This is a genomic window from Deinococcus cellulosilyticus NBRC 106333 = KACC 11606 (assembly GCF_007990775.1).
Lineage (GTDB): Bacteria > Deinococcota > Deinococci > Deinococcales > Deinococcaceae > Deinococcus_C > Deinococcus_C cellulosilyticus.
In genome coordinates this window covers 112,525-219,342 of the sequence record NZ_BJXB01000005.1, presented here as the reverse complement: position 1 = coordinate 219,342, position 106,818 = coordinate 112,525, and the positions used below count along the sequence as shown (strand labels likewise).

The 106,818-nt window shown below is 56.9% G+C and carries 132 protein-coding genes and 1 tRNA gene (1 of these 133 only partly in view); 37 read left to right on the top strand and 96 right to left on the bottom strand.

The features are described from left to right. Positions 1-23 precede the first annotated feature (23 nt). From DC3_RS07740 to DC3_RS07720, 5 genes are read left to right on the top strand one after another with little or no spacing between them, the layout of a single operon-like run. A complete protein-coding gene (locus tag DC3_RS07740) occupies positions 24-884 on the top strand; it encodes an ABC transporter substrate-binding protein (protein ID WP_146883691.1) in 861 nt (286 codons plus the stop codon). A 4-nt stretch (positions 885-888) separates the two neighbouring features. After that, positions 889-1,893, top strand: coding sequence for a FecCD family ABC transporter permease (locus tag DC3_RS07735; protein WP_146883689.1), 1,005 nt, complete (start codon positions 889-891; stop codon positions 1,891-1,893). Beyond that, positions 1,890-2,678 carry an ABC transporter ATP-binding protein gene (locus tag DC3_RS07730; protein ID WP_146883687.1) on the top strand — a complete coding sequence of 263 codons (789 nt, stop codon included), beginning with the start codon at positions 1,890-1,892 and terminating at the stop codon, positions 2,676-2,678. Before DC3_RS07735 ends, DC3_RS07730 begins: the two co-directional genes overlap by 4 nt. 60 nt (positions 2,679-2,738) lie before the next feature. Then, the gene (locus tag DC3_RS07725) at positions 2,739-3,080 is read left to right on the top strand and encodes a (2Fe-2S) ferredoxin domain-containing protein (protein ID WP_146883685.1); all 342 of its coding nucleotides are present in this window, start codon (positions 2,739-2,741) and stop codon (positions 3,078-3,080) included. 51 nt (positions 3,081-3,131) lie between these two features. Then, positions 3,132-5,012, top strand: coding sequence for a FecR family protein (locus tag DC3_RS07720; protein ID WP_146883683.1), 1,881 nt, complete (start codon positions 3,132-3,134; stop codon positions 5,010-5,012). A 4-nt stretch (positions 5,013-5,016) separates the two neighbouring features. Here DC3_RS07720 and DC3_RS07715 read toward each other — a convergent pair whose 3' ends face one another. Beyond that, on the bottom strand, positions 5,017-5,577 hold the full coding sequence (locus DC3_RS07715) for a hypothetical protein (protein WP_146883681.1): 561 nt from the start codon (positions 5,575-5,577) through the stop codon (positions 5,017-5,019). 104 nt (positions 5,578-5,681) lie between these two features. Between DC3_RS07715 and DC3_RS07710 the strand changes: the two genes are divergently transcribed. From DC3_RS07710 to DC3_RS07690, 6 genes are all read left to right on the top strand, one after another. Continuing rightward, positions 5,682-6,140 (top strand): hypothetical protein, encoded by a 459-nt coding sequence (locus DC3_RS07710; RefSeq protein WP_146883679.1) that lies wholly within the window; start codon positions 5,682-5,684, stop codon positions 6,138-6,140. Positions 6,141-6,274: 134 nt separating this feature from the next. Beyond that, the gene (locus DC3_RS07705; RefSeq protein ID WP_146883677.1) at positions 6,275-6,529 is read left to right on the top strand and encodes a hypothetical protein; all 255 of its coding nucleotides are present in this window, start codon (positions 6,275-6,277) and stop codon (positions 6,527-6,529) included. Positions 6,530-6,926: 397 nt separating this feature from the next. Then, positions 6,927-7,232 carry a hypothetical protein gene (locus DC3_RS07700; RefSeq protein WP_146883675.1) on the top strand — a complete coding sequence of 102 codons (306 nt, stop codon included), beginning with the start codon at positions 6,927-6,929 and terminating at the stop codon, positions 7,230-7,232. A 57-nt stretch (positions 7,233-7,289) separates the two neighbouring features. Continuing rightward, on the top strand, positions 7,290-7,418 hold the full coding sequence (locus DC3_RS29945) for a hypothetical protein (RefSeq protein WP_281292462.1): 129 nt from the start codon (positions 7,290-7,292) through the stop codon (positions 7,416-7,418). A 179-nt stretch (positions 7,419-7,597) separates the two neighbouring features. Continuing rightward, positions 7,598-7,828: a hypothetical protein gene (locus tag DC3_RS07695; RefSeq protein WP_146883673.1), complete on the top strand. Its 231-nt coding sequence runs from the start codon at positions 7,598-7,600 to the stop codon at positions 7,826-7,828. A gap of 125 nt (positions 7,829-7,953) precedes the next feature. Beyond that, a complete protein-coding gene (locus DC3_RS07690; RefSeq protein ID WP_146883671.1) occupies positions 7,954-8,478 on the top strand; it encodes a hypothetical protein in 525 nt (174 codons plus the stop codon). 220 nt (positions 8,479-8,698) lie between these two features. Here the strand turns inward: DC3_RS07690 and DC3_RS07685 are convergent, their stop codons facing one another. Both DC3_RS07685 and DC3_RS07680 read right to left on the bottom strand, forming a co-directional pair. Then, on the bottom strand, positions 8,699-9,052 hold the full coding sequence (locus tag DC3_RS07685; protein ID WP_146883669.1) for a DUF1304 domain-containing protein: 354 nt from the start codon (positions 9,050-9,052) through the stop codon (positions 8,699-8,701). A gap of 41 nt (positions 9,053-9,093) precedes the next feature. Continuing rightward, positions 9,094-9,882, bottom strand: a complete 789-nt coding sequence (locus tag DC3_RS07680; protein ID WP_146883668.1) for an NAD-dependent epimerase/dehydratase family protein — start codon at positions 9,880-9,882, stop codon at positions 9,094-9,096. A 132-nt stretch (positions 9,883-10,014) separates the two neighbouring features. Between DC3_RS07680 and DC3_RS07675 the strand changes: the two genes are divergently transcribed. Both DC3_RS07675 and DC3_RS29055 read left to right on the top strand, forming a co-directional pair. Continuing rightward, the gene (locus DC3_RS07675) at positions 10,015-10,464 is read left to right on the top strand and encodes a hypothetical protein (RefSeq protein ID WP_146883666.1); all 450 of its coding nucleotides are present in this window, start codon (positions 10,015-10,017) and stop codon (positions 10,462-10,464) included. Between the two features lie 47 nt (positions 10,465-10,511). Beyond that, positions 10,512-10,685 (top strand): hypothetical protein, encoded by a 174-nt coding sequence (locus DC3_RS29055; RefSeq protein ID WP_186815903.1) that lies wholly within the window; start codon positions 10,512-10,514, stop codon positions 10,683-10,685. Positions 10,686-10,737: 52 nt separating this feature from the next. Here the strand turns inward: DC3_RS29055 and DC3_RS07670 are convergent, their stop codons facing one another. Then, positions 10,738-10,962 (bottom strand): hypothetical protein, encoded by a 225-nt coding sequence (locus DC3_RS07670; protein WP_146883664.1) that lies wholly within the window; start codon positions 10,960-10,962, stop codon positions 10,738-10,740. A 328-nt stretch (positions 10,963-11,290) separates the two neighbouring features. Beyond that, positions 11,291-12,715, bottom strand: a complete 1,425-nt coding sequence (locus tag DC3_RS07665; RefSeq protein WP_146883662.1) for a hypothetical protein — start codon at positions 12,713-12,715, stop codon at positions 11,291-11,293. Between the two features lie 143 nt (positions 12,716-12,858). Between DC3_RS07665 and DC3_RS07660 the strand changes: the two genes are divergently transcribed. After that, positions 12,859-13,197 carry a hypothetical protein gene (locus tag DC3_RS07660; protein WP_146883660.1) on the top strand — a complete coding sequence of 113 codons (339 nt, stop codon included), beginning with the start codon at positions 12,859-12,861 and terminating at the stop codon, positions 13,195-13,197. 63 nt (positions 13,198-13,260) lie between these two features. On the opposite strand, the gene DC3_RS07655 is transcribed toward DC3_RS07660, so the two are convergent. The 16 genes from DC3_RS07655 to DC3_RS07580 all read right to left on the bottom strand — a co-directional run bounded on the left by DC3_RS07655 (position 13,261) and on the right by DC3_RS07580 (position 30,379). After that, positions 13,261-13,491 (bottom strand): hypothetical protein, encoded by a 231-nt coding sequence (locus tag DC3_RS07655; protein WP_146883658.1) that lies wholly within the window; start codon positions 13,489-13,491, stop codon positions 13,261-13,263. Positions 13,492-14,049: 558 nt separating this feature from the next. Further along, positions 14,050-14,337, bottom strand: a complete 288-nt coding sequence (locus DC3_RS07650; protein WP_146883656.1) for a hypothetical protein — start codon at positions 14,335-14,337, stop codon at positions 14,050-14,052. After that, on the bottom strand, positions 14,334-15,059 hold the full coding sequence (locus DC3_RS07645) for a hypothetical protein (protein ID WP_146883654.1): 726 nt from the start codon (positions 15,057-15,059) through the stop codon (positions 14,334-14,336). The genes DC3_RS07650 and DC3_RS07645 overlap by 4 nt, the downstream gene beginning before the upstream one ends. Before the next feature lie 3 nt (positions 15,060-15,062). Further along, positions 15,063-15,557, bottom strand: a complete 495-nt coding sequence (locus DC3_RS07640; protein ID WP_146883652.1) for a hypothetical protein — start codon at positions 15,555-15,557, stop codon at positions 15,063-15,065. After that, positions 15,557-15,946 (bottom strand): hypothetical protein, encoded by a 390-nt coding sequence (locus DC3_RS07635; protein ID WP_146883650.1) that lies wholly within the window; start codon positions 15,944-15,946, stop codon positions 15,557-15,559. The genes DC3_RS07640 and DC3_RS07635 overlap by 1 nt, the downstream gene beginning before the upstream one ends. Positions 15,947-16,015: 69 nt before the next feature. Continuing rightward, entirely contained in the window at positions 16,016-16,570 is a 555-nt protein-coding gene (locus DC3_RS07630) for a glycoside hydrolase family 108 protein (RefSeq protein WP_146883648.1), read from the bottom strand. 2 nt (positions 16,571-16,572) lie between these two features. After that, a complete protein-coding gene (locus DC3_RS07625) occupies positions 16,573-16,914 on the bottom strand; it encodes a hypothetical protein (RefSeq protein WP_146883646.1) in 342 nt (113 codons plus the stop codon). Beyond that, positions 16,904-17,128 (bottom strand): hypothetical protein, encoded by a 225-nt coding sequence (locus DC3_RS07620; RefSeq protein WP_146883644.1) that lies wholly within the window; start codon positions 17,126-17,128, stop codon positions 16,904-16,906. The genes DC3_RS07625 and DC3_RS07620 overlap by 11 nt, the downstream gene beginning before the upstream one ends. Positions 17,129-17,236: 108 nt before the next feature. Next, entirely contained in the window at positions 17,237-18,736 is a 1,500-nt protein-coding gene (locus DC3_RS07615; protein ID WP_146883642.1) for a hypothetical protein, read from the bottom strand. 11 nt (positions 18,737-18,747) lie between these two features. Further along, positions 18,748-19,197: a hypothetical protein gene (locus DC3_RS07610; RefSeq protein WP_146883640.1), complete on the bottom strand. Its 450-nt coding sequence runs from the start codon at positions 19,195-19,197 to the stop codon at positions 18,748-18,750. A 233-nt stretch (positions 19,198-19,430) separates the two neighbouring features. Further along, positions 19,431-21,137 carry a hypothetical protein gene (locus DC3_RS07605; protein ID WP_146883638.1) on the bottom strand — a complete coding sequence of 569 codons (1,707 nt, stop codon included), beginning with the start codon at positions 21,135-21,137 and terminating at the stop codon, positions 19,431-19,433. Beyond that, positions 21,134-21,334 carry a hypothetical protein gene (locus DC3_RS07600; RefSeq protein ID WP_146883637.1) on the bottom strand — a complete coding sequence of 67 codons (201 nt, stop codon included), beginning with the start codon at positions 21,332-21,334 and terminating at the stop codon, positions 21,134-21,136. The genes DC3_RS07605 and DC3_RS07600 overlap by 4 nt, the downstream gene beginning before the upstream one ends. Continuing rightward, positions 21,331-23,502 carry a hypothetical protein gene (locus DC3_RS07595; RefSeq protein WP_146883635.1) on the bottom strand — a complete coding sequence of 724 codons (2,172 nt, stop codon included), beginning with the start codon at positions 23,500-23,502 and terminating at the stop codon, positions 21,331-21,333. The genes DC3_RS07600 and DC3_RS07595 overlap by 4 nt, the downstream gene beginning before the upstream one ends. Before the next feature lie 10 nt (positions 23,503-23,512). Continuing rightward, positions 23,513-23,869, bottom strand: a complete 357-nt coding sequence (locus DC3_RS07590) for a hypothetical protein (protein ID WP_146883633.1) — start codon at positions 23,867-23,869, stop codon at positions 23,513-23,515. Position 23,870: 1 nt separating this feature from the next. After that, entirely contained in the window at positions 23,871-24,260 is a 390-nt protein-coding gene (locus tag DC3_RS07585) for a hypothetical protein (protein ID WP_146883630.1), read from the bottom strand. A 2-nt stretch (positions 24,261-24,262) separates the two neighbouring features. Continuing rightward, positions 24,263-30,379 carry a phage tail tape measure protein gene (locus tag DC3_RS07580; RefSeq protein WP_146883628.1) on the bottom strand — a complete coding sequence of 2,039 codons (6,117 nt, stop codon included), beginning with the start codon at positions 30,377-30,379 and terminating at the stop codon, positions 24,263-24,265. Positions 30,380-30,474: 95 nt separating this feature from the next. Here DC3_RS07580 and DC3_RS07575 point away from each other — a divergent pair, with 95 nt between their 5' ends. Next, positions 30,475-31,308, top strand: coding sequence for a hypothetical protein (locus DC3_RS07575; RefSeq protein ID WP_146883627.1), 834 nt, complete (start codon positions 30,475-30,477; stop codon positions 31,306-31,308). On the opposite strand, the gene DC3_RS07570 is transcribed toward DC3_RS07575, so the two are convergent. From DC3_RS07570 to DC3_RS07505, 15 genes are all read right to left on the bottom strand, one after another. Next, positions 31,305-31,778, bottom strand: a complete 474-nt coding sequence (locus tag DC3_RS07570) for an HK97 gp10 family phage protein (protein WP_146883625.1) — start codon at positions 31,776-31,778, stop codon at positions 31,305-31,307. The two genes, DC3_RS07575 and DC3_RS07570, sit on opposite strands and share 4 nt — an antisense overlap. Next, positions 31,775-32,023, bottom strand: coding sequence for a hypothetical protein (locus DC3_RS07565; RefSeq protein ID WP_146883623.1), 249 nt, complete (start codon positions 32,021-32,023; stop codon positions 31,775-31,777). The genes DC3_RS07570 and DC3_RS07565 overlap by 4 nt, the downstream gene beginning before the upstream one ends. A 98-nt stretch (positions 32,024-32,121) precedes the next feature. Beyond that, on the bottom strand, positions 32,122-32,547 hold the full coding sequence (locus tag DC3_RS07560) for a hypothetical protein (RefSeq protein WP_146883621.1): 426 nt from the start codon (positions 32,545-32,547) through the stop codon (positions 32,122-32,124). Between the two features lie 87 nt (positions 32,548-32,634). Continuing rightward, positions 32,635-33,273: a hypothetical protein gene (locus DC3_RS07555; RefSeq protein ID WP_146883619.1), complete on the bottom strand. Its 639-nt coding sequence runs from the start codon at positions 33,271-33,273 to the stop codon at positions 32,635-32,637. Beyond that, complete coding sequence (locus DC3_RS07550; protein ID WP_146883617.1) at positions 33,273-33,635, bottom strand: hypothetical protein; 363 nt, start codon at positions 33,633-33,635, stop codon at positions 33,273-33,275. Before DC3_RS07550 ends, DC3_RS07555 begins: the two co-directional genes overlap by 1 nt. Then, entirely contained in the window at positions 33,632-34,021 is a 390-nt protein-coding gene (locus DC3_RS07545; protein WP_146883615.1) for a hypothetical protein, read from the bottom strand. Before DC3_RS07545 ends, DC3_RS07550 begins: the two co-directional genes overlap by 4 nt. Continuing rightward, the gene (locus DC3_RS07540; protein ID WP_146883613.1) at positions 34,018-34,398 is read right to left on the bottom strand and encodes a hypothetical protein; all 381 of its coding nucleotides are present in this window, start codon (positions 34,396-34,398) and stop codon (positions 34,018-34,020) included. Before DC3_RS07540 ends, DC3_RS07545 begins: the two co-directional genes overlap by 4 nt. Before the next feature lie 12 nt (positions 34,399-34,410). Then, positions 34,411-34,728, bottom strand: coding sequence for a hypothetical protein (locus DC3_RS07535; RefSeq protein WP_146883611.1), 318 nt, complete (start codon positions 34,726-34,728; stop codon positions 34,411-34,413). 24 nt (positions 34,729-34,752) lie between these two features. Next, complete coding sequence (locus DC3_RS07530) at positions 34,753-35,973, bottom strand: hypothetical protein (protein ID WP_146883609.1); 1,221 nt, start codon at positions 35,971-35,973, stop codon at positions 34,753-34,755. Between the two features lie 25 nt (positions 35,974-35,998). Continuing rightward, complete coding sequence (locus tag DC3_RS07525) at positions 35,999-36,385, bottom strand: hypothetical protein (protein ID WP_146883607.1); 387 nt, start codon at positions 36,383-36,385, stop codon at positions 35,999-36,001. A gap of 12 nt (positions 36,386-36,397) precedes the next feature. After that, positions 36,398-37,723 carry a S49 family peptidase gene (locus DC3_RS07520; protein ID WP_146883605.1) on the bottom strand — a complete coding sequence of 442 codons (1,326 nt, stop codon included), beginning with the start codon at positions 37,721-37,723 and terminating at the stop codon, positions 36,398-36,400. Continuing rightward, complete coding sequence (locus tag DC3_RS29050; protein ID WP_186815902.1) at positions 37,714-37,878, bottom strand: hypothetical protein; 165 nt, start codon at positions 37,876-37,878, stop codon at positions 37,714-37,716. Before DC3_RS29050 ends, DC3_RS07520 begins: the two co-directional genes overlap by 10 nt. Further along, positions 37,875-39,245, bottom strand: a complete 1,371-nt coding sequence (locus DC3_RS07515) for a hypothetical protein (RefSeq protein WP_146883603.1) — start codon at positions 39,243-39,245, stop codon at positions 37,875-37,877. The genes DC3_RS29050 and DC3_RS07515 overlap by 4 nt, the downstream gene beginning before the upstream one ends. Positions 39,246-39,248: 3 nt before the next feature. Continuing rightward, positions 39,249-40,613 carry a hypothetical protein gene (locus tag DC3_RS07510; RefSeq protein WP_146883601.1) on the bottom strand — a complete coding sequence of 455 codons (1,365 nt, stop codon included), beginning with the start codon at positions 40,611-40,613 and terminating at the stop codon, positions 39,249-39,251. Next, entirely contained in the window at positions 40,606-41,418 is an 813-nt protein-coding gene (locus DC3_RS07505) for a terminase small subunit (RefSeq protein WP_186815901.1), read from the bottom strand. The genes DC3_RS07510 and DC3_RS07505 overlap by 8 nt, the downstream gene beginning before the upstream one ends. 162 nt (positions 41,419-41,580) lie before the next feature. Here DC3_RS07505 and DC3_RS07500 point away from each other — a divergent pair, with 162 nt between their 5' ends. After that, positions 41,581-41,829, top strand: a complete 249-nt coding sequence (locus DC3_RS07500; protein WP_146883598.1) for a hypothetical protein — start codon at positions 41,581-41,583, stop codon at positions 41,827-41,829. Positions 41,830-41,905: 76 nt separating this feature from the next. Here DC3_RS07500 and DC3_RS07495 read toward each other — a convergent pair whose 3' ends face one another. The 28 genes from DC3_RS07495 to DC3_RS29035 form a co-directional block, all read right to left on the bottom strand. Next, positions 41,906-42,247 (bottom strand): hypothetical protein, encoded by a 342-nt coding sequence (locus tag DC3_RS07495; protein WP_146883596.1) that lies wholly within the window; start codon positions 42,245-42,247, stop codon positions 41,906-41,908. A gap of 402 nt (positions 42,248-42,649) precedes the next feature. Further along, positions 42,650-43,132 (bottom strand): hypothetical protein, encoded by a 483-nt coding sequence (locus DC3_RS07490; RefSeq protein WP_146883594.1) that lies wholly within the window; start codon positions 43,130-43,132, stop codon positions 42,650-42,652. A gap of 34 nt (positions 43,133-43,166) precedes the next feature. After that, positions 43,167-43,391, bottom strand: a complete 225-nt coding sequence (locus DC3_RS07485; protein WP_146883592.1) for a hypothetical protein — start codon at positions 43,389-43,391, stop codon at positions 43,167-43,169. Beyond that, the gene (locus tag DC3_RS07480) at positions 43,388-43,891 is read right to left on the bottom strand and encodes a DUF551 domain-containing protein (RefSeq protein WP_146883590.1); all 504 of its coding nucleotides are present in this window, start codon (positions 43,889-43,891) and stop codon (positions 43,388-43,390) included. Before DC3_RS07480 ends, DC3_RS07485 begins: the two co-directional genes overlap by 4 nt. Continuing rightward, positions 43,888-44,208: a DUF7736 domain-containing protein gene (locus tag DC3_RS07475; RefSeq protein WP_146883588.1), complete on the bottom strand. Its 321-nt coding sequence runs from the start codon at positions 44,206-44,208 to the stop codon at positions 43,888-43,890. The genes DC3_RS07480 and DC3_RS07475 overlap by 4 nt, the downstream gene beginning before the upstream one ends. Continuing rightward, positions 44,205-44,783 (bottom strand): VRR-NUC domain-containing protein, encoded by a 579-nt coding sequence (locus DC3_RS07470; protein ID WP_146883586.1) that lies wholly within the window; start codon positions 44,781-44,783, stop codon positions 44,205-44,207. The genes DC3_RS07475 and DC3_RS07470 overlap by 4 nt, the downstream gene beginning before the upstream one ends. Beyond that, positions 44,780-44,971 (bottom strand): hypothetical protein, encoded by a 192-nt coding sequence (locus DC3_RS07465; RefSeq protein WP_146883584.1) that lies wholly within the window; start codon positions 44,969-44,971, stop codon positions 44,780-44,782. The genes DC3_RS07470 and DC3_RS07465 overlap by 4 nt, the downstream gene beginning before the upstream one ends. Beyond that, a complete protein-coding gene (locus tag DC3_RS29045; RefSeq protein WP_186815900.1) occupies positions 44,968-45,141 on the bottom strand; it encodes a hypothetical protein in 174 nt (57 codons plus the stop codon). Before DC3_RS29045 ends, DC3_RS07465 begins: the two co-directional genes overlap by 4 nt. A gap of 2 nt (positions 45,142-45,143) precedes the next feature. After that, on the bottom strand, positions 45,144-45,479 hold the full coding sequence (locus tag DC3_RS07460; protein ID WP_146883582.1) for a hypothetical protein: 336 nt from the start codon (positions 45,477-45,479) through the stop codon (positions 45,144-45,146). After that, positions 45,479-45,991, bottom strand: a complete 513-nt coding sequence (locus DC3_RS07455) for a hypothetical protein (protein WP_146883581.1) — start codon at positions 45,989-45,991, stop codon at positions 45,479-45,481. Before DC3_RS07455 ends, DC3_RS07460 begins: the two co-directional genes overlap by 1 nt. A 73-nt stretch (positions 45,992-46,064) precedes the next feature. After that, positions 46,065-46,403, bottom strand: a complete 339-nt coding sequence (locus DC3_RS07450; RefSeq protein WP_146883579.1) for a hypothetical protein — start codon at positions 46,401-46,403, stop codon at positions 46,065-46,067. Further along, complete coding sequence (locus DC3_RS07445; protein WP_146883577.1) at positions 46,400-46,771, bottom strand: hypothetical protein; 372 nt, start codon at positions 46,769-46,771, stop codon at positions 46,400-46,402. The genes DC3_RS07450 and DC3_RS07445 overlap by 4 nt, the downstream gene beginning before the upstream one ends. A 40-nt stretch (positions 46,772-46,811) precedes the next feature. Continuing rightward, positions 46,812-47,423 (bottom strand): hypothetical protein, encoded by a 612-nt coding sequence (locus DC3_RS07440; protein ID WP_146883575.1) that lies wholly within the window; start codon positions 47,421-47,423, stop codon positions 46,812-46,814. Then, positions 47,416-47,706, bottom strand: a complete 291-nt coding sequence (locus DC3_RS07435; protein ID WP_146883573.1) for a hypothetical protein — start codon at positions 47,704-47,706, stop codon at positions 47,416-47,418. The genes DC3_RS07440 and DC3_RS07435 overlap by 8 nt, the downstream gene beginning before the upstream one ends. Continuing rightward, entirely contained in the window at positions 47,703-50,042 is a 2,340-nt protein-coding gene (locus DC3_RS07430; RefSeq protein ID WP_222594715.1) for a DNA primase family protein, read from the bottom strand. The genes DC3_RS07435 and DC3_RS07430 overlap by 4 nt, the downstream gene beginning before the upstream one ends. 112 nt (positions 50,043-50,154) lie before the next feature. Next, the gene (locus DC3_RS07425; protein ID WP_146883568.1) at positions 50,155-52,005 is read right to left on the bottom strand and encodes an AAA family ATPase; all 1,851 of its coding nucleotides are present in this window, start codon (positions 52,003-52,005) and stop codon (positions 50,155-50,157) included. Continuing rightward, the gene (locus tag DC3_RS07420) at positions 52,005-52,343 is read right to left on the bottom strand and encodes a hypothetical protein (RefSeq protein ID WP_146883567.1); all 339 of its coding nucleotides are present in this window, start codon (positions 52,341-52,343) and stop codon (positions 52,005-52,007) included. Before DC3_RS07420 ends, DC3_RS07425 begins: the two co-directional genes overlap by 1 nt. A gap of 81 nt (positions 52,344-52,424) precedes the next feature. Continuing rightward, positions 52,425-53,354 carry a hypothetical protein gene (locus DC3_RS29040; protein ID WP_186815899.1) on the bottom strand — a complete coding sequence of 310 codons (930 nt, stop codon included), beginning with the start codon at positions 53,352-53,354 and terminating at the stop codon, positions 52,425-52,427. A 116-nt stretch (positions 53,355-53,470) separates the two neighbouring features. Continuing rightward, positions 53,471-53,776 (bottom strand): hypothetical protein, encoded by a 306-nt coding sequence (locus DC3_RS07410; RefSeq protein WP_146883565.1) that lies wholly within the window; start codon positions 53,774-53,776, stop codon positions 53,471-53,473. Next, the gene (locus tag DC3_RS07405) at positions 53,769-54,212 is read right to left on the bottom strand and encodes a hypothetical protein (protein ID WP_146883563.1); all 444 of its coding nucleotides are present in this window, start codon (positions 54,210-54,212) and stop codon (positions 53,769-53,771) included. The genes DC3_RS07410 and DC3_RS07405 overlap by 8 nt, the downstream gene beginning before the upstream one ends. Further along, positions 54,209-54,433, bottom strand: a complete 225-nt coding sequence (locus tag DC3_RS07400; RefSeq protein WP_146883561.1) for a hypothetical protein — start codon at positions 54,431-54,433, stop codon at positions 54,209-54,211. Before DC3_RS07400 ends, DC3_RS07405 begins: the two co-directional genes overlap by 4 nt. 4 nt (positions 54,434-54,437) lie before the next feature. Then, positions 54,438-54,692, bottom strand: a complete 255-nt coding sequence (locus DC3_RS07395; protein ID WP_146883559.1) for a hypothetical protein — start codon at positions 54,690-54,692, stop codon at positions 54,438-54,440. Next, complete coding sequence (locus DC3_RS07390; protein ID WP_146883557.1) at positions 54,692-55,003, bottom strand: hypothetical protein; 312 nt, start codon at positions 55,001-55,003, stop codon at positions 54,692-54,694. Before DC3_RS07390 ends, DC3_RS07395 begins: the two co-directional genes overlap by 1 nt. After that, positions 55,003-55,311 (bottom strand): hypothetical protein, encoded by a 309-nt coding sequence (locus DC3_RS07385; RefSeq protein WP_146883555.1) that lies wholly within the window; start codon positions 55,309-55,311, stop codon positions 55,003-55,005. Before DC3_RS07385 ends, DC3_RS07390 begins: the two co-directional genes overlap by 1 nt. After that, positions 55,311-55,571 carry a hypothetical protein gene (locus DC3_RS07380; RefSeq protein WP_146883553.1) on the bottom strand — a complete coding sequence of 87 codons (261 nt, stop codon included), beginning with the start codon at positions 55,569-55,571 and terminating at the stop codon, positions 55,311-55,313. The genes DC3_RS07385 and DC3_RS07380 overlap by 1 nt, the downstream gene beginning before the upstream one ends. A gap of 104 nt (positions 55,572-55,675) precedes the next feature. Beyond that, complete coding sequence (locus DC3_RS07375; protein WP_146883551.1) at positions 55,676-55,990, bottom strand: hypothetical protein; 315 nt, start codon at positions 55,988-55,990, stop codon at positions 55,676-55,678. A gap of 63 nt (positions 55,991-56,053) precedes the next feature. After that, positions 56,054-56,353: a helix-turn-helix domain-containing protein gene (locus tag DC3_RS07370; RefSeq protein ID WP_146883549.1), complete on the bottom strand. Its 300-nt coding sequence runs from the start codon at positions 56,351-56,353 to the stop codon at positions 56,054-56,056. Beyond that, complete coding sequence (locus DC3_RS29035) at positions 56,350-56,547, bottom strand: helix-turn-helix domain-containing protein (RefSeq protein WP_186815898.1); 198 nt, start codon at positions 56,545-56,547, stop codon at positions 56,350-56,352. Before DC3_RS29035 ends, DC3_RS07370 begins: the two co-directional genes overlap by 4 nt. Before the next feature lie 130 nt (positions 56,548-56,677). On the opposite strand from DC3_RS29035, the gene DC3_RS07360 reads away from it, so the two are divergent. The 3 genes from DC3_RS07360 to DC3_RS07350 are packed head-to-tail and all read left to right on the top strand — an operon-like array spanning position 56,678 to position 59,142. Next, entirely contained in the window at positions 56,678-57,232 is a 555-nt protein-coding gene (locus DC3_RS07360) for a helix-turn-helix domain-containing protein (RefSeq protein ID WP_146883545.1), read from the top strand. A gap of 14 nt (positions 57,233-57,246) precedes the next feature. Next, positions 57,247-57,942 carry a hypothetical protein gene (locus DC3_RS07355; protein ID WP_146883543.1) on the top strand — a complete coding sequence of 232 codons (696 nt, stop codon included), beginning with the start codon at positions 57,247-57,249 and terminating at the stop codon, positions 57,940-57,942. Between the two features lie 6 nt (positions 57,943-57,948). Continuing rightward, entirely contained in the window at positions 57,949-59,142 is a 1,194-nt protein-coding gene (locus tag DC3_RS07350; protein ID WP_146883541.1) for a tyrosine-type recombinase/integrase, read from the top strand. 35 nt (positions 59,143-59,177) lie between these two features. Here DC3_RS07350 and DC3_RS07345 read toward each other — a convergent pair. Next, positions 59,178-59,253 (bottom strand) — tRNA-Gly (locus tag DC3_RS07345). Positions 59,254-59,403: 150 nt separating this feature from the next. Here DC3_RS07345 and DC3_RS07340 point away from each other — a divergent pair. Next, the gene (locus DC3_RS07340) at positions 59,404-60,117 is read left to right on the top strand and encodes a polysaccharide deacetylase family protein (protein WP_146883540.1); all 714 of its coding nucleotides are present in this window, start codon (positions 59,404-59,406) and stop codon (positions 60,115-60,117) included. 83 nt (positions 60,118-60,200) lie between these two features. Here DC3_RS07340 and DC3_RS07335 read toward each other — a convergent pair whose 3' ends face one another. The 13 genes from DC3_RS07335 to DC3_RS07275 all read right to left on the bottom strand — a co-directional run bounded on the left by DC3_RS07335 (position 60,201) and on the right by DC3_RS07275 (position 72,058). Further along, the gene (locus DC3_RS07335; protein ID WP_146883538.1) at positions 60,201-60,869 is read right to left on the bottom strand and encodes a V-type ATP synthase subunit D; all 669 of its coding nucleotides are present in this window, start codon (positions 60,867-60,869) and stop codon (positions 60,201-60,203) included. A 129-nt stretch (positions 60,870-60,998) separates the two neighbouring features. Then, entirely contained in the window at positions 60,999-62,411 is a 1,413-nt protein-coding gene (locus DC3_RS07330; RefSeq protein WP_146883536.1) for a V-type ATP synthase subunit B, read from the bottom strand. A 15-nt stretch (positions 62,412-62,426) separates the two neighbouring features. Next, positions 62,427-64,169: a V-type ATP synthase subunit A gene (locus DC3_RS07325; protein WP_146883534.1), complete on the bottom strand. Its 1,743-nt coding sequence runs from the start codon at positions 64,167-64,169 to the stop codon at positions 62,427-62,429. Positions 64,170-64,272: 103 nt separating this feature from the next. Continuing rightward, positions 64,273-64,599, bottom strand: a complete 327-nt coding sequence (locus DC3_RS07320; protein ID WP_146883532.1) for a V-type ATP synthase subunit F — start codon at positions 64,597-64,599, stop codon at positions 64,273-64,275. Continuing rightward, complete coding sequence (locus tag DC3_RS07315) at positions 64,592-65,569, bottom strand: V-type ATPase subunit (protein WP_146883530.1); 978 nt, start codon at positions 65,567-65,569, stop codon at positions 64,592-64,594. The genes DC3_RS07320 and DC3_RS07315 overlap by 8 nt, the downstream gene beginning before the upstream one ends. Before the next feature lie 9 nt (positions 65,570-65,578). Then, complete coding sequence (locus DC3_RS07310) at positions 65,579-66,157, bottom strand: V-type ATP synthase subunit E (RefSeq protein WP_146883528.1); 579 nt, start codon at positions 66,155-66,157, stop codon at positions 65,579-65,581. A gap of 48 nt (positions 66,158-66,205) precedes the next feature. After that, the gene (locus DC3_RS07305; protein WP_146883526.1) at positions 66,206-66,493 is read right to left on the bottom strand and encodes an ATP synthase subunit C-like protein; all 288 of its coding nucleotides are present in this window, start codon (positions 66,491-66,493) and stop codon (positions 66,206-66,208) included. 17 nt (positions 66,494-66,510) lie between these two features. After that, positions 66,511-68,538 (bottom strand): V-type ATP synthase subunit I, encoded by a 2,028-nt coding sequence (locus DC3_RS07300; RefSeq protein ID WP_246130587.1) that lies wholly within the window; start codon positions 68,536-68,538, stop codon positions 66,511-66,513. Next, positions 68,535-68,855: a V-type ATPase subunit subunit G family protein gene (locus tag DC3_RS07295; protein WP_146883524.1), complete on the bottom strand. Its 321-nt coding sequence runs from the start codon at positions 68,853-68,855 to the stop codon at positions 68,535-68,537. Before DC3_RS07295 ends, DC3_RS07300 begins: the two co-directional genes overlap by 4 nt. Positions 68,856-69,402: 547 nt before the next feature. Next, the gene (locus DC3_RS07290) at positions 69,403-70,011 is read right to left on the bottom strand and encodes a DedA family protein (protein WP_146883522.1); all 609 of its coding nucleotides are present in this window, start codon (positions 70,009-70,011) and stop codon (positions 69,403-69,405) included. 41 nt (positions 70,012-70,052) lie between these two features. Further along, the gene (locus tag DC3_RS07285; protein ID WP_146883520.1) at positions 70,053-71,078 is read right to left on the bottom strand and encodes an alpha/beta hydrolase family protein; all 1,026 of its coding nucleotides are present in this window, start codon (positions 71,076-71,078) and stop codon (positions 70,053-70,055) included. A gap of 156 nt (positions 71,079-71,234) precedes the next feature. Further along, positions 71,235-71,627 (bottom strand): hypothetical protein, encoded by a 393-nt coding sequence (locus DC3_RS07280; RefSeq protein WP_146883518.1) that lies wholly within the window; start codon positions 71,625-71,627, stop codon positions 71,235-71,237. Between the two features lie 53 nt (positions 71,628-71,680). Continuing rightward, a complete protein-coding gene (locus DC3_RS07275; protein ID WP_146883516.1) occupies positions 71,681-72,058 on the bottom strand; it encodes a hypothetical protein in 378 nt (125 codons plus the stop codon). Positions 72,059-72,313: 255 nt separating this feature from the next. Here DC3_RS07275 and dnaE point away from each other — a divergent pair, with 255 nt between their 5' ends. Next, the gene (gene dnaE, locus DC3_RS07270; protein WP_146883513.1) at positions 72,314-76,279 is read left to right on the top strand and encodes a DNA polymerase III subunit alpha; all 3,966 of its coding nucleotides are present in this window, start codon (positions 72,314-72,316) and stop codon (positions 76,277-76,279) included. A 103-nt stretch (positions 76,280-76,382) separates the two neighbouring features. Here the strand turns inward: dnaE and DC3_RS07265 are convergent, their stop codons facing one another. From DC3_RS07265 to DC3_RS07245, 5 genes are all read right to left on the bottom strand, one after another. After that, on the bottom strand, positions 76,383-76,925 hold the full coding sequence (locus DC3_RS07265; RefSeq protein WP_146883511.1) for a hypothetical protein: 543 nt from the start codon (positions 76,923-76,925) through the stop codon (positions 76,383-76,385). Positions 76,926-77,128: 203 nt separating this feature from the next. Beyond that, a complete protein-coding gene (locus DC3_RS07260; RefSeq protein ID WP_146883510.1) occupies positions 77,129-77,968 on the bottom strand; it encodes a hypothetical protein in 840 nt (279 codons plus the stop codon). Positions 77,969-78,125: 157 nt separating this feature from the next. Continuing rightward, the gene (locus tag DC3_RS07255) at positions 78,126-78,473 is read right to left on the bottom strand and encodes a cupin domain-containing protein (RefSeq protein ID WP_146883508.1); all 348 of its coding nucleotides are present in this window, start codon (positions 78,471-78,473) and stop codon (positions 78,126-78,128) included. 32 nt (positions 78,474-78,505) lie between these two features. Continuing rightward, on the bottom strand, positions 78,506-78,718 hold the full coding sequence (locus tag DC3_RS07250) for a hypothetical protein (RefSeq protein WP_146883506.1): 213 nt from the start codon (positions 78,716-78,718) through the stop codon (positions 78,506-78,508). A gap of 81 nt (positions 78,719-78,799) precedes the next feature. Next, on the bottom strand, positions 78,800-79,120 hold the full coding sequence (locus tag DC3_RS07245; RefSeq protein ID WP_146883504.1) for an ArsR/SmtB family transcription factor: 321 nt from the start codon (positions 79,118-79,120) through the stop codon (positions 78,800-78,802). 84 nt (positions 79,121-79,204) lie between these two features. On the opposite strand from DC3_RS07245, the gene solA reads away from it, so the two are divergent. Both solA and DC3_RS07235 read left to right on the top strand, forming a co-directional pair. Beyond that, complete coding sequence (solA, locus tag DC3_RS07240) at positions 79,205-80,290, top strand: N-methyl-L-tryptophan oxidase (protein ID WP_146883502.1); 1,086 nt, start codon at positions 79,205-79,207, stop codon at positions 80,288-80,290. Between the two features lie 191 nt (positions 80,291-80,481). Beyond that, positions 80,482-81,969: a DUF4153 domain-containing protein gene (locus tag DC3_RS07235; protein ID WP_186815897.1), complete on the top strand. Its 1,488-nt coding sequence runs from the start codon at positions 80,482-80,484 to the stop codon at positions 81,967-81,969. A gap of 54 nt (positions 81,970-82,023) precedes the next feature. Here the strand turns inward: DC3_RS07235 and DC3_RS07230 are convergent, their stop codons facing one another. Together DC3_RS07230 and DC3_RS07225 are read right to left on the bottom strand one after the other, a co-directional pair. Beyond that, positions 82,024-83,202, bottom strand: a complete 1,179-nt coding sequence (locus tag DC3_RS07230; RefSeq protein ID WP_146883498.1) for a cytochrome P450 — start codon at positions 83,200-83,202, stop codon at positions 82,024-82,026. Beyond that, positions 83,199-83,672: a MarR family winged helix-turn-helix transcriptional regulator gene (locus DC3_RS07225; RefSeq protein WP_146883496.1), complete on the bottom strand. Its 474-nt coding sequence runs from the start codon at positions 83,670-83,672 to the stop codon at positions 83,199-83,201. Before DC3_RS07225 ends, DC3_RS07230 begins: the two co-directional genes overlap by 4 nt. A 116-nt stretch (positions 83,673-83,788) precedes the next feature. Here DC3_RS07225 and DC3_RS07220 point away from each other — a divergent pair, with 116 nt between their 5' ends. The 3 genes from DC3_RS07220 to DC3_RS07210 all read left to right on the top strand — a co-directional run bounded on the left by DC3_RS07220 (position 83,789) and on the right by DC3_RS07210 (position 85,429). After that, positions 83,789-84,232 (top strand): ATP-binding protein, encoded by a 444-nt coding sequence (locus DC3_RS07220; RefSeq protein WP_146883494.1) that lies wholly within the window; start codon positions 83,789-83,791, stop codon positions 84,230-84,232. Further along, positions 84,229-85,017, top strand: a complete 789-nt coding sequence (locus DC3_RS07215) for a tRNA(His) guanylyltransferase Thg1 family protein (RefSeq protein WP_146883492.1) — start codon at positions 84,229-84,231, stop codon at positions 85,015-85,017. Before DC3_RS07220 ends, DC3_RS07215 begins: the two co-directional genes overlap by 4 nt. Positions 85,018-85,126: 109 nt before the next feature. Then, complete coding sequence (locus tag DC3_RS07210; RefSeq protein WP_146883491.1) at positions 85,127-85,429, top strand: hypothetical protein; 303 nt, start codon at positions 85,127-85,129, stop codon at positions 85,427-85,429. A gap of 31 nt (positions 85,430-85,460) precedes the next feature. On the opposite strand, the gene DC3_RS07205 is transcribed toward DC3_RS07210, so the two are convergent. After that, the gene (locus DC3_RS07205; RefSeq protein ID WP_146883489.1) at positions 85,461-86,459 is read right to left on the bottom strand and encodes an MBL fold metallo-hydrolase; all 999 of its coding nucleotides are present in this window, start codon (positions 86,457-86,459) and stop codon (positions 85,461-85,463) included. 162 nt (positions 86,460-86,621) lie between these two features. Here DC3_RS07205 and DC3_RS07200 point away from each other — a divergent pair, with 162 nt between their 5' ends. Further along, positions 86,622-87,095 carry a MarR family winged helix-turn-helix transcriptional regulator gene (locus DC3_RS07200; protein ID WP_146883487.1) on the top strand — a complete coding sequence of 158 codons (474 nt, stop codon included), beginning with the start codon at positions 86,622-86,624 and terminating at the stop codon, positions 87,093-87,095. Positions 87,096-87,137: 42 nt separating this feature from the next. Here the strand turns inward: DC3_RS07200 and DC3_RS07195 are convergent, their stop codons facing one another. Continuing rightward, positions 87,138-87,557, bottom strand: coding sequence for an OsmC family protein (locus DC3_RS07195; protein WP_146883485.1), 420 nt, complete (start codon positions 87,555-87,557; stop codon positions 87,138-87,140). 379 nt (positions 87,558-87,936) lie between these two features. On the opposite strand from DC3_RS07195, the gene DC3_RS07190 reads away from it, so the two are divergent. The 6 genes from DC3_RS07190 to DC3_RS07165 are packed head-to-tail and all read left to right on the top strand — an operon-like array spanning position 87,937 to position 95,896. Continuing rightward, positions 87,937-88,779 (top strand): UbiA family prenyltransferase, encoded by an 843-nt coding sequence (locus DC3_RS07190; RefSeq protein WP_146883483.1) that lies wholly within the window; start codon positions 87,937-87,939, stop codon positions 88,777-88,779. After that, the gene (locus DC3_RS07185; protein ID WP_146883481.1) at positions 88,776-91,265 is read left to right on the top strand and encodes a PEP/pyruvate-binding domain-containing protein; all 2,490 of its coding nucleotides are present in this window, start codon (positions 88,776-88,778) and stop codon (positions 91,263-91,265) included. The genes DC3_RS07190 and DC3_RS07185 overlap by 4 nt, the downstream gene beginning before the upstream one ends. Further along, a complete protein-coding gene (locus DC3_RS07180; RefSeq protein ID WP_146883479.1) occupies positions 91,262-92,353 on the top strand; it encodes a BtaA family protein in 1,092 nt (363 codons plus the stop codon). Before DC3_RS07185 ends, DC3_RS07180 begins: the two co-directional genes overlap by 4 nt. 8 nt (positions 92,354-92,361) lie before the next feature. Beyond that, the gene (locus DC3_RS07175) at positions 92,362-93,615 is read left to right on the top strand and encodes a diacylglycerol/polyprenol kinase family protein (RefSeq protein ID WP_146883478.1); all 1,254 of its coding nucleotides are present in this window, start codon (positions 92,362-92,364) and stop codon (positions 93,613-93,615) included. After that, positions 93,612-94,520, top strand: coding sequence for a GNAT family N-acetyltransferase (locus tag DC3_RS07170; RefSeq protein ID WP_146883476.1), 909 nt, complete (start codon positions 93,612-93,614; stop codon positions 94,518-94,520). Before DC3_RS07175 ends, DC3_RS07170 begins: the two co-directional genes overlap by 4 nt. 59 nt (positions 94,521-94,579) lie before the next feature. Continuing rightward, positions 94,580-95,896, top strand: coding sequence for a sensor domain-containing diguanylate cyclase (locus DC3_RS07165; RefSeq protein WP_146883474.1), 1,317 nt, complete (start codon positions 94,580-94,582; stop codon positions 95,894-95,896). Between the two features lie 206 nt (positions 95,897-96,102). Here DC3_RS07165 and mnmE read toward each other — a convergent pair whose 3' ends face one another. The 4 genes from mnmE to DC3_RS07145 form a co-directional block, all read right to left on the bottom strand. Further along, the gene (gene mnmE, locus DC3_RS07160; protein ID WP_146883472.1) at positions 96,103-97,410 is read right to left on the bottom strand and encodes a tRNA uridine-5-carboxymethylaminomethyl(34) synthesis GTPase MnmE; all 1,308 of its coding nucleotides are present in this window, start codon (positions 97,408-97,410) and stop codon (positions 96,103-96,105) included. Positions 97,411-97,544: 134 nt separating this feature from the next. After that, a complete protein-coding gene (locus DC3_RS07155) occupies positions 97,545-97,793 on the bottom strand; it encodes a hypothetical protein (RefSeq protein WP_146883470.1) in 249 nt (82 codons plus the stop codon). Beyond that, positions 97,793-98,314: a GNAT family N-acetyltransferase gene (locus tag DC3_RS07150; RefSeq protein WP_146883468.1), complete on the bottom strand. Its 522-nt coding sequence runs from the start codon at positions 98,312-98,314 to the stop codon at positions 97,793-97,795. The genes DC3_RS07155 and DC3_RS07150 overlap by 1 nt, the downstream gene beginning before the upstream one ends. A 120-nt stretch (positions 98,315-98,434) precedes the next feature. After that, entirely contained in the window at positions 98,435-98,893 is a 459-nt protein-coding gene (locus tag DC3_RS07145) for a DUF4258 domain-containing protein (protein ID WP_146883466.1), read from the bottom strand. A 508-nt stretch (positions 98,894-99,401) separates the two neighbouring features. On the opposite strand from DC3_RS07145, the gene DC3_RS07140 reads away from it, so the two are divergent. Next, positions 99,402-100,268 (top strand): GNAT family N-acetyltransferase, encoded by an 867-nt coding sequence (locus DC3_RS07140; RefSeq protein WP_186815896.1) that lies wholly within the window; start codon positions 99,402-99,404, stop codon positions 100,266-100,268. A 56-nt stretch (positions 100,269-100,324) separates the two neighbouring features. Here the strand turns inward: DC3_RS07140 and lepB (DC3_RS07135) are convergent, their stop codons facing one another. From lepB (DC3_RS07135) to lepB (DC3_RS07120), 4 genes are all read right to left on the bottom strand, one after another. Continuing rightward, a complete protein-coding gene (gene lepB, locus DC3_RS07135; protein WP_186815895.1) occupies positions 100,325-101,026 on the bottom strand; it encodes a signal peptidase I in 702 nt (233 codons plus the stop codon). Beyond that, a complete protein-coding gene (locus DC3_RS07130) occupies positions 101,023-101,655 on the bottom strand; it encodes a permease prefix domain 1-containing protein (RefSeq protein WP_146883460.1) in 633 nt (210 codons plus the stop codon). The genes lepB (DC3_RS07135) and DC3_RS07130 overlap by 4 nt, the downstream gene beginning before the upstream one ends. Continuing rightward, positions 101,652-101,978 carry a PadR family transcriptional regulator gene (locus DC3_RS07125; RefSeq protein WP_246130585.1) on the bottom strand — a complete coding sequence of 109 codons (327 nt, stop codon included), beginning with the start codon at positions 101,976-101,978 and terminating at the stop codon, positions 101,652-101,654. The genes DC3_RS07130 and DC3_RS07125 overlap by 4 nt, the downstream gene beginning before the upstream one ends. Before the next feature lie 80 nt (positions 101,979-102,058). Next, positions 102,059-102,787, bottom strand: coding sequence for a signal peptidase I (lepB, locus tag DC3_RS07120; RefSeq protein ID WP_186815894.1), 729 nt, complete (start codon positions 102,785-102,787; stop codon positions 102,059-102,061). Between the two features lie 39 nt (positions 102,788-102,826). Here lepB (DC3_RS07120) and mqnP point away from each other — a divergent pair, with 39 nt between their 5' ends. Next, positions 102,827-103,690, top strand: coding sequence for a menaquinone biosynthesis prenyltransferase MqnP (gene mqnP, locus DC3_RS07115; protein ID WP_246130583.1), 864 nt, complete (start codon positions 102,827-102,829; stop codon positions 103,688-103,690). Between the two features lie 3 nt (positions 103,691-103,693). On the opposite strand, the gene DC3_RS07110 is transcribed toward mqnP, so the two are convergent. Then, entirely contained in the window at positions 103,694-106,057 is a 2,364-nt protein-coding gene (locus tag DC3_RS07110) for a PD-(D/E)XK nuclease family protein (RefSeq protein ID WP_146883456.1), read from the bottom strand. A 315-nt stretch (positions 106,058-106,372) separates the two neighbouring features. Here DC3_RS07110 and DC3_RS07105 point away from each other — a divergent pair, with 315 nt between their 5' ends. Together DC3_RS07105 and DC3_RS07100 are read left to right on the top strand one after the other, a co-directional pair. Next, positions 106,373-106,801 carry a hypothetical protein gene (locus tag DC3_RS07105; RefSeq protein WP_146883454.1) on the top strand — a complete coding sequence of 143 codons (429 nt, stop codon included), beginning with the start codon at positions 106,373-106,375 and terminating at the stop codon, positions 106,799-106,801. After that, a protein-coding gene (locus tag DC3_RS07100; protein WP_146883452.1) for an adenylate/guanylate cyclase domain-containing protein crosses the window boundary here: on the top strand, positions 106,798-106,818 show its 5' end (the start). The gene runs 519 nt beyond the window's last position; the window shows 21 of its 540 coding nt (coding positions 1-21); the start codon lies at positions 106,798-106,800; the stop codon falls past the right edge of the window. The genes DC3_RS07105 and DC3_RS07100 overlap by 4 nt, the downstream gene beginning before the upstream one ends.

The window sequence follows — 106,818 nt, the reverse complement described above, 5'->3', positions numbered from 1 at the left end:
CAACGAGAAGAACAGGAGTGTTCATGAAGCGTTTTGTGTTGAGTGCAGTGATGCTGCTTGGTTGCGCTTTTGCCACCAAGTACCCACTGACCGTGAAAGATGACCTCGGCAACACCGTGGTGATCAAAAAAGAGCCCCTCAAAATCATCAGCATGCTGCCCAGCAACACCGAGACCGTGTGTGCCCTGGGCGTGTGTGACCGCCTGATCGGGCGCGATGACTACAGTGACTTTCCCAAAAGTGTGGAGAAAGTTCAGGCTTTTGGTGGCCTCTACAACCCCAATGTGGAAGGCATCATTGCAGCGAAACCCGATCTGGTGCTGGCCAGCAAGTATGGCAAACTGACCGAGCGCCTGACCCAGGCGGGCATCCCGGTGATTGCGGTGAATGCCGAGACCTATCAGGACATCTTCAAAAAGACCACCCTGCTCGGCAAGGTGCTGAACCGCGAAAAAGAAGCCAAAAACCTGAACATCAAAGTGCAGGCCGAGGTCAAAAAGTACGAGATTCTGGCGAAGACCGTCAAAACCCCAAAAGTGTACTTCGAGATTGATCCTGCCCCCTACAGCATTGGTCCGAACTCCTTCATGGGCGTGATCCTCACCAAGGCTGGCGCACAGAACATCATTCCGGCCGAACTGGGCGACTTCCCCAAAATCAGCCCTGAACTGGTGATCGAAAAGAACCCCCAGGTGATGCTGGGCCTCAGTCTGGCAGACGCCCAGAAGCGTCCAGGCTGGAGCAACATCGATGCCGTGAAGAACAAGAAGGTCATTGAGATCCCATGGGACCTGAACCTGATGCTGGGCCGTCCCGGTCCGCGCATTGGTGAGGCCCTCAGGGGTCTGGTGAAACTGCTGCACCCTGAGCTCGCCAGGAAGTGATGCCATGCAGCAAGTGCTCCCGGTGAAAAGGCGGGTCTATCCCACCCTGCTGCTGACGGTGGGGGCCTTGCTGCTTTGCGTGTTGCTCGCGGTCAGCCTGGGCACCGTGAACATCCCGGTCCTGACCACCCTGACCGCCCTGCTGAAAGGGTTCAGCGGTCAGGCCAGAGACGGCCTGGAAGTGATTGTGTGGGACGTGCGTTTCCCCAGGGTGCTCATGGGCATGCTGGTCGGGGCATGCCTCGCCATGAGTGGGGCCACCTACCAGGGCCTTTTCAGAAACCCTCTGGCCGATCCGTACCTGATGGGCGTGGCTTCCGGGGCTTCTCTGGGGGCCACGGTGGGCCTGGTGCTGGGGGTTCCGAACAGCTGGATTCCTGTTTTCGCGCTGGTGGCCTCCCTGCTCAGTGTCGCCCTCACCCTGACCCTCTCTGCCCAGGGCAAAGTCCTGAAGACCACCAACCTGATCCTCACGGGCGTGGTGGTGGGAAGCCTCAGCACCGCCATCAGCACCTACCTGATGCTGCAACACAAAGACGATGTGCGGCAGGTGTTCTTCTGGACGCTGGGGAACCTTTCTTTTGCGAGCTGGCAGAACATTCAGGTGATGCTGCCCTACCTGCTGCTGGGAGGCATTTTCCTGCAGAGTCTGGCAAAACCCCTCAACACCCTGCAACTGGGTGAGGCCACGGCTTACAGCCTGGGCATTCCCGTGGATCGCCTGAAATGGCTGCTGATCATTGCCAGCAGCCTGATCACTGCGGTGGCGGTCAGTTATGTGGGAATCATCGGTTTTGTGGGTCTGATTGCCCCGCACATCATGCGAAGGCTGGTGGGGTCGCACTATCCGGTGCTGATCCCCATGAGTGCCCTGCTGGGTGGGGTCCTGCTGGTGGCCGCAGATCTGCTGGCCCGCACCCTGATCCGTCCTGCAGAACTTCCGGTGGGCATTGTGATGACCCTGGTGGGTGGAGGCTTTTTCCTCTACCTGCTCAGGAGAAACGCATGAAAAGCTTTGAAGTTCAGGGCCTCTCGGTAAAGATCGGGGAGAAAGAGATCCTTACGGATTTGCAGGCTTCTTTTCCAGAAGGAAAGCTCTGCGCCATTCTGGGAGCCAACGGGGCAGGAAAAAGCACACTGCTGAAGGCCCTGCTCGGCTGGCTGAAACCCACAAAGGGCAAAGTTCAGCTTCTGGGCAGGCCGCTGTCCAGCTACCCCAGAAGGGAACGGGCACAGGTTCTGGCTTATCTGGACCAGACCCAGACCCTCCCTGAGGACCTGACGGTGGAGCAACTGGTGGGTCTGGGGCGACCCCAGACGGGTGTCTGGCTGTGGGGCATTTTGCCGAATCCCCTCAGCGGCACCACCCCCGAAGATGAGGAGGCTGTGACCTGGGCTTTGCACCGCACAGACACCTTCCGCTTCAAGGGGCGTCTGGTGGGAGAGCTTTCCGGAGGGGAAAAACAGCGGGTGTTGCTGGCCCGCGCCCTTGCGGCAAAACCGAAAGTATTGCTGCTGGATGAACCCACCAACCACATGGACATCGCCTACCAGGCCGACCTGATCCGCCTGCTGAAACGGGAGGTCGAGAAAGGCCTGACCGTGATCCTGGTGGTGCACGACCTGAACCTTGCTGCTCTGGCAGACCACATCACCCTGATGCATTCAGGGCAGGTGATCCAGCAGGGAACCCCACAGGACACCCTCACCCCTGCCCTCTTGCAGGAGACCTATGGGGTGCAGGTGGATGTGGTCACCCACCAGGGCAGGCAGGTGGTGATCCTGCGTGGGTAAGCCACGGTTTATTCATGCTGAACACCTTCACTGTTTCAAAAAGCAGGAAGGAGATTTGGCATGAGCAAACCCCGCTTTTTTCCCACCAGAGGGCACCTGATGCTGTGCCAGAACACCAGTTGCAAACAGCGTGGTGCGGATCTTTTGCACCTGGCCCTCACCCGCGCTCTGGAGCAGGAACACCTGATGTATTACAAGTCTGGAGGCAGCATCCGTTACACCACCAGTGGCTGTCTGGGGGCATGCAGTTACGGCCCGGTGATGGCCTGTTACCGCCAGACTCCACAGGGCATTGAGGAAGGCTGGTATTTCGGGGTGACTTTCCCTCTGGCCATGAAAGTGGCCCGTGCGGTGCAGCAGGAAGATGAACTCCCTGTGGAGCACCGTTTCAATCAGGGCTGATCCTGCTGGTTTTTGCCCACCTGTCCTGCTTCTTTCAGGTACACTTCAGTCATGCGATTCCTTCTCTGGTCGGTGACGGTCTTTCTTTCCATCGGCATGTCTCAGGCACAGGTGGTGCAGAGCATTCAGGGGCAGGTGGAGGTCCAGTCGGACCGCTGGCAACCCCTTGTGGCCCAGACGCCTTTTGAGCGTCCCATCCGCGCCCTGCTGGGACGGGCAGACCTGAAGTTCTCAGAGGGCCGTTTCCTGCTGGGCAGCAACTCCTCAGCGCAACCCCGAAATCGGGAAGTGCAATTGCTCAGCGGCCAGGGCTATGCAGAAGGAAGCTTCACGTTTTATCTGGGGTCCACCCATGTTTTCGTTCAGGGAAAGGCACGGGTGGATTTGACCGGCAACTCTCCCCGCATCAGTGTCCTGCAAGGGCTGGCACGCATCTCCAGTCCAGGACGGGGGCTCTTTTATGTCCCAGAAGGCAAAACCTACAACCTGAACACCCAGGCCCTGAAAGACTTCATTGAAGACGATGCCTGGTACAACAATGAACTGCTCGGCCCGGGCAATGTGAAAGTGGCCGCCCTGAAAGGAGCAGTGGAGGTCCAGAAAGACCAGCTCTGGCAAAAGCTGCGGGTGAACAGCGTCCTGCAGCTCGACGATGTGATCCGGACCGGGAAATCCAGCTGGGCAGAATTCACCTTTGAAGACGACACCTATTTCAGGCTGAATGAAAACAGCAAAGTCAGGGTGCTGTCCATCGAGAAACTCTCTGCCGGGAAACGCCGGGTGGTGCTGAAACTGGAACAGGGCACCGCCTGGAATGTGGTGCAAAAAGGCAATGGAGGGTACCAGTTCAGAACAGCAACCCTGGTGGCTGGAGTGCGGGGAACGGTGTTCCGCATTGATGCAGATGACACCATCAAGGTCTTTGAGGGGACCGTCACCGCCGGAGATGAGAACTCCAGCATTCCCATCCAGAGAAATGAGCAGTTCACTCCAGCACAGGGAACCAGAGCCTTAAATGTCGACCCCTTAGATGCCTTCAACCAGAGCATGGACCTGCTGCACAGCAAACCTGTGACCATCGATCTGGACCCTTTGCCTGTGGGAAGCCTGCAACAGCTCACCCTGAGCGGCAGAACCCTCCCTGGCAGCAACCTGCAATTCGAGGAAGGGAAAGACATTCTGCCCATTGAGGTGGCCGACGATGGTTCTTTTCAGTTCACCCTGGAGCTTCCTGATGGGCCGCACCTGTTCACTTTAAGAGCCCAGCGTGCAGGACGTGAATTCACCCTGACTGGAGAGGTGGTGATCGAGCACAAACCCCCTGTGCAGATCCAGCCCCTCCCGGAGCCTCCGGTGGTGGAAACCCCTGCTGCAGTCCAGTTGCAGCCTGCTGCACCTCTTGAGGTGCAACCTGAGGTGGTCCCTCTCCCTGCCGCTCCCACACCTGTGCCGCTTTTCATTGAACTGCAACCCCTGGGGCAGAAACCCATGAAGCAGGTGGTGCTTGCTGGTCGGGTCCTGCCAGGAAGTGCCCTCAGGTACGAAGAAGGAGAACGGGTGGTGCCTCTGGAGCTGCAGGAGGATGGCCGTTTCCAGGTCCCCCTCCCTCTTGCAGATGGGCTTCACACCTTCACATTGCGCAGCACCCTGCAGAACAGTGAATTCTCCCTCTCTCAGACGGTTCTGGTGGACCAGACCCCTCCAGAAATTCGCTTTCTCAAAGCCCGCAGGGAAGGACGCTGGCTGCTGCTGGAGGTTTCTGTGCAGGACGCCACTGCAGTCACACTGAACGTTCTGGGCAAAGATTTTGGGCTGGATGGTGCAACCTTGCGCCTGCCCCTCAGTGAACAGGACGCAGCCTTGCAAACCCTCTCCTTGCGCCTGATCGATGAGGCAGGCAACACCACCACCCGGGATGTGCCTGTGGAGTGAAAGATCACTCCAGCAGGGAACACTGGTCCTTGCGCACGGCCACCCGATTCTCAATGGTGAATTGCAGTTTCTGGTCACTGATGCGCACTGCAGCGGTCACAGAAGCAAAGGTTTTGCTGGTCTGCATGCTTTTACCCTGCTGCCCGTACCTGTTCAGGGTTTGCCTGAAAAAGCTGCTGACTGCAGCATTTTCCTGATCCGAAAAGGCAAAACACACCTGAGAGAGCCCCAGCAGCACAGCCTGCACATATCCGGCCTGTTTGCTGAACACTTCACCCTTTCTGATGGTCATGAAATTGTCGACCTGCAGATCAAACTGCCGAAAAATCAGGTTCCCAGCAGAGGTCTTCCCGGTGATCACAAAAGTGTTCTGCTCTTTGCCCTGACGGAGCATCACCTGGTGGTTCACGATTCTTTTCTGGTTCACCTGTTGTGTTCTGTCCACCTGGACATCCTGAATTTTTCCCTGTCTTTTCAGGTTGTTCAGGAGGGCCGTCACGTCCCAGTCTGCGGCCTGTGCTGCAGTCAGGCTGAACATCCCCAGCATGATCAGTCGTTTCATCATCCCAACAGTGTAAAGAATTTCTGCAGCGAAAATGGCAGAAAAATAAACCGACCCTAAAGTGTGGCAGGGTCCTTCACTTCAGCGAGGAATTCTAAGATGAAACCATGGACACGGAATTCCTCATGAAATTGGACCTGATTCTTGATGAGGCCGAACGGTTGGAGCAGGCCAGACTGGATGAACTTGAAAGGCAGCAGCGCGAAAAAGCCCTGCAGCTTGAAAAAGTGGGTGATTTTGTCTCTGGCGTGGTGCAACCCATTTTTCAGGCCTGTGCCCTCAGGTTGCAGGAGAAGGACTATCCAGTGAATGTGGTGGTGGGAGAAACAGAGTTCCCTTCCATTCAGATCAGCATCTGTCCAAAAAGTGGCAATGGGCGGGCCGAACTGCGTTACAGTTTTGATCCCAACACCCGCTTGCTTCACCGCACCATCAGTGGGGTGGATTTTGGATCATTGCTCAATGACCTGAATGGCACGGTCGACTGGGACATTGAGACACCAGAGACCGTCAGCAGGTCCCTTCTGTTGTTTGTGGACATGCACCTGAAATACTGGGCCAAATGATTCCTCTGGATGACCTGCTGAATTGCTCCTGATGCAACGCTAAAGACCTGCTGGGGCGTCCCCACTCATATTTTCAGACCGGCTTCAGGGGGGATGGGTTTAATGGGTAGCATCCCCTTGCAGAGAGGTTGAGCATGTTCAGTGTCCCCATCCGCTCCGATTTTGAAGGCGTTCACAGCTCCATCCGCGCAGCCCAGCGCATTTTCGAAGAAGCCAAACTGTACCGCTCCCAGCAACCTCAACTCGCCCGCAAACTGCTGATTGCAGCACGCAAAGAATTCAGTGCTGCACTGGGATATGCCCATGCCACTGGACAGAACACCGAGCGTCTGAGAGAGGCCCTCAACCAGGTGGATGATCTGCTTCTGGGCAGCATTCGTGTGGCCTGATCCCTCAACATCCTCTATTGCAAATTGCACCTCCGGCGTTCAGGGTCGGAGGTTTTTTCTGATGCATTGTGCACACTTGATTGCTCTGCGAAAACTTGCTCATGAAGCTGAACCAGGTCTCACCTGAGGCGAACCTGAAAGAGGTATGCTCAGCTCATGGGATGGTTGACTGCGGTCGTCATGTCGCTGTATTGCTTATCGCAGTGGAACAGGCCCCTTCTGTTCCCATGAACCCGTGATTGAAGGCGCACACTCCCTGACTCACCGGGTCGCAGCTCCCCCACCCCCACACTACCCATCAGAAGAGGAAGGCCTGGCCTTCCTCTTCTGATGTCATGGTTGTGCAAAAACCAGAAATGTCACTGTCCTGTCCATCCGCACCTTCAACAATAAAACCATGAGCCACACTTCCCACCCCGCAGCACAACCCATTGAACAGGCCATTGCCCGATTTGTGCAGAAACATCCCGACACCACCATCACCTTTCAGCTTCCTGGCATGGAAGCCAGTGAACTGCAGAACGGAACTTCACGTCTGACTGTCTCCTCGCTGGAAGAGCTGGCAACAGGAGAAAGTCTGCAAGACAGCTGGGAACAGACCTTGATCTCGGTGAGAAACGGCGAACTTTCCCATCTGGTGATCGAGGTGCCAGATCAGCAGGCTGTTTCGCTGAAGATCGTTCCCACCAACCAGGACTCCTGAAATTCTGGAAACCTTCTGTTGACCTTCCGGTGACCCCGGGGGTTTTACCATGCAGCCATGAACAGTGCTTCCTGGTTGCTGATTCTGATGAACGCCCTGATCTGGGTGCCGCTCTTTGCCCTGTACCAGATGTTCCGCAGTACTCCCCTTCCTCCCCGGGACCGGGACCCCACCCAGCGCAGATAAGAAAGCTGAAAACAGGCTTTTCAAAAGCTCAACACCTTGCTCATAAGTTCACACCTGTCCTGAACAGCAAAGTTCTGTTTCAAGGGATTTCCTGAATCACCTTGTGATGTAGAAAAACGTACACACTGCTGCTGGCACGCAGGTCTACACTGAATGCACTTCATTTGCAAGGAGCGTGTATGAGCGAGAAAAGACTGGAAGACAAACTGGTCGACGCTGCCGAAAGCGTCAAGGAACGCATCAATCAGGGTGCCGCCAACCTGCGCGCAGAAGGGCACGAAGCTGCTGCAGAAGCCAGCGACAACCTGGCTGACAAAGCCCACCACAAGAAAGAAGAACTCGAAGATCGGGCCAAAGCTGCCGTGCATGACGCCAAAGCTGATCATGCTGCCCGCAACGCCAAAGATTAAACCTCTTCTTCTGGAACGCGCTCTGCTGAGCAGAGCGCGTTTTTATTTGACTCAACCTCAGGCTGTTCAGAAGCTGTAAGGCATTCCTCTGTGCCCGGAGAGAGCCTCCCGGCATACAATGAAGCATGAGCACTCACCTGAAAGACATCATCCAGAAACAGCTCGGTGACGTGGCCTTCAACACCCATGACCCCCTTCTCGCACATGTGGCCCGGGAGAAGACCCCCCACCTTTTTGAGGAAAAGATTGTTCCAGTCACGTTTCCCGAGCAGCAAGGCATGTTCTACATCTTCAACTGGCGCGTGTACGCTTTTTACGAATACACCCTGATGCAGGAATCCCGGGGGTTCCGCATCCTGCGTGCCCTTCCCATTGACAAGGACAAGGGCTTTGACAGCATTCCCTCGCGGGTGCTGTACGGCATGCGGCGCATCGATCTGGAGAAAGCCGGGGTGGACCTGCACATCCTCTTTGCAGCAGTGGGTGACCCCAACGACCTGAACCACCTGTTCTTTCCTGCCGCACAGGACCTGTACCTCTATCTGGCCTACAAGCGAGACGCCAACTGGGTGCTCGGGCAAATCCACAGCCCAGAAGCCCTGCGGCGCATTGCCAGTCAGGAAGTGGTGTTGTTTCACCTTGGGCTTTGATGTCTCAGCAAGGACAACTGCAGATCAGAAAAATCCCACCCCGGGCTCAGGGGTGGGGTCTCAAGGAAGAATCAGGTGAATCTGAACTTCACGAATTTTAAATTAAGCTTATGGTAGGGGATCTCCCTGAAACACCCCTGAAAGCCGCAATTCAGCAAAGCTTAATCCAGCACAGGATTTGTCTGGACTGAAATTCCTCTCATCTGTTCTGATTTAAACCTCACCTGGAGAGGAACAAAAAGACCAGGGCCAGCAAAGCAGGCACCCCCTGCACCAGAAAAATGCGGGGTTTGACTGTCAGTCCACCATAGATGCCTGCCACCAGCACACAGGCACTGAAGAACACCTTCACATCCCACTGGTTGCTCAGCAGGCCCCAGAGCAGACCTGCAGCCAGAAACCCGTTGTACAGGCCCTGGTTTGCCGCCAGGGTTCTGGATGCTTCTGCAAACTCAGGGGTGGTCCCAAACGTCTTGCGGGTGTTCGGTGAAGTCCAGAGGAACATCTCAAGAATCAGGATGTAGATGTGCTCAATCATCACGAGGACAACAAAAACCGTGGCAAGGATCGACATACCTGAATCATAACTGAAACAAAAGTTTAACGGTACAGGACTCAAAGGGCAGGTTCAGCAAATGACCCGCCAATCCTGAGGACCTTAAGTTCTGAAAGATCATGCCCAGCAGACAGCAGTTCAGACAGAAATGCTTCGGCATTGTCCTGAGGATGATAACCCATCTGCTCGGCCAGACGGTTGTCCGCAAAATTTCGGGTGTTCCCAGAAAGGCCATATACAATGGCAAAACCAGGATTGGGATGGTTCAGGCACACCCGGGTGAGTTGCACCATGTCCCGAAAGCTGATCCAGGTGCACAGGTGGCGCATCTCGGTGGGTGTCTCTGCAAACGTCCCGATGCGCTGACAGACCACCTCCAGACCATACCTGTCGTGATACATGCGCCCCAGGCTCTCCCCAAACACCTTGCTGATCCCGTAATGCGTGTCCGGCCTGAAGAGGGCAGAAGAATCTGGAAAGCTGTCCATGGGTTCAAACCCGATGGCATGGTTGCTGCTTGCAAACACCACACGCTTTACCCCCTGCAGACGGGCCGCCTCATACACGTTGCGGGTGCCAATGATGTTCACGGCAAGGATGTCCTCAAAAGGGGCCTCATGCGGGATGCCTCCCAGATGCACCACAGCATCCATGCCTTCCATGGCCTGCAGCACATGGTCAAAATCCCTCAGGTCACAAAGCACCTGCTCCTCTCCATCTCGCAGAAATTCCACGGGCTTCACATCTGTGAGCCGCAACCTGAAATCTGCAGAGAGGCCATCATGCAGCACAGTGCCGATGTTTCCACTGGCCCCGGTGATCAAAACATTGCGAATTTGTCCTTTCATGCTGCAAGGTAACACGCCTCTCAAAACCCTGTTGGACGGGAACACCCATTTTCAGGTTTGATGCCCATGTGACGGCAGAAGCAGGATCTTTTTTCCACCCTGTTACAATCACCCAGAAAGCGAGGAACCCTGATGGATCTGCTGTGGGCCATGCTGCTGGTCTTCCTGATTGTTCGCATCAACCTGTCCTTTTTGAAGAGCCAGACCGACCATGCCCGAACTTATGAAACCTACCGCTCACGCAAAGTGGTGGATGAAACCCAGGACGTGGACTTTGCACTTCTGTTGCTGGAACAACCTGACCGACTGCTGCTCTACTGCACCACCCAGGTCATGGGCTTTGTCCTCAATCTGGCCCTGCTCCTGCTGGTTGCTGTCGGATTGTTGCTGCAACCTGCAAGGGAGGTGGTTGTGGGCCTCTTGTGGTGTGCAATGGCAGGACTGCTGCTGGTGATGGTGTTCTCGTTGCGTCGTTTCCTGTGGACAGCAAACCTCTACCTGTTCACGCGGGACCGCACGGCAGCCAGAAAAGCCCGCGAAGCTGCAGAAGCAGGCACACAATTGCCAGAAATCCAGCGGTAAAACATGTCAGGTCTCTGTAGACTGATCCCTCAAGAGAGGAGACAGCAATGACGGACAACCCCAACCTGCCAGGCTTTGTTCCCGATCCGCCTGAACCCAGAAATCCTGAAGTGCCAGAGTATCCAGACCCCACAGAGAAACCCACCCTGCCAGGGTTCACTCCAGACCCCCTGCAACCTGAACAGGACCCTGCACCAGATACAGATCCGCCAGTGTTCTGACGGATCAGAAAAAAGAGAGCAGATGTTCTGCTCTCTTTGATTTGTTCTGGGTTTAATGCAAGCCCAGGCTCCTGAGCACCATCCGCGCCTGACGCTCGTACCTGCGGGGCACAGAGGTGAAACCCTGCACCCGGAAACGCACCGGGGCCACTTCCATGAGTTTTGCAATGGACTGCGGGTCCAGCATTCCCAGGCACACCATGTCCTCTTCGGGAATTTTGCTGGTGATGAGGATGCACTCCGCAAGGGTAAAACGGGAACGGGAGACTGGGGTCATACGTCAAACATAAGGTGCTGCAGGTGATTGATGGGTTGTAACAAAACGCCTAAAAGGTTGCACTGAAGCATATGATGTAACTGATTTTCAGACCAGAAAAAAGAGAAATCAGGACAACGGCCAAAAAGTGGTTACAAGAAACCCTGGAACCTCAGCATGTACTGCACCTGCCACCCTCATCCATCAATGTGTATTTGACGGGCTTTCCGGCCATTCCCATCTGTCCAACCAACACTGCCATCACCAGAACTGCTTTCAGGACGTTCTTTAACATAAGTCCAGATTAAGGGCAAAAAGCCCAGTTTCTGGGTTTTCGTTGTAACCAATTTCAATGGATGGGTTTTTGCAAAAGGTCAATGATGGGTTGGTAGATCACAACTTCTGCACCATGGTCTGCCAGAACATGATGGTGCCGGTATGCCTGGACCCGCTGGTCAATGGGAATGTGTTCTCCAGCCAAAAGTCCGATGACATGGTGGTTCATGAACATCACAGGATAGCGCTTCAGGCGTTTGCCCTGATAGCGTGCCCCTTTCTCATCCACCAATACAAATTCTGCGCACTGCTCTTTAAGAGGCTCCAGGTAGGTTCCCAGAATGTACAAAGTCACTGGAGTGAAATCTTTCATCCAGGCAATCAACCACTGTTTCTGTCCGTCTGGCATGGAAGAAAACTGAAACACCAGAGTTCGCAAAGCGGCTTTGACTTCACGATCCTTTTTCGCATGGGGCAAATTGGCATGAATCTGGATGTAGGTGGCCCAGTAGGTCATGCTCATCAAGCTCACATTGGTTACAAAACCTTTAAACCCTTCTTCAAGCAATTCCAGAGCCTCAGTTCGATGCTCCATGCTGAGCGCCAGAGCACGCGCACATGACTGAAGAAATCCAGACATCGCAAAACCACCTTTTTGAGTCATGCTCAGGATGTTTTGTACCCTTCTGCTCCGTTGATGCTGGTTTTCCTGAACATAGAAAAGTGGAAGTTTGAGGTGAAATTCCCGGGTCAATTTCCGCAACTGACCCAGTGTCTCCACCAGAGGAGATGAGACAGGCACTGCCTCTCCTCGATAAGCACCAAGGGTTTCAGCAAACCTCTCTGGCAACTCCTGCGGAGTCTGCTGCAGCAACCAGCTCAGTATGGCAGCATAGCCACCGCTGAAATCATACATGGTGCTCCCTGGCGGGGCCACTTTCAAGACAGCCAAAAATCTTTCCAGTGCCACCTCCAGTTGATTGTCATACATTGAGAGCCAGGCTTTTTCGTACAAAACAATGTTGCGGCCATTCTGGTCTCCCAGAACCTCTGCAATCATCATTGCTTTATTGAAAACTTGCTCAGCATAAGAAAAGCGCCGCAGGGTCTGGGCAGCAATCGCCACACTCAGATGCAATCGGTACTCTGCTTCGAGATTGATCAGCTCTGCACCCAGGGGTCTGGACAGAGGCAAGTCCGCCACTTTTCTGAGGGTGTCTTCCTCAGCAGTGTTGACAAGCATTGCAAAATACCATGCCTGACAAAGGAAACAGGTTCGGTGTTGATACACCAGTGCTTTGGCTTCTGTTTTTTGATTCAAACGGAACAAGATGCGTCCAATTCGGGCATCTCTGACACTGGTCACCGGAAGTCTCTGCAATTGCTCCATCAACTCTGGCAGACGATTGTCACGCTCCATCTCCAGATAGAACTCATTCCACTCCCGAGGGCAGCGGATCAGGTAAGCAAGTTCTTCTGGAGGCGGAATGACAGTCATCTCTATCCTTAATGTATCCGATTCTGTCTGACAAATTTCCAAAGAAATCCCCTACAGCAAATAAGGGAAACGCCTGAGGAGGTACACTTTCTGGACAGGACAATCTTCATGCTCCCTGCTCCAGAACAGGCGTACACTGAACCATGACACCCTTCGAAAAAGCCCGCATTTCCCTCCAGGCCGCCCTGCAACTCCTGAAGGCTTCCCCCTCCGCCCAGGCGCACAATCAGGTCGTGCACCACCTCCATGATGCCCACGACCTGATCCGCCCTGAAACAAAATCAGGTTCAACTGGACAGCCTTTTGAGCCTCTGAAACCCAAACTGCTCTCGTTCAGCCAGTACCAGCGTCACGCCACAGAGGCCCGGGACCACACCCAGGAAGCCCTGGATGAACTGGAATTCATGCTGGAAGAAGGCATCAGCGCGGAATGGGTGAACAGCATTGCAGACTCCATCCATGAGGCCTACGAAAAGCTTTGAAGTTCCACCCATGCTCAAAACAACGAAAAACCACCCCCTGGAGGGTGGAAAGACTCTTTTGTCTTATTCTTCAGCAGCTTTCTGGACGACAATCCCTGTGAGCTTTCTGGCCCATGCCAGGGCTTCTTTCAGGGTGTCAAAACTTGCCAGTTTCAGGGCTGCTCCCTGCACCATGCAGGCCTCCACATAAAAGTAATCGTCATGGGTCTGCTGCACCTGCATGTGCTGCACATTGTCCAGGTTGAGCAGGATGATGGTGCCTTTGGAGTCGTGTGCTTCAACAAATTGGGCCATGGTTCAGTTTAACCGCTTGCCGTGTCTGAGATGGGGTGATCTGGCCCGAAACAAAAATCCCTCCCGAGAAAATCAGAGAGGGACATTCTGGAGCGGGTAACGAGACTCGAACTCGTGACTTTCAGCTTGGGAAGTCACTCGGGCACGATTGGGGGTGCTTGGGAATTCTCGGGATTGCGTGCTGGACCCGTCACCATCCGGGAAGCAAATGGGGTTGATCGGGAATGCTTGGGGTAAAACAGGGGTCAAAAAGGGGTCAGAAAACTTATCCCCAGCTTTATCCACACCCTGTGGACAACTGCTTGATACGTATCAAGCACTCACTTAAAACCGATTAAACGACGCCTTCTGACGTGGCTGTGTGGTAGGTGACCTCCGAGTAACCCACTGGTCACCTCAGTCCTCATATGCTGTGGTCCATGCCAAACATCATCGTTGACGCCATACCCCATGTTTTAGCCCTTGCAGCCACCATTTACGTCCTGAAAAACAGGAATGGGCCAGAAGGCCCAGACCAAAAAAAAGACCCCCCTAACCCATGAGGGCAGGGGGCTCAATTTATTCTTCTGGTTCCTCTTCCTGGGGATACCAGCTCTGTGGGATTTGCTCAAACCAGCAGGCGTCGTCTGGCACAAACCACCCCACATCCAACGCCACCTGTTCCATCTGCTGGCAGGCCTCGGTGGTGATCCTGGGATCGGACATCAGCATCCAGACTGCACCGTTCACGGGGATGGGCCAGATGACCGGTTCCCCAAAAGCCACGTACGGGCAGCACTGCTGGAACTGCCCTTTCTGCTCCAGAGTCAATTGTTGGAATTTATCAACCTTGAAGGCTGCAATCATGGTAAACGTCTCCCCCTCTTTTTCATCTCCTGCCTGATGTACAGGTAGGCTTGCAGGTACTCCTCATCCATCAGAGCACGGTTGTAGATGACGGAGTAATCGTACCGGGCGTGGAACTTGTCAGCTGTGCTGCCTGATCTGCGGCCCAGACGGAAGGCATCGATTGCCCCTCCGCCGTAGGTTTCAGGGGCTGAGTCCTCTGCCATCTTCAACCTGTTCCAGAAGATAGCCCTGTTGGTGCCTGCAGACTGACGAACTGCCACCACGCACTGGTTGCCGTTTTGCACCAGGGTGCGAGGGGTGGCCAGCGCCCCACCAGACGGCAAATAATTGTCGAGTTCGAGCATGCCACCTGTGATGACACTCAGGCCATTTCGCACAGACCCATCTGTCCTGCTGCCCCCGATGATCAGACGGCGGGAAAGAAAGGACAACTGCTCCACCGCGCAAATGTACGTGTAGGTGGAGAGGTTTCCGAGGGCCAGGGGAAGTGAGACAAAATCATCGATGGCATCAAAAATGAGCCCGTAACCATCTGGTCCCCATGCAGGATCATCGGTGTCCGCCCCGGAAGTGGAACCCAGCTGACCGTGGTTCCCGTTGCCTGACAGGTCTGTGAGCCTCTGGGGATTTGCGGGGTCGTAAACAAAATCGTAGATGCCCACAGCCCCTGCAGGCAGGGTGTATGTGGGTTCTGTTCTGCGAAAAAGTGCGGGGTTCACAGGTCAACCCCCGATGGGTGCAGCGTAAAGGGTCAGTGAAACACTGCTCACCTGTGCCACAGTGCTGGATGGCAGACCCGACCTGAGACGGATGTGCATCAGGCCCATGAAATCAGCAGGGTTGAGCGCAATACTGCGGCTACCTGCTCCCGCTTTGATGACCATTACGTTTCCGGTGGCATCGTAATGGTCACGCCAGCTGGTGGCCCCATCAGCTGAGGTCTGCACTGTGATGTCAGCGGTGGTCCAGCCGCTTGGTACCACCAGACGCACAGGCACCAGGCCGGAGAGGTTGGCGTAGGTGGTCGCGTTGCTGGTGCTGGTACCTGCATCAAACGTGATGGTGTATGGGATCGGGGTTTGATTGCTGACACCTGTCAGCAGAGGACTGGTTTCGTCGATCAGTTGCACGTCGCCGTTGCTGTCCTTGTAGGCCAGCACCTGAATGGCCTCATTGTTTTTGTCGCGTGGCAAGGGGTCATTGTTGTAGGTGGGCATTACTTCAGTGCTCCTTTCTGGGCAGACTCAGCTGCATTCTTCCGGGCGGCGTGCTGGCCCCAACTGATCAGGAAAGCGATGCCTGCATTCAGGGCTGCCTGCCCCGCGCCGGGCCAGCCGGGACCGTATGCCCCCTGACTGTACCCGAGGGCTGTGGTCGCGAGGGTGGAGAGGGCGAGGTTCACGAAGGTGGTCTGGATGCCTTCTGTTTTGGCCCAGCGTTTGATCAGTCCTGTGAGGGGGGACACCACCAGGCCGAGCCCTGCACTGATGAGGGCCCAGTCAGTAGCACTGGGGGTGAAGCCACCCACGGTGACAGGGGCATCCTGGGCGAGGGCGAACCCTGCCAGGGCAGCAATGAAGGTGAAGAGGAACTGCAGTCGTTTCATACGAACCTCCATGAGAAAAGGCCCCATTGTGGGGCCTATCGGGAAACCTGTGGCTACACTTTTGTTACGTCAACGGCGCAGGTACACCTTTGAACCGATCAGGGTGCCATCGCCGATGCGCCGGTTGTTGGTCGGGTCGTAAACGGTCACCGTTTTTTTCTCCAGGCTCTCCATTTGCTCTAGCTTCTCGGCCTCGCGAATAATGCCTGCAACCCGCCTGGCCCAGCCTCGCCCGAAAGTGCTGAACGTGCTCAGGTTGGTGTAGAACTCCAGGCGTTTCGCCATGAACTCCTCCCAATCACCCGTGTCCCGCAGGAACTCCCGGGCTCGACCTTTGCCCATGTTCACGGCGCAATCGAAAACACACAGGCCCAGAGGCGCAGAGAGATTGTCGCAGTCCATGGCCAGCCAGTAATCCCTCCGGTAGATCTCAACGGCTTGCTGGCGCGTCAGGTGCTTGATGTCCAGATTCGGGTAGGTGTTAGCGGCAATGCCCCACTTTGTGCCCCGCAGGACGCCGCTGCCCACTTGCCCACCCGTCCAGTTGCCCGGGTCGCGAGGGTCATCGGAGTAACCCCCCTCGTGCCCCAGGATTAAATTCACTGCATGATTGAATGCGTTCATGTTCACTTCCTTTGCCACAGTTGTGCAGGGTTTAAAGGGGGGTCTGTCTTGCGGGTCTGACTCAAACGAATCTGGCTGTCTCTGAGGGTCAAGAAGAACCAGATCCCAAACGCCCAGGTTCTGACCGCTGGCCACCACCCGTACTCCTGCTGGGTCAGCAGGGCCTTGAAGGGCGGTGGCGGCTCGACCACCAGGGCAATGCCGATGTAAATCAGGCAGGCAATCATGCGCCACCAGCGCATGACACTGCCCATCAAGAAATCCCTGATGGTGTAGGCAGTCAGCGCGAACACCGTGAGAAACAATCCGAGAGAGCCGAACCAGGCCGCCCAATTACTTTCCATCTTCCTCAACTCCTTCTCTGGATGCAGATTCCAATTCTTTTTTCTTGTTCTGCAGGACCCTGGCGGCATCCGCTCCCCAGACGCCACCAAGGATGGTGCCGAGCAGGAGCAAAAGGCCGCTGTCTATGGGTTTGTCAGTCACGATGAATTTCACGGTCAGTGCTGTCACCAGCACGAGTGCCCACAGCACCACGGTCCTCTGCGTGGGGGTCACGAATTCCTCCTTCTGCAGCACCTGAAAGTAACCGTGCTGCAACCCCGCAAATGAGAAAATGAGGTTGCAGCACACGACCCCCGAGGTCTCATCTCGGGGTTTTGTTTTTTACTCCCGCCATTCCACCCAGCGGTGAACCCGGACAGGCATGGGCCTCACGACGTTTACCCCTAGGTGCGCGAAAACACCCCCTTCCCCCCCTGCCACCAGGCAGAACAGCGGGTTCTCACTGGATGCGAATGTGGGGCTGGTGCGGCTCCCAAGCATCTGGTTGCCGTCACTGGACCTCCAGATGCCCTCCAGGTGCAGGGTGCTGTTCGTGGTGTTGGTGTTCAGGGTGAACTCGAAACGGTAGGTTTCTCCGGTGTCAAGCGTCACAAGGTTGTCTGTCCCATCAAGAAGGTTGTTTGCAGCAACATCCTTGTAGAAGGCCAGTGTGCCATTCATCCGCACCAGTCCCCAGAAGGTCGCTGGTGTGTCCTGCCCCCGTTCCTGCTGCACCCCAAAAGCCACACCCTCAGCCATGCTGGTGTGCGTGTGCGCCAGGGCTTCCAGCTCAATGATCCAGTGCTGCACGCCCGGTTGCTCAATGTTCGAGATGGGGACATCCAGACGGGTGACGTGCATGCCAGAAACCGAGTAGGTGGTGCTCGTCGAGGTGACCGACACGGTTTCCGCTTCCACCAGATCCCGGATGTTCTCGATCAGCGGGATGTGCAAACCCATCGTGCCGTACGTGGCGGATGTGATGACGGTCCCACTGCTGTTTCGCACGATGAAATCCGTGCTGATCCCCCCTTCATCGTAGGCCACCACGTTCCCGACGAATTCCGGGAGGATGGTGGAGGTTCCCCCGGTGCGGGTGAGCCTGAGTTTCCCGGCCGCAGGCATGGCTGTGGGGGAAGAGAAGGTGAAATCCGCGTTGCTTGCTGCCCCTGAAACCACCGCGCTTGTGGAGGCCACCACCGTGCTCCCATCCATGATGGACAGCTGGTAGTTTGCACTCCCACCGGACCCCCCGTCATCGAAACCAATGCGGACCATCTGAAACAGGAATTCCCGGTCATTGTTGAAGTGCACAAACCACTCTGTGTTTGCTGTCTGGGTGCTGTCGTAGTGGATGGTTCCCCCTGTGAAACCAATGTCCACATAGGTGGGCACCACCGTATCTGTCGTGGTGATCTGGTCACTCAGCAGGTCCCAGGCGTCCACATCCGGTTGGTCCTGATTCAGGGCAATCGGGGCGACCAGAAAACCCCCGGTGCTGTACAGGCCTTCAGGGGCGTAAGGCACCCACTCTGTCAGGTTGCCACTCTTGCTGATGAGCACCCGATTGATGGGGGTCCCGGAAGGGGTTCTGAGAGCAGAGGTTTCCAGGTTGAAGGAAAGCATTTGCCCCTTCACCACTGCGGCACCGCCTGCTGTGGGGTTCACAAGCAGGGTGTCCCCAGTCGCAAAAGTCTCAGGGAAGACCGTCACCTCAGAGCCGTTTTTGCTGAGGGTTCCACCTGTAACCGACACCACCTGAAGGGTGAGTTCATCGGGCCAGTCAAACTCAAGGGCTGATCCCGCCACCACGAAGGAAGCGGGGATGTTTGTGTTTGCCATGTTGATCCTTTCTAGTCAGTGGCTTCAGGGAGGTAAATGAACAGGTGCAGGGCACTCACGGTGAGCGGCGTAGGAATACTCACTGACCAGACCACGGGATCACTGGCATCCACCAGTCCTGCCAGGGGCACCACGAACGTGCGCCACCCTGAAACACCCTGACCCACGAACTCCAGATCAGGGATGGGAGGGGTCACGCCCTGTGTGCTGCGCATGCGGCCCACCACCATGGCTTTCGCGGCCTGCACCCACGTCCAGTCCTGCAGGGCATCGTCGGGCCAGTCGAAAGTGAATTCGAGGTTTCCCTGGAGTTTCACATTTGGCTTGTCCCTGTTGATCTGAAACTCCCCACTCCAGAAGCCCTCAGGCGTGCTGGCTTGCAGCACCTGCAGCACTTTCGTCTGGTACTGGCTGCGTCCCGGTTCAGAGAGGTCAGGGGCCTGCACCTGAGTGACAGGCATCCACTCCTGCACTTCTTTCCTCAGCGGCAAGAAGAACCTGGGTTGTGGGGTTTCCGCCCCAGACATGAGCTTGTGCATGGGTCCTGCAGGTACCGTTCCAGCCTGCAACAGCCTCAGGTAAGCATCATAGGTTTTCGGCCTCCTTAGTCCTATTGCCTGCCAGTCTGACGGTGTGGCGTCCCTCCAGGCATCCCACACCACGAGCTCTACTACTCCAGAGCCAATGACAACCATTAGATGGGGCTCCCTTCCACCCCGAACATCAGGCGGTTGAGCGGGTGATGTGGGTGTCCCATCGCAGAGGACACCTTCGTGGGGCCGTACGGTATGGCATCCATCGGGATTTCCAGCGGGTTACTCAGGTGTTCCACGAGCGTTAACCCACTCTCCTGTAAGACATACAACATCATGCGTTCAGGGAGGTTCCCTGGTCCTGCGGGGTGCCGCACGAGAGCCCAACTGCCGTAGGTTTCGGCAGCAATCACAGGCTCCCCATTGCGAAGGATGGTTCCCTGCATTTCCGGTCCAAAGTCATCTTGCGGTCTGCCCTGCACCACAAACTGCACGCCGGAGACAACCGGACTTTTGTAGTACGTTCCTTCTGAACTGTAGGTCGGAGGGTCCTGCACATGCTGGATGTATGGAACATGGAATGGAGGGCTGTCCGCAATGACTGCCGGGTGGTACTGCCTGTGGGGCTCAGAGGACTCGGTTTCCACCGGAAAACTACTGGGTTTCTCCACGAGTCTCGCAAAGAAAGCACGACCCAGTGAATCCCCCCAATCATCGCGGAATGGATCAGCGAAAGGAGAATAAATCTCCTCGTACTGCCCAGAGTTGAACCGGAAGAAATACATCCAACGGTCCTCACCATTTTCCAGGTGGGCCATCACGATCACCATGGTTGCCCTGGCTTCCACCACATGCCCTTCTGGGATGTCATCGAGGTATGTGGCATCGCGCAGCCAGTTCTGGTTCCAGGGGTCAAACGGCAACTCCTCCCAGTTTGGGGGTCTGCTGAAAGGACTCCACTCCACCCGCGAGAAAAAATACTCGACTTTCTGCACTCCCGGAGGGTTGGTCCCGAGGTCCTGCTCGAACCACAGGTAGTATGTGGCCGGGACGTACACTTCCAGGGTGGTTTCCGTGGTGGTGGTGTCCCCCTCCAGAATGATGTTCCCGGTTTGAATGTCGATCAGGTTGGTGCCGTGCACGGTGTCCACAATTTTTTGTGCAGGGCCTCCTTCTCCTTCCCCCCCTGGTGAAACGAACATCCGTACGAAACGCGGGTCCGACAGCCCCCCCACAATGGGAAACTCCTCAGGGTCCAGAAAAAAACTTTCAGGTGGGGGTCCACTCCCGACACTGTTCGGCCATGCAGGTTTGAAGAGTTCCGCCCGGTTGTAATCCAGTGGGGGGTCCGTGAACTCCCAGGGGGTTTCCAGTTTCAGCACCTCCCGATCCACAGTGACGGCTGTTCCTGCAGTCAGGGTTTCATGGTCCAGAAATTTGAGGTTGGTGTAATACCTGCCATCCCAGCAGAGTACCCCTGCAGTGAGGTCCACGCCATCCTGACTGACAGGCCACACGTCCGCACTCCAGTGGGTTTCAGAACTGACCACCCCCACAGGGTTGGAGACCGCCACAGGGTGACGCTTGTGGGGCTGCACGCGGGTTTTCTGCACGTACTCCCCACCGTTTTTTTGGAGCCGGATGCGCTGGCCAGGTCTGACGTTTTGAAGGACTTCCCTGGGCACACGCACCTGCTTGGCTGGCAGCCATTGGTTGCCGACTTTAACAGGATGTACCTGCACAAGGGTTGCACCTCCCTCAGGCTGAATCACGGTGGCCAGCACATCAACAACCTCCTGAGTTGAGGAGGGGGCGTCAGGGATAAAGCCAGTCAACCACTCCCAGAATTCCATCCAATCCATTGTCATGAAACCACCCACCCCCCTGAGAGTTGATCGCGCAACAGCCTTACCCTTGAGCCAATGGCAGGGAAGGAGTACCCAAGCACCTGAGCGCGATACAACCTCACATCCTCGTTCCCGTTTAGGATGCGTTTTCTCCCACAAATTACGGTTCCCCCCTCGGGCCACAACACATAGACTTCCACAGTGTCTTCGGTGGTCACAGGGGCACCTCCTCCGTGGTGATGGTCAGGCTGAACCCTGCTCCACCATTCCCACTGGCGCTGATGCCGGTCACGATCCCACCATTCAGCAAATCCCGGTACCGGACAGGCAGGGGCAACCCCACACTGGTCTGTCTGATCTTCCTGATTTTCCTGCTGGCGATGATGCTTTCAGCCAGAGGTTCCAGGTCGGTTTCTGTGGGGAAAGACTCTTCCACGCTTTCAGTTCCATCCGGGTCGTTCCACTCGTACTCGTGGGGCACCAAAACGTCATCGCACCTGCAGGAGGCGGTGTCTGGCGCATTGTCCGTTTCTTCGGTGATGCTCTCAATCACGCCCGACTTTTTCTGGATGTCCACCCATGCCCCTGCATCATCGGTGACAGGGGTCAGCTGGTCCCCGCTGGCGATCCGGGTGTACCGCCATCTTCCACCTCCGATGGGAAGCCACCTTTCTTCCGTGGTCTGCCTGATGGTGAGGCCTTCCAGAAGCTGCTCGTTTTCCTCCCCGGCATTCTCTATTGCCATGCTCCCGGTTTTGCGGGTGACAGTGAACCTGCGCTTCAACCATCCCTGCTCACTCCACTCGCTGTTCACCTGCGTGGTTTCGGTCCCCAGGGGATCACCACCCGAAATCCCGAAGGTGTACCCGGGAATGCTGAGGGTCACAGAAGACAGAGAGGTGTTGTAGGAGTAACCCCACGATTTGTTCTCCGTGTAGGACATCAGAAGCTGCCCTGCACAGGTGTCGCTGTAAAAGTGGTAGGTGTTGCTCACCGACTTAGGAACCCGGTAGAAGGTTTTCTCTGCAGGCGTGATGCCCTCAGGGGCCTTTACCGTCACATCCCCAAGAGTGATTGAACCTTCCCGGGTTACAAATCCCCCAACCTTCTGGGTGCCCTGGTACACCCGACCATCCACTGTGGTCTGCACGTGGGTGTCAATCACGTTCTGCCCGAGTTCAAACTGCACTGCTGCCTGATCGGGAGCGTCCGGGAGGTTCCCAAATGCCTCCAGAAACGACATTTCCTCAGGCAAACCCGTGAGGTGCAGGTACCCGAGGGGTTGCCCTGCAGGGCTGGTTTCACTGCTGCCCGTCCGGTACCGCATGACATCGGCAAGGTCAGCAAGGGACGCCTGCGAGAACTCCGGGTGCATGATGAGCACTGTGTCATCATTCTCCGATGCGATCACCGCACCAGCTCGCCCGTAAAAGTCCTGTAAGACCTGCAGAGCGGTCTTGCCCTTCGTGCTGTAATCCGCTGCGGTGTCCTGCACAATGTCCCCATCAAAGAGGTCCTGATACCCCCCTGGTAGGAATTTCGCTTTCAGCCCAGTGGTGTTCAGCACCGCACGAATCAGGGACCGCACGGTCATGCGTTGCGCAATTGCACGTTGCTGCTCACACGACAAGTTGATGTCCAGTTCCTCCGGTGGATCAAGCTCCCACGGCACGAGTGCAGGAAGAACCTGCCCGAGTTTGATGGGCACCTGCGAGGCAAAGTTCAGGGTGGTTTCCGAGAATTTGCCGCTCCGGTAGTCGTAAACGCCATTGCCAGTCAGGCTTTCCGTACTGAAGGCCAGAACCTGCCCTGTGGCTGCATTCTCCGCTTTGATGGTGATTCGCTGTTTGCTGCTGGCACTGCTGCGCATGTCCCCACGGAACACCACCTGCAGACTCGGGTTCAGGCCATCCGGGCGGTTGTAAGACCATGATTTGATGTACTGTTCCCCGAGCAGGGCACTCACAGTGATCTTCCAGCTTTCACCCACCCCGGAACGCACCACGGTTTTCCCGCTGCCCTGAGCCTTGCCCACGAGCCGCAGAACCCTGCGCGTGGGAATCCCCACAGCAGTTGCAGTGAGTGTCAGGTACCGCCTCTCAGGAGCACGGGCAGTCCCCACCAAGCGCAGGGTTTTGCGTTGCTTCTCTGCAGTTGCGGTAAGGCTCACCACATGCCTGGGTTCTGCTTCTGCCCCCAAATCCAGCAGGTACCTTGGTTTCGCTGTGCCCGAAAGGGTCAGGATGAACCTTGCCCTTGGTGAGGCCTCCAGGGACAGCACATGCCGCGGGTTGGCTTCCGCCTCCAGGGTCAGGACCGCAGTTCTGGGCCTTGCGGTTGCCGTCAGTGTCAATATTTTGCGGGTCTGGACGACAAAGAACGGCATTCACACCTCCTTAACGGTAAGCCAGTTCGAACGTTGCACTGTCTGTTGCTGGTGGAGTCGCCAGGGCCGGGACTGTCCACTGGAACTCCACCTCAATGGAATCCCCAGCGAGAAGCCCAGCCACCAACTCGACATAACTGCCTGTGATGGGCGTACCGTTCACACTGCCAATCAGTGCCCCATCACTCGTGCTGTCCTGTACGATTCGCATTTCAAGGTTGTAAGCGGTGGTGTCCCCGGTGTTGCGGATCACGATGGTGGTCACAGGGGTGGTGGTGCCCACCACGACCACCCCAAAACCTGGGATTTGACCATCGGTGATTTCAGTGGTGCCGTCTGCGAGGTACGGGGTCAAAATTGCTGCCATGTCATGCCTCCACGAAAATGAGTTCGAAGCCCCATGCGAACCAGTCGCCAGCTTCAGAAGAATCGCTGGCGTCCTTGATGATGCGGGGCATGCGTTGCTTGCTGGTGATCGTGCATCCCGTCCAGACCGTGATTTCCCGGTCTGAGTAGTTCTCCTCGATGGTGATGGTGTCCCCCACCTTGTAGGTGCTGAGGGCATACCGCTCATTGAGGTTGATGCCGTTGTTCTGGGTGTTGGACAGGGTGAGCTTCCAGTACCGCTGACTCGCCACCCGCTGGAAGGGCATGCCTTCCAGGCTGGTCTCCACCTGGGTGTCGGTCATTTCCTCAACCTGCACCCCATCAAAATCAGGAGGGGCACTCAGTAAAGTGCCCCCGATCTTCAAGTGCATTATTATGGCCTCCTTGGTCCCTGCTGCAGCAAGCGGTCCTGCTCGACCAGCGCTTTGATTTCCGGCAGGAGCTGACGGGCGAACGTTTTCGGGTCTGGGCTGGCATTCGGGAACACCAGATCCCCGAAGTTCCAGTTGTTGATGGTGGACACCTGGGCCACCCGTCCATCGGGCGCAAACCCAGGGACAGCCGGACCTGTGGCCAGGGGGATGTTCAGTCCGGGCACGATCAGGTTTCCATTCAGGTACTCCAGGAACCGGCTCACGAACTGTTCCCCTGCACTCATCCCGAGGTTGGCGAACTGCTCGGGCAGCTGCCGTCCTGCCTCCTGTTCCAACTGGTCAGCCAGTGAGAGAGCCGTGGTTTCGGCCTGGTCGCCAATCCCTTTCAGGTTGGCTTGCAGTTTCTCCAGTTCGATGTTCTGGAGTCTCAGGTCCCGGCCCTGGGTGCCCAGGCCCTCAAGGGCCCTCTGGGCTCCGAGCTGTTCGTTCAGCAGACGGGTGGTGGTTTCGATGTTGGTCTGGATTTCCCGGTATTCCGCTCGGGCTTTTTTCTCTGCCTCCTTGTCTCCATCTGCAACAGCAGACTGGAGGTCTTTCTGAATCTGGGCTTTCTGGTCCAGCAGTTTCTTGAGTTCATCCTGCGGCCCGGAAACCCGTTCTTGAAGTTCAGCGGTGCGTTGCAGCACTGCATTCAGTTGCGCGAAGGCCTTTGCCTGCTTCACAGGATCACCAGATTTGACGGCCTCTTGTGCCGCTGCAATGGCCCGGGCACGAGCGGCCACCAGTTCGTTGATGTCGCTCAGGGACACAGGGTCAATCCGATCACCACGCAACGTCTGGTCGAGTTCTCGGGCAGCATCCTTGAGGGATTGCAGCCGGTCGATCTGGGTTTGAATACTTTCCTTCTGGGCATCTGCACGCCTGCGATCCAGGGCATTCAGGCTGGTGATCAGACCCCGCTCGATGGACAGGCGCTCCTGTGCGTAACGTTCATCGGTCTGCTGGATCACAGCGGCAAACGATGCCCTGATGCTGGCACGCTGGGCCTCTGTGAGCCGCGTGTCTTCAAGTTGTTCAGCCAGGGATTGCCTGAGGCCTGCCAGTTCAATCTCTCGTGCCTGACGCAGGTTGTCGAGGCGCACAGAGCTGATGGCCTTGATGCCCCGCTCCTCAATGCCCATCTGGAGACGCCAGTTGTCCTGGGCCTGGTCCTGCGCAAACTCGTAATAGTCCTGCAGGGCAGTGAGGCGCTGGTCCAGCAGGTTGGATTGCACGTCCCTCAGGCGGTCGGTGTTGCCAGATTCGACCTCTCGGGCCAGACGCTGCAGCTCTTCACGGGTTTTCTTCTCCTCTTCGATGCGTTTGTCATTGAGTTCTTTTTCCTCTTTGAGACGGCGTTCATCCTCCTCTAGTTTTTTCTCATTTGCATCCTTCTGGAGTTTCAAATCCTCATTCACCCAGGATTGATAAAGGGCTGCGATCTCCCGGCGTCCAGCAGCCTCAACCTGTTTGACCAGTTCAGGGTAGGCCGTAACAGCGGCGACCCGCTCACGGATGGACTCTTGCAGGTCTGCGAGGTCGGCCTGCCGTTCTGCAGCTTTTCGGGCTGCCTCATCAGCGATGCTGGCAATCTCAGCATCACGGGCAGATTTCTGGGCCTGATCGACCACATCATTGGCCTGTTCGAGGGCACGAGCCTGCTCCTCTTGGCTGCGTTTCAGCTCATCTTCTTTTTCCTTGTTGGCCAGACGCAGAGCCTCAAGGTCATCACTGGCCCATTTGGCTCTGAGGGCCGCAATCTGCTGCTGCCCGAGGGTTTCAATTTCCTGTTGCTGTTCCGGGAACCCTTTTGCCAGGGCGATCTTTGCAGCAATGTCGGCCTTCAGTTCATCGAGCTCTTTTTGACGCTGGGCTGCAAGGCGTTTCTTCTCATCGACGATGGCCGCAATCTGGGCATCCACAGTGGCCTTGCGCTGAGATTCCAGGGCATCTTGCACCTGTTTCTCAGTCTGGGCGCGTTCATCAGCAGCACGTTTTTCCTCGTCTGCCTTTTTCTCGTTCTGCTCTTGCTGAAGTTTCAGGTCCTCATTTGCCCACTGTTTTTTGAGGGCAGTGATCTGGCGTTGCCCAGCGGCCTGAATGCGGATGACGGCATCGGGGTATTCTGCGACAGCATCGATCTGTTCCTGGATGCTGGCCTGCAGGTCTGCGAGTTCAGCGTCCCGTTTCTTCTGGCGTTGCAGGGCAGGGTCGGCAATGGCGGCGACTTCAGAGTCTCGGGCCTCTTTCTCTGCATCGGCAATGCTTTTCGCTGTCTCACGGCGGTTTCTGGCTTCCTCCTCGGCCAGGCGTTCCCGTTCTTTTTTCTCCTCGTCTGCCTTTCTGGTTCTGGCTGCCTCTGCGTCACTTTCAGCCTTGAGGATGGCCAGCACCCCATCGCTTACGATCTTCTGCCGCTGGGCCGCGAAGCCCTGCTCGACGTTCAGGGTTTCCTGCAGGAAGCGGCGCACGATGGCCACCCGTTCAGTGGCGGTCAGACCCTCAACTGAGAGGGCATCGTTCTGCTGTCTCTTCAGTTCACGCAGCCTGTCAGCCTCCTGCTGTTTCAGCAGTTCCAGCTGGATGCGGGTGCGCTCTCTGGAGAACCGCTTCTCGATGTCGAGCAGGACATCACTGTTTTCTCCTGCAGCCTGACGCTCACGGTCCTGCGCCTGAGACAGGGCGGTCAGTCTAGCCTCAAGACCCTGGATGAATCCAGCACTCTGAGCGTCTTGCAGGAGGCGCAATTGCTCCTGTTCGCGGCGTCGGGCCTCAAGGCGTTTCTGTACAGCTTCCTCTTCTGCTTTGGCGTCCTCATCAGCCCACTGCTGTCTGAGGGCAGCAATCTGGCGCTGTCCATCCTGTTCGATCTGGCGACGCTGGGCCGGATAGCCTGTCACAGCTTCCAAGGCCTCAGCCAGTGAGCGTTTCAGGTCATCAAGTTCAGCCTGCCGCTCTGCCTGCTTGCGGCGTCCATCATCAGAGATGGCAGCAATCTCTGCATCTCGTGCAGCCCGATTGATTTCAGCAGCCTGACGGTTTGCTGCTTCCAGGTCGCGCAACTCCGATTCACGTTCACGTTTGAGACGTTCGGCTTCCTGCTTTGCTTTATCCGCAGCATCTTTTGCTGCATCAGCACGGGCACGAGCAATCAGGTCACTCTCGATTTCCCGAACTTCCTTGATTTTTATCTCCAGAACACCTTTGTTTTTGATGGTGTCTTTCAGTTCTGCAATCACATCATTGACACGATTCTTGATGGTTGCAATTTCACGATCCAGAGGGGACAGCAGATCCAGTTTCAGGTCATCAATTTTGCCCAGGGCGTCAAGCTGCTCGGATGTGAACTTGACTGTGTTGTCCACTGTTTGCTTCACCACAGCCTGGGTTTTCTTTTGTTCCAGTTCGATGGCTTTGTTGAGGTCTTTGATGTCTTTCATCAGTTTGACCCGGGCCTCACCATCAATGCTGGGTTTGTACTGCATGACCCCCCAGATGTCTGCACCCACAGCCGTTTCAGAGTTCAGTTGGGACATCAGCAGGAGACGTTTGGCCTGCAGCCTGGACAGGGCAGTGTTTTCCTTTTCGAGTTGCCGCACCTTGTCCATCAACGCCTTGTCGCTCTGGGTGCTGGATTGATCGACTTGATCCTGGATTTCTGCAATCTCGTGGAAGAGGCCATTGACCTTGTTCAGCACGAGGGCCAGAGCCCCGAAACCAGCAATGGCCAGACCTGCGGGGTTCATGATGGCAAACGTCCGCATGCTGGCCAGCAGGGGACCAGCGGCAGCAGTTGCACTCTGGAACATGGTCTTGAGGGCCACAGTCCAGGGCATGTACAGCAAGGTGGGATTCAGTTTCGTGCTGGCAAACCCGATGGCAGTGATGGCGGCAATCAGCAGGGTACCGTCATTGGCAGCCTGCTCCATGCCCTTCCCGAGGTCCAGCAGGCCTTCCAGCACCGCTGTGGCTGCAGGGGCGAAAGTCTTCACGAAAGCCAGGGAAACATCATCCAGCGCAACCTTGAAACGTCGGGCTGCAGCCACGGACCCTTCGGTCATGGTTTCCGCAAATTTCTCCAGTTTCCCTTCGCTGTTGCGGAACTGCTCACCCAGGGTCTGGGACTTGCGGGTGATGTTCAGGAACGCATTCGCAGCATCCGTGTCGAAAATCCCGGCCACAATGTTCCCAGCCTCGGCATTGCCCTGCAGGGCATCCACCAGGTCGTAAAGCACATCTTTGGTTTTTCGAGCGTTGCCATTGATGTCGAACAGGGCAATGCCGAGATCTTCCATGATGGTTTTTGCTTTGTCTGATGGGTCGGCCAGACTGGACAGCACGCTGCGGAAACCCGTCGCGCCCTCCGAGGCCGCATCAAGGCCTTTGGTGTCCAGTTCAACAAGGACACCCAGGGTGTCCTCGATGTCAAATCCAGCAGCCTTGGCAGTGGTACCGACCTCAGCGAGACCCTCTGAGAGGCCTTTCACGTCCCCTGCGGCCTCCCCACCTGCTGCAGCCAGGGCATTCCCGAAACGCTGGGCCTGATCGACCCCAGCCCCGAATTGCCTGAGGTTTTTCAACAGACGACCGGAGGACTCCGTGAGGTTATCGGTTTCTGCAGCTGCCAACTGGGTGCTGGTCTCCAGGATGGTGATGGCCTCAGCGCTGTCCGTGCCGGCCTTGATGGTCTCGGCCAGGGCAGCACCCAACTCTGAACGGCTGAAGGACCTTGCGGCACGGGTGGTGTTCTGCTGCAAGTGCACGATCTGGTCATTCAGACCTGCAAGGTCTTTTTCACCGGACGCCGTGAAGGTGTTGATGCTTTTCTCAAATGCCCCAATTTGCCGAACGCCGTTTGCGGTCAGGCCTGTGATGATGATGCCGAGGGCAGTCAGGCTGGCCATCCAGACGTTTGTTGCTGTGGTGACCCGCTCGTAAGATTCGGTGGCCACATCGATAACCTCTGCCCCTGCCCCCACAACTTCAGCGGTGGTTTCCACGCTCTGACTGGCCCCATGTACAGCCACTTCCAGGGACTGGGCTCCTGCAGCGCCACCACCAAAAAAGTCGGTCAGTTGCTCGTTGATGCCCGTGAGTCCTTTGGGAATGTTGTTGAAAGCGGCACTGGCATCCAGGGCCTGACGTTTCAGGTCAACGAGTTCATTGCCGAGTGCCTGCACGGTGGGTAGTGCGCCTTTCATCCCGAGGTCCACAGCCCCAAAACTGACACTGCTGCTCAGGTTCTGGGGCACCTGGTTGGCCAGTTCCTTGGCGGCCTGGGCCACACGCTGGCGACCAGAGCGGATGCCCTGCTCGAATCCAGCGGCGGCCTCCTCGCCCACACGGTAGGTGACACGGCTGGGGCTGTGGATGTCCAGCGAGGCCTTCAGGCTTTCAGTGGCTGTGATGCCCATGTCGTTTGCAGCACGGCGTACAGCTGTGGTGTTTTCGAGCCCATCAGCAAAACCCTCTCCGGTTTGCTGCCCAGCCTTTTTGGCGGCCTGCTCTGTTTTTTTGGCTTCGCTCTGCACAGATTTCTCGGCATTGGAAAAAAAGATCTCAATGAAATTCCCGATGATCTGGCCGACTGGGCCGAATTGCTGCAGGGCATCAATGATCCCAGTGGACATCAAACCTGCAGCGGTCTGGCTGGCAAGCCCGAGCCTTGAGATGTTTCCCTCTGCGGCCTCAATGCTGGCTGTGGCCAGTCGGGCAGTCTGGGTGAGTTTGCGCAGACGGGTATCGCCCACTTCCAGACCCTCGCCCATGGCGAGAGCACGCTCTCTAACGGACTCCATCTGCTCTCGGAACTGCGCAATTTCTTCCTGGGTGGCCTGTCCGAAGTTGGCCTGAAACCTGTTACGGATGGTTGCAGCTTCGTTGGCCAGGGCACGAGTTGCGAGGGTGAGCTCGTCAAGCTGTTTCTTGGCACGGGTGGTGGTGCCTCCGTCCGACACCACGATTTTGACGTTGGAGCCTTTGCCCTGAGCGAGGCCCTGAATGTCAGATTTGATTTCAGCGATGCCTTTGCGCCAGTCCTGCAGGTCAAGCAGTGCAGCGGATTTTAACTCAGTCATGGGTCACCTCCTCAGGGGTAAGAGAAAACCCCTAGAACCTTAAGGTTCACAGGGGGAACACAACATTTGATTCTGTCTATTGCTAAATTGAGGGTATGAAGAAACTGCTGCTCACCTTTGCCCTGCTCTCCTCATGCGCTCTTGCTGATGTCCAGAAGTATGTTGATGGAGAAAAGCAGTATGTTGTGATGCCCTCATTCTGGGGTGAGCTGGGCTGGCAAGTCCAAGTCATCACCGACCCTGTTCATGGAGAAGGATGGCAAGCAAAATTAGGCCAGCAAACCATCAAGGTTTTCCAGAAAGATTTTGCCCTGGTAAACAACGAGAAAGTTCCACTCACATTAAAACCCTACCTTTACTTTGGTCGCCTGCTGATGAATGAACAGGATGTCATGACTGTCTTCAAGCCAGTCACAGAAGTGAAGTTCCAGCTCCTTGATTACAAAACGGGCGTTGTCATCAATCCACCCAAACCACAATCAGGAGGCTTCTTCGGGGAAACCCAGACGGTGACTCCAAATCCAAAAACACCCACTTCACCCAAACCCACTGACATCATCATCAAAAATGAGGTGTTCAGTCAGGCAGGTGCCGAATCCCGAGGTTATATTTTCCTTCCCCGGAAGTCCTCTGTGAGCGTTGCCAGCGTTTACACCAACGCCACAACCATTCTGGATGTTGCAGACATCAGAGCCGATGCGTTCACGCAGGCATGCACGAGGGATTTAACACCCAAACTCCTGTCTCCTGTTTCAGCTTCATATCCTGTTCTGTACACCCCTTCCATGAGCTCTGATGGAGTTATGACCATGTTCGGAAAAGTCGATTCTCAGAATGTGTACGGTGCGCTGATCAGAGGGGATTTTGGGTGCACAGGAATCATGTACGGCTATAAGGTGTACCTGTACGCCACCACCCTTAAACGCTAACCCCACACCTTTTTCACCGCACTGACAAAAGCCTTTTCGAGAAGCAACCTCCCATACACCGCAGCAGGCAAAACAAACGGCCCAGGCAGTGTCCAACGCACCCCAGACCTGCCCAGAGTCAGAGGGGACTCGGGTTTTCCCCTACCAGTCACTGCACCTTCCAACTGGCTCTGGTTCAGGGCGTTCACACTGGACCCGTACTCCACATGACTGGCGTAATCGGCTGTGGCCCCCACCTCGACCCCCAGGGTGCCGGACATCACCTTCGCATAGATGGAGCGTTTCAGCTCCTCTGTGCGCTCATAGGCTCCGGGTTCTGTGCTGTACACGTTGGCGTCCACGCCCAGCAGGGCGTGCTGCTCGACCTGGGTTCTGATGGGTTCAATAGGGATCTGGCTTTCGATGTCTACCAGCTGGTCGAGTTTCCTGAGGGTCTCATCGAGGTTCAGCCATTTGATTTTCGGTCTCACGCCTGCATCCTCCTGCCAATCAGGGCAGCCACGAAAGCATCCTCTTTCGCTTTCTGTTGCCGTTGCCTGTACGCCTCAGTGGGTGGCTCATACTGATCGTGCAGCCAGTCGAGGTAGGCCCGAAAGGGGTCATCTGCAAGCCACCATTTCGGCTTGTCCTTCGGGGTTTGCCCTTTGAGGGTCTTGCCCCACTCGATGCCCTGCACCCGCGCCAGGTCCTCAAGTTGCTCGTGCCGCTCACGCATGCGCAGACGGTGGTCTGCGGCCAGAAGCCTCTGCAGTTCATCTGCTGGAATCCTGGGAATCTCCTCCCATCTGATTCCTGCCCTGAGGGCCCTGATTCTCAGGGTTGCTTCTGGGTCTGGGTCGGCACGGTCTGGGCCTGAATGGCCTTCTCCCAGGCTTTCAGGAGTTCTTTGTACCGACCCAGCATAAAATTTACGAGGCTGGCCATGTTGTTGACCTCCCAGATTTTCGCCAGCAGGGGTTCAAGGTCAGCAGCGGTGATGCGGTTGGCATCCTCTGGGCGCACGAGGGACAGTTCGATGATTCTCTCCCCGATCTCCAGACCTCCAGTACCGGGAGGTGCAGCGGGGTCAAGGAAACGCTCAGCAAACGCCTGAATGAACTCGAACCACTCTGCCGCCAGATGGTTCATTTCGCCCAGGCCCATGCGCCTGATCGTGACGTTTCCCCCTGTAACCACAGGGACTTCAAACGTGAGGGCCATAGCCTTTTGGGTTTTCTCGGATGGAGTTGTAACGGTCATGTGATCCTCCCGGTGATGCAAAAATGGTGATTCTCAATTTGTGAAAGAGCCCTGGAATTCCAGGGCTCTCAAAAATCCTTCTGTGAATCAGGCTGCAGGCTGAATGTCGTTCAAGGCATCAAGCACGTCATCCAGCAGGGCATCAGGCACGATGTACCACACGCCATATTCGAAGCTGGTGGCATCATAGGTGTCGATGATGGTGGCAGGGGGTTCGAAGGTGCTGTCAGCAATCACGGTGCTAACGAAATTGAGTCTGGTGAAGCTTTCCTGTTCGCCTTCCCCGTCGCCACGCAGTTGCACACTGGGGTAGTAGATCACGAGGTGTGGGCCGCCGCTGACCTTGCGGATGACGATCATTTCACCTGTGGTGCTGCCCACGGATTCCGTTCCACCTTTGACCCCAGTCATGCCGCTCACATCGCTGGTTTCGATGTCACTGCCAATGTGCAGGGCACGAATGCTGTCGGTGAGGGACACGGTGCCGAAAGACCAGCTCTTGGCCACTTCGGTGATGGCTTCTTTCACGGTCACGTTCACACCGTCACGGTTGCCAGTCAGGGTGGTGGTGGTGACATCGTTGGTGGGGGTGGGATCGTACACCCACCCGAAGTCCGTCCAGGTGACAGCGCGAAGGCTGCCGTCCTTGCGGAACAGGATGATGATGCCCTGGGTGCGCACCTTGTCGGCAAGGGTGCTGGATGCTGCATCGGTTGCAATAGCCATCAGTTTGCTCCTCTCCACTCGAAGTTGAATTGGTGCCGCCAGACATCCCCTTCGAGTGGTAAGGGGGTCAGGCGCAGAAGACGGTAGGGGCTGGGTTCTCTGGGGGTGCCTTCCAGCACAGCACGAATGGAGTCGGCCAGAGCTCGGGACTGTTCAAGGCTGGCCGCAACGGCGTCAAGGGTGAGCAGTCTGGTGGTGAGGGCACCGTCGCTGGCCAGCGTGGTCGGCTCGTAAAGCTGAACGAATTGAGGATTCGAGCCGATGAACTGGATCAGACTTTGCTGCCAGGGCATCTGGTCGGGCTGAAGCACCAGGATGTCCGGGATGGCAGCAAGCCGGGTGGTGACGTCGGAGAGGTTCACTGCCGCCACCTGAGCACCAGTGGGGTGCCTTTTGAGACGGTGTTCTCCTCTCCAATGTGGGTGACTTCCAGCACTGCCCCGTTGTGCTCACAGGTGGATTTCACAGGTGGAACGGGCTCACCCTCTCGCACTTCACCCAGCCATGTGCCTTTCGCAAAGTCAGGCTGCTGGACAGCTGCCCTGCTTCTGGAGTCAGACCGCTCCTGGGGATTCCAGACGTCACACCAGCAGGTCACTGATGCACCCGGTTCATCCACCCAGACCCCTCCCACATTCGAGCCGGTGACTGGACTGGTCCAGACTTTCTGGTAGGGGTAGAGGGCTTTCGCTTCGGCCTGCACCAGTTCATGCCCGAGGGATTCAGCCCACTCGATCAGGCTGCTCATCGAGCCGCTCCAATCACAGGGGGTGTCCACTCAGGGAGAGGGCAGGCACTGGCCAGCAGGTTCGATGCCATTACAAGGTAACTGTCAGCGAGGTTCTGGTGTGTTTCCACTGCTTTGGCATCGACTGACACGGCAACCTTGTCTTTCACATCCACCTTGACCCCAACCCGTGGCGCGAGATTGGAGATCTGCCCCACGTGGTAGAGGTGCTGGATGTACGCTGCCTGTGCCCGTTCCACCTTGGCAACTGTGGGGTTCTCGCACTGGACCTGCTGGGTGGCCCAGTCTGTAGCGGAGGAAAGCCAGGTGTCGAATTGGGATTGGGTCACCTGGCTCGTCGGGTACCACAGTTTGAAGTTGTCGAAAGTCAGCGCCATCAGCGCACCCCCTTACTTCCGCACTTCTTTGAGGAAACGCTGTGCGATCATGTCCTGGGTCCAGGCATCATCGGGCAGTTCCACAGGCTTGGTGTCCCCCTGCCTGATCCACTGCTTGCTGATGGGATGCATGAAGCTCCCTTTCGCCTTGTCACCCGTGATGACCTTGATTTTCTCAGCGGTCAATTCTTGATACTGGGTTTCGAAATCCGCAAGGGATTTCTTGGCGAGACCCAGCAGTTTTTCGACGGTTTTCGCATCGATGGAATCCGGGATGTCCTGCCCGGTCAGGGTTTTCAGTTCTGCGACGTTCTCTTCGCGTGTGGCCATGATGTCTCCTTAAAAAACCTGAGCTTAAGAGCGGGTGATGGTCTGGAAGCTGTTGCTGAAGGGCTTCGCGTAACCGATGTTGATGGACAGGCTGAGCTCCTCGGTCTGGTTGGTGGTGAACTTCGCCATTTCGGTGATCTGGCTGCCGTTCTCGACGACCTCTTCAAGGGCACGCCCCGTGTTCCACGCCAGAAGGGTTTTGGCGCTGTCCAGGGTGCTTCCTGAGGGGGCGAGACGCAGGGGGGTGCCATCGGGCATGGCGTAACTGCCCTGCTGGTACATGTTCAACTGGTCCGGAGTGAGGTCCTTGCTGGCAGTGGGGTAACGCAAAGCACGGATTCTCTTGACTTCCGTCAAGTCGCCCATGACGCGGTTCACGCCCAGCACGCTGTTGTAAGCGATGGTCATGGTCCACTCGTCGAGGGTCTGAACGGTCCAGTCGGCCACAGGGCTGCCGGGATCGAGGGTTGCACCGTTGCCGTTGCCGTCGCCATTGATGCCGACATCGATGGCTTCATCAATGCGGCGCAGATTCTCAGCGAAAGCCATTTCCTGCAGGGCCAGGGCCACCACGTTGATCTTCATGCGGCGAGCCACTTCGTAAGGCCAGCGCACGCGCCCACCGTACTTGTAGATCCGCACGCTGCGTTCAGCCGTGCTGATGGTGTAAAGCGGCAGGTCCGCCCCAGGGGCAGTTCGGGCCAGACGGTTCTGCCTGCCACGCTGGTCATTGTTGATGACTGCGGACTTGTAACCATCTCCATCCACCCCGATGCGCACAGACACCAGTTCATTGATGTTGATGGTGTTCTGGGGAAGTTCCAAACGTTGGTCCACCAGACCGCGCTGCTGCAAGGGGTACATGCTGTCCCCTGCAGTGCTGGGCCCCACAGTGAAGCTGTCAGAGGCGCGAATGCCGAAGCCCTCTTCCAGCATTTCATTCATGAGGGCTGGGAAGAGCACGTCTGCACCACGCACATAGTCACTTTCTTTGGGGAAGAACACACTGAGGGTGTGTGCATTCAGACCGCCCAGGCGAATGCCGTTCAGGGCCAGAATCTGCCGAACAGGGCTGATGCCCTTCTCGACCAGATCCATGCGGATCAGCCCTTCTTCAATGTCGCCTTTGGCAAGCAGTTCAAGCAGGTGGTCGTTCAGGTTGATGTAGGACAGGCCGTGAGAAGCTTTTTGCTTCGCGGCGTCCTGGTAAATGTCCATGGTGAGCTGGTCGAGTCTTCTGATCATAAGGGTGCTCCTTTGGGGCCTGCGGTCAGGCGGTGTAGTAGCAGACGTAGGTCTGGCTGTTTTCGGTCCAGGTGTCCACCACGAAGCACCAGACGCCAGTGGTGCTGGCTGCGGCCTTCAGTCCCCCTGAGCCATCCCCGGTCAGGAGCTGCAGGCCTTTGCTGATGGCTCCGGTGCGTCGGGCCACCATCACTTCGCCACGACGCACGGTGGCATAACCATCCGCATCCTTGTGTGCCACCTGCCCGAGCCAGTTGGCTCCGTCGGCTGCTCTGGCCACTTCGCCAGCGTTGGCAGTGACATTCACGATGTCCTGCACTTCGACGGTGCCGGAGGTTTTGTAGGTGATGCCGTCCTTGGGGTCTTGACCCGCAAAGCGCATCTTCCCGATGGTGCGAGAATCAACAGTCATGTGTGCCTCCGCTTACCTGAACACAGGTCTGAAAGTGGGCTTGGTGTCGGGCTGCTCGTCTTTCTGGCGGGATTTCTGTCCATCTGGGAAAACAGCATCCCGTTTCGCTTCAAGGCGCTGCACTTCTGCACTGATGTCAGCAATGTCCGCACCAGCGAAGATCCGTTTCGCACGGTCAGCAGCAGCAATGCCTGTTTCGGTGTTGCCTTCCAGGGTGATGGTCAGAGCGTGCAGTCGGGTCAGCAGGTCTGCACGGTACTGCTCACCGTCGGCAGCGAGTTTCTTGAGCTGGGTCAGATCGACCTCTTTGCCTTCGCTGGCTCCAAGGGCAGCCATGATGCGCATGCGTTCCGTGGCTGCAGCGTTCTGCTTGAGGGTGTCAAGTGCGGCCTGCACCTGTGCGGGACTGCTGTCTGCGGCCAGTCCGAGGCCAGCCAGTAATGCTTCTAAGGGCATGGTGTTTCCTCCTGCGAGGGCAGCGGCAGGGCTGCCAGAGTTGAAGGGCTGAGAACTGAATTTGCCGTCAATGGCTTCCTGAAGGGTGCCAACCTCATCGGCCACACCAGCAGCAATGGCATCTGCACCAATCCACACCTTCCCGGTGGCGAGGCTTCTGGCCTGCTCCAGGGTGATGTTGCGTCCGGCACTGACCGCAGAAATGAATTTCTCTGCAAACAGGTCCACGAGTTTGGATTGCTCAGCGAGGGCCTTGTCCGAAATGGGCTCACCGTCTTGCAGCAGGGCTTTGAATTCAGCGCTGCGCAGAACATTGACTTTCACCCCGGCCTTCTCGGCCACCCCACTGGTGTCCCGAATCACAGCGACCACACCAATGGAACCGACCACAGCGTCAGCGTTGGCAATGATTCTGGTGGCCTGACTGCCAATCCAGTAAGCGGCGCTGCCCATCGTGCCATCAGCAACGGCCAGCACTTCTTTCTTTGATCGGGCATACCGAACGGCATCGCCGGCTTCAGTGAGCCCTTGCACCTGACCGCCTGGGCTGTCAATGCTGAGCACGATGCGCCCCACATCCGAATCGTCTGCCAGGGCTCGCATGGTGCTGGAGAAACTGCGCAGGTCCGTTGCGCCCGAGAGGGCAGACATCCCGGTTGCCCTGCTGAGCACAGGGCCGTGCAGGTTCACCACCGCAACTTGCTTCTGGGTGTTCTTGTACTGACTGCCGTAAGTCACCCCAGAGGTTCTGGCTTCGATCTCCTCAGCGCTCAGTTTTCCTTCGAGGTGGGCCTGCACCACGGCAGCCACGAGGTCCATGCCATTCGGGGTGATCGCCCAGGGGAAGTTGAACAGGGCACGTTGAACGTTCTCTAAGTACATGTTTGTTCACCTCCCTCCTCTTGGTCTTCAGAGCGTTGCTCTGCCAGAAAATCCTGAATGTCCTGCTGGGTGCCCACTTCCGGGCGACTGCCCACATACACAGAAAATGGAACCTTTTCGGGTTCCATTTCTCCGCTGGTGATGGTCCTGCTCATGGCACGCTCTCCTCTGTGGGAGAGGGGGGTGTGGGCTGCAGTTCTTCCTTGCTGATACCGAGGCGTTCAGCGGCACGAATCCGGTAGGCATCCCCGAAGAGTTTGATGTACAGCTCATCGGTTTTCGCCTGCAAGTTTTCCGCTTCAGCCTGGTCTTTCATGAAGGGGTTTTGCGGTTTGTCGAAGATCAGGGTCGCCCGGGCAGGGATGCCCAGCAGTTGCAGGTTCAGGTTGAGACCGAACTCAATGGACTGCTGCAAGACCTTCTGAACGTTTTCGGCGTGGGCCAGCAGGATGGGGTAAACCACCTGCGCGAGGGCCTGCGTGGTCGAATCCATCTTGCCGCGCATGAAAGGCAGACTCACCAATCCAGACCAGAGCTTCAAGTTGTTTGAGAGTTCCAGATCCGCGAGACCCTGAGCGCCCTGCGTGATCGGGACTGCAGTGGAATCCACCCCGACCTCAGTGACCATCAAACCCCTGTCTCTAGCGCTAAGGGCCAGATCCACATTGGCCTTGTAGTACGCAGCGAGACGACTGGCGTAATTCGGGTCTTGCTCACTGGTGACACCCAGATCACGAGGGGTGGGTTTCGGCACCTTCATGTTCAAGAAGGCCGCTTCGCCCATCAAGTTGATCACCTTGTCTGTCCCGGTGGTCAGCCTGCACTTCCGTTCCAGTTCCGTGAGGGCCGCAACCATCATGGGTGTCCCGTAAGGGTCCCGGTGGCGTGTCCCGTAAGGGGCGTAAACGAAAGTGCGGGAGTCCAGTTGAACCCCATGCAGGGTTTGGTACCAGACAGGGGTGTCCTCTATGCGCTTCTGCTGGATCTCCTCGGCAGGCACGATGCTCACGCCCTGAACCATGCTGCGGGTCTTCGTGGGGTACCACTCCAGGGAACTCGCCCCGGCAAGGTACACCTCTGCCGCCTGATTGTTCAGCAGTTCATCCAGGGTGATGTGAAGCCTGGAGAGCAGATCAGATGTGGCCCTCTCGGCCTGAGCCATGGCCCGGGTGCCTCCCTCATACTCAATGCGGTAACTGGGGTTGATGAGCGCAATCAGGTCGCGCATTGCACCCCCCACATCGGAATCAAAGAGGGCATCCCGGCATTCCGTGATGACTTCCAGCCTGCCTTTCCCTTTGAAGGAATCCTCCAGGATGAACCACCCCAGAGAACCCTCGTTCATGTTGCGGCTCAGCCTGCCTTGCGGCATGTTGCCCGCCGTCTGCCTCGGGAGGCTGTCAGAGAGGATCATGGTCCCGATGCCAGGGGCAGGGGTGGCGGCGGCTTCAGGGGTGGTGGGGCTGCGTGCGCGTTGTTCTGTTGGAGCGTTCTTTCGGCTCCAGGGCCAGTTGATTTTCATGCGCTATCCTCCTGCGGCTGCCATGAGGGCGGCAAGGTTGCTGGTTGCGGAAGGGACAGAAAGCTGCGGCATTTGAAAGTTGCCGTACACAAGCGAATCCCCTTTGTCGGGCGACCTTCCGATGTCCTTGGTGATGTCCTCTTTCGCTTGAATCTGAATGCCCGACTGGGTCATCTTCCACATCGGGGCGCACAGGTCCTCAATGAGTTCCAGGTCATCAGGAATGGCGAGGTTCCTACCCTTCGCGGGGTCGAGTGCCTCACGGAGAGCCCAGTACATTTCTGCCCTGAGGTTCCTGAAGGTCAGGTGCCCGGTGCTGTCCGTGGATTTCTCACCATCCAGTTTCAGGACACTCGCGCCATTGATGGCCACGGTGTTGGGGTGCATGTCGTGAATGCGGTCGTAAGGCCCAGTGCCTACCCCCACAATGTCGATGTTTGCAACCGTTTCAGGCCCGAGGAATGGGGTGGCCAGAGTGGCCACACTGTCACTGTCCGGGGTCTTGCTGCCAGGGACAGCCAGTTGCTCAAAATAGTTGTCCCAACGTGGCGTGAGTACCGTCTTGTCTTTCCCCCCTCGTGCCACGTCAATGCCCAGTGCATCAGGGAAACGGTCAGGTCGGGACTGGCCTTTGTGCCTCTGCACTGCAGCCTCAAGCCACGCCCTGGGGATCACCCTGAAACTCTCGTCCCCACCATCAATGTACTTGCCCCAGATCTCCTGCTCTCGTGCTGCGTCCGGGAAGTCATCAACGAAAGCCTGAGCAGAGGCCCGATCGATCCAGGGGTTGTCAAACACATTGAATGGGCGCTTGTAGGTGTAAAAACCGTCCTGCTTGCTGACAGCCTTCTGGTACAGTTCGTAATCCACTCCCTGCTTGCCTTTCGGTACCCCGGCGGCAATCAGTTCACTGTCCTTGAAGTCCATCATCATGGGCAGCACAGCATTCTCGTAGAGGTAGCGGCCACGCTCGCCCTGCAAGATGATGCCCATCTCATTCAGGAAAATCCGCTTGTAACCGAAGCCTTCCCAGTTCTCAGGGTTGTCAGCAGACCGGAAGTCGATGAACCCCCCACCTGGCAGCTTCAGGGTCTTATCGGCCACGCTCCATTCATAAGGGATGAAGGCCTTCTGCAGGACTGGCAGGAAGTACCGCTCGACGTACCTGCGAATGTTGCTGTTGATGGTCTCGCCCCAGAGGCACGGCATGCCCTCCAAGGCAAACTCGATGAAGGCGTGCGCAGCCCCACGGGTCACACCCACACGCCTGCCTTTCGGGAACACCCGGAAGCGACCCAACCTCTGGGAGTCAAAGAAGATGTGCTTCTGTGCAGCACTGTACTGGAGATGGAGAGCGAGGTTAGTCAAGCGGCTCACCCACCGTTTCTTTCTTCAAGGTGATGGTCAAGCCACCCTCGTGCTCCATGCGCTCAGCCCAGAGCTTGTGGTACTTGCCGAGCAACTCCTGGCTCTTGACTTTGTCGGCAAGTTTGAGTTTCGGCTGACCCCGCTGGTCGTAGGAGATTTCCTGCACGAGGTGGGAAAGGCCCGCTTCTCGTGCCTTGATGATGTCGAACTCCCAGCGGATTTCCTTGCGGGTGCCGGTCTTCATGCTGAAGGTGGCTTTCGGGTCCTGCTCCAGGGTGAGTTCGACTTCAGCGATCTGCTGCTCAAGCCTGAGGGCCTTCTCTTTGTTCTCGTTGTACAGCATGGGCGCACGGTCCTGAAAACGGTCCCGCAGGTCCTCGGCAATGGCCAGCTTCTTGCGGAGGTAGTCAAGTTGCACATGCAAAGAGACATCCTCAAAAACATCCACCTCATACTCGACAGGGAAGTAAAGCTCGGCTGGGTCGGCAGAGGCCTGGGCTTCGAGCCGTGCGATGATTTCCGCTGGGCTCATGTGCATTTCCCTGAACCCGGCCTCAACTGCGGCCTTCACGGCAGGGATCTTGCTGGTGCGGTGACCCTCTGACTTGCAGCAGTTCCGGTGCTTCGGATTCTCCGGGTCACCGTAACCGGCCAGCACTGCGGCCTCGGTCTTGCTGAAGGTCTGCAGGTAGTACTGCACCCAGAGCCGCTGCTGGGGCAAAAGTTTGGATAGGGCTTTGGCAAAAGAAAGGGCACCTGTTTCGGTGCCCGGATCGGTTTCAGTTTTGGGTTTCCGTTTTGCCACAGGTGCCTCCTTTCTTATCTCGGTTCCTTATCTCGGATTTGAAAGCTTATCTCGGTTTGTGGTGGAACAAAAGGTTATCCACAACTGTGCATAACCTTCCCTCTCTATTTGCAGATTCACAGAGAGTACAATATGTACAGACACAACTCTGAGGAGGAGATTATGTCAATTGATCTAAGCAAGGTGGAAATCACCTTCACTTGCAAGAAGTGCGGCAAGAAGTACACCCAGACCTTTCAGCAGCTTGAGCGCACCACAACTCAAAAGTGCCCTCACTGTGGCGACACCATTCAGCTGAGCCCTGCGCAAGTGCGCGAGCAACGGGTCAAAGCTGAGCGGGAAGTTGAGAAAAAAGTCAAAGAAGAAATTCAGAGGGCATTCAAAGGCCTGAAAAACTTCCGCATCAAGTAGCCTCCTACCAAAATTTCCCCCTCTGAGGGCCGCACCACAGAGGGGTGATCATTGGAGGAAGAGACGAATTGCGAGGTTAAGTTGCCTGCAAGGCTTCCAGAGACATAGCTGCTTCGCGGGTGCCTTCAGGCCAGTGCCAGGACAAGGGCTTTTCACCTGTGGGATCTTCCGCAAGACTGGGACGCCACAGGGTGAAATTGCCACTGATCAGCACCTGCCCACCAGTGCCGTGGGTGTCGTTAGGGTCCACCTCGGTTACCACGAGAGGCATGTGGTCTCCTGCTTTCATCCAACTGCGGAAAGCAAGTTTCCCTTTGTTGGCCTCCCAGGTGGCTCGAATCTCGTGGATGTCGGCTTCGGAAAGAACGTAGTGCACGATCCTGCCGATTGTGGGCACGGGTTTCACAATCACACTCATGTGACTCCTTAAAATTTTGCCCCAGAGTGACCAAACCCCGGGGCGCTGCTGTGAGGTGTGACGAATTGCAGGTTCAGGCCATTTCACGCATGGCTGCGAGATACTGCGGGTTCAACCCGCTCGAAGATCACCTCCTGGAGCGCCACTTGTGGTGGGGTCTTGTGTGCCTGTTCAACCAGACTCTCTGCTTCAAATTCCAGGTCTGCAAACAATCACCTCCAGGGGTATCCCCGCACAGCTGGGAGAGCACGAGTGTCAAACCCAGCTGCTCTTACGGGCGGGGGCCGCACGCGTGAAGGAGTGCAACGAAAAACCCCCCTTTCGGGGGGCTTCGGCACTGCGTGCAGCTTACAAATATTGTGGGCTTTTTTCCTTGATTTTACAAGGTGTCACTCATGATTCTCAGGAGTTCAGCACGAGCTTCAGGAGTTCCTCAATGGCCTCCCTTTGCTTCTTGTACCGGGACTCCCAGAGGTCCGGGCACCGTTCACCCCTGGCAGGCTTCCGGGCCTTGAATTCCTTCAGGCGTTCCCAGTAGGAGATGGGGGGCTTCTGGCTGTGGCCGCTGCGCATGAGGGTGTTCTCTGCGGCACTCAGGCTGTCGGGCGTGATGGTGATCTTGAAGCCAGCCACATCCACAATGGCAATCCTGGGTTGCATCATGCCCATCACGGTGATGCTGCCCGTGAGGGGGTGAGGGTTCGGGGGCCTGGTGCTGTCCAGTTTCGGAAAAGAGATGGGGGTGTAATTGCCGTCGCCCAGCGTGACCCACTTCGGGTCGTAGTACCACTCGGCAAAGCCCTGAACGGCGTCTTTCCAGAACCGTTTGTGGTCGAACTGCGTGAAGGTTGCTGCAGGGGTGGGGTCATTGGTGGTCATGGTCATGGGTTCCTCAAAACGCAACAGAAAGTACGAAGGGTCAGGCGATGATCTCAAGCTCTTTGGCGTAAAACATCAGCGAGGCCCCATTCGGGAAAACCACGTCATACACAGGAGGAAGGTTGTGCTCTGTGAGGGGGTACACGCCCTGCACTGTGCCCTCTTTCCCATCCACAAAGGGGTAGTAAGGGCTGTTCTTGCTGGTGCCCTTCTTGATGCGGACGTTCACCCCTGACTTGAGTCGGGACTTCCCACCCCTGCTCACTGCTGGCCTCCCTCTTTCGGGAAAGGTGGGAGAGGCATCCAGTGCGTGATCTCCCCATACTTCTCGACTTTCGGGTCCTGCCAGCCCTCACCCACAACAAACAGACGGCAGAACCGATAGTGCTCACCGGGCTTCTGCTGCACCACCAGATACCACTCATGGTGCTCAGGCAAACGCTCAGCGACAGCGATCCATGGGTCACTCACCTGTTTGGTCTGGGGCTTCGTGAGATCCAACAGGTCCAGCAACCGCACGAGACTCACGCAGTCATCTGGAGCAAACTTGTGGGTGCCATCAAAACAGACCAGCGTCACACTCTTGGCGTAATGCTCAATCAGCTTCAAACGCTGGAATTCGCTCTCGTAAACCACTCGGGTCAGGTCTGCAGAAGACTTCAACCCCGCCTGGGCCAATGCTCTGGCAGCTTTCTGGGCAGCCACAGTCTCCAGGCCACGCTGGATGGACTCGCGGTTCTTCTCGTTGAAATCATCCGTGCTCATGACTGGTCCTCTGGCAACAGCACAAGCACCCGTTTGCTTGCAGGAATCAGGTTCAGAATCTCCTCAAAAGAGGGTGCTGGTTTCTCCCCGTGCAACTCGTCCCAGAGATTCTGCGGGTTCATGATTTCATGGGTCCAGACGGGACGCCCGGGGGCTTTCTCCAGGGCTTCATGAAAAACTCCGAGGTTGTGCAGGCAAAGCTCCCGCACGGACAGCTGAAAGGTGGCAATCTCTCTGGGGGTTTTCTTCTTCCACCAACCAGATTTGCAGAGTTCAACAGCTGCCTCATACCCAATGGATTTCTGTTCCAACTTCATTCTTCTCCACCTTCCTCCAGGCGGTTCACCCGGATGGCGATGAGGTTGTGCACGTCCATGATCGAGCGCACGACTTCACAAATCCCTCCGTGCTGCTGGATCTCCCGCTGGGTTTCCTTCTGCTCGGGCGTCTGCTGAGAGTCACGAGAGGGGCGCTTGACCTCCAGAAAGAGCACCTGGCCATCCTTGATGCAGATCAGATCAGGGAGACCCTTGTGCATCCAGACCGACCCTCCACGCTTGGACCCGACGAAGGTCTGCATGACGTACCAGCCGAGACCCTGCAGGTAACTCACGATGCCTGACTGCAGCTCGGATTCCTTCTGGCTTCTGGGCTCAGGCTTCTGCGCACAGTCAAAGTGGGTCACATCATCCACACCCTGAGCGGGGGTTTTCAGAAACTTCTCGTAGTTTTGGGCCTGTTCTCTGTCCCACTGGTCCAGCAGGGTCACAGCAGAGGGTGGAAGAACCACCCCTTGCTGCTGGAGGGAACGCAGTTGCTTGAGGGCCATGACCCGAACCTTCAGGTTGGGATCTCGGGCCTTCTCGATGAGGGCAGGAAGGTCCAGGGTCATGTGCCCACCATCACGAAGGTTTTGAACTTCGCCCACTGCTCTTTCGTGAAGCTCTGTTTGGCCTGAGAGCGAACCTCCTGACCATCCACCACCACAAACTCTTCCACATGGATGGTGAATCCACCTTCCTCATTGGGAAGCAGTGTGAGGCGTGAAATTCTGTTGCAATACCAGTGCTCGAAAGTCATGACTGTGCCTCGCAGTCTTCGTGCAGCGTGGTGAAGGCCTTCAGTTTCTTGACCACCACAGAGATCTCGGCAGGCAACTTCAAGGGCTGGCTGGCACCACAGTGTTTGCATTCCATGTTGCCGGTGATGATGTTGTGCACCACATGAGCGGTGTTCTTTTTCTTCCTCATCCCTACCACCCCTCTCCGAGCGCCTGGATGTGCGCCCCGTACTCTGTGCGTTCCCCAAAGGTCCAGTGCTGGCCTCCTGCCACATGCCACATGCGTTTGCTGAGGCTGGTCAGGTTGGAGACCAGTCCGAGGTACAGGTGCACCAGCAGGTGCCAGCGCCACAGGGTGACTTCTGGGTAGGTGCTGAGGCACCATGCCACCACGCGCTCTGTGATGCTCAGGAACCTCTGACGGTCACGAGAGAGGAGGAACTGGCGGTGCTGCTGGTTGGACTTCTGCCAGATTTGACCACGTTGCACGTGACCCCTCGGGGAAGTGTTCAGTGCGAGAAGGGTCATCACCTGGTCCTCCGAATCGTTCTGCGGTTCTGATAGGCCAGTTGCCCAGCAGGACTGATGTACCACGCTGCAGCACCCCGGCCGTTCAGGCACCACTTCCGGTGCTGCCTGTGCTCCAGACGGGCAAAGAACCGGTACGCAGACCAGCCCAGGGTTTTGATGTGCACATACCCTTCCGGGATGGTGTACAGGTCCACCAGCACGTCACACTCCTGCAGGGTGAGGTACGTTTGCCGACCGAGAACCTTGCCCATGCCCCTGGCCTGCACGAGGGTCAGCAGGGTGTCCGTGCTCAGCCCGAGGATGTCTGCCAGTTCACAGGACGCCATGAGGCCATGAACCTCGATGAGCTCCCGTCTGGCCTCATACACCAGCTTTCTGGGGAGGCCTCTGGCCATGAGTTCCTGACCTGTGACACCACGCCCGAGCATTTGCTTGATGCCTCGTTTCGAGGCTTTTTGTACGGTAAGAATTTTTATCGTTGAGGATTGCAACCCACTTGTAACGGTCATGCGAACCACCAGACCAGTCCTGCCAGCAGCAGCATGGCGATGCCCACCCGAAGTTCATAAAAACGGAAGCGGCTCATTGCGCCCTCCTGGCCTGAATCTCGCTGAGGGGACCGTACTGCACAAACCACCGATCCAACTGGGCCTCACCCACAGGGGTCAAGCTGTACTGGTAGGCGTACACGAACCCCACGCGGCGCACCTGCTCCACGGACACCAGGCCATTCGCAGCAAGGGTGTGAATGATGTTCCGGTAATCCTCGTTCACCTGCCGATTGCCTCGCACGGTGTGCAGGATTTCCCCGAGGGTCGGGGGTTCCACGGTGCAGCCCGAGAGGATTCGGTACTGGGCAATCTCTGCGCGTTCTGTTCTGCTGTACCCTCTGAGGTGCAAAATGCTCAGGTTCTGGTTCATACCTGCTCACCTCCCCTCAGGGCAGTCCCAATGAGGGCCAGCGCCTGCAGGATTCTGCGGTCTGCGGGTTCCGGGTAGCCATCGGTCAGGAGCTCATGCGCCTGGTCGAGTTTGTTGCTGACTTCCAGCAGGGCAGCTCTCAGCTCCTGCCGCTCCTGCAAGAGCTGGGTGATAATCTCAGGGGCGCAAATGATGAACTCACCATCGCTCTGCCGTCTGGCGCTGGCCACCATGGGCATCCAGGTGCCCTTGCGGGGTTCAATCTGCCCGTCTTCCCTGAGGCTCCAGGGCAGAGGGGAAAGCCTGTCCAGCATGTGTTGAATCACTTCGGGCGTCCATTTGCCTTTGGGTTTCTGTGTGTTCGTCATACGTATGATGTCCTTTCTGTCAACGAAACTCACCGGACGGTTAGAAGGGCAGGTCTGATGGACTCATGTCCAGCACGTCAAAGCCAAGCTTGATGTTTAGGTAACAGAGCAGTCCGGCGTACACGTCCCACTGCTCTGCGGTTCTCCCGCAGGGTGTGTCTTCCCAGATGGGCAGCACTGGGACGGGTCCCGAGTGGACGGGTCCGAACTCCTCATCGGGCACCCAGAGGGTGGGGAGTCGGGCGAACAGCATCTGACCGTCTGCTTCTGCTTCTGGCTTTGAGCAGATCTGGAAGAAGGCTGGCCATGTGTCATCGAGGACCTTGATGACCTGGTCGCGCACTTGCCGCAGCTGCCCTTCCTCCTGCCCTTGAATCCATGCTGCTGCCCGAGTGAGGCGGGTGTTGTACCCTGCTGGGGCCTTCCACGTCCAGAGGTTGCCTTCGACCCAGGTGCTAAAGACAGCAACACTTCCAGCCAGCCAAACAATTTTGTTCTGGTGGGACAGGTTGTAGGCGCTGAAGATCTCGCCGTGCTTGGCCAGGGCTTCTGCGAGTCGATCTGCCATCTCGTTGATGAGCTCGTAGGGTTTCTTTTTGGGCGCGAGTGGGGCTGGTGGTGGGGCTGTGGGTTTTCCGACAGGCTTAAGCATGAGCTGCTCCCTGCTGGTGAAGCATGGTGAAGCTTCGGTGAAGGGTCAGGTGAAGCTTTAAACCCGCTCCTGCACGAGGTGGTGAAGCATGTGAAGCATTGAGAGGCAAACCTTTCTGTACTGGTGTATTTGTGTGAATTTTGATCTGGGTTTTACCGTAGAAAAAAATCTGTACTGCGAAGTTTTGACTTTGACCCTTCACATGCTTCACCTTGTTGTCTGGGACGGCATTCAATGCTTCACCCAATGCTTCACCATGCTTCACCAATGCTTCACCGGTCATATGAAACTCACCGTTCCTTTCAAGCTGAGACCGTTCCACTGACGGCCATACTTGGTGTGTTCTTTGGAGATCTGCCAGTTGTGGTGCCTGGCGGCAGCGGTCAGGTCGGTGGCAAAGCGCTTTGAACTGACTGAGCGGATGCGGTTGCTGTCAGCCCATGCGCAGTACGCTTTGTAGATTTCGGTGCTGCCAATGCTGCCGCCTGGGGTGCAGGATTCCTCAAGGAATGTGATGAGGGGATTGGATTGCTCGATGAGTTCCTGCATGAGGTGCTGGCCCATCAGGTCTGGGAACACATAGTTTTTTTCCTGCAGGAGGTGCAGCCCTCGGATGGCCCAGTTGAGGATGCCGCTGAGCTCGCCAGGGGAGGTGAGCTCCTCGCGCAGTTTCGGGTTGGCCTGCTGGGCTTTGATGTCGAAGGGCACAGGAAGGAGGCGGCGCACAACACTGGTGTTGGTGGCATCCTCTCCGAGGTGGGGCAGGACGTTTGAGAGCACCATGATCTTGAGGTTGAGCTGGATGTTGTAGGCGTCCCGGTATTTCGGGTTGATCTTGACGGTGTCCTCACCGGTGACCCGTTTGAAACTGGCCCAGTTGACGTGCTTGGGGATCTCGCTGATCACGCACAGGCGTTTTCCCACGAGGCCCTCAAGGTGAGGGGTGCCGTCCTGAATCGCTTCGATGGGGCTGGCCCCTGCCAGGGAATACTTGGCGTCCCCTCCCAGCAGGGCGGTCAGGACGTGCGCTGCTGTGCCTTTGCCGGTGCCGCCCTCTCCGATCAGCCAGAGGGATTTCTGTGCACGGGTGTCATCGGTCAGGCAGTACCCGAAGTACTGTTGCAGCACACTGCGGTGCTCTTCATTCGGGACGGCCTCTCTGAGGAACTGGCCCCACGCGGGGCAGCCGACACTCGGGTTGAATTCCACAGGGGTCTGCACGATTGAGAAGTACTCCGGGGTGTGCTCTCTCAGGGTGAGGGTTTGCAGGTCGAGAATGCCGTTCTTGCAGTTCAGCTCGAACGGTCCCTGGTCGATGGTGGTTCTGAAAACCCCCTGTGTGTGCCGGATCTTCTGCAGGATGTCCTTGAGTTTCCGCCCACTGAGGTCCACGTGCCCGTGGTCTTGCAGCACCATGTCGAGCATGCGGGTCATGCTGTCTTCGTGCAGCTGGTGGTACACGCCGTGCTCGTAACGGAACCACAGGCCCCAGGGTTCGTAGTAGGCGTAGGATTCCCCCTGGTACATGTTCCATTCAAGGAAGCAGTTGGCGTAATCCAGCAGGGTCAGTTTTTCGGTGTCCCGGCCAGCGGGTTTGGGGGTTTTGCCTTTGGTGATGGTGGCACTGTTTTTGCTGGCCAGAGGAATCCCTGACAGTTCAAGCCCGAGGTCTTTGGTGAGCCCTTCCCAGCCTTTGGTGTTCCCCTCAGTGCGGTAGGTGGTGCGGACGTTCTTGAGTCGGCCTGCCAGCTCTTCATCGCCTGCTTCGGTGGCCAGCTTGCGGACCAGCTCGTAGGCATCGCCCTCTGAGTACCCGTTCTGCTTGAGCCATCCGCAGAAGAACAGAGACAATTGGTGTCTGCCGTAGCCAGACTGGTGCTTCTGGGTTTTCAGGTCGGTCCAGGCCTGCCCGATGACCTTCAGGTCGAGGTCGCTGATGGTGCCGGTGTTGCGGATGCTGTCACCTGCAGGGCGGGTGTACACCTGCCTGACAGCGTGTTTTTCCAGATCACGGTCTTCAACGAAGGCACCTGGGTCGGTGTACCAGACTTCCACCGGGAGGGGTCGGTCTGGGTTTTTGTTGTTCCAGGTGCCGGGCAGGCGCAGGATTCTGGCCTGATCGGTGCTGTTGTGATCTCCTTCCAGCAGGTTGCACAGCCCATGGTTGTAGGCTTCGGTGTCCTCGAATGTGCTTCTGGCACGACGGCACAGGTACACCTGAATCCCGTGGCCGCTGTAAACAATGGCCCGAGGGGGCAGGTTGTGCTCCTCAAGAATGTCTAGGGTGTCGGCCATGGCACGCTGGGAGGCTTCGCGCAACACCTCTGGTGGCATCAGGTGGGGGTTTGCTTCCCCATCGAGGTACCTGCTGCCGCTGAGGTCCACGTCGCAGATCACGAGGTGGGTGGGGTGGGTGTACTGCTTCGTGCCGGAGTTCAGGGCCTGCCCTTCCGGGGTGCGCAGGGCAACGCCCCAGTAGGCGTTGTGTTTCTGCCACTTCTCGGGGATTTTCGGGGCGTCACTGGGGTGGGATGGCCATTCCATCCACAGCCGGTCCAGCATGCCGCTCCCTTTTTCGCCCAGCAGGCGAAGCTCAATGAAGCCACGTTCAGCCAGCATTCCGTCGTAGAGGAACTTAACCCAGCTGTGCGGCGTATAAGGAATAGGTTTGGTCTCGGTCATTGTGGCCCCGCAGGACCCTGGAGGGTGAAGGCTCCAGGGTCTTTTCGTGTCAGGAGAGCAGGTTCTCAATGTGCTGCTGGCGTGCCTCTTCGGTCATGGTGTTCCAGACTTTGAGGAAGCCTTTCTGGTCGAGTTCCTGCTTGAGTTTCTTGATGCGGCCAACGAGGATGCTGGGTCCGTCATGCATGGTTCTGTGGGCATTCATCCACCACCGCAGCAGGGGATTCCCGAGGGCTTTGTCTGCGTAGTAGATGTGCAGCATGCTTTTGGCGCGGGTTACAGAGGTGTACCACCACCGCTGGGCATCAAATGCGACCGGACAGGTCTGGAAGATGATGACCCGGTTCCAGTCCGACCCCTGGGCTTTGTGAACCGTAATGGCATACCCAAGGCGAATGAGCTCGCTGGCATCCTCCAGGGGGATGTTCACGATCTCCCCGCCAATGCGGACCAGCAGGCACAGCACGTCTTTCTTCTCTCGGATGATGCCGTCATCATCAGCGATTGCGTGATCTTCCAGGCTCTCGGCTTGCCGCTCCTGTACGATGGTCACGAGTCGGGTGTCGAGTGCGGTGCCCAGCTGGCCGTTGAAAATGCCAAGGTCGTAATCGTTCTGGCGCACCATCACCTTGTCATTCGAGCGGATCTCTACCTGGTCCTGGGCCCCGAACACCCGGTAGGTCATGAGGGGGAAACCGGTGGGATTCACGATGTCCTGAATGACCACGTTCATGGCTTCGGCATCCTCGTTCTTCCAGGTGATCAGCTGCCAGTCATCCACGTTCTGCCCTGCGAGGGATTCCAGCAGGGTTTCGGTGATGGTGCTGATGTCTTTTGAAACCTGCAGGTCAACGCAGGTGGGGTCAATGCTGTGCAGGACCTTCCCGGTTCTGACGTGGTGGGCAAGGTCGATGATGCCGAGCTGGTCGCGCTGACGGTAGTTCTTTTCAAGGTGCACACGGGGTGCACCCAGAGAAATCAGGTCCTTGAAGGGCTGACCAAATCCCACGGGTGGCAGTTGCCCATCGTCACCCACGAGGATGAGCCTTGCACCCTCGGTCATGGCGCGAACCACGTGCCAGAGGAGGCGGGTTTCCACCATGCTGGCCTCATCAATGATGATGATTTTGTAGGCGAGTTTCTCGTCTGCAAAACCACCGTTCCCACGGTAACCCAGCATGCGGTGGATGGTGCCGGAGTATTCGGGGACCACCCCTGCCAGTTCCAGGCTCTCTCTGACCCGGTCTGCTGCCTTACCTGCAAAAGCAGAGACTGCCAGGGGGATTTCGTGCAGCTCTGCAAGCTTGGCAATGGCGGCAATCACGCGGGTTTTCCCGGTGCCTGCACCACCTGTGATGGTCAGGCAGGGCATGCTTCCGTGAATGGCTGTCAATGCAGCCCGTTGCTGGATGGGGTCGAGCTCTTCAAGGTAGGCTGCTTCCTCTGCTGTCGCCCTGAGGGGTGGGAGGGGTCTGGGTGCACTGGGAAGTTCCAGACAGGTGACCACCCACTCAGCGAACTTCTTCTCGGCTTCAAGCACGCTGGGGTACCAGACGCGACCACTGTCCTGCTCAACGCCACGGTATTGGTGCTGGTTCTCTGTGAGCCCGAGTGCCTGGCGTTTGCTGAGGTAGTCGCGTTCAGGCAGGCTGCCTTCCTGCTCAAGCAGGTACTGGTTTCCAGCGAAGTGCCGGTCCGGGTTGTCGGTGCGCAGACGGTAGTGGGTGAGGGCGATTCGGTCAGCGGTTTTGAACCCGATGCGGGGCACTTGAATCAGGTCGTAGGGGTTGCTTTCAATCCTGTCGAGGGCGCGGCTTTCACTGCCGTTCCCGAGGTGCTTGATGATTCGGGCAGCGTGGGTTTCACCGATGCCCGTCAGGTGGGTGAGTTTACTGACCATCAGTTTTTCCTTTCGATGGCTCGGGTGAAATCACTGCCGCCCACAACCCAGGTCGGGCCTGCCTGCAGGAACACCTTGTCGGAATAGTCTTTGTCGGGATCGGTGTAAGGCTGGTGCTCCAGAAAGAAAGAGCCTTTGACCTGGGGTCTGATCTCCCAGCAACCTTCATGGTTGTAATGAACCTTCAGCAGGGTGCCGTCGCTGAAGACCAGAAAGTAAGGGCGCTTTGGGTCTTCTGCATCAGGATTGAACTCTTCATAAAAGCCACCGCCGATGATGTTCAGCAGGTCATCGGAGTGGCCTTCAATGGTGATGGTGACTGCGTTTTTCAGTGTCATAATGTGTGGTGCCTTTCGGGGCAAAAACGGCGCACAGAGGTCTCAAGTCATGTGCGCCGTTTTGTGGTCAGGATCTAGGGGTCAGGGCATTCCGGCAGGCACAGCAGGAGCGGTGGGCGCAGCAGGAGTCTGGGTCACCTGCAGGCCGTAGTCAGCAGGTTGCTTCCAGTCCTGCTCGCCGTGGAGCATCACGAACAGGGCATCGTTGGGCATCATCTTCAGCACGTCGCTTTCAGTTACGAGGGTCTGGCTGACGTTGCCGTCAATGCAGGTCCAGAACTGGCGTTCTTTTGGGGCAGCTGGTGCAGCAGGCGCAGCAACTGGTTTGGGGGCAGCGACAGGAGCAGGAGCTGAGGCTGGTGTAGAAGGTGCAGCTTTCCCGAGTTTCGGAGGGGCGGCGTTCTCCATGGGCATGATGCTTTGGAGCTTGTTCTTCTGGCCCTGGGTTTTGTCTGCCTTCACGTAGGTTTCGCAGGTGATGAAGAGGCGGCGCTGCTGGCCGATCAGATTCTGGTCATTGAAGTACACGCCTGGAAGGGCAAAGCTCATGGTTTTGCCGGGGCGATCAGGGTTTTCGGTGGTGATGAAGTTGATGATTTGCTCGAACGCGGAGGCTGCCATTTGGTCTGGGGCCATGCCTGCCGGGAAACTCACCCAGTCGGGCAGGTCGTGGGCCAGTTCGCCGACGTTCTCGTTGTTCACGCTGATGCCTGCAATGGCTCCGAGGCGCTTCCAGTAGGTGGATTTCTCGTTGAAGGCGAAGTTCTTGGGCAGCCCCACGTAGTCGCTGAAGTCGAATGTGGTGTTTTCTGCATCGGTGTAGGTCCACACGAAGATGGCCTGGGGTTTCGCGGGGATGGTTTTGCGCACGCCACCCTCAGTGATTTCCCTCTCCTGGCTCATGTTGACGATGATCTTGGTGAGGGTCATGGGGTATTCAGCGGTGGGGAAAATGGTGCGTTCGAAGTTGCTTTCGCCTGCGGGTTTGGCCTGTCCGGGTACTCGTGCCATGGTTGGCTCCTTTTTCTGGTGCCCTGTCGGGCTTGACGTGAAGGTCAGAAGTGAGGCTGGTGTACGGTCTCGGGTCCGGTGTCTGCGTGGTGTCGTATGCGCAGCCCACAAAGCAATCAGGTGTCGAGCTGCTGGATCTGGGTGAGGGTGGGCAGGATGCGTGCTTCTGCCGCTTCCCACTCATCAACCCGTCTGTGCAGTTCAGGTAGCAGGTTCTGAGCCCAGGCGATCCGGCGGTTGGCTTCCTTGAGCATTTCTGCCGCTTCATCGAGAACTTCCATGCAGTGCCGGATGTTGGTTCGCTCGTGCTCAACAGTTCGGGTGGCTGGCAGTCCCTTTGCGTGGTAGTCAGGGTTGAACAACTTCAACCGCAGCTCTTCCAGTTCAGGAATGGGGTGGATGGGTTCACGGAGTTCAGGCATCGTCGGTATCCTTTTGCAGGGGATTGCCGATCAGGTAGTGGGCATCCTCGTAAATCCCTGTTCCGTAGGGGTTTTCACGAGCGACACTGGTGTAGGTCCGAATCCAACTGGGGGTCACTTCGACCACTTCAATGCGGTTGTAACGTTCAACGTTCACGGGAATTCGCTCGCTGTCCTCGAACCATCTGCCGACTTCTTCTTCAAGGAACTGGACGTGCTCACAGGCCAGCTTTGGAGCTTCGTGCCAGAGGCTGAGGTGGTCGGCATAGTAGGCGTTGGGTTCCTCTGGTCGCTTTTCGATGGCTGGCACCCAGACGCGGGTGTTGTTGGTGGGTTCACGGTCCATCAGGTCACTCTCCTTTTCTGGGTCTGAGGCCCCAGCAGCCAGTGCGACGATCAGCACGAGCATCCAGAGGTCTGCCGGGGAGGGGGTCATTCTTTTGACTCGGCTTCCAGCTCAATAGCTGTGAGTTCTATTTGTTCGGCGTAGGCATTCAGAAATGTCGATAGGTCGCGGCAATCCTGAGCGCTGAGGACGATCAGATCACGTTCAATTCCTAGGAGCAGTTCGTTGTCGCTACTCAGTTCAAGAGACAGGGCAGAGGTGTCAGCTTCCAGGTCCAGAACAAGCTTTCTGGGTAGAGGGATGTTAGGCATTAGCTCACCGCCTCCCGTTGAGGGCATCCCAGAGGATGCCAGGGTCGGTGTTGGGCACGATGCGGACAGCGTCACGGGTGTGCTGCACCCTGCGGATCAGGCTCAGGTTGCGCCGGATGCCCCTGGTGTGGGTGCTGGTGGGCCGGTCCTGCTGGTAATCGCAGGAGTCGAACTGCGGTTGGGGTTTGCTGGTGGCCACTGCAAAAGCAGCAGCCACAGCAATCAGAAAGAAGATGAGGAGAAGGGACAGGGCTTCCATCAGTTCGCCCTTCCCTTCACAGTGCCGATGTGCACACGGTTGATGATCAGCTCGACCTGAACGGTGTGAACCACACCATCGGGACCTTCGACCATCACGAAAACAGGTTGGTCTTCGGTCATGTACAGCTGGCTCATGATCTCCATGACCTCGATGAGTTCTTCTGCGACACTGGTCAGGATGTCTTGCTCGTCCAGAAAACTGGTGTCTTTGAAGACGTTGCAGGTGGCAGGGCGGTCTTCACCTTCGCTGGGAACCCACGCACGAAAGTTGAAGTGCGGTTCTGGAGCGGGTGAACCCTTGAGAGGCATCAGTTCAGCCCCAGTGCGCGTTTGATGGACTCCTGAACGGCAGTCCGCCCCTGGTGTTCGCCCAGGTCCTTGCCGTGCTCGAAACCCTTGAAGAAGGCTCTGATCATGGCGTTGATGGCCCAGATGCCGGACTCGACATCCTCCAGAAAGTCATGGGTGATGAACAGCAGGTGGGTGCCTTCCTCGTCGTAAAGGTCCACTTCGTTGTTTTCATCAGCGAAAATTTTGCAGTCGCGGATCAGCTTCTCGTTGATCTGTTCGCAACGTGCGGCCACTTGGCCAGGGGTGAGCACAACGATGGGTTCCATCACGCCACCTTCTCGTGCTTGTGCTGGCGCATGCTGTGAAGGGTGGCGGCTTCCACCTGATTCAGGATCAGCAGGCGATCCTCAGTGCTGCCGTTGGAGGCCAGTTCGATCAGGCGACCCCGCTCGAAGGTGGCGAGGTACTCTGTGACCCCACTGAAGGGCTCCACTCGGGTCCACTGGTACACGCCGTCAGCGGGGGTGCTGAGGGGTGCCTGTGGGACAACTTGCGTCCGGGGTGAAACTGCTTTAAGCTGGTTCATATAGGCTTAGACCTCCTGATTCCCGAGTGGCGACTCGGGGATTTTCTTTTTGAAAATCTGGTGGTGGGTTGATTCGAGGCTCAGCCCACCAAAGCCACCTGGATTCAGGCGCGAGCGGGTTTCGCCTTGCTCCTGGGCAGAGGACGAATGGTGGTGCCGTATTGCTTCACCAGAAGGTTCTCGCTGCGGTCGACCAGCAAGCGCTTCTGCTTTTTGCTTTCGGGTTTGTACATGGCCTTGAAGCCTTTAATGGTGATGACCTTGCCAGCTTGCAGATCCTGCATCTGCTGGTTAGAAAGTTTGGCTTCGGCACGCTGGTAGAAAGCAAGCTTGCCCTTGTAAACCGGGGTGCTTTCCAGGGTCTCGTTACCTCGGTTCAGGTGGTAGTCGTACTCCGTGTGGCCACTGATCTTTTGCATGGTGTCTCCTGTGCGGTGTGAAGTTTCTGGACCCTCCTGGTGACGCCCAACGGAGGCAAAGCGCTAAAGGGCTTTTTTACGAGGACTGAACTTGGTGATCACCGGAGTGACGCGGCCAGCAACAAAATCCTGCACAGCCTCTCTGGAGACAAACCAGCGTTTACCCTGCTTCGTGCCCCGGATGACCCCTGCATTCAGGTGGTCGTAAACCGTGTCCTTAGGGAGAGAGAGCACTTGAGCAGCCTGCTCGACGGTCATCACAGGGGGGATGTCCTGGCCCTGGCTGATGCCCTCCTCAGTCAGCACTTCTCTAATGCACTCCTTCAGGAGGGCTTTGAGTTCCTCACGGGTGGCAAACATCATGCAGCCTGTCCTTTCTTGTACCTAATTTGTACCAACGCCTCAGAAATTTTTTTGAGGGTGTCTTCCCCCGTATCAAAACGACGGTTTAAGAAGTTTGAGACAGTGTTTCTGCTCACTCCTGCTTCTTCGGCCACCTGTTTGATGGTGACCCCCAGCGCTTTGATTTCTTTTTTGACGGCTTTTCTGCTGAGCATCTTGGTACAATAGTAATACAAAACTCGTGCACAATCAAGACAATATTGGTACACGACATTTTTGTACCGTTTCTGTCGGTATTTTGGGCCATTCTGGAACCAATAATGCATAATGCACGTATGGGTTGGCATGACTGTACCAAGTGTGAGCCAAGTGTGTACCAACTGGGGGGTAGCTGTGGGACCTGTTAAATTGGACCCCAGAGCCGAACAGCACGGGCGCCTGTTAAAAGAGTGGCGTGAGGACCGTGGAATCAAGCGCACTGAGCTAATCAAAATGCTGGCTGATCAGGGCGTAACCCTGAGTTATGACTATGTCAATAAAATCGAAGGTGGTACACGGGCTTTGTCAGGGGTAGACATCGAAATCCGCGAGGCATGGCGTCACATTCTTGGGGTCAGCCAGGAAGAGTGGGAAGAAAAGACAGGCCTGAAAGTTATGGACCTCATACCAGAACCTTCCCCTCTCACGTTTGAATACGAAAAACTCCTGCCGATTCCAGCAACCTTGCAAAAAGCCATTGATGAGTTTGGCGAAGAGTATCCTGACCTTTTCGATCCTGCTTGGCAAAGAACCCTGGCAGGCCTGCGTTTTGAGGATGGAATGGCTGTTGGTCCACAAACTCCTGAGCACTGGGTTGATCAATACCTGCTGCTCAAAAAATTCAGACGTCACGTCAAATAGGATGGCAAAACCCCATGTCATACGATATTCTTCATGACTCCTTAGCCCACATCCGAAAGCTTCACAAAGCTGCAGGTTACCCCAGAGAGTACAGAAGTTTTGCAAAATACCTTGGGGTGCGCCCACGTTTTGGGGATCGCAACTACTCTTACATCAATGAGCATGGCCAGCCTTTTCTGGTGTTGAATTTTGAGAACTACAACAGAAGAATATCCTTTGCCGCAATGCATGAACTTGCCCACCTTGCCTTAAAAAGTGCAGGGTTTGAATGGCAACTCTATGCAGAATATGAAGATACTGAAATCGCTGACATGTACTTGGAAAAGTTTTGTGATGTGGCTGCCTCATGCTTGATTGCCCCTGATCATTTTGTTGAGGAAGCAATTGACATCTGGGGTTACTCTCCGATGGCTGTGAGACACCTCAGCAACAGAACCAAAATTGATCTGAAGATGGCCATGAACATGATCATCCATCACGATGAACATGCCAGTGTTGCTGGATTCATCACCAGCGGGAAAACTGTGCTGGCAGCAGCACGTCACAATTGCAATTTACCCCTCCGAAAATGGGACCGGCTGCCATCTTCCCACCCTGTTTTCAGTGCACGCGCAGGCACAGCAACCCTTGTGCATGTGGATGATGCGGAGATGATCTGCATGCGCATCCCAGGCACGGAGAAACGTTTGGCACTGGTCATTTCAAACTGAGGTTTTATGCCCCCCAAGAAGAAACTGAAACCCCGTCTGCATGGTGAAGGTGAGATCCGAGAGCGAGCTGATGGCAGGCTGGAATACCGTATGTATGCCCCGGACCCTGTGACTGGCCAGAGCAAACGCATCAGCGTGTACGCCAAAACTGAGAAGGAACTGCTCGAAAAAATCCGTAAAACCCAGGTGAAGTATGCCAAGGGGGAACTCATCACCAGCGGGAAGCTTACCCTGCGCGAATGGCTCGAATCCCACGCTGCAGCACAGAGTACCGGGAAACGCGAAGGCACCATCAAACGGTATGGGGAATACATTGGTTACACCAAAACAGTTGGCCACATTCCCCTGGGCCAGCTGAACACCCGGCAACTTGATGAGCTCTACCAGGCGCTGGCCCGAGCAGGGTACAGCCGCTCTGTGATCCTGCACACCCGCAGTTTTATCACGAGTGCCCTGAATCGGGCTGTGAAGTATCAGATCCTGGCCACCAATCCCAACCTGCTGACCGAAGTGCCGAACGTCAAAACCGAGAAGGTGGCGCAAATCCTCACTCAGGATCAGATCACCCAGTTGCTCACAGAGGCAGAGGCCAGCACCCGATACTACCCAGTGCTTTACACCATCATTGCCCTGGGGCTCCGTTTTGGGGAGGCTCTGGGTTTGCAGTGGCAGGATCTGGACCTGGAAGCAGGGACCGTCAGCCTCTCCCGGGCAGTCACCTACATGGGAGGTCCGAGGCTCACAGGCCTGAAGACCACCACCAGCCAGCGCACCCTGTACCTGCACCCTGACCTGATCACCCTGCTCATCGAACACCAGATTGTGCAGAAGTCAGAGCTGGGCAAACTCTGGACGCCAGAAATGTGGGTGTTCGCCAGCCGAGAGGGGGGCATGCTCTCCCAGAACAACATCAGACGGGAATTCAAGAAGATCCTGCAACGCCTAGGCCTGCCCAACTTCCGCATTCACGACCTGCGCCACAGCTATGTAACGTGGCTGATCAGCCAGGGCGTGGACCCCAAAACTGTCAGTACCCTCGTGGGCCATGCTGACACCCGTTTGACCCTGGACATCTACACCAAAGCGCAAGAGCACCTGAAGAAGCAGGCTGCCCTGCAGACCCCCAGTCTGATCAAAAACGGGGGTCTGAAAATCGAAAAGGGGTCAAACAGGGGTCACAAGAAAAAGACCGGAAGCTGACACCTCCGGTTTTTCCTGTGCTGGACTTTCTTTTCTGGAGCGGGTAACGAGACTCGAACTCGTGACTTTCAGCTTGGGAAGCTGACGCTCTACCGACTGAGCTACACCCGCGTTCTTTTGTGAAGAAATTTTACACCAGTCTCCTGGGAATCGACAAGGGCATAAAGGGTCATCAAAACACCAGAAAATTGCCCTTCATTAAGACCCCCTCACACCCAATGAAAGGTTCCCGTGAGGGGTGAAAGGTTAGACTGTCAGGCAGTGTCTATCCCTGTACCCACCAGAACCCCACCGAAGCATTCTCCTTTCGCTGTTTACCCGAGAATGCAGCAGCTTTTTCCAGAGATCCTCTGGATGGGCAAATCCCACCCGCAATTCGCACTGACCTTCGACGATGGCCCCCACCCCGTCGATACCCTGCAATTGCTGGAGGTTCTGGACAAACATCAGGTCAAAGCGACGTTTTTCTGGCTGGGCGAAAACCTCGAAAAGAATGCTGCGCTGGTTCAGGCTGCAGCCAGAGCAGGCCATCAGGTGGCCCTGCACGGCTGGACCCACCGTCCCTTCCCTCTGCTGGGCACCAGACAGCTTCAGAAGGATCTGGAGCGCACCAGGGACCTCCTGACGGACATCACAGGCATCCAGGCGGCAGACCTGCGTGACGTGCGGCCTCCTTATGGTGCTGTGGTCCCTGCCACCCTGCGAAGCCTCAAAGAATGGGATTACCGCACCGTCCTGGTCAGCAGCATTCCCCTGCACTGGGTGCAGAGCATCAAAGCCACCGTCAAACAGGTGATGCAGCACGCCCAAGGCGGCATGATTCTGGACCTGCATGAGGGACAACCCATGGGTCCCAGAATCGCAAAAATCACGGATGCTCTGCTGCCAGAACTCAAAGCTCGGGAGTTTGATTTTGTGACGGTGGATGAGATGTGGCGGGAGCAAGATGCAAGTGTCGGGATTGCTCGCGTTTGAGTGCGAGACGTGTCTTCCTCTCCCCCTCCTCCCATAAACAAAAAAATCCCCCAGATTGCTCTGGGGGACACTGTTTTTGAGGATCAGTCCGCTGCCTGCTGGGCTTCGCGGGCTTCTTGCTGGGCCTTCTCTTCTTCGCGCTCGAGTTTGGCCTTGATCTTCTTCAGACGGAAAGACTCTTCACGTTCACGCTGATCCAACACACCACGGATGAAGCGGATGTCGTCTTCCACACCAGGGATCACGATCTGTTCGAGGGCGTTCACGCGGCGGGAGGTCTTTTTGATCTCTTCCCCGATGCGGCGCAGTTTGGTTTCCGTGGCGGCCACGCGAATGATCGCGGAGAGCACCTTCTGGAAATCCTGCGCTGCGGTCATGGTGCGTGCACCCACACCGATGGGTGAGAAGGGCACGTCCGATGAGAATTTGGGGAGGTCGATTTTGGGGACCTTCACCCCGTAGACGCTCTCCACCTGCAGATCGACTTGCAGCTCACTTGGACGGGCGAGGGCAAGGCTTTCCACGGCTTCAGGGCTGTCCCAGGCTTTGGCGGTAAAGAGGCTCAGGTAAGCACCCTTGGACACGGAGGCAAGATCTTCGCGGGCAGCGAGAGCGTCTCTCACCAGTGCGAAGAATTCTCCGATCAGGGCGTCTCTTTTTCTTTTGAGCAGGTCTGCACCGTCGCTGGCCAGTTTTTTCTGGGCCTTGCTGGCGAGCAGTGCAGTGCGGGTGGGGCTGATTTGTCCGGCCATGCTTGCTCCTTTGTAGCGTTCACTGAAGTTCGGCCTTCAGAGGGAGAGGCATCAAGTTGTACCATCTTACCTTGATGCCTGCTCAGGTTGGTTAATTCCGTCTGATAGCCGAAGCTTAAGCTTCGGCTATCAGATGCCCATGTTGCGGCCGCCGCGCCACATGTCGTCAAGTTTCTCACCGTAGTACTTGTCGATGGAATCCTTGCCGATGCGGGTCAGCTCGCTCTTGGGAAGTTTGGAGAGCAGTGCCCATGCGACCGTCAGGCTGTCTTCGATGGAGCGGTCCTGGTCTCCCTGGTTGAGGAAGTACTCTTCGAAGTCATCTGCGAAGCGCAGGTACAGTTTGTCGTTTTCGGTGAGGGCGTCTTCACCGGTGATGGCCACCAGTTTGCGCAGGTCAAGGCCGTTGGAGTACGCAGCGAACAGCTGGTCAGAAACGTTCTTGTGGTCTGCACGGGTCTTGCCCTTGCCAATCCCGTTGCCCATCAGACGGCTCAGGGAGGGCAGGGGGTTGATGGGGGGGTACACGCCTTTGCGGTTCAGGGTGCGGTCCACCACGATCTGGCCTTCGGTGATGTATCCGGTGAGGTCAGGGATGGGGTGGGTGATGTCATCGTCGGGCATGGAGAGAATGGGGATCTGGGTCACAGAGCCCTTCTTGCCCTGAATCACACCTGCGCGCTCGTAAAGGTTGGCAAGGTCGGTGTACATGTAGCCGGGGAAGCCACGGCGACCGGGAATCTCTTCACGGGCACCACCGATTTCACGGAGGGCTTCGCAGTAGTTGGTCAGGTCGGTGAGGATCACCAGCACGTGGTAGTCATGCTCGAAAGCAAGGTACTCGGCGGCGGTGAGGGCCATGCGGGGGGTCAGGAGCCTTTCCACGGCGGGGTCGTCTGCCTTGTTCAGGAAGAGGATGGAACGGGCCAGAGCGCCGGTTCTTTCGAATTCCTGGGTGAAGAAGCTCACTTCGCGCTGGGTCAGACCCATCGCTGCGAACACCACGGCGAAGTCCCCTTCGTGTCCGGGCACTTTGGCCTGACGGGCAATCTGGGCAGCAAGTTCGTTGTGGGGCAGACCGGAGCCGGAGAAAATCGGCAGTTTCTGTCCACGGATCAGGCTGGTGTTCACGTCGATGGTGGAGATGCCGGTCTGAATGAACTCTTCGGGCTTGTCGCGGGCCGCAGGGTTCATGGCCTGTCCGTTGATGGAGAGGCGCTGCTCGGCGACCACGGGGGGCAGTCCGTCGATGGGACGGCCCAGACCGCTGAAGCGGCGACCGATCATCTCTTTGGACACGCCCAGACGGGCCACGTCTTCCACCAGGCTGACGCTGGCGGTGGCCAGGTCAAGTCCGGAGGTTTCTTCGAAGATCTGGATCACGGCGTATTCGCTGGAAACTTCGATCACCTGTCCACCGCGGATGCGGTTTCTGGCGTCTTTGATCTCCACGATGGCGCCGTAGTTCAGGTCGGACGCTGCGTTGACGAACAGCAGAGGACCTGAGATGTAGCTGACATCGGTGTACTCTTTTTTGAGCATCGGGTTCTACTCCTCTTACGCTTTCACGGCGAAGGCGCTGTCGAGTTCGTTCAGCACGGTGGTGGTGTAGTTGGCGAACTCACCTTCGGGCACGTAACGGGCACGGGACAGCTTCTCGTTCACGGGGCTGGCCAGGATCTCGTCGATGGTGGCACCCTTGCGGACGGCTTCGGAGGCCTTCTCGTAGTACTTCAGCATCATCTTCATGAGGCCGTAGTTCTTGGGCATCGAAGCGCTGGCGTCGACGGGGTCGAATCCGTTCTGCTGCAGGAAGTCCTGACGGAGCATGCGGCCAGACTCGATGATCAGACGCTCGTTGTCCTGCAGGGCGTCGGGACCCACGAGTTGCACCACTTCCTGGAGCTTGGCTTCTTCCTGGAGGATCTTGGCGATGCGGCCACGAAGCTCGGGGAAGTCGGGACCGACGTTTTCGCGGTACCAGCTGTCCAGGATGGGGGTGAACAGCGAATAGGAGCCGTTCCAGTTGATGGCGGGGAAGTGACGGCGGCGGGCCAGACCGGCATCCAGACGCCAGAAAGCGCCAGTAATACGCAGGGTGGCCTGGGTCACGGGCTCGGACATGTCTCCACCTGCGGGGGAAACAGCGCCGATCACGGACACGGCTCCGTCTTCACCAGCGAGGGTCACCACAGCACCGGCACGCTCATAGAAGGCAGCCAGTTTGGCGGCAAGGTACGGGGGGTACCCTTCTTCTGCGGGCATCTCTTCCAGACGGGAGGAGATTTCACGGAGCGCTTCGGCCCAGCGGCTGGTGGAGTCTGCCATGAGGGAGACGCCGTAACCCTGGTCGCGGAAGTACTCGGCGAGGGTGATGCCGGTGTACACGGAGGCTTCACGGGCAGCCACGGGCATGTTGGAGGTGTTGGCGATGAGGATGGTGCGGTGCATGAGGGGTCCGCCGGTCTTGGGGTCTTCCAGTTCGGGGAATTCCACCAGCACGTCGGTCATCTCGTTGCCACGCTCGCCGCATCCCACGTAAACCACGATGTCAGCGTTGCCGTATTTGGCAACGGACTGCTGGGTCACGGTCTTGCCGGAACCGAAGGGACCGGGGATCGCTGCTGCGCCACCCATCACCAGGGGGAAGAGCACGTCCAGAATGCGCATTCCGGTGAGGAAGGGCAGGCTGGGGTCTTTCTTCTTGGCGACAGGGCGGGGCTGACGCACAGGCCAGTAGTGGGCCAGACGCAGCTTGGTGCCGTCTTCCAGTTCAGCGATGGTGTCGTCGATGGTGTATTCACCAGCGGGAACCACGCTCTTCAGGACGCCGCTCACGTTGGGAGGGGTCAGGATTTTGTGGGTGAAGCTGAACTCGGGCACAGTGCCCAGGATGCTGGAGCCGCTCACGGTGTCACCAGCTTTGACGCTGGGGGTGAAGGCCCATTTCTGGGTGCGGTTCAGGGCGGAGACGTCAATGCCACGGGCAATGAAGTCGCCGGAGGCTTCACGGATCTTGTCGAGGGGACGCTGAATCCCGTCGTAGATGCCGTTGAGCATGCCAGGGCCAAGCTCCACGGAGAGGGGCAGACCGGTGGTGGCCACAGGCTCACCGACGGTCACGCCGGAAGTGTCTTCGTACACCTGCACGAATGCAGTGTCGCCGTCCAGACGGATGATCTCACCCACGAGGCGTTCGGTACCGACGCGCACGATGTCGTACATCTTTGCGCCGTACATGCCCCCGGCAATCACCGCAGGACCAGCAATTTTCAGGATTACACCAGTTTTGGTGCTCATGTTCCTCCTTGAAAGGTTACCAGTGACAGACTGGACACAGGTTTTTAGGGACTGCTCCCCATCTTATCGTGACCTTGAAAGGTCAACTGTTACCCTGTGAACGTTAGAGCTTGATGTCAAAGCCGATGGTGTCGCGCACAAGTTTGCCCATGTAGGCCTTGGCGTCCACCGTTTCGGTGCTGAAAGCGTCTTTGAGGCTGGGGATGGGCAGCAGGATCGGGAGGTCCCGACCACGCATGGCCCGTTCTGCAGCCTTTGCAGGATCTGCAATGAGACCGGAGTCCACAGCGACCAGACCGTAATTGCCCTGGGTGATGAGCCCTTCCAGGGCTTTCACAGCGTTCTCGCTGTTGGCTTCCACCACTTCCACACCTGCCAGGCGGTAGCCGGTGGCGGTTTCTGAATCTGCCAAAACCACGACCTTATGCATTTCCGAGCTCCTGTCTGATGTTGTCTGCGGGGACCCCGTAGAATTTGCCACGGCCAATCAGGCGCAGTCGGGCAATCTCGACCTCTTTGCGGCGCAGGAAATCCAGGGCCACACCGGGGCCAAGCACGTCCGACATGGACACGTTGCGGCTGATGCGGTCCAGCAGTCCACGGCTGAGGGTTTCGGCGCGGTCCAGGCTTCCGGCTTCCAGCAGGCGCTGGAGGTCCGGGTCAGAGACTGTGCTGTCTCCACCAGCAATGCGCATGAAGTCGCCTTCGTTCAGGCTGCCTCCGGGCACAAAGTAGCGGGCACTGAGGTTGCCTCCCCGCAGTTGCAGGGCGGTCAGGATGTTGCGAATGTCCACTTCACGGGCCAGGTAGCGCCTGAGGCTGTTTTCACGGGCAGCAGCCAGGGCCGTTTTGAAGTAGTCCTGGTCCAGGGCCACTTCGATGTCGAGCAGTTCGGTGGCTCCAGCAGAGACGGCCTGACGCAGGGTGCGTCCCAGGAAACCACTGCCAATGGAGAGGGTCTGGGCCAGTCCTGCGAGGTCGGTGCTGTTGGCAGCGGCCTGCAGCACGCCCCATTTGATGGTTCCGGCAGGAATCAGACCTGCGAGGATGTCCTGGGAGCTGCGTCCGGTGATCACACCACGAACCAGGGTTTTGATGTTCAGGAGGTCCCAGCGGGCAATCAGAACGTCAATTTCCTTTTTGGCCTGACCACTGGCCAGACCCTGGACTTTGCGAACCACCCGGAAGAGGTTCTGGCTGAGGGCAGCATCCAGCTCATTCAGCCCTGCACCCTGGGCAGTGGCGTCCCCGAGGTCCTCGCGGATGGAGGTTTCACTGAGCACACGCAGGTATTCAGAGTAGGTGGCTGCACCGACGGCCTCATCGAGGTGGCGGTCTTCAAGCAGGGCACCACGCATCATCTTGATGCGGGCGTTGATGTATCCGTAATCGTCTGCCACGTCTCCTCCTTATTCGGCGAGAACGCGGGCCACCTGAGAAGCAAGGCTGTCGCGACTTTGAGCGAGGCGTCCAAGAAGGGTGTTCTGCACACTGGTGCGGCCACCTCTGGCCACCAGACGCACGCCGGTCTGAATCTGGTCGTTGCCACGAACGGTGGCGGTGATGCCCAGATCTGCCAGCACATCCTGGGCCAGCAGCAGGTCGGCGGGGTTCACCTCGACGGCTTCAGGCTCAGCAATGGCTCCTCTGGCTTCCTCGATGAGCTTCCCGAGGATCGTGCGGTACTCAGCAGACTGGCTGTTCGCGAGGTCGCGAATTTTTTGTTCTGCCTCGACGAAAGCGCGCTTTTGCACGCTGTCGGCTGCTGAGAGGCGGAGTGCTGCAACTTCAAGACTTGCAGCACTCTTCGCCCGCACGACTCCCGCATTAAATTCACCTTCGAGGGCACGCTTGCGGCTTTCGAGCAGACCCTGGGCCTGCTCTTTGGCCTGGTTCACGATCTCAGCGGCTTTCTCCTGGGATTGCCGTTTGATCTGAGCGATTTCCTCGCGGACTTCAGTTTCGAGAATCGATGCTAGGTTTGACATTCATGGTCTCCAGGTTCCTGCGGGGGCCGTGTGGTCCCCACACGGCTTTTAGCCGTTGAGGATGAACATGCCCACGAAGCCGAAGATCACCAGAGACTCGGGAATCACGAACAGAATCAGCATGGTACCGAATTTTTCAGGGCTTTCGGCAATCACGCCAGCAGCAGCGGAACCCACGCGGCCCTGGGCCAGACCGGTACCGATGGCACCGAGACCGACGGCGAGACCTGCACCGATGGCTTTGAGTCCGGCGACAAGGGCGTCACCGTTAGCTTCCTGGGCGAATGCGATGCTAGCGAGGGCAAAAGCAGCGAGAATGGTAGCCAGTTTCTTCATGTGTTTCCTCCGGAAATTTACTTTTGTCTGCTGAGTTTTCTCAGCGGATTGTAGCGAGGGCCGGTCTCGGTGTAGAAACCGGTGGGGTTTAAGAATTCCACGTAATTCAAACGCAGAGGCTGCATCACGTGACCAATGATGGTGAGGGCAATCGCGAAGGCGTGAACCAGCAGGGCAGCCACAACGCCAAGGATGGCACCGATGAAGCCCATGCTCTTGTACATGCCCCAGCCCACGTCGGTGGCGAGGTTGGCCAGCAGAGCGGAAGCCAGACCCACAGCGAAAAGACGGCTGAAGCTGATGATGTTTCCGCCCTGGGACAGGATTTCCATGAACATCAGGTAGACCCCTGAGCGGAAGACCCCGATCAGGAAGATCAGGAAGCCCAGCAGCATGACCAGCACGCGCCAGTCACCAAGGACATTGCCCAGTGCGCCGAAGTTTTTACCGGCTTCGGAGATCCAGGCCAGCAGCACCAGACCAATCAGACCGCCAACCATCCCCAGGCCTTCCCAGCCGTGGCTGGCATGGCCGTGCTTGAAGCTGACCTGGGCTTTGAGGCCCCAGCTCCACAGCAGGAAGATGATTCCCATGAACAGGGTGTGCAGCATGACGGTGGTGGCGAAAGCAGAGTCCACCCGGGGGTAGAGAATCGGGAAGGAAACTGCAGCATGGTGGGCTTCGGCATGGTGGGACAGGGTGACGCCCCAGATCTGTTTGGTCAGCGCGGGATCAATGTAAAAGATGCCGAGGTGCTCAAAGAAGTTGCCGAAGAACTCTCCGGTGAGGAAGCCCCACAGAATGGCCCAGACGCTCATGGTGGTGAGCACGGTGGCGACATTCTTCAGGGTTTTGGGGTCAAGGACAATGCCCATGAACCCGATGGTGATGCTCTTGCCAGCTCTGGCCTGCCCCATGGCCCATATGGAGAGGGCAAGGAACAAGAGTCCCAGTCCGATGTCTGCGATCACGAAACCGAAGAACAGGGGGAAGAACACCGTCACGATCCAGCTGGGATCGAAGGTGCCGTATTTGGGAGGCTGAGAGACGTTCAGCAGGAACTCAAAGTTTTGCACGAAGCTGTTGTTTTTGAGTTTAACGGGAACGTTTTCAGCGTGGTGCTCGTCTGCAGCCTGCATTTCTACAGCCACATCGAACTGCTTGAGTGCGTTTTGCAGCTCGCTGGCGTTGTCTGCAGGAACGAAGCCCTGCAAGACCATGCCGTAACGGCCACGGGCACTCTGCACCTGCACTTCGAAAGCGGTGACCCGATCTCTGAGGGCGTCCCGGATGGCGGCAAGGGTGCTGCCATGCTGGTGTGCCAGACCGTTGACCTGGTCCCGGATGCGTTGAATCTGACCCGGAGCTTCGCGGTTCACCCGGTCCATTTCGCGGGCAGCATCCCCGAGGGGCATCCCGTCGAAACGGCCAGGCAGGCGGAGTTCGCCCACACGGGCTCTGGAGAGAGCCTGACGGGCCACATCACGGTCCTGGTTTTTGACCACAACAACGCCAGCGCGCAGATTGCCAACGTTCTTGAAGTCCATGGCAAACCGGTCCTTGAGGTCGCTTTGCAGGGTTTGTTGCAGGAGACCAGCGTCCTGCTTGGCGTCCAGGGTGAAGGGAATCACACTGAGACGTCTGGAGGCGTCGAGTCCCTGAGCGACTTCTGCCAGGGCCTTCACCACATCTGCGAAGGACTGGGCCAGAGAAAGGTCTGACTCCAGTGCTGTGCGCTCATGGGTGAGGACTCCGGTTTCTTTTGCCACAGCCTCAACAGTGCTGACCCAGTTGGCTTCTGCAGGCAGAGGGCCACTGGGGAGAACGGGATTTCCGAGTTCACCCAGGGTGGTGTCCACGCGGGCGAGCAGGCGCTCCGTGTTTTTACGGTCTTCAGCGTCCTGCCCGGTCAGGGCTCCGGTGGAAAGTTCCTGGGTCTCTACGGGGGTGATGTGAAGCACTCCGGCATCCTGCAGGGCAGAAATCAGTCGCCTTGCATCGCTCTTGCGAGCGGCAATGGTGACTTGCTGCATTTTTGCGATCACGGGAGTACCGCCTTCAAGATGAGATCCACAGCCTGATCCACACGCCCTGCGGCGCGGGTTCTCTCGGCTTCAACTGATGCATGTGCAGCTTCACGCTCCGCATTGCGGATGCGTTCCTGCTCGGCTGTCAGTCGTTGCGCATTGTTGGTTGCCAGCTGTCTTGCCACGGTTTCGGCTTCGGACAGAATGCGTTTTGCTTCTGCTTCGGCGTTCTCGATGGTGCGCTTGGCTTCCGTCTGGGCTGCTTCGATCTCAGCTGCGAGCGCACGCTCCTTCTGAGCGAGTTCGCTGATGATTCGACCACTCGACGCTTCCAAACCTCTCCTCCTTTCCGTAATGAACGGACCGGGTCGCATATTTTGGCAATTGCGATGTCCCGATCGCGCTGAGTCTAAATTGTGGTGAAAGCTTGATGTAAGTTAAGGCTCAAGCCCCGCAAAAAGAGTACCATAGCGGCCTAGGGGTGTAAACCTTTCCTCTAGCACACAAAATTGCTTTTGGTGCCTCCTCTGCTGCGCCCTTCAATTGTAGGTGGGGCCACTCGGGACTCTTGTCCTTGCGCACTTTGTGCAAAGTCTCTCAAGCGGTAACAGTCTGGATTGCAGATGTCTCTCTGCGCCTGACACACAAAAAGCGACATGTGGGGTTGCCTAAACAATACAGGGTTTCATGGGTGGGTGAAGGGGAAATGAAAGCCTGCAACAAAGAACGCTGAGCCGAGGGCCCAGGGCCGAGAGCCGAGAGCAAAAAGTTTCCAGGGGCAATGATCAAAAACCAGCGAAACGCTGAGTTTAGAGCACTGCCAACAAGATGAATCTCACAGAGGATTCGCCAAGAGCAAAAGCGCTGGCCTGTTGACTGCCTTTAGCTCTCGGCCCTGGACTCTCGGCCCTCGGCCCTTTTTTTCTTCCTGAGCATGAACACCACACTGACCACCCCCACGAGCACGCACACCCCGATGATGATGAGTTGATACTGCTGCCACCACTTCAGGAAAGCCTCTCCGGATTTCCAGAGACCATACTGCCAGACGGCCACCCACAAAAAAGCCCCGATCAGGCTGAAAACGGTGTACCGTCTGAGGCTCATTCCGGCGGCACCTGCATAAAGAATAAAAGGTGTGCGCAAAAAACCCAGCCAGCGGCTGAGGATGATCACCCAGAAGTCGTACTTCTCGTACCAGCGTTTGACGTCTTTCAATTTGATGGCGTTGCGGGCTTTTTCTGGAAGATAAGCCGCAATTTTATGTCCGAAGACGTAACCCAGCACATTGCCCATCCAGTTCCCCAGGGTTCCCCACAGCACAGCTTCCCAGAAAGTGGTTTTCTGGGCATGGATGAGCAGGCCTTCCGTGATCCACAGCAACTCAAAGGGAATTCCTGGCACCCCGATGCCCTCGATCAGCAGCACCACAAAAAGCAGTCCGTGCAATAAAAAAGGGTTGAGGCTCAAGAGCCAGTCGGGCAGGGGCACTTCACCAGACTAGCAGCAAACCCTAAGGACGTTGTGGGAGCTCAGGGCAATGGGGCCACGGTCCGCAGGAAATCCTGCACGGTCTTCCACATGTGTGCTGTGCTGGTGTGGTGCAGGTCATAGTAGGTCACAAAGACATCCTGATTTTTGAAGTCCTGAGGCTTGAATTCTGGAAGTTTGAAGGCGGGTTTTCCTTCACCCTCACAAACATAGCGTTGCTGCAGGGGTGGATTGGGGGCACCATTGCGGGCCAGATGGACCACCTCCACCATCTTTCCTGCTTTTTTGCGCACAGAAAGCAGGTCACACTGCTGTTTGTAAGGAATCAGAGGGTCCTGGGCAGCAATCAGGTTGAGGATGGGGGCATTCACCTGGGGTGCTGCGGCAATGGGACGACGTTTTTCATACTGCTCCGGTGCTTCTTCTGGCGTTCCACCAAAAATCTCGAACCAGCGAGATAGCGCATCGGGACGGGTGGCCCGCAAAATGCGGATCTGCTGGGCAAAATCCATCGGGGTCACCAGAATGGCCACACCTTTGACATCCTTTTGCTGGGCTGCAGCTTTCAGGGCAATGCATCCCCCCAGACTGACGCCCACATGAACCACACCCTGCGTCTTCAGGCGGTCCTGCACCACCTGTTTCAGGGCCAGAGAGTCGTTGACCTCCCCGAGGCAGGCCTCCACCTTGCCCTCACTTCTCCCCTGCCCCCTGTAGGCACTCTGGGCAATGACATACCCCATCTGGGCGTATTCATTGCACTTTCTGGGATCGGTCTCGGTGTCAAAGCCGCCATGTTCCAGCATCAGGAGGGGGGTTCCCGCTTTCAGGTTCTGGGGAGCACACACCAGAGCATCAATCTTCAGGCCCTCACTCAGGTACGTGACCTGGCTCAGGTTGAGCTTGCCCTGCTTCACGGTGCGCCACTCTGCCTGATGGATGTCTTTCTCAGGGGTGACTTTCTGGGTTTTCTCCTGCACGGTGCGGCTCTGGTTCTGCTGGGATTTTCGTTCCACCTCACATCCGGTGAGCAGCAAACAGAGGGCCAGAGACATCAAGATGCGCATGGTGCATAAAGTATAACGGGCCTTGAATGAAAGAGATGCCAGTTCATTCAAGGGCAGCAAATGCAAACATCAAACAGAAAATCCCACAGTGCTCCAGAATACGCTTCTGAAAAGCAGGTCTGGCCTCCACAGTGAGGAGAGAAACTGAAACCCACCTCATCCCACAACAACATGACGTGAAGTGCTGAAGCCTGAAGGTTTCAGGCGCTCGTCCACCCACCAGAAGAGCAGGGCAGCCACCACACCCAGCCAGCCAAAATAAGGACCTGCAAACCACAGGAACAGGGCTCCCCCAAACATGTGAATGACCAGAGCAGTGGTTTCCCTGGGAAAGCGGCTTCTGGGAGACAGCCAGTCCGAAAGACCCGTGACCAGAAACCCAGGAATGAACCCATAAATGGGTGCAAAAAAAGCCGTCAGGCCAAAGACCGCAAAGGACTCTTTCCATGTTCCATCCAGGCGGGTGAGAACGCCCATCAGGAAGGCAATCACCAGGGAAGCGACGAGCAGGGCCAGCAATTTTCTTCCAAACCATCTCCAGAACACCATGTGTTCAGGTTAGCGTCCAGTTTTCAGAATCCCTCCAAATTGGACACATCTGTTCATTTCTCGGGAGGACGCACGGCAGAATGGCGGATGCGCTCATCCAGCCACCAGAAGACCACCATCAGGAACACCACAAAGGGAATACCCTGCCAGGTCCGCACAGCCAGGAAAGCCAGCACAGCCCCCAGCAACACATGCACCAGCAAAGCCATCCACTTTCTGCGTGCTCCAAATCTGGGCGTCCACCCATCAGAAAGCCTGGAAATCAGGAGCACGGGCAGGCTGCCAAAAATCACAATGCCCAGACCCACAAAAAGCGCTCCAGACTGGGCCTCTTCAAGGTCCGGGCGAAGTTTCAACAGGAAGGTCAGCAAAACCACCGAGGCAAAAGCTGCCCCCAGAAGGGCGAGGAGTTTCTGTTTGAGCCACTGCACAGGGTCAAGATAACATGGAGCAGCTTGCCTGAGAGAAGAACACTGCAGAGGTCGTTGCAGAAGGCAGAAAGCAGAAGGCAAAGGTTGATGGGGTCCACTGCTTGTTATTTTCCATGGTCATCTCCAGACATGCTGAAGCAGAAGCGATTTGAATGCCTTCTGCCTTCTGCTCCTCCTGAGCATTACGCCCACAAACGAAAATCCAACGTTGTGTTGCCCACCATCTGAAATCAAGGGTGGGGTAAACTGTGTGTCATGTCGCATGACCCCTGCATTGATCCGAACTGTTCCAGCTGTACACCCCGCAAGTTTGCCCACCTGCACCAGCACACCCAGTATTCTTTGCTGGATGGTGCGGCCAAACTGAAGGACCTGCTGAAATGGGTCAAGGAGGTCACCCCCAATGATCCAGCCTGTGCCATCACCGACCACGGCAACATGCACGGGGCCGTACATTTCTTCAATTATGCCCAGCAGATGGGGGTCAAACCCATCATCGGGTATGAGGCCTATGTGGTTCCAGGAATGGGCACCCGCAGAGACAAGAAGCCCGGCCAGAGCGGAGAGAAGGGCATTTTTCACCTGACGTTGCTGGCCCGGGATTTCGAGGGGTACCAGAACCTGTGCCGTCTGACTTCCAGGGGTTACACCGAAGGCTATTACTACAAGCCTCGGATTGACCATGAACTCTTGATGGAGCACCACAAGGGCATCATTGCCTTCTCCGGGTGCCTGGGGGCAGAAGTGCCTCAACTGATCATGCAGGACCGTCTGGAACAGGCCAAAGAGCGCCTGTTGTGGTACCAGAACCTTTTCAAAGAGAATTACTTCATTGAGGTGCAGGACCACGGGATTCCCGAGCAGGTGCGGGTGAATGAGATCCTGAGAACCTGGGCAAAAGAGCTTGGCATTGGGATGGTTGCGACCAACGATGGGCACTACGTGAAGCGCGAGGACGCCAAACCCCACGATGCCCTGCTGGCCATTCAGACCAAAGCCACCCTGGCAGACGAGAACCGCTTCAAGTTCCCCTGCGAGGAGTTCTACGTCAAGAGCCTCGATGAAATGCAGCAGGCCCTCCCTGTGGATGTTTGGGGTGAGGAGCCCTTTGACAACACCGCCGAAATTGCCCGCATGTGCAATGTGGAGTTGCCTGTAGGTAAAAAGCGCGTATACCAGATGCCTGCCCTCCCCATCCCTGAAGGCCGCACCATGTCCGAGGAACTCCGGGTGCAGACCTACCGGGGCATGATGAAACGCTACCCCGAGCATCTGACCGAGCCCCTGATCCGGGAGTACATCTGCCAGTCCTGGGAGAGGGCACAGCAGCCTGAAGTTCTGAAAGCCTACTACCAGTCCCTCTATGAACCCAGATTGGATGGAGAGAAATTCACTGAAGCGAAGTTTGAAGCCATTGATTTTGCAGGTCACACCAGCAAACTGAAAAAACGCCTCCCGAACTTCCATCCCCAGACTGCTGAGTTTGAGACGTTGTACGCAGCAATGGCTTTCATGGGCTCCCTCTGGGAGGACCTGGGCAAAGCTGTGGGCGAAAAATACACCAAATACCCTGCCCTTGAAGAGATGGAACAGCGCTGCAAAGACGGCGAGTGCATGGAGGGGTTCACCAAAGCGCAGTATGACCATGCCCTGGTGCTCCTCAGGCGTGCGGAATACGAACTGTCCGTGATCAACAACATGGGCTTCCCGGATTACTTCCTGATCGTGGCCGACTACATCAACTGGGCCAAGGACCATGACATTTCCGTGGGACCCGGACGTGGATCGGGAGCAGGATCTCTCGTTGCCTACGCCATCCGCATCACCAACCTTGATCCTCTGGAGTTTGAACTGCTCTTCGAGCGCTTCCTGAACCCGGACCGCATCTCCATGCCTGACTTTGACATCGACTTCAACGATCAGAGGCGTGAAGAGGTGATTGCGTACGTCCGTGAAAAGTACGGGGATGACAAGGTCGCCCAGATCGCCACCTTCGGAACCATGGCCTCCAAGGCGTGTCTGAAAGACGTGTCCCGTGTGATGGGCGTGGCCTACGCAGATGTGGACAAGGTCTCCAAGCTGATTCCCGTGAAATTCGGCAAGAGCTACTCGCTGGAACAGGCCCGTGAGAGTGTGCCAGACATTCAGGAGATGCTGAAAGCCAACAAGGAACTGGCCGCAGCTTATGAGTTCGCCCAGAAACTTGAAGGCCTGACCCGTCACGCCTCGGTGCACGCCGCAGGGGTGGTGATCGGCAGAGACAACCTCACCGATCTGGTGCCCCTGATGCGGGACAACTCCGGAGAGGGCATCGTCTGCCAGTACGACATGAAAGCCTGCGAGGACATCGGCCTGATCAAGATGGACTTCCTGGGACTGCGCACCCTTTCGTTCCTGGACGAAGCCAGAAAGATCCTCAAGGACTCAAAGCACCTCAACATCAACTTCGATGAGATCCCTTTTGATGATGAGGCCACCTTTGACCTGATGGGACGCGGAGAGTGCAAAGGGATCTTCCAGTTTGAAGGGGGCGGCATTGCCGACGCCACCAGACGCATGAAACCCAAGCGTCTCGCCGATCTGGTCGCCATGTCCGCCCTGTACCGTCCGGGACCCATGGAGAACATCCCGACCTACATCCGACGCCACCACGGTCAGGAGCCCGTGACCTACCCGGATTTCCCCACTTCTGAAAAATGGCTGGAGCCGATCCTGCGCGAAACCTACGGCATTCCCGTTTATCAGGAACAGATCATGCAGATTGCTTCCACAGTGGCCGGATACTCACTGGGTGGAGCAGATTTGCTGCGACGGGCGATGGGCAAAAAAGATGCCAATGAAATGAAAAACCAGCGCATTTTGTTTGTAAATGGATCTAAAAATAATGGGGTTCCGGAAGATGAAGCAAATAAGCTCTTTGATTTGCTGGAAAAGTTCGCCAATTACGGATTCAATAAAAGTCACAGTGCCGCATATGGCGTAATATCATATCAAACAGCGTGGTTAAAAGCAAACCACCCTGTTGAATTCATGGCTGCCTTGTTGACTGTGGAACGCCGTGATTCAGACAAAGTGGCCGAATACGTGAATGATGCCCGCAAGATGGGTGTGGTGGTGCTTCCTCCAGACATCAACCACTCTGGCGCAGACTTCAAAGTGGTTAAGGGCCAGATCTACTTCGGTCTGTATGCCATCAAGGGCCTCGGTGAGAACGCAGTGGAGTTCATTCTGGCCGAGCGTGCCAACCACGGACCCTACAAATCCCTGCCCGATTTCTGCAAGCGGGTGTCTTCCAAAACCGCGAACCGCAAAGCACTGGAAAACCTGATCAAGGCCGGAGCGTTCGACATGTTTGGGGACCGCAAGGCCCTGCTGGAATCCCTGGAAGAGGCCCTGAGCTTCGGTCAGGCGAGCCAGCAGGACAACGGGATGGATTCGCTGTTCGGGGCAGCAACCACCATGCCCGAGCCCAAACTGAAGCAGGTGGAACCCTTCACCGAACTGGAAAAACTGGCTGCAGAGAAAGAAGCCCTGGGCCTCTACATCTCCGGTCACCCTCTGGAGCAGTATGAAGGTCTCAGAGAAGCCGCAAGCTGCACCATCCTGAACTACGAAAACTACTTCCAGCAAAACCGCCCGAACAATGGCCGCCTGAAAGTGGTGCTCGCAGGCATGCTGGAAGCCATCGTCAAGAAACCCACCAAATCCGGAGGCATGATGGCCAAATTCAACCTCGCCGATGAATCCGGAGTGATTGAACTGGTGGCCTTCAGCAAAGCCTACGATCGGGTTCAGCACAAACTGATCCCCGACTCCCCTGCACTGGTGATCGTCGATCTGGAAGACTCCGAGGGCTCCATCCGGGCCATTGCCGAGGAGATCGTCACCATCGACAGTCTGGTGGATGTGCCCAAGGTGGCCTGGCTGAACCTGGACCTCGACCAGACCGACAACGACGCCCTGCGTGAACTGGCAAGCTTCATGGACGAGTACGCTGGCAACCTCCCGGTGCGCATGAAAGTTTCCGGGAATGGCATGTTCGCCAGTCTGGAAGTCTCCGGAATGAAGCTCTCCAGTGAGGGCATCCGGGCGCTGAGCAGCACCTTCAAATGGGTGGAGGCCTCGGTGGCCTACGACAACTCGACCATCCTCAGCAAGTTTGCCCCCAAACCCAGATGGCAGGGCAACAATGGGGGCGGGTTCCAGAGCCATCAGGCCTGAAACAGGCAGCATTGAAAGAAAGGGAAGCGTGCGCGCTTCCCTTTTTGATTCCCCTGAGTGCCAGATCTGCACATGAACAAGAGAATATGTCACTCAGGGGGATTCAAAAACTGAGTGCTGCTCCTGCGGGTGTTGCAGAGGCAGAACCTGAGACCATGCCCATCAGGAGACCACGGCTGAAGGCCTCTGTGGCTTTGCGGTCAGGTTTTGCTTCCAGCATGGGACGCAGGGTGCGGCAGGCGGTCATCACATCCTCGAAGGTGTAGACCTTCTGCCAGAAAAACTCGATGTGGCTGCTCAGGTGCTGCAACGGCAACACTTGCACGCCTTGCACCACGCCTCCATTGATGTCCTGCTTGAAGACGATCAGGGGTTTGACTTTCATTTTGAGGACACCTTCAAGGCGCCTGGTCGCTCCAAGGTGTTCACGGACCAGATAGTCCTGCAGTTTCCCATCCATGTAGAGGGATTTGTCCTGCACCTTGATTTTTTCCTGGTCCAGGCGTTCCAGAATGCTGAATGCCCCGAAACGGGAGACCAGCACATAGTCGATGTGGAAGCGATCAACGATCACATCCTCGCGGATGTACCACTCATCGGACAGTTCATAGATGGAGTCTGAGACGCTGAGGTGGTGTGTTTTCATGATGGGGCTCTCCTCTTTGAGGCATCCGGCAGGCTTCGCACACAGGCCGGACCCATCAGCGAGGTCTCAGCCTGAACTTACCGGACCATCATGCCTGTCAATTGTCTGAGCTTTGCAATGCACCATCACGAAAATGTAAGGAAATCCAAAAGAAACAGCACCGGGTCCGAAAACCTGGTGCTGCACTCGAAAGCGTGTGAAAATCAGTCGCGCTTTTTGCCCCAGCCATGGTCCTTGCGGGCACGGGGCTTGAAGGTGTCTTCGCCTTCCTTGCGCTCAGGACGGCCTTCGGCTCTGGGGCGGAAACCACCCTCGCCACGGTCGTTGCCACGGAAACCGCCACGGTCCCCGCCTTCGCGGTTGCCACGGAAGCCACCACGGTCGCTGGTGGGACGATCCCCACGATCACTGCGGAAACCACCACGGTCCCCTGAAGGACGGTCGCCGCCACGGTCACCACGGTCAGAACGCTCTCCGGTGCGGAAGTCCCGACCTTCATCGCGGGGTCTGCGGTCGCCCCAGCTGCGCTCACCACGGAAGTTGTCATCGCGGCCACGGAATCCGCCACGGTCGCCGCCACGGTCGCCACCACGGTCGCCACGATCAAAGGAGCGCTCGCCACGGTCACCACCGCGGTCGAAGGAACGCTCACCACGGTCACTGCGGAAACCGCCACGGTCCCCACCTTCACGGTTGCCACGGAAGCCACCGCGGTCTCCTCCACGGTCAAAAGAACGCTCGCCACGGTCGCCACGATCCCCACGGAAACCACCACGGTCACCGCGGTCAAAGGAACGCTCGCCACGGTCGCTGCGCTCAAAAGAACGCTCGGGTTTGCGGCCTTCCAGTGCTTTTTTCAGTTCAGCAATTTCGCGCCCCTGGGCGGCGACCTGCTCTTTCAAAGCGGCAATTTCCGCGAAAATCTCGTCTAAACTCTGGTATTCCCCTTCTTCCAGATCTGCTTCGGTGTCCTCATCAATTTCGCCAGCTTCAATGGCGTCGATGAGTTCGTGCAGGCTCTCGGGGCTGTTCTCTTTGGTCATGCTGTGATCCTTCCCACCTGGGATTCAGGCGAAATGTGCATCAAAGGCACATTCCTACAGTGTACCTTATCCGGGCAGACCAAAATGGCTGATTTTCCAAGAATGCCGAGAGCCTCAGCTTTGTATTTGCCCTCGGCTCTCGGCCTTGGGCCCTCGGCTACTTCCCTTCCAGTGCAGCCAGCTTCTCCTGCAAATCCGTGCGGGCAGGTGAGAAGGCCTCGATCACCACGGTGTCGGTCAGGGCTTTTGCACTGTGGAAGGCGTTGGAGGGGACAAAGACCACCTGTCCAGCGGTCAGGACCTGAACTTCACCTTCAAGTTCGTATTCAAGCTCGCCAGAGACCACCAGGGTCAGCTGTTCGTGGATGTGGTTGTGTCTGGGGGCAATTTTGCCAGCTTCGAGCTGGATGTGCAGCAGGGTGGTGTTCTCTCCGCTGAAGGGGCGCACGTGGAAGCCTTCGGCAGGATTCAGGTGAACATTGGTGAAAAGGTTGTCGGTTTTCATGCGGGTTCATTCTAACCCGTAACCCAGGGGCTTCAGGAAGCTTTGAAGTGCTGTTCGGGATACACCACCATCACACGGGCTTTGCCTTCGATGAGGTCAGCGAGGGTTCTGAGGGTGTGGGCAGCCATGAGCCGCAGGGGTGAGGGGGTGATCTGGGTGTGCAGTTGGTGGACTTTCAGGTCTGTGAGGTGGTCCTGGTAACGGTCCCGAACTTCAATCTGGCGCATATCTTGCAGGTCTGACATGGGAGATTCCTTTCGCGGTCTGGGCATGAGGGGAGGTGGGAAGATCCTGATGGATCTTCCTGCAGGGCGGTCTGGGTGAGGTCAGCTTTCGCAGCTGGGAACGTTCTGGTACTGCTCCAGAAACTGGGTGAGGGGCTTGAAGCCTTCACCGTTCAGGGAGAAATAGACGGTGTTGCCTTCGCGGGTCGAGGTGACCAGTCCGGCTTCCACCAGGACTTTCATGTGGTGGCTGACGGTGGGCTGGGTGAGCCCGAGCGACTGGCTGATGCTGATGCCGTAGCAGGTGGGGTCTTCGGGGTCCTTTTCGCAATCTTCTTTGTCGCAGATGGACCGCAGCAGTTCAATGATCTTGAGGCGTGTGGGGTCTGCGAGGGCCTTGAGTTTGAGCAGCACCTCGTCCATGTCTATAGACTATCATCTAATTAGATGTCTGTCTATATAGATGGGCATCTAATCTGAAAGGGTATACTCGGTCCAGAGGTGAACATGACCCAGATCCTCATCATCGGAGCAGGTTTGAACGGACTGTCCTGTGCTTACGCCGCCTGGAAACAGGGCCATCAGGTCACTGTCATTGAACAGTTTTCACTGGGCCACACGCTGGGCAGCAGTCATGGAGAATCCCGCATCATCCGGTATTCTTATGATTCCCCGGAATATGTCAGGCTGGCAAAACGGGCATATGCCCTGTGGCAGGAACTGGAAGACCATCTGGGCATGCAGGTGTTGCATCTGGGAGGTGGGATCGACATCGCGCCAGCAGAACATCCCCTCCTGAAAAAACACATGGCTGCACTGGATGCAGAGCAGATCCCTCATGAACTTCTCTCTGCTGCAGCAGCGATGGAACGCTTTCCCCAGTTCCACATTCCAGAAAATGAAGCTGTGCTTTACCAGAAAGACGCAGGCATCCTGAAACCCGATGACCTGCTGCCTGCTCTGGCCGGATTTCTGCGCGAGCAGGGGGTCAGCATTCAGGAAAACACCCCTGTGCTGGAGATCGATCATGGAAAAGTGGTCACCGAGCGCTGGACGTACACCCCCGATCAGGTGCTGGTCTGTGCAGGGGCCTGGATGAATGCACTCCTGCCCTCTCCTCTGCCCCTGCAGGCCACCCAGGAACAGGTGTCCTACCATGCAGCTCCAGACAGCAGATTCCATTTCCCAGCGATGCCTGTGGTGATTGATCTGGTGCGTGGTCCTTATGGTTTTCCACAACTGGGCAAACCCGGTGTGAAATTTGGTCTGCACCACCAGGGACCTGAAGTGACTCCTCAGACCCGCACTTTTGAGCCCAATCCTGCCCTGCTGCAAAAAATGGGCCACTGGCTGGAAACTTTCATGCCTGAAGTTTCTCCTGAACCCTCTGAAGTGGTCACCTGCCTGTACACCAGCACCCCGGACGAAAACTTTGTGATTGATCGGGTGACGCCGAAAACCACAGTGGTTTCTGCCTGCTCTGGACACGGGTTCAAATTTGGTCCTGCCACCGGAGAGCTTGCCCTGCAAAGGGCCTTTCAGGAAAGTAACGCTTTTCCAGAGTTTTTTCTGGCAGATTTCCAGCAGGAATAAACACCCCTGGAGATTCGCAGGAGACCCTTGAGTCTCCTGTTTTTTGTTGCAGGGGATTGAGACTCTTCTCCTGCTGCCTGTGGCTCCTCTGCCCGAAACCCTGCTTTTGTGATCATCTTCTCATTCCACCTCATGCACACATCATGAGTTAAATACACATGATGTGTAAGTTACTCATGACGGAGGGGTTTATGAATTCACACCAATCGGCCATTCCCAGACGCATCACCCAGAATGCCATCCTGATTGCACTGGTGATGGGCCTGATCGTGCACCACCTGATGGACACCCCGGGGGTGGGCCTCAACCTGCCCCTCAGTGTGCTGACCCTGATTCTCGGACTGAGGGTGATGGCCCAACTCAACCGCATTCCAGCACGGGGGCCAGGACAGCCTCTGTTGTGGACAGCCCTGCTGTTCAGCCTCACTTTTGTCTGGCAGGACTCCACTGTGCTGCACCTCCTCAATGGGTTTGCGCTGCTGGTTTGCCTGAGTCTGGCCCTTCCAACCTTTCGCGAAGGCAGGCTTGCCCGTGGGGGTGTCTTTCATTACGTGGTGATGTGGGTGGGAAGTGCCCTCAGTGTGTTTGTGGGCGCACTGCTGCTGATCTCAGAAACCCGCTGGACCCGCGAGAAGACAGAGCCTTCCACCTCCTCTGGACGCAATGCAGCCCTGCTGAGGGGTGTGGTGATCACCGTTCCGGTGCTGCTGGTCTTCACCCTGCTGCTCAGAAGTGCAGATGCCGCGTTCAACAGCCTGCTGGATGGGCTTTTCAGCTGGAACCTCAGTGCGTTTCTGGTGCAGGTGCCAGGAATTCTGGGAACCGCATACCTCGCCCTGGGAAGCATGCACCTCTCCCTGCTGAACACCCCCCTTCCCGAGCCTGCTGGAGACCTGCGCACCATGGTCCGTCTGGGCTGGACCGAGAGCAGCATGCTGCTGTCTGCCCTGACCGTGCTGTTTGTGGCCTTCATCGGGGTGCAGTTCGCTTATTTCTTTGGAGGGCAGGACCAGATCACTGCCCTGACCGGACTGACCTACGCCGAATATGCCCGCAAAGGTTTCTTTGAAATGATCTTCACAGCCACCCTGATGCTGGGCCTGCTCTTGCTGGTTTACCGCCTGCAGGACAGCAAAGTTCATCTTCTGCTGCTGTACAAGGGACTGAACCTGACCCTGATCCTCTGTGTGCTGGTGATGCTGCTCAGTGCCTGGAAACGCATGATGCTCTACGTCTCGACCTACGGGCAGACCGAAGACCGCCTGCTCACCCTGATCTTCATGGTGTGGGTGGGTCTGGTGCTGGTGTGGTTCATGGTGATGCTGTTCCAGAAAACCTACGACCGTTTCACTTTTGGCTCCATCGTGCTGGGTCTGGTGCTGATTGCGGGCATGAATTTTCTGCAACCCACCCGCATCATCGTGCAGACCAACCTGAACCGCGAGCTGCCACTGAGCCCGGAGGACTGGAGCCACTTCAGAAGGCTGGGAGCAGATGCAGCCCCACTGGTTCTTCCCCGGTTGCAGAACGCGCCCAACTGCAGAACGGTGCTGGAAAGCTGGCAACAAGACCTGGCAGAGAAGCAGGACTGGCGCAGCTGGAATGTCAGGCGCAGTCAGGCCACAGAGCAGATGGATGCGGCAGGAGATGTGTGTGCCAGAGAGCCTGACCCTTCCTGATCCCCTCTCCAGACCTGCTGGCCCTCCCCCTTCGCAGAGGGCCAGCAAAGAAGTTCAGCCAATTTCCATCTCGAATTTTCGCAGTTCGTAACTCTGGATGAGTTCCACCCAGGTCATCTGGGGGGCCTTGAACTTCACAGGCAGGCGCAAAAAGCGCATCAGGAAAATGTCCGTTTCCTGTAAAGCCAGGAAGGCTCCAGGGCAGCGGTGGTGTCCATCTCCAAAGCTCATCACCGGAGCCTGCACCCCTCTGGGCAGGTCCCGGTGGGGGCACACCTGTCGGGCGTCTTCTCCAACCGTGCGCGGGTCCTCGTTGGCCCCATAGACGTGAAGGGCCACCAGATCGCCTTTTTTCAGCTGGAAGGTCTGGTTGTCGCTGGTGAGTTCCATGTCTCCCTGCATTCTGCGAAACAGCTGTCCCACCACAGGCTCCACCCGCAGGATCTCTCCGAGGATCGCCATGCGTTCCTTTTCAGAGGCGACCAGATAGCGGTCTTTCAGGCGGGGTTGTTCGAGCAGGTGCCAGGAGGCAATCTGGATGAATTCACGGGTGGTGACCATGCCTGCAGCCCCATACGTGATGCATTCGGTCAGCACCTCCATGTTCGAGTACCCTTTGCCCAGCACATGGCTGATCACGTCCTCTCTGGGCTGGATCATGCGGGCTTTGATGGCTGGTTTGACATCTCTTTGATAAAAGTGGAAGAGTTTGACCTGATTGGTCAGAAAGCGCATGATCTGCACGTACTTTGGAGCGTCCCGGTTGGCATCCTGCTGAAAAAAGGCCCCGAGCCGCTGCGCCATCTGATCCGGGTCACTTTCGGTGAGGCCCACCACCTGGGCGGCCACCCGCACAGCAATGCGCAGACTGATGTCACTCAGGTCAATTTTCTTTTTCTGAACGGCTTCCTGCAGGAAACGGTCAATGCACGCCTCCATCATGCTGCGGTATTTTTCCACCGTGGTGGGTGAGAAGAAACGGGCCACTTCGGTGCGGTAGAGGTGGTGTTCTTCCCCATCTGCAAACAGCACAGGCTGGTTGGTGAGGCCTTTCATGCCCCGCACCGATTCGGCCAGAAAGCCTGCCTGGGTGGTGACATCGCTGCGCAGGATCTGGCGGGCCTCTTCGAAGCCGTAGATGTGCCAGTTGCCTTTCACATCCCTGGACACCCGCTGGGTGGGGATGGGTTCACGGTTGGTCTTCTGGGTTCCGCCTCTCAGGGTCTGGGTCATTTCAGGTCCTCCTGCGCGAGTTGGGAGAGCATCTCCATCTGGTTCACGAATGTTTCGGTGTCCTGAAGTTGCATCAGGAGCGGTGAGGTGGCATCTTCGGTGAGCTCAAGGGCCCTGAGCTGGGCTTCAAGCCCGGCATGGGTCACCCTGAACTGCATGCGTCTGGCGTCTTTTTCATCCACCTGACGTTCAATCAGGCCTTTTTTGAGCAGGCGGTCCAGGGTACGGCTCACCTCGTATTTGGGCAGCAGGATGTGCTGGGCCACCTCGCTGGGGTAACTGGTGCCTGCCGCCAGATAGGACAGCACAATCAGTTCTCGCAGGTCCATTTTTTCCTCGTTTTGCAGTGTGGATTCCACCCGTGCCACCAGTGCCTGTCCCACCAGCCAGTATGCACAGAGAAAGCGAAAACTGGGGGTGGTGCGCTGGGTGAAATCGGAAATTTCTGGAACTGCATCATTTGATTGCATATTGCAACTGTAGCAGGTTGCGACCAGAAAACTCTGTAAGCGAGGGTCCGAATGGCAGATGGGCTTACGTCAAAGCGCCCATGCCAGAACCCCCCGGTTTCTGTACAGTGCCTGACATGGAAGTTGTTGTGCTGATCGGATTACAGGCCTCTGGAAAGACATCCTTTTATCAGCAGCGCTTTGCTGCCACCCACCTGCACCTCAGCAAAGACCTCTGGAAGCACAACAGGCAATTCAAACAGCAAAAACAGCTCAGAGAAGCCCTGGAAAAAGGACAGTCGGTGGTCATCGACAACACAAATCCCACCGTGCAGGACAGAGCAGGCATCCTGCAACAGGCCAGAAATGCTGGTGCGAGCACCACCGGGTATTACTTTCAATCGAAGCTGGAAACCTGCCTGGAACGCAACAGAAAGCGTGAGCGTGTGGTTCCAGAGGTGGGCGTCAGGGCCACCAGCAGCAAATTGCAGCTGCCTTCTTTGCAGGAAGGGTTTGATCGTCTTTTTTACGTTCAACTGCAAGCGGGTACATTTATCGTCTCACCCTGGGAGAAACCATGAAAAAAAACAAAAAAACCGATCTGGACAGCAACATGCGCCAGAAGGAGTACTTCCATGGGCTCACACTGGTCCCAGGCATGTGGGTGGTGGTCCGTCTGGATGGGCGTTCATTTTCAAAATTCACCCAGAAGAACTTCCAGAAGCCTTTTGATGCTGCCTTCAAAAACAGCATGGTGAAGACCGCAGAAGCCCTGATGGAGGACCTGCATGGTTTCTACGGCTGGACCTCAAGCGATGAGATCTCCATTCTGCTGCCTCCCACCTGGGCAGGATATGGGCGTTCACTGGAAAAAACCCTCTCGCTTTCTGCCAGTCTGGCAGGCAGCACCTTCAGCCTGCAGGTGGGAGAGGCGGTGCAATTTGACAGCCGCATCTGGCTGGGAGCCAGCCTGGAGGACGTGCTGGATTATTTTCTGTGGAGGCAGGAGGACAGTGCGCGCTGTGCCCTGCAGGGGTGGGCCTACTGGACCCTGCGCCAGTCTGGAAAATCGGCCCAGGAAGTCACCCGAATGCTGAACGGGACGGATGCAGCATTCAAAAACGAAATGCTTTTCACGCACGGGATCAATTTCAACAGCACACCGCTCTGGCAACGCAGAGGAGTGGCCCTCTACAGAGGACAGGCAAAGAAGCAGGGCTTCAATCCTCTGACCCATGAGGAAGTGCTGGTGCAAAGGCAGGTCCTGATGCAAGAAGACCAGCTTCCCATGAAAGAAGACTACCGTGCCTTCCTGCTCCAGCGTCTCTCACAGGCTGTTTCTCATCCAACTTCCAGAAACCCCTGATCCAGAAACACCAGAACCCCTGCTAAAGTGAAGCTGTATGAAAAAAATTGCTCTGATGATGTTTATCTGTTCTATTGCTGCAGCTCAATCCTCAAAAGATCCCTACCTTGTGGAAATCAGACCTGAAGGGGACAGAATTGGGATTGTTCTGCACGAGAAGCCGTATCTGGTCAAATGCAGCGGCAATCGGGTGCAGGTGCAGCCAGTGGGAACAAAACAAAACATGTTCGCTCCCTTTGTTGCTTATGACATCTCCAGCCAGAAATTCACCCTGGACCGGACCACTCCCCAGGAGCACCCCAACAGGCTTGTGATGTCCTGTGCAGGGCGGGGGGTTCATTTTGCGGCTGGAGCCCACCTCAAACTGGTCCATCAAATCGAACTGAATCCTGAAGTTTTTCAGAGCCATTGAATCAGACCCTCTGCCTGGCACAGAGGACTTTTTACAGGGGCCAGTGTTCTGAAAACCTGGTGTTTCTGAAAATCTGTCGAGCCAGTTCCAGCATTTCACGCCAGGTTTCTGGTCGGTAACGCTGGGACACATGGAAGAGCACCAGTTCTTTCGCGCCAGCATCCTGTGCCAGCTGGGCCGCCAGTTCTGGTGTGGTGTGGTGGTTTTTCAGGGCCAGTTCCAGGTCAGAAGGGTGAAACTGGCTTTCACAGATCAGGGTCTCGATGCCCTTTAAAAAAGGAATGAGCTTTGTTCTGGCCACCTCATCAATCAGGAGGTCGGTGATGTAGGCCAGAGAGCCCTGTTCCCGTTCCACCAGCAGGGCGGCCCTCAGGTCCTGTGTAGGGTGAGGCTCACCTGCAATGTCCAGCGTTTCCTCCTGGTACTGCGGATTTTTCAGGTGTTGCATCCAGGGTCCAGGCCTGAGGCCCATTTCGTTCAGTTTCTGCATGTCGATGTTGGTTCTGGGTTTCTCCTGCACCCTGTACCCCAGGCTGATCCCATGGTGGGACAGGGGGATCACCTGAACCGTATATGCCTCGTGCTCCAGAATCACACCAGAGTGTGGCCGTGCAGGCTCAGGATGGGCCACAGAAAAAGCTTCATGGGCAAGGAAGCGGGTGGTCTCGATGTGGTCTTCATGCACATCGTGGACCAGCCATTCAGCGTCGAGATCTGCGGCATGGTTCCACCAGAAGCCCTGAAAACGGTGCTGCAGAATGCGTGCAGTCTCGGGTGGTCCCCAGATGTGGTTTTCTCTGCTGGTGCGATTGAAAACGCCTCGAAAGAAACTGTCAAATCCAGCGATGTGGTCCATGTGCAGGTGGGAAAACATCAGGTGGTCAATGGCCTGCAGGTCTGAATAGGGAATGCCCTCCAGAACAGCTTCTCCACAATCAAAGAGGATGCGGTGGATGCTCTGACTGGTGTTGATGGTGGAAAGCACAGCGTTGTCCTGGCCGGGCTGTCCCAGAATGGAAAAATGAATCATGGTTCGCTCCAGTGCGAATTGGGGTGGTCTGACCCTGTGCTTAAAGTTTAAAGTCTGGTGCAAAGGGAAACCACAGCCAGAGCGCTTAGGCCACTTTCGTGGCAAACAGGACTGTTGAACAATATTCAATTGGAAACAATTGAATTGTCCTATAATCAGGGCATGAGTGAACTGCAGCAGACTTCCAACCCCGGCGAAGCTTTTGCAGGCCTGGAAGACCTGCTGTGCTTTGATGTTTACGCAACCTCACGCCTGATCACCCGGGCTTATCAGCCTTTGCTGGAACACCTGAACCTCACCTATCCGCAGTATCTGGTGATGGTGCTGTTGTGGGAAGGCAAGGAGCACACCGTGAAATCCCTGGGCCTCAGGCTGGAGCTCGATTCCGGGACCCTATCTCCCCTTCTGAAAAGGCTGGAGCAGATGGGCCTGATCACCCGCACAAGGCTGAAACACGACGAGCGTGAAGTGGGGATTGCCCTGACCGATCTGGGCTGGCAGAAAAAACAGGAGGCCCAGGAGATCCCCGGGCAGATGGCCTGCATGATGTGCATCACCCCTGCCCAGGCAGCATCCCTGCAAAAGCAGTTGCGTGACCTGCGGGAAGCTTTGAAACAGGTGAACCTCAGGGAATAGAAAAAACCTCCAGAACATTCTGGAGGTTTTGACTTCTGGCGCTTACAGGACTTTGATGTCCAGGGTCATTTCAGGAACGGCGGCAAGGAGTTTGGAGATGGGGCACTTCTCCTTGGCTTCCTGGGCGGTGGCGCGCAGGTCCTCTTCGCTGATGCCGCTCACCTGGGCTTCGAGGAACAGTTCAATTTTGGTGACGGCAGGACCCGCGCCGAGGTGCACCTTGGCGGTGGTGTGCAGCCTCTCGGGGTTCAGGCCTTTTTCGCTGAGCAGGGCACTGAGGAACATGGTGTAGCAGCCAGAGTGGGCTGCAGCGATGAGTTCTTCAGGGTTGGTGCCCTTGCCATCTTCAAAGCGGGAAGCGAAGGTGTAACCGCCTTCGTAGACGCCGCTTTCCAGTTTGAGGTGGCCTTTGCCTTCTTTGAGGGTTCCGTTCCAGGTGGCTTCTGCGCTTTTTACGGGCATGGTGTTCTCCTTTGGTGTTTCGTGAATGAACGGGAAGGTGTTTCCTTCCTCTGGGCACCTATATTAATTGCATACAATTGAATTGCTGTCAATAGGATGCGCCTGGAAAGCAGTCAGCCATCAGCCTTCAGCAATACGGCAGAAGGCTTGCTGCAGCGCAGAAAATACTTCTGGCAAGCTTTTTCTGCACAGTATTTCCCAGAATCTCCCGTTCTTCAAACCAACAAAGAAGAATTTCAGCAATTCATTCTGTTCCTTTTGCTCAGCAAACGCTTCAGCATTTCAGGCTTTCTGTGCTGAGGGCTGAATGCTGACCGCTGATGGCTCCCACTGTGACCGAAAAAAATATCCTCAGCAAAGTTTTTGTTACTGTTAAACCATGCAACGCTGGCTGACGTACCAGAAAGAGCGTTTTCCGCTGCTGGCACACTTCCCCCTGGTGCTCCTCACCACCTGGTCCGTGCTGACCTTTGCCAGCGATCAGCCTGTCCGGCCCGGTGGGGTGCTGCTGGTGGCCCCCCTGATTCTGGGCCTGTTTTTTCAGCTGCGGGTCTTTGATGAGTACAAGGACTTTGAGGAGGACCGGCAGTACCGTCCTTACCGTGCGGTGCCCAGAGGCCTGATCACCCTGCGAGAACTCCGCAATGTGGCCCTTTTTGTTGCAGGGGTCCAATTGACCGCCACCTACATCTGGAATTACCCCTCCCTGACGGTGCTGCTGGTCTGCTGGATCTACATGATCCTGATGGGACTTGAGTTCTTCAATCCGGCTTTTCTGAAGAAACAACCCCTGCTCTACATGCTTTCCCACCTCCCCATTGTCGGCCTCATCCAGCTTTATGCTGCGAGTTTCGTGTGGGATCTGGAGTGGCCCAGACAGGCCTGGGTGCTTTTCATTGTCAGCCTGTCCGGCGGGGCACTCCTGGAATTTGGTCGCAAAATCCGGCCTCCAGAAAAAGAAGAGGTGGGTGTACAGACCTACAGTGCCCTCTGGGGCATCGAACGGGCGCTTTTCACCTGGTTTCTGGCTGGAAGTGTCGGGGTCTTTGCCCTGGGTTATTTTCACGGAGGATGGGTGGTTCTCTCGGTTTTTTATCTGCTGATGTTTCCTTTCGCCATGCTGGCCGCCATTCGCAAAAGTGCATCCCTGCTGAAATACGTTGAACTTTTCAGCGCCCTGTGGATTGTGCTGATGTACCTGTCTTTAGCGAGGTTTCCATGATCCTGAATTCCCAAGAAGCATCCTCACACCCTGTGGGTGGCAAAGCCAGAGCCCTGGCCAAACTCGGTCAGGCTTTCCCCATCCCAGCATGGCTGGTCATCCCTCCAGACGCATTCCAGTTGCTTTCAGACGAACAGAAACAGGCTGTGGTAGAGGGGAATTTCTCAGGCATTTCTTTTCCTGAGTCTCTGAAAAACAGCCTGATGCAACACCTCTCCCACCTGAAAGGGCAACTGTGGGCCGTGCGTTCCAGCGCACTGGATGAAGATGGAGCACAGGCCTCTTTTGCAGGCCAGTTTGATTCTTTTCTGAATGTCCCCACCGATCAGGTGCCGGAACACGTCCTGAAGGTCTGGCATTCCGGTTTTGCAGCCAGAAGTGAGGCCTACCGCAGAGAACAGGGCATGACGGGGGGCAAAAGAGTCCCTGCGGTGCTCATCCAGCGCATGGTTCAGGCTGAAACTGCCGGGGTCTGCTTCAGCGCCGATCCCGTGACCTCGGATCGCACCCGGTGTGTGATCTCTGCCATCCAGGGCCTCGGGGACCGTCTGGTCTCTGGTGAGGAAGACGGACAGACCTACACCCTGCTGGACAGTGGCGAGATCGAGAAACCCGGGAACCCCATCCTGACCGATGCACAGGTCCAGCAGATTGCTGCCCTTGCCCGAAAAAGTGAAGCCTTTTTTGGGATGCCACAGGACATTGAGTGGGCCATCGAAAAAGGGCAGGTGTTCCTGCTGCAGTCCAGACCCATCACCACGCTGGAAACCGTAACATGGTGGGACAACAGCAACATCATCGAGAGTTACAGCGGGGTCACCACCCCCCTCACCTTCTCCTTTGCCTCCCGGGCCTACCGCACCGTGTACCGCCATTTTGTGCGCATGCTCGGGGTGCCTGAGCGCAGCATCCTGCAAAACGGCCATGTGTTCGACGTGATGATCGGACTGGTGCAGGGCCGCATCTACTACAACCTCAGCAACTGGTACCGGGTGCTCGGGATGCTTCCGGGATTCAGCATCAACCGCAGATTCATGGAGCAGATGATGGGTGTTGCAGATGGCATGCCGCCAGAACTGAAAGTGCAGACCTCCAACGGTGCCCTGCGAGACACCCTGTACCTGCTCCGCACAGTGGCAGGACTGGGCTGGACCTTCAATCAACTCCCCGGGTCCCGTGCCCGTTTCTACACCCGGCTGAAAAAGCAACTGGGGGTTCGCAAGCACCTTCCGGCCATGAGTTACGGTCAACTTGCCGACCATTACCGCACCCTGGAAGCCGAACTCCTCAACCGCTGGGATGCCCCCCTGTCCAATGACTTTTTTGCCATGATCTTTTATGGGGTGCTCAGGCAACTGTGCAGCAAATGGCTCTCGGACAGCGGCGGAGCCCTGCAGAACGATCTGGTGTCCGCAGAGGGCCAGATGATCTCTGCGGTTCCAGCGCAGAAACTTGAAGAGATGGCCTCCCTCCTGAGAAGTGAACCCGGGTTGCTGGAAGTCTTCCAGCAGGGCTCCAGAGCAGAAATTCTGCAGGCCCTTGGGGCAGCACCTGAACTGCAAACCCAGTTTCACACCTACCTGCGTGAGTTCGGGGAGCGCTGCCTGGATGAGCTGAAACTTGAGAGCCTCACCCTGCAGGATGAACCCGAAATGCTCGCCCGCATGGTGGCCCGTCTGGCCCTCACCCCGCCTGTGGCCCATGACGCCAGGGCCCGCCGCGAGCAGGCAGAACAGATCGCCCGTGAAAAACTGAGCGGCTGGAGGGAACGCCTGTTCTTCTGGGTGCTCAGGCATGCCAGAGAATGCGTGCGGGAAAGGGAAAACATGCGCTTCGAGCGCACCCGGGTTTTCGGGGAGGCCCGCAAGATCTTCCGCAGCATGGGCGCACAACTGGTCAAGATGAACCTGCTGGATGACCCGGAGGATGTCTTTTACCTGACCGTGGATGAACTGCTGGGTTACGCCGAGGGCACCGCCGTGACCCTGAACTTCAGGGTGCTGGCCCAGGCCCGCAAAGCAGAGTTTGAGGTGTACCGCGCCCAGCCCTCTCTGCCCAGGCGCTTCAGGTCAGCAGGCAGTGTGTACCGCCAGAGCCTGAAACCTGCAGGCTCCTCCTCCCTGTCGTCCACCGAAAGGCAGGGCATCCCCTGCTCTCCCGGGGTGGTTCGTGGGACCGTGCGTGTGGTCCGTGACCCCCGCACCATCAACCTCTCCGAACCCACCATCCTGGTGGCCGAACGCACCGATCCTGGCTGGATCATCATTCTGCCGCTGGCCCGTGCATTGCTGGTGGAACGGGGAAGCCTGCTTTCCCACTCGGCCATTGTTTCGCGGGAACTGGGCATCCCTGGCATTGTGTCGATTCCAGAAGTCACCGCATGGCTGCAGGACGGGGACGAAGTGGAACTGGACGGTTCCACAGGTGTGGTGAAACGCATTCGCCGGGCAGGAGAGGGCCAGGCCCTGCAGGAGGAGCACGCATGAGCAGCCACATCGAGCAGAAAGCCCGCTTTGACTTCATCCGCTACGCCCAGGTCTGGGAAGACGCCGACATCCTGCTGGAAGCCCTGAAACCCCTGTCTGGAGGCAGGTTTGTGTCTGTGTGTTCCGCAGGGGACAATGCCCTTTCCATGCTCACCCTGAACCCCCAGGAAGTGGTTGCCCTGGACCTCAGCGAGGTGCAGACCCTGTGTCTGGATTTCCGCATTGCTGCCCTCAAAACACTGTCCCATGAGCAACTTCTTGAAATCATTGGCTCAGTGCCTTCAGACCGCAGGCTCGGGCTGTACACCAAAATGAGAAAAGCCCTCTCGCCAAGGGCCCGGCAGTTCTGGGACCTGCAGGAACACATCATCCGTGCAGGGGTGGGCAGCGGCGGCAAGTTCGAACGGTACTTCTCCACCTTCCGCACCTTCATCCTGCCTTTCCTGCTCTCTGGATACGACATCCGGCAACTGTTTCACCCGAAAAATCACGCTGGACGACAGGTGTTCTTCGAGACCCGCTTCATGAACTGGCGGTTCAAACTGCTGATGCGCCTCTTCTTCTCCAGAACCGTGATGGGCAAACTGGGACGGGACCCGGAGTTCTTTGCCTTTGCAGAGGGCAACCTCGGCGACAACATCATCAAACGCACCCGGCATGCCCTCGTGGAACTCGATCCTTCCGAAAACCCCTACCTGCACTGGATTCTGACCGGACGCCACGACCAGACGCTCCCCTTCTGGCTGCGCCCGGAGAATTTTGATGTGATCCGCAACAACCTGGACCGCTTGCGGTATGAGGTGTGCAGTCTGGAGACTTTCGTGCAGCGCGAGGAGGGTCTGTGGGATGGTTTCAACCTCAGCGATGTCTTCGAGTACATGCCAGAAAAAACCAGTGATGCACTTCTCACGGCGCTTGCAGAGCACACCCGCCCCGGAGGCCGACTGGTGTACTGGAACATGATGGTGCCCAGGGACGGCGCCAACCTCCCCCACCTGCTCCGGCCTCTGGCAGAACTGTCCCAGCAGTTGCACCATCAGGACAGAGCTTTCTTCTACTCCCGGTTTGTGGTGGAAGAGCGTGTGTAAAGATCCCCATGCCTAACGTCCCCATTGTCCTGCTGATGCTGGTCGGCTGCATGCTGGCCCTGAAATGGTGGCAGAAACGGGTCAATCCGCACCCTGAGCTGGCCCGCAAGTTGATGCACATTGCAACGGGTCTGGTGGCCCTGACCTTTCCGGTGCTGCTGCAGGACTCAAAAGCCGTCTGGCTGGCCTGCAGTCTGGCCATCATCATGCTGCTGCTGCAGAAGTTCTTCAAGCCCCTCAAAGCCCTGGGGAGTGTGCTCAACAGCGTGGAACGGGTGTCCCTCGGAGACGTGTATTTTCTGATCAGCATCGCCCTGATCTACCAGCTGGCTCCAGAGCCCATCTATTTCATGGTTCCCGTGCTGGTCCTGACCCTGGCAGATGCCCTCGCTGCCCTGATCGGGGTGCGTTACGGGCAGACCCGTTATTTCGTGGCCAAAGACCAGAAGAGTCTGGAGGGAAGTGCGGCTTTTTTTCTGGTGGCTTTCCTGTCCACCCACATTCCCCTGCTGCTCTCCAATGCCACAGGTCGGCTGGAATCCCTCCTGATTGCCGTGCTGGTGGGTCTGGTGATCATGATCATCGAAGCCATCTCCTGGGAAGGTCTCGACAACCTTTTTATTCCTTATGGCACCCTGGTGGTTTTGCGGGGTCATGTGGGTGATCCACCCATGACGATGGTGTATGACCTGCTCGGGCTTCTGGGCATCGCGCTGGTCACCATCAGCCTGAGAAAAAAGACCCGTCTGGACCACGGGGGCCTGATGGCTGCCATCCTGATGGGCTTCATCGTGTACAGCATTGCTGGGGTCAAATGGCTGGTGGCTCCGGTCATTCTGCTGGTCTGCTACATCGTGCTGCGAAGGCCCCTGGGGATGCACAGCAGTTCAGTCAAAAATGTGGCGGTGGTGTGCATCCCTCCCACCATCTGGATGCTGATCAGCATTTATGGAATGGCACCCGTGCCCACCCAGCCCCTGTTTTACGTGTATTCGCTGTCCATTGCCACCCAGGCCGCCGCCATGAGTGGACGCAGCCTGCCCGATTTGAGGCAGGTGATGGGTTCAGTGCCCCTGATCGTCCTGCTGTTTTTCACCCCTTACCTGGCTCTGGGAGGTCCTTTTTCAGTTTCCCGCCTGCTGGTTTTCGTGGTGGCCTGCCTGCTTCCTGCAGTGCTGTCGTACCGGCTCAGGAAACGCAGCCTGGAGTACCACAGTGCGTTTGCCGCCTTCTCGTCTCTGCTTGGACTGGTGATCTTATGACCCTGCATGTGAATCCCACCCTCCCTGAACACCCCGACCTTCCCCCCCGTGCGGGTGCTCCTGCCCCTTCTGTGCTTTTTGGCTTTGAGGAAAATGGGCACATCACCGCCAGAGCGGCCCTGTGGGACTCTGGTGCAGTTGGACATTTCGATGCCCTGAGTGAGGAAGGAGCCCTCGCCGTGTTGCACGCCGTCAAAGAAGAGGCCCAGCAACGTGGGCTGTCTTCGGTGGTGGGTCCGATGAACGGCAACACCTGGTTCAAATACCGTCTGGTTTCAGACTTCGGAGATGGGAAGCCTTTCTTTGGTGAGCCCTGGCAACCTTCACAGTACCTGTCTTATTTTCAGAAGGCTGGATTTCAGGAGGGCTGGCATTACCTGTCCAGCAGTGCCCCATCGGACGTGCAAGATCCCAGGTTTCAGGATCTGGAGGAGAAATTCCGCCAGCTTGGGGTGACCGTCAGAGGGGTGCTCCCTGAGAAGCTCGAACAGGACATCTCCAGCATCCACCAGCTCAGCCTGCAGGCTTTCCAGGGCAATCCCTTCTTCTCCCCCATCCCTGAACAGGTGTTTCGCAGCCTTTACCTGCCTGTTTTTCAGCAATTGCCGACTCAATTCATCTTCCTGGCCGAACATGAGGGACGCATGGTGGGGTTTTTTCTGGCCTACCCTGATCCGCTGGACAGAAGCCGCATCATTGCCAAGACCATCGCGGTCGTTGCTGAACGCCAGTATGCCGGGCTCGGACGTTACCTGACAGGCCTCCTCAACCGTGCTGCACAGCAGGCAGGCATCCCGACCATCATTCATGCCCTGATGCATGACAGCAACAGTTCCACCCGCCTGAGTCACATTTATGGAAGTGAGATCATCCGCAGGTACGTGCTTTTCAGAGCAGAATTCTGAAAGAGCCCATCGGGTAACATGAAAAACATCTTGCCCTGCTTGTGCGAAGGAGACCCTGAATGCAGCACCACAGGTACGACGCCCCCGAACAGCACCGTCTGGAAAAACTGCATTCCTACAGCATTCTGGACACCCCCAGAGAAGAAGACTACGACCAGATGGTCGACGATCTGGCTTTCATGGTGGGTGCAGATGGGGCCTACCTGAGCTTCATGGATGAAGAGCGCCAGTGGTTCAAGGCCACCGTGGGCTTCCAGATGACTGAACTTCCCAGAGCGCAGGCCCTGTGTGGTGCCACCCTGCTCACCCACACCCCCCTGATGGTCTTCGACACCACCCAGGAGGACAGGCTCAGACCCAGCCCATTGCTCGATCAGGCAGGGGTGCGTTCCTTTCTGGCCGTGCCTGTCAGCACCCCTGAGGGCCTCTCCATCGGGACCCTCTGTGTCTTCAGCCGTGAAGTCCGCATCTGGACCGTGCGGGACACCGAAATCCTCCGGCGTTATGCTTCACGCACCCTGCAACTGCTGGAGCGCCGACTGGTCCCGGCAGCACGCTCCACCCTTGCAGAAGAAGTTGAAGCCATCCTGCAATACGGAAGCGACGGTTTCATTCTGCTGGACAACACCGAGCATGTCATGGAATTCAACGGTCTGGCAGAAAGCATCACCGGAGTGCAGTGGACCAAAGGAGAGGTCTTCAGCACCACCCTCTTCCTGCACGATGAATCCATCCCCGAAATCCACAAGGGAAACGTGTTCATGCGCTGGGATGGACAGGTGTGGTTCAAGGTGACTGCCGTCCCCCTCCCCAGCCAGGACTGGATTCTGCTGATCATCGAGGACGTCACCCACCACCTGCAACACCAGTTCGGTCTGGAAGCGAAAGTCTACCAGGAGCAGACCCGCGAGGAAGGGGAACGCAACGCCCTTTACGACTACCTGCAGGGCCGCATCAAGGACCACAACTGCTCGGTGGCGTACCTCGACCTTGACGGTTTCCGCAGCATCAACGAAAAACACGGTTTCCAGGTGGGGGATCTGCTGCTCAAACAGGTCGCCATCCGCCTGAGGCAATCCCTGCGCGGACAGGACCGGGTGTACCGCCTCTCCAGAGACGAATTCATTCTGGTGCTCGGAGGGCAACTCACTCCAGACATCCTCTCCATGATTGCCACCCGCGTGCAGAACAACCTGCAAAAACCCATCCATGTGGAACACCAGACCCTCCATGTGACCGCCAGCATGGGCCTCACCCCCACCCTGCCGTCTGAGGGTGTAGACGCCGTACTACAGCGGGCTGAAGCCCTGATGCAAAACAGCAAACAGCAGAGGGCTGGGGGGTTCAGCATTGGGGAAAATCTGGCAGAAGGCTGAAAGCAGGCCGAGAGCAAGGTGAGTTTTCAGATTGATGGTGTCAAGAGGAAATTCAGGAGAGATCTGTGCTCTTGTGCAGTCTGCAAGGCCATTCCAATGCTGAAAGCCAATCTGCCATCAAGTGCATCCATACGCTGCTCCTGCACATCAAAGCAGAAGCATGGGCTTTCGGTTGCGCTCTCGGCTCTCGTCCCTGAGCCCTGGGCCTACTTCCCCACACAGAAATTCCTGAAGATCTGGTCAATGACCTCCTCAGAGACATTTTTGCCGCTCAGTTCTGCCAGATACCCCAGTGCCAGTTCAATTTCATAACTGGCGAGTTCATCCGGGAGGGACAGGGCATTCTGGACATGCTCCAGGGCGAAGGTCACGGCCTGAACCTGGCGTTCGCTGGAGAGCCAGACTTCGTTGCGGGAGGGGTCGCCGAGCAGGGTTTCACGCAGGCGTTCGCGGAGTTCGGGGAGGCCTGCACCTGTGACAGCAGAGACAGGCTGGTAGCGGTTGTCGTGCCAGACCTGCCCGAGATCGATTTTGGTTTGCAGGCGGATCAGGCGTTCCTCGGGAACCGCCACCTCCAGATCTTCTCTGGGCTGTGAGGCGTCTTCCAGCAGGAGCACCAGGTCGGCGTTCTCTCCGAGTTTCAGGGCCCTTTCAACTCCGGCGGCCTCAATGACGTCCTCGGTTTCGCGCACCCCGGCGGTGTCAATCAGGGTGATGGGCACCCCGACGAGTTCCATGTGCGCCTCCAGATAGTCGCGGGTGGTTCCAGCAATTGGCGTGACGATGCTGCGCTCGTAACCCAGCAGGGCATTGAGCAGGCTGCTTTTTCCAGCGTTGGGGCGTCCCAGCAAAGCCAGTCTGGCCCCCTGCTGGGCCATTTTTCCTGCCTTTGCGGTGTCCAGAAGGTGTTGCAGCTCTGTCTGCACTTCCAGAAGTGGGGTGATGCGGTCCTCTTCAGGTACCCCCTCTTCAGGGTAATCCAGCATCGCCTGAATGGCGCTCATGGTGCGGACCAGTTTGAAGGCCATGTCATCCATGCGCTGGCTCAGGGCACCCTGCAAGCCCAGCGTGGCCTGCCTGCGTGCAGTGTCGGTCTGGGCGTGAATCAGGGCATTGACCGCCTCAGCCTGGTTGAGGTCCATGCGGCCTTCCAGAAAGGCCCGGAGGGTGAATTCTCCGGGCTGGGCCAGCCGCGCCCCGAGTTCCACGCAGCGGGACAGCAGGGTTCCGAGCACACTGACCGATCCGTGCGTCTGCAACTCCACCACATCCTCTCCGGTGTAGGAGTTGGGTCCTTTGAAGACCAGCAAAATGCCCTCGTCGATGGTCTCTCCAGCCCTGTCCAGAAAACGACCGTACAGGAAACGCCCCCCTCGGGTTCTGGATGGGACGCGTTTCCCTGCAAAAATCTGGTCTGCAATGTCCAGTGCCCGGGGCCCCGACAGCCTGACAATCCCGATGGCCCCTTCACCCTGGGCGGTGGAGATGGCGACGATGGTGTCCGCTCGAATCATGCCTAGCAGTATAGCTCAGCAGGGTCTGGAAGCTGGATGAGGGGGGCAGAGGACCAAAAGCCGAGAGCCGAGGGCAAAAGGCCGAAATGCTTTTGCTCAGGCTGTGCAGTTGGAGGTCTGAATGCTGACAGCTTTCATCCCTTCAAGCGGTTCTCTTCCTGTTGTCTGGCCAGATGGTCCATGTAGGGGGTGCTGGCAAACATCCTCCCACAGAAAGGACAGTGCCGGATGCTGATGGCGTCATCCTCCAGGCCAGAAGGGTGTGGAATGGCATAAAGGATCACCTCTGCATCAGAGCGGGCAAAGACCAGTTCCAGGATGGCCCCTTCTGAGATGGCCTCCTGCAAATCCTCACAGTCACAATAATGCATGGAGGTGTCCATCAGGCATTCAGAATGGGAGAGAGGTCTTTCCAGACGTAACCCAGCACGGGCAGGTCATGGCCGAACCAGCGCATGCTGTTCTCGGCATGGTGCTGTCCGCCCATGCGTTCATAGAACCCAATCGTGGGGTTGTCTTTCAGGACCCACAAACCCAGGGTCTTCACGCCAGCATCATGAAGTCGCTCCACAGAGGCCTTCATCAGTTGTTTTCCAAAACCTCTGCCCTGGTGGGCTTTCAGGGCGTAAATGGAGGCCAGTTCGGCTTCTGTGCCCAGGGTTTCTTCCGGATGATGCACGGCGTGTGAGAAGGCCACGACTTCACCATCGAGTTCCAGCACCAGCACTTCTCGCAGCTGGTCTCCCAGCCTGCGTTCCCACTGGTTCAGGCGACGCTCGTAGGTCAGCTGGGACAGCACTTCATTTGGGATGCGTCCAGCATAAGTTTCCACCCAGCTCTGCGTGTGGACTTTCGCGATGGCAGGAAGGTCTTTGATTTCTGCGGTTCGAATGATTTGTGCCATGGAAAAAGTATAAGGGGAGAATTTTCTCCCCTTCTGTGTGCGTTTACTGGGTGTGCCTGTCGCGAGGTGAACCTTCTGAGCTGTTGTGCTGATGGCTGACAGCTGACGGCTGATGGCCCTTCAGGAGGAGCGTTTCCACTTGCCTTTCTGCGCACCGGGCCGGACCTGTTTGGTTTTCACCTGACCGTTGTCGAAACGCAGCATCAGGGCCACCCGTGAGCGGCTGAGGATCTGGTGGGGGTTTCTGGGCACGTAGGCGGTCACCACATCAATCCAGTGGTCCTTGTGGTGGAAGTCCACCACCACATGGAGCGGGAGTTTCAGGTTGACCGAGTGGAAGTACCCCATCACCAGCCACCTCCGGTCCTGCGGGTACACCGCCCGGATGCGGCCGGTGTGCAGCACCTGCACAATGTCCGGCTCCATGAAACCCTGGGCACGTGCGTGCTGGATGGCATGCTCGCAGATGTCGTAGCGGCCTTCCCACATCACGTCCCGTAGCGTCTGGTGTGCACGTTTGAGAACAAAATCCCGGGTGTCGATCTCAAGTGCGTCTGCGCGTGTGATCCAATCTTGCATCACGGCACCCCCTTTGAGCGCTGCTCGGCTGGGTTTCCCCTGCCAATCACAGCCATCTGACCAGATCCAGGCCTTGAAAAGGCCTGTTCCAGGGTTTTGAAGCGAAAACGCCCCCCACAAACACATGTTTGTTGGGGGGCGTCTCGTCGTAACCCTAGAGGGTCATGCCATCAGTATAGCGAATCTGCACCTCAGAATAGTAAGAGAACCAACACCAGATCTTAAGATGCAGGCCCCACCTTCCATGAGAAAAGTTTCTACCCGGTGCATTTAAATACCCTGCATTCATGTCACATCTTCTTCAAATTTTAGGGGTAGAATGGGTCTACCTTACGCTTCAGTGATTCAACCGAACACAGGCATTGGCCCTTCAAAGCCCCGTTTTCAGGTTTCTTCTTCTCAAAATCGAGAAGTCCCTGCTGCTTTGTGCCCTGTTCAGGCACCATTGGAAATCAGGTTGTTCGCCTCTTGTCCGTCGGGCACGGAACGCTGCCCTGGGAGAGTGGTCATGTTGATTCGCCAGGTGAAACCCACTGACACCACCGACATTCTTGCCCTGCTGGACTGGATGGATGCCAGTCCCCACCGTGAGGTCTTCAGTCCAGAGGCCCGCACCCCCGAGGACCTGAGCTGGGAGGTCACCGGAGAGCAGTGTCTGGTGCTGGAAGATGACTCCGGTGCTGTCCGGGCTTACGCTTCCCTCAATCCTTACAAAGATGGGTTTCTGCTGGAAGGTCCCCTGGGGGACAGTTCGGATTACACCCGCAGCATTCTCAGGGCTGTCCTGAAAAAAGCCCACAAGCCTGTGTATGCCTTCTGTTCCAACATGAATCAGGAGGTCAGGGGAGCCCTTGAGGACCTTGGCTTTGGTGCCCTGCACTGCACGGATTTCTACAGCATGCCCAGGCCCCAGAAACAGCGCCTCCCCTTCCTGCCAGATGGCATGAAGTTCATGCCTGCTTTCCGGATCAGCTTTCAGGATTACCTGGAGCTGTACCGCAGCAGTGAGGACGTGTGGTCGGAGCGCCTCACCTGGACCGAGGAAAAATACCGCACCCACTTTGCCCAGGAAAATGTGGAGCTGATGGTGCTGTGCAAGGACGGTACGCCCATTGGTTTTGCCGAGCTGGAGTTTGATGATGACGAGGCCACCCTGGCCTACTGGGCTGTTCACCCAGCATTCAGAGGGCAGGGGCATGGAAAACTGCTGCTGCAATACAGCATTCACGATGCCTTCCTGAAGCCCCACATCATGACCCTGAAAGCCCGTGCTCACGACCATGAGTCCAGTGCACGGCGTCTGTATGAATCGCTGGGATTCCGACTGGACCGCAGCGTGATGGCCTACCTCAGAGAGCACCACGAAGAGGCCTGAACTTTTGAACAAAAGACCCCTCAGGTTTTCCTGAGGGGTTCTGGCTGTCTGGGATTTCAGGGTTTGCGCAGGTTCAGCTCACTGGAACCGCTGTACTCCGGTTTGAAACAGGCGTTTGCCACCTCTGTCTTGCGCCACAGCGGAAAGAGCATGTAGCTCACCCTTCCGGCAATGCGGTCCAGTGGGACCGGCCCGAAGAAACGGGAATCCTCACTGCCACCAGGGGAACGGTTGTCGCCCATCACAAAGTACTGCCCCTGTGGCACTGTAAAAATTTTGGTGTGGTACCCGGTCTGGTCATCCGCACGGATGTGGTTTGCTGCAATGGCATCCTGCTGGTTTTCCCAGCATCCCTGCTCTGTCCAGAAGTTCTCGATGGTCCTGAAGTCCACTTCCTCCCCATTCACGAAGACGCGGCCCTGCTCAATGCGCACATTGTCTCCTCCAACAGCCACCACCCGCTTGACGTAGTAAGGAATGAAATGCCACCACGTCACTTCACGGCTGGGGAAAGCCATCCAGGAACTCCGGTGGTCGGCTGGAGGTTTGAACACGATGATGTCTCCCCGCTTGAATTCCCCGATGCCCATGCGGTGCAGAAAGGTTTCGTATTTGGGGATGAACATGCGCTCTCCGTGGCGCAGGGTGGGCAGCATGCTGTTGCCGCTCACGGCAGGAAACGAGAAGACGAAAGTGGTCACCAGGATCACAATGACGAATTCCTTGACCAGATCCCAGATTTTTTTGAGCGTTTTCACTCTGTGCGCACCTGCAATTCTGTCTGATTGTTGCTCCATGTGATGGTGCTGCCTGACTGCTGAAGCTGTCCTGCACCTGTCTGGCATTCAGCAAGCTGATAATGACCATCTGACCACTGCAAATCCAGCACGGTCTGCTGTCCTGATGGACAATCTGCAGCAGCCTGATTGAACACCCGGTATTGCACCACGCCCTGAGCGGAAAGGCTCTGGTCAAGGGTGCGGCCTTCGGCAAGGTGATATTGGATCTTCAGGCCTTTTTTTGCCTCTCCCAGGGTCCCCTGAGCAGGGACAGACTGCAGGGCCTGGGCCGTTTTCTGCGGGGTCTGGGCACGGGCAATGTTCCAGACGGTTCCCCCGAGCAATGCCAGGGTCACGCCCAGGGTGGTCCATCCTGCAGGAAGGGTCCAGTGGGCAAAACTCAGCTTGAGGGCCAGTCCATGCTGGGACCCGAAACGTTCCAGGGCCATGCTTTCTGCCTCGGCCCGGGTGAATCCTTCCTGCTGGTACTGTTCGATGCGGTCCAGCAGGTGGCCTTTCATTTCGGCCATGATCAGGGGGCGTTCAGAGGAAGGAAGACCTCTGGTGGCTTGCAACAGGTACTTTTTCATGCGGTTTGAAAAGGTCATACCCCCCCCAGCAGGCCGTCCATGGCCTGTCGCAATCTGGCCCACTCAAGTTTTTTCTGCTCCAGGGCCTGCTTGCCCGGTGCACTGAGGCTGTAGTAGCGTCGGGGGGCTCCACCCTTCTGGGATTCCTCCCAGGTGCTGTCCAGCCATCCCTGTTTCACCATGCGGTGCAGGGCCGGGTACAGGCTTCCCTCCTTGAAATCATAATTTTCACCGGTGCGGGCCTGAATGCGCTCCAGAATTTCCAGGCCATACGCAGGCCGGTCTTCCAGCACACTGAGCAGCACCAGATCCAGGGCCATCAGTTTGGTGTTTGAATCCATGTGAGTATCTTGCAACACAAGTATCTTGAGAAGCAAGGTAGTTGGATGAGAAAGAAGCCCACAGGGCACCTCTGCACGAGTCAGAAATCCCAGCGTTTCAACAGGTGTGGATACCAGGAAGATGCTCCAGTGAACTTGACAGCACCTGGATATGAAGGCATTCCACAGAGCCCCTGCGCCTCCGGAGCGCGAAAGAGAGGCCACACCACTGCAACAACCTTGTTGTGAATGTCCCGCTGTGCAATCACCCCAAAGAATCTGGAATCTTCACTGCCCTTTTCCTGGCGGGTGTCCCCCAGAACATAGTAATGCCCGTCAGGCACTGTGATTTTCTTCTGTGGCTCCTCACCGGAAAGCATCCCTGTCAGGGCAAAATTGGCCCCTTCACTGCTCCGGTCAAAGCACCCCTGTTTTCTCCAGAAGGCATTGACCTGCGCATCTGGAATGGACCTGTCGTTCACAAAAACCTGTCCCTGCTCAAAATGCACCACATCTCCAGGAAGACCGACAATTCTTTTGATCAAATACGGACGGAATGCAGATCCTACACCCAACATCTGTGCTGGTCCGTACAGCGCTTCAAAAGCTTTTTCTGGCATCTGAAAGTACACCAGATCTCCCCTTTGCAAAGAGCCGGGATAAAGCCCCACCATGCGGTCTCCGTGATACAGCGATGGAGCCATGGAATTGCCCTGAAAAGCCACCACCCGAAAATACTTGCTGATCCCGAAAAACAGATATCCACCCACCAGAATGGCCAGCACCAGAAAAATCCTCTGTCCAATTGATAAACCTGCACGTCTCTTCATGGTTTCCATTTTAGGAAGATTCTGCCTTATGCTTTTAGGGTGCAAGCTAGACTGAAAACCTACCTGGACTTTGTCCGGTTCGAACACACCATCTTTGCCCTTCCATTTGCTTATGCAGGCATGTTCTTTGCTGCACAGTCGCAGGGCAGGTGGCCCACCTTTCTGGAGTTCCTGTGGATCACCCTGGCGATGGCCGGAGCCCGCACCGCTGCAATGGCCGCCAACCGTCTGATTGATGCTGGCATTGATGCAGCCAATCCGAGAACGGCAAAACGGGAAATTCCCAGTGGGAAAATCAAACCTGTTCAGGCGGTCATTCTGACGGTGGTTTCGCTGGGGGTGCTGTGGTTTGCAGCTGCACAACTCAACCCGCTTGCCCTCAAGCTGCTTCCCATCGCCGTGGTTTTCCTGATCCTCTACCCTTACACCAAACGCTTCACCTGGTTGTGCCATGCGTGGCTGGGCGTGACCGATGGAGCCGCAGCAGCAGGGGGCTGGATCGCCATCACTGGAATGTGGCACCCTGGAGCAATTGCGCTGTGGCTGGTTGTCATCTTCTGGATGATTGGTCTGGATGTGATTTATGCCACCCAGGATTATGACTTTGACCGCAAGAACCGGGTGCAGAGCATCCCTGCCCGTTTCGGGATTCCCGATTCGCTGAAGATTGCCGCGTGGTCCCACTTCCTGACTTTTGCCCTGCTGATTTATTCCGGCTACGTGATCGGCACAAGCTGGGCTTTTTATCTGGCTGCAGTGATCATGGGGGGCATCTTGCTGTACGAGCACCGGATCATCAATCCGAAGGACCTGACAAAGGTGAACATCGCCTTTTTTGATGCAAACAGCTGGCTGGCTTTAACCATGCTGGCCGGAACGGTGCTGGATGTGATTCTGCGATGAACCTCACCCGATCCGACACACCTGTTTGAAGGTGCAGTCGAAACAGTGAAACCCTGCGCTGGGGGTGACATCCCCACGGGCCAGGCTGTCTTTGAGGTCATGCAGTTGCGTCCAGGCTTCTTTCACCTGGTTGTCAAAGACACTGCGGCGTCTGGGTTTGCCGTAGAGGTCCCAGGTGTAGAGTTCCACCGTCCATCCTGCCTCCTGAAAAGCCGCGTAGACCCACAGATGCTCCGGGTTGTTTTTCAGGAGGCTCCTGATGTCTGGCTCCTGGGTGACCACATAGATGTTGGCTTTGCGGGTGTCTGGAAAAGGCTGGTAGGCATGGGGCCGGAACCGGAACTCTCCGAGCTTGAAATCCCGGAACACCCGCAGGTTGGGCAGGTCCGGTCTGGGGGGCAGGTTGTCTTTCAGGTGCCTTGCCACCTGCTGCTTGAAGTGGTCCGAGTAAACCCCATCCAGCACAGGCTCGGGTTGCGCCTCCCAGGCGGATTGCCTCAGCAGGCGTTCCATGCGGGTGCGGTCCTGTCTGCTGAAAAGGCCCCCTGAGGTCTTTTCGGTGTGGCTGCTCAGGTAACCCCTGAGTTTGCAGGGCAGGTAACGGGCCAGCATCCAGCCCCTCACTTCACGGACAGGGGGCACTTTTGTCCACCAGTCCGGGGTGCCCAGTTTGATGTCACGGGTGGACAGGGCATATTCCAGCGGGCTCATCGGTTTGACTGGAGGGGTGGTGGGGTGGCCCATCTGGGCGAGCAGTCGGTGGGGGCGCTGCACCCCATCCCGGTCTGCACTGGCGTAACTCAGGGTCACCTGCGGGGCGCGGGTGATGACCTCATAGAACAGGCTTTCTGCGATGCCCCTCATGCTGCGGGGCAGGCCAAGCTGCACCCTTTCTTCTTCGGTGAAGAAGAAATCCTCTTTTTCTTCCAGCAGGTACTGGTGCTCGGTGGCGTTCATCAGCCAGATGCGGGAGAACCGCCTGCCTGTGATCTGCTCGGGGGTCAGGACCCGCACCCCCTCCTGCTGTTCGCGGTTCACGGGCACGCTGGGAAGCAGGGCCATCAGCCAGTCTTCCAGCACGCTGTGCTTCTGTCCTTCCGAGGGGATCAGTTCATAGACTTCACGGGCCATGATGCGAATGGGGTCCCTGGCCTCCTCGGGGTAATGGATGCGGTTCAGCAGGGTTTCGATCCAGTTGATCCAGCCTGTGGCACTGCCATCGGTGGGGGCGGTTTCCAGCATCAGCAGGCTGAGGGCTTCGCGGTTCACCCCTTCAAGAAGATGGGCATGAATGCCGTTCAGGCCTCGCAGTTCGAGTTCTTCTGCAACCCGGTGCAGCCCTTCGTAGTACAGGGCAAGGTCAAAAAGGTCCCGGGTGGGGTAATTGCGCCTGCGGGTGGACAGCAAAGTCATCAGTTTGCGGCCGTGGAAGCTGTCCACCGGGGTTCCGGGCTGTTCGTCGATCAGGGGAATGCGTGCTTCTTCTGCCAGTTTCAGGAGGTGGGCGGTGGCACTTTCTCTGGGGACCACAAGGGCCATTTCACTGGCTGGAGTGCCTTCCAGCAGGGCCGTTTTGACCTGTGCCACCACCTGACGGGCTTCGCGAGTCACGTTGGGGTACACCTGCACCTGAAAAGCAGGCATGAATTTGTAGGACAGTTCGGTGATGTTCGCCTTGAGGTGCTCTGCGTAAGCCTCGATGTCTTTGCGGCCCAGACGGGTCTGGTAAGGGAAAGGGGCACCCACAGGCAGGGTCAGGATCAGGCTCTTTGCGGTGAGCGCCAGTGCACGGATCAGTCGCAATTCCAGCGGGTTCAGTTCGCTGTAGCCATCAATCAGGATGTGCCTGGGACGGCTGGACCACTGCAAGCCATTTTCGAGCAGCACACTGGCCACCTCCCGCACATCATCGAGGTCCATCAGGTTGCGGGAGTGCAGTTCCTGCTGGTATTTCGTGGCAAGGTTGAGGAGCAGTTTTCCCTGGGCTCCCACCTTGCGCCCATCGATCCGCCCGAACATCCCCTGGCGCTTGAGGTCCCCAATGGCCTGGGAATACAGTGCGGCCTCGCCGGGCGTGGGGTAGTCTTTGCGTTCAGACATCAGGAGCCTTCCGAGCAGGGCGACCCGTCCGGGGATGCTCAGGAAGTTCTTTTCATTTCCCCCCTGCTCCAGGATCTCATAGGCCACACTCTGCAGGTCGGTGACCCGCACATTCAGGGTGGGTTGTGCCGCAAGCCTGCGCAGCAGGTCCCCTCTCTGGTGGGGCAGGCAAAACAGGGTAACCCCATCTTTTGCGTGTGTCCAGGCGTGTTTGAGGATGGCCGTGGTCTTGCCACTTCCTGCTGCCCCAACCAGAATCCGCCTCATGGACATATACTCTATTAAACCACCGGGACCTCTGGATGATAAGGCGGAGATCTGCGAATTGGAGTTACAGGGGTTATGTTATATGCTAATTCTCATATGGGTATTACGGATTTTATGATCTTCTCTGGCCGAGAGCCGAGGGCTCAAAACACACTTTGATCCTGGAGGACCTGACCGGAGGGTGAAAAAACAAAATGGACAGTTCAGATCTTTATGGTATCTGAAACGGGCAAAAACAGGAGCATTCAAATCACTGAATCGCCCTCGGCCCTCGGCCCTCAGCCCTCGGCCAGAAATGCGTGTACACTGGTTGGAGTGGTACTGGAGAACTCCATCGAAGAATTCATCGAACGCTTCCGTTCAGATGCAGCGCAGGGCATCCTGTATCCGCAGCCAGAAGGCAGCGTTCTGCTGGAATTTGTGGCTGGCGGACAGGTGATGTACCTGTTTGACCGCACCGGCCCTTACATCGCCAAACCCGGCCCGGCTCGCGTGATTGTGCACCCGGTCCTGAGCACCCTGACCCCCACCGAGCAGCAGGAAGAAGTGCTTGCGGTTTCCCAGATCTCTGCCCTTGAGGGGGTGGGCAGGGTCAGTCGCACCGAAAAAGGCTTCGTCATTGTGCAGGCCAGGATTCCTCTGGTTTGCGGCATGCTGGACCATGAAGTTCCGGGAATCAAAACCGGTGACTGGGTGAGTTTCAGCACCCTCCCCCCCACCCACGGTTTCTACCTGTTGAAATGAGCATCAGCACCCCGACC

Excerpts from the sequence above, each read along its gene's own strand:
- DC3_RS07740 (WP_146883691.1), top strand. The coding sequence starts at position 24 with ATGAAGCGTTTTGTGTTGAGTGCAGTGATGCTGCTTGGTTGCGCTTTT.
- DC3_RS07735 (WP_146883689.1), top strand. The coding sequence starts at position 889 with ATGCAGCAAGTGCTCCCGGTGAAAAGGCGGGTCTATCCCACCCTGCTG.
- DC3_RS07730 (WP_146883687.1), top strand. The coding sequence starts at position 1,890 with ATGAAAAGCTTTGAAGTTCAGGGCCTCTCGGTAAAGATCGGGGAGAAA.
- DC3_RS07725 (WP_146883685.1), top strand. The coding sequence starts at position 2,739 with ATGAGCAAACCCCGCTTTTTTCCCACCAGAGGGCACCTGATGCTGTGC.
- DC3_RS07720 (WP_146883683.1), top strand. The coding sequence starts at position 3,132 with ATGCGATTCCTTCTCTGGTCGGTGACGGTCTTTCTTTCCATCGGCATG.
- DC3_RS07715 (WP_146883681.1), bottom strand. The coding sequence starts at position 5,577 with ATGATGAAACGACTGATCATGCTGGGGATGTTCAGCCTGACTGCAGCA.
- DC3_RS07710 (WP_146883679.1), top strand. The coding sequence starts at position 5,682 with ATGGACACGGAATTCCTCATGAAATTGGACCTGATTCTTGATGAGGCC.
- DC3_RS07705 (WP_146883677.1), top strand. The coding sequence starts at position 6,275 with ATGTTCAGTGTCCCCATCCGCTCCGATTTTGAAGGCGTTCACAGCTCC.
- DC3_RS07700 (WP_146883675.1), top strand. The coding sequence starts at position 6,927 with ATGAGCCACACTTCCCACCCCGCAGCACAACCCATTGAACAGGCCATT.
- DC3_RS29945 (WP_281292462.1), top strand. The coding sequence starts at position 7,290 with ATGAACAGTGCTTCCTGGTTGCTGATTCTGATGAACGCCCTGATCTGG.
- DC3_RS07695 (WP_146883673.1), top strand. The coding sequence starts at position 7,598 with ATGAGCGAGAAAAGACTGGAAGACAAACTGGTCGACGCTGCCGAAAGC.
- DC3_RS07690 (WP_146883671.1), top strand. The coding sequence starts at position 7,954 with ATGAGCACTCACCTGAAAGACATCATCCAGAAACAGCTCGGTGACGTG.
- DC3_RS07685 (WP_146883669.1), bottom strand. The coding sequence starts at position 9,052 with ATGTCGATCCTTGCCACGGTTTTTGTTGTCCTCGTGATGATTGAGCAC.
- DC3_RS07680 (WP_146883668.1), bottom strand. The coding sequence starts at position 9,882 with ATGAAAGGACAAATTCGCAATGTTTTGATCACCGGGGCCAGTGGAAAC.
- DC3_RS07675 (WP_146883666.1), top strand. The coding sequence starts at position 10,015 with ATGGATCTGCTGTGGGCCATGCTGCTGGTCTTCCTGATTGTTCGCATC.
- DC3_RS29055 (WP_186815903.1), top strand. The coding sequence starts at position 10,512 with ATGACGGACAACCCCAACCTGCCAGGCTTTGTTCCCGATCCGCCTGAA.
- DC3_RS07670 (WP_146883664.1), bottom strand. The coding sequence starts at position 10,962 with ATGACCCCAGTCTCCCGTTCCCGTTTTACCCTTGCGGAGTGCATCCTC.
- DC3_RS07665 (WP_146883662.1), bottom strand. The coding sequence starts at position 12,715 with ATGACTGTCATTCCGCCTCCAGAAGAACTTGCTTACCTGATCCGCTGC.
- DC3_RS07660 (WP_146883660.1), top strand. The coding sequence starts at position 12,859 with ATGACACCCTTCGAAAAAGCCCGCATTTCCCTCCAGGCCGCCCTGCAA.
- DC3_RS07655 (WP_146883658.1), bottom strand. The coding sequence starts at position 13,491 with ATGGCCCAATTTGTTGAAGCACACGACTCCAAAGGCACCATCATCCTG.
- DC3_RS07650 (WP_146883656.1), bottom strand. The coding sequence starts at position 14,337 with ATGATTGCAGCCTTCAAGGTTGATAAATTCCAACAATTGACTCTGGAG.
- DC3_RS07640 (WP_146883652.1), bottom strand. The coding sequence starts at position 15,557 with ATGCCCACCTACAACAATGACCCCTTGCCACGCGACAAAAACAATGAG.
- DC3_RS07635 (WP_146883650.1), bottom strand. The coding sequence starts at position 15,946 with ATGAAACGACTGCAGTTCCTCTTCACCTTCATTGCTGCCCTGGCAGGG.
- DC3_RS07630 (WP_146883648.1), bottom strand. The coding sequence starts at position 16,570 with ATGAACGCATTCAATCATGCAGTGAATTTAATCCTGGGGCACGAGGGG.
- DC3_RS07625 (WP_146883646.1), bottom strand. The coding sequence starts at position 16,914 with ATGGAAAGTAATTGGGCGGCCTGGTTCGGCTCTCTCGGATTGTTTCTC.
- DC3_RS07615 (WP_146883642.1), bottom strand. The coding sequence starts at position 18,736 with ATGGCAAACACAAACATCCCCGCTTCCTTCGTGGTGGCGGGATCAGCC.
- DC3_RS07610 (WP_146883640.1), bottom strand. The coding sequence starts at position 19,197 with ATGCCTGTCACTCAGGTGCAGGCCCCTGACCTCTCTGAACCGGGACGC.
- DC3_RS07605 (WP_146883638.1), bottom strand. The coding sequence starts at position 21,137 with ATGACAATGGATTGGATGGAATTCTGGGAGTGGTTGACTGGCTTTATC.
- DC3_RS07595 (WP_146883635.1), bottom strand. The coding sequence starts at position 23,502 with ATGCCGTTCTTTGTCGTCCAGACCCGCAAAATATTGACACTGACGGCA.
- DC3_RS07590 (WP_146883633.1), bottom strand. The coding sequence starts at position 23,869 with ATGGCAGCAATTTTGACCCCGTACCTCGCAGACGGCACCACTGAAATC.
- DC3_RS07585 (WP_146883630.1), bottom strand. The coding sequence starts at position 24,260 with ATGCACTTGAAGATCGGGGGCACTTTACTGAGTGCCCCTCCTGATTTT.
- DC3_RS07580 (WP_146883628.1), bottom strand. The coding sequence starts at position 30,379 with ATGACTGAGTTAAAATCCGCTGCACTGCTTGACCTGCAGGACTGGCGC.
- DC3_RS07575 (WP_146883627.1), top strand. The coding sequence starts at position 30,475 with ATGAAGAAACTGCTGCTCACCTTTGCCCTGCTCTCCTCATGCGCTCTT.
- DC3_RS07565 (WP_146883623.1), bottom strand. The coding sequence starts at position 32,023 with ATGCGTGAGCGGCACGAGCAACTTGAGGACCTGGCGCGGGTGCAGGGC.
- DC3_RS07560 (WP_146883621.1), bottom strand. The coding sequence starts at position 32,547 with ATGACCGTTACAACTCCATCCGAGAAAACCCAAAAGGCTATGGCCCTC.
- DC3_RS07555 (WP_146883619.1), bottom strand. The coding sequence starts at position 33,273 with ATGGCTATTGCAACCGATGCAGCATCCAGCACCCTTGCCGACAAGGTG.
- DC3_RS07545 (WP_146883615.1), bottom strand. The coding sequence starts at position 34,021 with ATGAGCAGCCTGATCGAGTGGGCTGAATCCCTCGGGCATGAACTGGTG.
- DC3_RS07540 (WP_146883613.1), bottom strand. The coding sequence starts at position 34,398 with ATGGCGCTGACTTTCGACAACTTCAAACTGTGGTACCCGACGAGCCAG.
- DC3_RS07535 (WP_146883611.1), bottom strand. The coding sequence starts at position 34,728 with ATGGCCACACGCGAAGAGAACGTCGCAGAACTGAAAACCCTGACCGGG.
- DC3_RS07530 (WP_146883609.1), bottom strand. The coding sequence starts at position 35,973 with ATGATCAGAAGACTCGACCAGCTCACCATGGACATTTACCAGGACGCC.
- DC3_RS07525 (WP_146883607.1), bottom strand. The coding sequence starts at position 36,385 with ATGACTGTTGATTCTCGCACCATCGGGAAGATGCGCTTTGCGGGTCAA.
- DC3_RS07520 (WP_146883605.1), bottom strand. The coding sequence starts at position 37,723 with ATGTACTTAGAGAACGTTCAACGTGCCCTGTTCAACTTCCCCTGGGCG.
- DC3_RS29050 (WP_186815902.1), bottom strand. The coding sequence starts at position 37,878 with ATGAGCAGGACCATCACCAGCGGAGAAATGGAACCCGAAAAGGTTCCA.
- DC3_RS07515 (WP_146883603.1), bottom strand. The coding sequence starts at position 39,245 with ATGAAAATCAACTGGCCCTGGAGCCGAAAGAACGCTCCAACAGAACAA.
- DC3_RS07500 (WP_146883598.1), top strand. The coding sequence starts at position 41,581 with ATGTCAATTGATCTAAGCAAGGTGGAAATCACCTTCACTTGCAAGAAG.
- DC3_RS07495 (WP_146883596.1), bottom strand. The coding sequence starts at position 42,247 with ATGAGTGTGATTGTGAAACCCGTGCCCACAATCGGCAGGATCGTGCAC.
- DC3_RS07490 (WP_146883594.1), bottom strand. The coding sequence starts at position 43,132 with ATGACCATGACCACCAATGACCCCACCCCTGCAGCAACCTTCACGCAG.
- DC3_RS07480 (WP_146883590.1), bottom strand. The coding sequence starts at position 43,891 with ATGAGCACGGATGATTTCAACGAGAAGAACCGCGAGTCCATCCAGCGT.
- DC3_RS07475 (WP_146883588.1), bottom strand. The coding sequence starts at position 44,208 with ATGAAGTTGGAACAGAAATCCATTGGGTATGAGGCAGCTGTTGAACTC.
- DC3_RS07470 (WP_146883586.1), bottom strand. The coding sequence starts at position 44,783 with ATGACCCTGGACCTTCCTGCCCTCATCGAGAAGGCCCGAGATCCCAAC.
- DC3_RS07465 (WP_146883584.1), bottom strand. The coding sequence starts at position 44,971 with ATGACTTTCGAGCACTGGTATTGCAACAGAATTTCACGCCTCACACTG.
- DC3_RS29045 (WP_186815900.1), bottom strand. The coding sequence starts at position 45,141 with ATGAGGAAGAAAAAGAACACCGCTCATGTGGTGCACAACATCATCACC.
- DC3_RS07460 (WP_146883582.1), bottom strand. The coding sequence starts at position 45,479 with ATGACCCTTCTCGCACTGAACACTTCCCCGAGGGGTCACGTGCAACGT.
- DC3_RS07455 (WP_146883581.1), bottom strand. The coding sequence starts at position 45,991 with ATGACCGTTACAAGTGGGTTGCAATCCTCAACGATAAAAATTCTTACC.
- DC3_RS07450 (WP_146883579.1), bottom strand. The coding sequence starts at position 46,403 with ATGAACCAGAACCTGAGCATTTTGCACCTCAGAGGGTACAGCAGAACA.
- DC3_RS07445 (WP_146883577.1), bottom strand. The coding sequence starts at position 46,771 with ATGACGAACACACAGAAACCCAAAGGCAAATGGACGCCCGAAGTGATT.
- DC3_RS07440 (WP_146883575.1), bottom strand. The coding sequence starts at position 47,423 with ATGCTTAAGCCTGTCGGAAAACCCACAGCCCCACCACCAGCCCCACTC.
- DC3_RS07435 (WP_146883573.1), bottom strand. The coding sequence starts at position 47,706 with ATGACCGGTGAAGCATTGGTGAAGCATGGTGAAGCATTGGGTGAAGCA.
- DC3_RS07430 (WP_222594715.1), bottom strand. The coding sequence starts at position 50,042 with ATGCTGGCTGAACGTGGCTTCATTGAGCTTCGCCTGCTGGGCGAAAAA.
- DC3_RS07425 (WP_146883568.1), bottom strand. The coding sequence starts at position 52,005 with ATGGTCAGTAAACTCACCCACCTGACGGGCATCGGTGAAACCCACGCT.
- DC3_RS07420 (WP_146883567.1), bottom strand. The coding sequence starts at position 52,343 with ATGACACTGAAAAACGCAGTCACCATCACCATTGAAGGCCACTCCGAT.
- DC3_RS29040 (WP_186815899.1), bottom strand. The coding sequence starts at position 53,354 with ATGGCACGAGTACCCGGACAGGCCAAACCCGCAGGCGAAAGCAACTTC.
- DC3_RS07410 (WP_146883565.1), bottom strand. The coding sequence starts at position 53,776 with ATGCCTGAACTCCGTGAACCCATCCACCCCATTCCTGAACTGGAAGAG.
- DC3_RS07405 (WP_146883563.1), bottom strand. The coding sequence starts at position 54,212 with ATGACCCCCTCCCCGGCAGACCTCTGGATGCTCGTGCTGATCGTCGCA.
- DC3_RS07400 (WP_146883561.1), bottom strand. The coding sequence starts at position 54,433 with ATGCCTAACATCCCTCTACCCAGAAAGCTTGTTCTGGACCTGGAAGCT.
- DC3_RS07395 (WP_146883559.1), bottom strand. The coding sequence starts at position 54,692 with ATGGAAGCCCTGTCCCTTCTCCTCATCTTCTTTCTGATTGCTGTGGCT.
- DC3_RS07390 (WP_146883557.1), bottom strand. The coding sequence starts at position 55,003 with ATGCCTCTCAAGGGTTCACCCGCTCCAGAACCGCACTTCAACTTTCGT.
- DC3_RS07385 (WP_146883555.1), bottom strand. The coding sequence starts at position 55,311 with ATGGAACCCATCGTTGTGCTCACCCCTGGCCAAGTGGCCGCACGTTGC.
- DC3_RS07380 (WP_146883553.1), bottom strand. The coding sequence starts at position 55,571 with ATGAACCAGCTTAAAGCAGTTTCACCCCGGACGCAAGTTGTCCCACAG.
- DC3_RS07375 (WP_146883551.1), bottom strand. The coding sequence starts at position 55,990 with ATGCAAAAGATCAGTGGCCACACGGAGTACGACTACCACCTGAACCGA.
- DC3_RS07370 (WP_146883549.1), bottom strand. The coding sequence starts at position 56,353 with ATGATGTTTGCCACCCGTGAGGAACTCAAAGCCCTCCTGAAGGAGTGC.
- DC3_RS29035 (WP_186815898.1), bottom strand. The coding sequence starts at position 56,547 with ATGCTCAGCAGAAAAGCCGTCAAAAAAGAAATCAAAGCGCTGGGGGTC.
- DC3_RS07360 (WP_146883545.1), top strand. The coding sequence starts at position 56,678 with ATGACTGTACCAAGTGTGAGCCAAGTGTGTACCAACTGGGGGGTAGCT.
- DC3_RS07355 (WP_146883543.1), top strand. The coding sequence starts at position 57,247 with ATGTCATACGATATTCTTCATGACTCCTTAGCCCACATCCGAAAGCTT.
- DC3_RS07350 (WP_146883541.1), top strand. The coding sequence starts at position 57,949 with ATGCCCCCCAAGAAGAAACTGAAACCCCGTCTGCATGGTGAAGGTGAG.
- DC3_RS07335 (WP_146883538.1), bottom strand. The coding sequence starts at position 60,869 with ATGGCCGGACAAATCAGCCCCACCCGCACTGCACTGCTCGCCAGCAAG.
- DC3_RS07330 (WP_146883536.1), bottom strand. The coding sequence starts at position 62,411 with ATGCTCAAAAAAGAGTACACCGATGTCAGCTACATCTCAGGTCCTCTG.
- DC3_RS07325 (WP_146883534.1), bottom strand. The coding sequence starts at position 64,169 with ATGAGCACCAAAACTGGTGTAATCCTGAAAATTGCTGGTCCTGCGGTG.
- DC3_RS07320 (WP_146883532.1), bottom strand. The coding sequence starts at position 64,599 with ATGCATAAGGTCGTGGTTTTGGCAGATTCAGAAACCGCCACCGGCTAC.
- DC3_RS07310 (WP_146883528.1), bottom strand. The coding sequence starts at position 66,157 with ATGTCAAACCTAGCATCGATTCTCGAAACTGAAGTCCGCGAGGAAATC.
- DC3_RS07305 (WP_146883526.1), bottom strand. The coding sequence starts at position 66,493 with ATGAAGAAACTGGCTACCATTCTCGCTGCTTTTGCCCTCGCTAGCATC.
- DC3_RS07285 (WP_146883520.1), bottom strand. The coding sequence starts at position 71,078 with ATGCGCATCTTGATGTCTCTGGCCCTCTGTTTGCTGCTCACCGGATGT.
- DC3_RS07280 (WP_146883518.1), bottom strand. The coding sequence starts at position 71,627 with ATGGTGTTCTGGAGATGGTTTGGAAGAAAATTGCTGGCCCTGCTCGTC.
- dnaE (WP_146883513.1), top strand. The coding sequence starts at position 72,314 with ATGTCGCATGACCCCTGCATTGATCCGAACTGTTCCAGCTGTACACCC.
- DC3_RS07265 (WP_146883511.1), bottom strand. The coding sequence starts at position 76,925 with ATGAAAACACACCACCTCAGCGTCTCAGACTCCATCTATGAACTGTCC.
- DC3_RS07260 (WP_146883510.1), bottom strand. The coding sequence starts at position 77,968 with ATGACCAAAGAGAACAGCCCCGAGAGCCTGCACGAACTCATCGACGCC.
- DC3_RS07255 (WP_146883508.1), bottom strand. The coding sequence starts at position 78,473 with ATGAAAACCGACAACCTTTTCACCAATGTTCACCTGAATCCTGCCGAA.
- DC3_RS07250 (WP_146883506.1), bottom strand. The coding sequence starts at position 78,718 with ATGTCAGACCTGCAAGATATGCGCCAGATTGAAGTTCGGGACCGTTAC.
- DC3_RS07245 (WP_146883504.1), bottom strand. The coding sequence starts at position 79,120 with ATGGACGAGGTGCTGCTCAAACTCAAGGCCCTCGCAGACCCCACACGC.
- solA (WP_146883502.1), top strand. The coding sequence starts at position 79,205 with ATGACCCAGATCCTCATCATCGGAGCAGGTTTGAACGGACTGTCCTGT.
- DC3_RS07235 (WP_186815897.1), top strand. The coding sequence starts at position 80,482 with ATGAATTCACACCAATCGGCCATTCCCAGACGCATCACCCAGAATGCC.
- DC3_RS07230 (WP_146883498.1), bottom strand. The coding sequence starts at position 83,202 with ATGACCCAGACCCTGAGAGGCGGAACCCAGAAGACCAACCGTGAACCC.
- DC3_RS07225 (WP_146883496.1), bottom strand. The coding sequence starts at position 83,672 with ATGCAATCAAATGATGCAGTTCCAGAAATTTCCGATTTCACCCAGCGC.
- DC3_RS07220 (WP_146883494.1), top strand. The coding sequence starts at position 83,789 with ATGGAAGTTGTTGTGCTGATCGGATTACAGGCCTCTGGAAAGACATCC.
- DC3_RS07215 (WP_146883492.1), top strand. The coding sequence starts at position 84,229 with ATGAAAAAAAACAAAAAAACCGATCTGGACAGCAACATGCGCCAGAAG.
- DC3_RS07205 (WP_146883489.1), bottom strand. The coding sequence starts at position 86,459 with ATGATTCATTTTTCCATTCTGGGACAGCCCGGCCAGGACAACGCTGTG.
- DC3_RS07200 (WP_146883487.1), top strand. The coding sequence starts at position 86,622 with ATGAGTGAACTGCAGCAGACTTCCAACCCCGGCGAAGCTTTTGCAGGC.
- DC3_RS07195 (WP_146883485.1), bottom strand. The coding sequence starts at position 87,557 with ATGCCCGTAAAAAGCGCAGAAGCCACCTGGAACGGAACCCTCAAAGAA.
- DC3_RS07190 (WP_146883483.1), top strand. The coding sequence starts at position 87,937 with ATGCAACGCTGGCTGACGTACCAGAAAGAGCGTTTTCCGCTGCTGGCA.
- DC3_RS07185 (WP_146883481.1), top strand. The coding sequence starts at position 88,776 with ATGATCCTGAATTCCCAAGAAGCATCCTCACACCCTGTGGGTGGCAAA.
- DC3_RS07180 (WP_146883479.1), top strand. The coding sequence starts at position 91,262 with ATGAGCAGCCACATCGAGCAGAAAGCCCGCTTTGACTTCATCCGCTAC.
- DC3_RS07175 (WP_146883478.1), top strand. The coding sequence starts at position 92,362 with ATGCCTAACGTCCCCATTGTCCTGCTGATGCTGGTCGGCTGCATGCTG.
- DC3_RS07170 (WP_146883476.1), top strand. The coding sequence starts at position 93,612 with ATGACCCTGCATGTGAATCCCACCCTCCCTGAACACCCCGACCTTCCC.
- DC3_RS07165 (WP_146883474.1), top strand. The coding sequence starts at position 94,580 with ATGCAGCACCACAGGTACGACGCCCCCGAACAGCACCGTCTGGAAAAA.
- mnmE (WP_146883472.1), bottom strand. The coding sequence starts at position 97,410 with ATGATTCGAGCGGACACCATCGTCGCCATCTCCACCGCCCAGGGTGAA.
- DC3_RS07155 (WP_146883470.1), bottom strand. The coding sequence starts at position 97,793 with ATGGACACCTCCATGCATTATTGTGACTGTGAGGATTTGCAGGAGGCC.
- DC3_RS07150 (WP_146883468.1), bottom strand. The coding sequence starts at position 98,314 with ATGGCACAAATCATTCGAACCGCAGAAATCAAAGACCTTCCTGCCATC.
- DC3_RS07145 (WP_146883466.1), bottom strand. The coding sequence starts at position 98,893 with ATGCAAGATTGGATCACACGCGCAGACGCACTTGAGATCGACACCCGG.
- DC3_RS07140 (WP_186815896.1), top strand. The coding sequence starts at position 99,402 with ATGTTGATTCGCCAGGTGAAACCCACTGACACCACCGACATTCTTGCC.
- DC3_RS07130 (WP_146883460.1), bottom strand. The coding sequence starts at position 101,655 with ATGACCTTTTCAAACCGCATGAAAAAGTACCTGTTGCAAGCCACCAGA.
- DC3_RS07125 (WP_246130585.1), bottom strand. The coding sequence starts at position 101,978 with ATGGATTCAAACACCAAACTGATGGCCCTGGATCTGGTGCTGCTCAGT.
- lepB (WP_186815894.1), bottom strand. The coding sequence starts at position 102,787 with ATGAAGAGACGTGCAGGTTTATCAATTGGACAGAGGATTTTTCTGGTG.
- DC3_RS07110 (WP_146883456.1), bottom strand. The coding sequence starts at position 106,057 with ATGAGGCGGATTCTGGTTGGGGCAGCAGGAAGTGGCAAGACCACGGCC.